This is a genomic window from Xanthomonas arboricola pv. juglandis, from assembly GCF_905367715.1.
GTDB classification, from domain to species: domain Bacteria; phylum Pseudomonadota; class Gammaproteobacteria; order Xanthomonadales; family Xanthomonadaceae; genus Xanthomonas; species Xanthomonas arboricola.
Genome location: NZ_HG999362.1, coordinates 574300 through 688710, shown reverse-complemented (window position 1 = coordinate 688710; position 114411 = coordinate 574300). Strand labels below are relative to the sequence as shown.

Genomic DNA, 114411 nt, shown 5'->3' with positions numbered 1-114411 from the left:
GTTCTGCGTGTTGATGCCCGGTCGGGCTGCCCAAAGTGTTCGCTCTTGATCCCACGCCTTGGCGCAGGACTTCCGTCACGCCCAGCGTGCCCCGCTCGCGCGCGCTCTTCATCTGATCGGGCCAACCGCCGGGGATCCGGCGGTTGGCTGCAGTGCTCAATCGGCGATGCCGATCGCCTGGGCGAGTTGCCTGCTCAGTTCGGCAATTGCGTCACCGCTGCTTGATCCGCTGCCGGGGCCGGGCCACTGCCATGGTCCGGCACGATGGTGGCGAGCGTGTCGAACGGATCGTCGAACTTCTCCACCACGTTCTTGTCGTCATCGATCTGATAGGCGGTGTCGGCCTCGACGCCCTCTTCCCCGGTCTTGGCGATGATGTTGGTGTAGCGCTTGCCGTCCCAGCAGCGAAAGATCAGCACCGAGTCTTCGCCACCGGTCAGGGTGGAGCCCAGGCTGCCGATCAATCGGCTGTTGGCGCCCGCCGTCAGGATGCTGTTCTTGCCGGCGGTCAACTTGCTGCGGTCGCCCGCCATCAGCGTGCAGTCATCGCCGGCGGTGAGCCTGCTGCGGTCCCCAGCGGTGAGGAAGCTATTGCTGCCGGCCAGCAACTTGCTGCGATCGCCTGCGATCTGGGTGCTGTCGGCGCCAGCGATCAACTTGCTGCGGTCGCCTGCGGTCTGCACGCTGCCCATACCGGCGATCAACGTGCTGCGCGAGCCGGCCGTCTGCGAACTCAGCTTGCCGGCAATCAGCATGCTGCGGTGACCGGCAATCTGGGTACTTTCGTGTCCTGCGATCAGCGAGCTGCCATAGCTGGCGATCTGGTTGCTGCCGTAGCCGGCGGTCAGATAGCTGCGCACGCCGCTGGTCAAGCTGCTGCCATAGCCGGCAATCAGCGAGCTGTCCTGCCCGGCGATTTCGGTGCTGCCGTAGCCTGCGGTCAACGAGCTGTTGTCCTGCGCGGTCAGGGTGCTGCCATAGCCTGCGGTCAGCGTGCTGTCGCCACCGGCGGTCTGGCTGCTGCCGTAACCGGCGATCAGGGTGCTGGAAAACCCGGCGATTTCGGTACTGCCGTAGCCGGCGGTGAGCGAGCTGTTTTCCAGCGCGGTCAGCGTGCTGCCGTAACCGGCGGTCAGGGTGCTTTCGTAACCGGCGGTCTGCGTGCTGCCATAGCCGGAAATCAGGGTACTTTCGTAGCCGGCGGTGGAATTGCTGCCGTAACCGGCGGTCAGGATGCTGCCATGGCCGGCGGTTTGCGTACTGCCGTAACCAGTGGTGAGCCAGCTGATTTCCTGCGCGGTCTGGGTACTGCCGTAGCCGGCGGTCAGGGTGCTTTCGTAACCGGCCGTCTGCGTGCTGCCATAGCCGGCAATCAACGAGCTTTGGAAGCTGGCGGTGGAGGTACTGCCGTAACCGGTGATCAACCAGCTGCTGCTCTGCGCGGTCTGGGTACTGCCGTAACCGGCGGTCAATGAGCTGTCGTAACCGGCGGTCTGGGTACTGCCATACCCTGCGATCAGCGAGCTGTCCGGGCCGGCCATGGAGGAACTGCCGTAGCCGGCGATCAGCGAACTGCTTTCCTGCGCGGTCTGGGTACTGCCATAGCCGGTGGTGAGAATGCTCTTGTAGCCAGCCGTCTGCGTACTGCCGTAGCCGGCAATCAGCGTACTGTCATGCCCTGCCGTCGAGGTGCTGCCGTAACCGGTGGTGAGCGTGCTGCGCTCCTGCGCAGTTTGCGTGCTGCCGTAGCCGGCGGTGAGGATGCTCTTGAAGCCGGCCGTCTGCGTGCTGCCGTAGCCGGCGATCAGCGAACTGTCCGAGCCGGCGGTGGAAGAACTGCCATAGCCGGCAGTGAGCATGCTGCCCTCTTGCGCAGTCTGGGTGCTGCCATAGCCGGTGGTCAGGATGCTCTTGAAGCCGGCCGTCTGCGTGCTGCCATAGCCGGCGATCAATGAACTGTCCGAACCGGCGGTGGAGGTGCTGCCGTAGCCGGCAGTGAGATCACTGCCTTTCCGGGCAGTCTGCGTGCTGCCGTATCCCGCCGTCAGGGAACTGTCGCCGCCCGAGGTTTGCGTACTGCCATAACCGGCAATCAGCGTGCTGTCGGCACCAGCCGTCGAGGTACTTCCATAACCGGTGGTGAGGTCGCTGCCCTTGCGCGCGGTCTGCGTGCTGCCATAGCCGGCGGTGAGCGAACTGTCACCGCCAGAGGTTTGCGTGCTGCCATACCCTGCAATCAAGGTGCTGTCGGCGCCAGCGGTGGAGGTACTGCCGTAGCCGGTGGTCAGGTCGCTACCGCTGCGCGCGGTCTGCGTACTGCCGTAGCCAGCGGTGAGTGAGCTGTCACCGCCAGAGGTTTGCGTGCTGCCGTACCCTGCAATCAAGGTGCTGTCGCCACCGGCCGTGGACGTACTGCCGTAGCCGGTGGTGAGGTCGCTGCCCTTGCGCGCCGTTTGCGTGCTGCCGTAGCCGGCGGTCAGCGAGCTGTCGCCGCCGGAGGTCTGCGTACTGCCATAGCCGGCGATCAGCGTGCTATCGGCGCCAGCGGTGGAGGTACTACCGTAGCCGGTGGTCAGGTCGCTGCCGCTGCGTGCGGTCTGCGTGCTGCCGTAGCCGGCGGTGAGTGAACTGTCACCGCCAGAGGTTTGCGTGCTGCCGTACCCTGCAATCAAGGTGCTGTCGCCACCGGTCGTCGAGGTACTCCCATAGCCGGCGGTCAGGTCGCTGCCCTTGCGTGCAGTCTGCGTACTGCCGTAGCCGGCGGTGAGCGAGCTCTCGCCGCCGGAGGTCTGCGTACTGCCATAGCCGGCGATCAGCGTGCTGTCCGCACCGGCGGTTGCGGTGCTGCCATAGCCGGCGGTCAGGTCGCTGCCTTTGCGCGCCGTTTGCGTGCTGCCGTAACCGGCGGTGAGCGAGCTATCACCACCGGACGTCTGCGTGCTGCCATAGCCCGCGACCAGCGTGCTGTCGGCGCCGGCGGTGGAGGTACTGCCATAGCCGGTGGTCAGGTCGCTGCCGCTGCGCGCGGTCTGCGTACTGCCGTAGCCGGCGGTGAGTGAACTGTCACCGCCAGAGGTTTGCGTGCTGCCGTACCCTGCAATCAAGGTGCTGTCGCCACCGGCCGTCGAGGTGCTGCCATAGCCGGCGGTCAGGTCGCTGCCCTTGCGTGCAGTCTGCGTACTGCCGTAGCCGGCGGTAAGCGAACTTTCGCCACCGGAGGTCTGGGTGCTGCCATAACCGGCGATCAGCGTGCTGTCCGCGCCGGCAGTTGCGGTGCTGCCGTAGCCGGCGGTCAGATCGCTGCCTTTGCGCGCGGTCTGCGTGCTGCCGTAGCCGGCGGTGAGCGAGCTCTCGCCACCGGAGGTCTGGGTGCTGCCATAACCGGCGATCAGCGTGCTGTCCGCACCGGCCGTGGAGGTACTGCCGTAACCCGCGGTGAGGTCGCTGCCGGTGCGGGCAGTTTGCGTGCTGCCGTAGCCTGCCGTCAGCGAGCTGTCGTTGCCCGAGGTCTGCGTGCTGCCATAACCGGCAATCAGGGAGCTGTCGGCACCTGCGGTACCGGTGCTGCCGTAGCCGGCGGTGAGGTCACTGCCGTCCTGCGCAGTCTGCGTGCTGCCATAGCCGGCGGTCAGCGAGCTTTCTCCGCCCGAAGTCTGGGTGCTGCCATAGCCGGCAATCAACGAGCTGTCGGTGCCTGCGGTGCTGGTGCTGCCGTAGCCTGCGGTGAGGTCGCTGCCGTTCTGTGCGGTCTGGGTGCTGCCGTAACCGGCAGTCAACGAGCTGTCGCCGCCGGAAGTTTGCGTGCTGCCATAGCCGGCGATCAGCGAGCTGTCTGCACCCGCGGTTTCCGTGCTGCCGTAACCTGCAGTCAGATCACTGCCATGACGCGCGGTCTGGGTGCTGCCATAGCCGGCCGTCAGTGTGCTGCCGCCGCCTGCGGTCTGGGAACTGGCATAGCCGGCGACGATGGTGCTGTCGGATCCGGCCACGCCGGTGCTGCCATAGCCGGCGATCAACTCGCTGCCGTTACCCGCGGTTTCGGTACTTCCATAGCCTGCGATCAGCTGGCTCTGATCGGCGCCGGTGAGCGTGCTGCCGTAGGTGGCGATTTCGCGTGTGCGCAGGATCGCAGCTGAAGCTTGTGCGATTTGTGGATCGATGCCGTGGGTCGCAACCGGCATTGGCGCGGTGGAATGCGCAGCGCTTTCGACGAGTGGTGCGGTGAATTGCGCCTGCGCTGCCTTGGGAATGAAATCCGCGGCAACGACCGGCGTTGCCGGCGGCTCCGGCTGGAGCGGCGCGTGCTGCGCAATGCCCGCGGCAATGCACTGCATGGCACCGGCGCGGCTGCCGGCGTAGACCACCTCGGCCCGGGGAAACTTGATCATGCCCTCCTCGCCCAGCCAGATGATGTCGGCGGTATCGACCATGCAGACCACCCAGTGCGCATCGGCATGCATGTTCAGATGCGCATTGGTTCCCTGTCCCCACAACAGGCCGGTCAGGCCGTTTTCCTGCTTGATGGTGGGCTGCCAATGCCGGCATTCGACACTGCCCGACTGCGGCCAGATCAGCCCGCAATGGTCGGACATGTTGTTGGTGCAGGTGCGTAATGCCAGGACTTTTTCGCGATTCATAAGGGTGATCTCATAGGAATTTTCCGAGCAGCTGCGCAAACCGGCATGCATGCCCTGGCCGACGAACGGGTGCGGATCGTCCTGCCGTGAGGGCGAGACGGATCGGCCCATTGGCAAGGGCAGTACCGGCACTGCGACGGTTGGTCATCGACGAACGCCACAAGGCGCACGCGCGCTGCGGTGTCTTGCTTGAATCGCAGGGTCATGGACGGCCGTGACGGCAAGACGCAGCGGGGAGTGATGGCAAGGCTGGCTCCTGCGCGACAGCCGTTGCAGCAAGTAGCGACGGGACGCCTCGCCGAAAGCGTCGTTGCTGGTGAACCGGTTGAGTGAATCGATCAGCGAGCACAGATCGTCGGTCAGCCCGGCGCTGGCAACTGTCGCCGCAGCAGAAGACAGGTGCGCATGACCGAAGAACAGGCATGCGTTGCACGCCCGAAGACAGGTCTTTTTGATCAATCTGCGACCGGCTCCGGATTGTGTTCGTCAGTGCACGACCGGAACCAAAAAGAGTTCTGCGCAGCCATCAAATCCCGTCGCGAAAGATTTCCGGACTGACAATGGAATGCCATCGCCACGCGCAGGCATGCAGCCACGCACCGTGGCAATGCCGTGCGGGGCTTTGAATGAGAACTGCGTTATTACTTGCAAGTGATCCATCGTCGCGTTCAGACGCTGCACCGTTGGCAGTTTCCATCCTGCTGGGAATTGCCCGAAGCGATAACTGCAGTCAGGCAACACGCTCAGCAACGCGCAGGCATCAGCAACTTTTGCGACTGGCGGCCTGGCAGATGCAATCGCCGCCGCAGCATCGAACGTTGCGACGCATCACATCACGATCAAAGCCCTGTCACCCTCTGCCCGCACCGCGGCATCGTCGCCATCCCGGTGCTCGGCGCCGCTGCAAGTCTTGCGCCGAGGCGGGTCACACGTACATGCCCGGCCACAGCGGGTGCCGCGGCGGCCACCAGCAACGCCACCGCTGCCGTGAGCGAGCCGGTGGCGCTGATGCCGCCGCGCGACAGCGCGCCCGCCATCGGCCGCAGCAGCGCCTGGCAGCGCCTTTTCAGCGCATGGATCGACGCCATTGCGGGCGCACGGGTCCATTCAAGCGCCGGCGCGGCCTACAATATGGGCTGCCCCGCTTTGATATCCCCCACCGATGGCCTCTGATCTCCTGCCCGTGCGCCGGGCCCTGCTCTCCGTTTCCGACAAGACCGGCCTGATCGATCTGGCCCGCGCGCTGGCAGCGCGCAACGTCGCGCTGCTGTCCACCGGCGGCACCGCCAAGGCGATCCGCGAGGCGGGCCTGCCGGTCACCGACGTCGCCGAGCTGACCGGTTTCCCGGAGATGATGGACGGCCGCGTCAAGACCCTGCACCCGCTGGTGCACGGCGGCCTGCTCGGCCGCGCCGGCATCGACGAAGCGGTGATGGCTGAACACGGCATCGTGCCGATCGACCTGCTGGTACTGAACCTGTATCCGTTCGAGTCGGTGACCGCCAAGGCCGACTGCACGCTGGCCGATGCGGTGGAAAACATCGATATCGGCGGCCCGGCGATGCTGCGCTCGGCGGCGAAGAACTTCGCCCGCGTGGCGGTAGCCACCGACCCGGCGCAGTACGCCGAGCTGCTGGCCGAACTCGATGCCAACGACGGCCAGCTGTCGGCGGCCAGGCGCTTTGCGCTGTCGGTGGCCGCGTTCAACCGCGTGGCGCAGTACGACGCGGCGATCAGCAACTACCTGTCGGCGGTGGCCGACAGCACCGAAAACGTGCCCACGCGCAGCCCGTTCCCGGCGCAGATCAATTCCAACTTCGTCAAGGTGATGGACCTGCGCTACGGCGAGAACCCGCACCAGGCTGGCGCGTTCTACCGCGACCTGTATCCGGTGCCGGGCACGCTGGCCACCTTCCAGCAATTGCAGGGCAAGGAACTGAGCTACAACAACCTGGCCGATGCCGATGCGGCATGGGAATGCGTGCGCCAGTTCGATGCGCCGGCCTGCGTGATCGTCAAGCACGCCAACCCCTGCGGTGTGGCGGTGGGCGCGGCCTGCGGCGATGCCTACGAGCTGGCCTATGCGACCGACCCGACCAGCGCCTTCGGCGGCATCCTGGCCTTCAACAAGACCCTCGACGCGGCAACCGCCAAGGCCATCCTGGATCGCCAGTTCGTCGAGGTGCTGATCGCCCCGGACTACGAGCCCGGCGCGCTCGATTACGCGACCAAAAAAGCCAACGTGCGCGTGCTCAAGATCCCGCACGGCAACGGCCTCAACAACTACGATACCAAGCGGATCGGTTCGGGCCTGCTGATGCAGTCGTCCGACAACCGCGGCATGTCGCTGGGCGAGTTGAGTGTGGTCACCCAGCGCGCGCCCAGCGAGGCCGAACTGGGCGATCTGCTGTTCGCCTGGCGCGTGGCCAAGTACGTCAAGTCCAACGCGATTGTCTACGCCAAGGACCACCGCACCATCGGTGTGGGCGCCGGGCAGATGAGCCGCGTGGTCAGCGCCAAGATCGCCGCGCTCAAGGCCGAGGAAGCCAAGCTCACGGTGGCCGGCTCGGTGATGGCGTCGGATGCGTTCTTCCCGTTCCGCGACGGCATCGATGCCGCCGCGGCGGCCGGCATCAAGGCGGTGATCCAGCCCGGCGGCTCGATGCGCGATGGCGAAGTGATCGCCGCCGCCGACGAACACGGCATCGCGATGGTGTTCACCGGCGTACGGCATTTCAGGCACTGACGTGCCGGGAATGGGGAGTTGGGAATCGGGAATCGGCAAAGCGGTTCCCTGGATGCCACTCCACATCGTACGGCCTGCAGAACCAAAGACTTTGCTATTCCCCATTCCCTATTCCCCATTCCCGGCACTCAAATGAAAATCCTCGTCATCGGCTCCGGCGGCCGTGAACATGCCCTGGCCTGGAAGATCGCGCAGTCAGCGCGCGTGAGCGAGGTGCTGGTGGCACCCGGCAATGCCGGCACTGCGACCGAAGCCAAGTGCCGCAACGTGGCGATCAAGGTCGACGACCTGGATGGCCTGCTGGCGCTGGCGCAGCGCGAAGCCGTGGCGCTCACCGTGGTCGGCCCGGAAGTGCCGCTGGTGCTGGGTGTGGTCGACCGTTTCCACGCGCTGGGCCTGCGCATCTTCGGGCCCACCGCCAAGGCCGCGCAGCTGGAAGGCAGCAAGGCCTTCGCCAAGGATTTTCTGGCGCGCCATGGCATCCCCACCGCGTACTACGCGGTGCACACCGAGGTAGACGCCGCGCTGGCCTACGTGCGTGAGAAAGGCGCGCCGATCGTGGTCAAGGCCGACGGCCTGGCCGCCGGCAAGGGCGTGATCGTGGCGATGACGCTGAGCGAGGCCGAAGACGCGGTGCGCGACATGCTCTCGGGCAATGCGTTCGGCGATGCCGGCGCGCGCGTGGTGATCGAGGAATTCCTCGATGGCGAGGAAGCCAGCTTCATCTCGATGGTCGACGGCAGCCACGCCTTGCCGATGGCCACCAGCCAGGACCACAAGCGTGTCGGCGATGGCGACACCGGCCCCAATACCGGCGGCATGGGCGCGTACTCGCCGGCTCCGGTGGTCACGCCCGAGGTGCACGCGCGGGTGATGCGCGAGGTGGTCGAACCGACCGTGCAAGGCATGATCGCCGACGGCGTGCCGTTCACCGGTTTCCTGTACGCCGGGCTGATGATCGATGCGCACGGCGCACCCAAGGTGATCGAGTTCAATGTGCGCTTCGGCGACCCGGAAACCCAGCCGGTGATGCTGCGCCTGCAGTCGGACTTGGTGGATCTGCTGGACGCCGCCATCGACGGCAAGCTCGACAATACGCAGGCGCAGTGGGACCCGCGTCCGTCGCTGGGCGTGGTCATCGCCGCCAAGCCGTATCCCGAAGCCCCGATCACCGGCGAGGTCATCAGCGGGCTGGACGCGGTGCCGGCCACCGCCAAGGTCTTCCATGCCGGCACCGCGTTGAATGCAAACGGTGAGGTGGTCAGTGCCGGTGGCCGCGTGCTCTGCGTTGCCGCGCTGGGCGACAGCGTGCTGGAGGCGCAGCGCAGTGCCTATGCCGGCCTGCAGCCGATCCACTGGGCCAGCGCCTTCCAGCGCAGCGACATCGGCTGGCGTGCGATCGCCCGCGAGCAGGGCGCACAGGCCTGAGCGGCTTGCCCCAGGCACTTGCGACAACGCGGCTACTGACAAAGAACTAGCCGCCCTCCACCCCGATGGCGCGTGCCTGCGGCAATAATGCCCGGGCACCTTGCCTTGCAGAGACTGTGGCCACTTCTTCCTTCGAAACCCGCCTGAGCCGCCTGTGGGCCCATGAAAAGGCCAGCTACGGCCTGCGTGTGTTCATCGCGCTGGCGGTGGCAATGGGCGTGTGCTGGCACTGGCAGCAGCTCACCGCGGTGCCGGCGCTGTTCCTGGGCGCGATCGCCAGCGCCATCGCCGAGACCGACGACAACTGGCTGGGCCGCATCAAGTCGGTGCTGCTGTCGCTGCTGTGTTTCGCCGCCGCCGCCGCGTCGGTGGTGCTGCTGTTTCCGTATCCGCTGGCGTTTGTGACCGGCATGGCGGTGGCGACCTTCTCGTTGACCCTGCTCGGCGCGCTGGGCGAGCGCTACGCCTCGATCGCGCAGGCCACCGTGGCCTTGTCGATCTACGCCATGATCGGCATGGACCAGCACGGCAGCCACGATCCGTCGATCGCCTGGCATGGCGCGATGCTGCTGCTGATCGGCGCCACCTGGTACGGCGTGCTGTCGATCCTGTGGACCCTGCTGTTCGCCAATCGTCCGGTGCGCGAACGGCTGTCGCGGCTGTTCTTCGAGCTGGGCCGGTATCTCAAGCTCAAGGCCGACCTGTTCGAACCGGTGCGGCAGAGCGACCTGCACGCACGCCGGCTCGCGCTGGCCGAGCAGAACGCCAAGGTGGTCGGCGCGCTCAACGCCGCCAAGACCGCGATCATGAGCCGCTTCGGCCGCTCGGGGCGGCCGGGCGTGCAATCGGGCCTGTATTTCCGCCTGTACTACATGGCGCAGGAATTCCATGAGCGCGCCAGTTCCTCGCACTATCCCTACGAAGCGCTGACCGACGCGTTCTTCCACAGCGACGTGCTGTACCGCTGCCAGCGCCTGCTCGCGCTGCAGGGCAAGGCCTGCGCCGCGTTGGGCGAGGCGATCCGCCTGCGCCACCCGTTCGACTACGGCGACAACAGCCGCCTGGCCACCGAAGACCTGCGGCAATCGCTGGACTACCTGCACGCGCGGGCCGACCCCGCACTGGCGCGTCTGCTCGGCGCGCTGGAATTGCTGGTGACCAACCTGCAGAGCATCGAACGCAAGCTGTCGGAAGCGGCCCAATCCGATTCCACCAGCGACAACCTCGACACCCGCCTGCGCGACTCCTCGCCGCATACCCTGCGCGAAATGGCCGCGCGTCTGATGCAGCAACTCACGCCCGGCTCGGTGCTGTTCCGCCACGGCCTGCGCATGGCCATCGCGCTGGTGGTCGGCTACGCCATCATGCAGTCCATCCATGCCGACAACGGCTACTGGATCCTGCTCACCACCGCCTTCGTGTGCCGGCCCAATTACGGCGCCACCCGCCTGCGGCTGGTGCAGCGCATCGCCGGCACCCTGATCGGCCTGGTCGCCACCTGGGCGCTGATGCAGCTGTTCCCCGGCACCGAAGTGCAGCTGCTGCTGGCGCTGGCCGCCGCGCTGATCTTCTTCATCACCCGCACCGATCGCTACATGCTGGCCACCGCCGGCATCACCGTGATGGCGCTGTTCTGCTTCAACCTGCTTGGCGATGGTTTCGTGCTGATCTGGCCACGCCTGATCGACACGCTGATCGGTTGCGCGATCGCCGCGGCCGCCTCGTTCCTGATCCTGCCGGACTGGCAGGGCCGCCGCCTCAACCAGGTGATGGCCACGGTGCTGGCCAGCTGCGCGCGTTATCTGGCCCAGGTGCTGGAGCAATACGCCAGCGGCATGCGCGACGACCTGCCCTACCGCATCGCGCGCCGCGACATGCACAACGCCGATGCCGCGTTGTCGGTGGCCTTGTCCAACATGCTGCGCGAACCGGGCCGCTATCGGCGCAACCTGGATGCGGGCTTCCGCTTCCTGGCGCTGTCCAACACCTTGCTCGGCTATCTGTCTGCGCTTGGCGCGCACCGCGCCGCGCTCGATGGCGAACACGATCCAACCATCGTGCAGGCCGGAGACTACCTGCAGCGCGCGCTGGGCGAAATCGCCACCGCCTTGCGCGAACGCCAGCCGCTGCCGGCGCACGACGAAAGCCAGGAAATCGTCACCGCCGAAGCGCTGGAGCAGCATGCCGTGCAACTGCCGCCCAAGCAGCGCCTGGTGCGCGACCAGCTGGCACTGACCCTGCGGCTGCTGCCCAAACTGCGTGCCGCTGCCGTGGCGGTCACCACCGCGCCGGCAGAGGGCGCACCGCGCCTGGCGACCAGCAAGGCCTAGTGCGTCGTCGGCGGTGCGCATGCGCGCCGCCCAGCCACTGCCGCATCGATGTGGGCGGCGATGCCGACGCACCGCGATGCGCGCGCAGGCCACTTGATCCGGTGGCCGCGGCGCCGTTCCGGCAACGCATCTACTTCCAGTGCTTGCGCGCCACGCTCAGTCCCACCCAGCCCAGTGCCGCCACCGCCAGCACCGCCCCACCGATCACCACACCGTTCCAGCCGGCCTGCGCATATGCCGCCGTGCCCAGCGTGGAACCCACCGCACCGCCGATGAAGTAGCAGGTGATGTAGGCCGAGGTGATGCGATTGCGTGCGTTCGGATTGCGCTGGTAGATCACGCTCTGGTTGGCGATGTGCACGCCTTGCACCGCGATATCCAGCAGCAGCACGCCGACGATCAGCAGCGCGATCGACTGCGGCGCAAACGCCAGCAATCCCCACGACAGCAGCAGCATCACCAGCCCGCCCCAGCTGACGCGGTCGCCATGGCCGTGATCGGACCAGTGACCGGAACGGTTGGCGGCCAGCGCGCCGGCCGCACCGATCAGGCCGAACAGCCCGATCACCGCCGTGCCATAGCCATACGCAGGCCCGGACAACAGGAACGCCAGCGTGGTCCAGAACATGCTGAAGCCGGCAAAGATCAGCCCGCCCAGCACCGCACGCGAGCGCAGCACCGCATCGTCGCGCAGCAGCTTCAGCACCGAACCCACCAGCTGCGGATACGACAGTTGCGCATTGCCCGGGTGCCGCGGCAGTCCGCGCCACAGCAGCCAGGCGGTGACCAGCAACAGGCCGGAGGCGATCCAGTACACCGTATGCCAGCCGCCAACGCCGGCCAGCACCCCGGCCGCGGTGCGCGCCAGCAGGATGCCCAGCAACAGGCCGCTCATCACCGTGCCGATCACCCGCCCGCGCTCGTGCGGGGCGGCCAGGGTCGCGGCAAACGGCACCAGGATCTGCGCAGCCACCGAGCTGGCACCGGTGACGATCGTGCCAGCCAGCAACATGCCGAAGCTATGCGAGGCGGCGCTCACCAGCAGCCCCAGCGCACTGAGCACGAACAGGCCGACGATCAACCCGCGCCGCTCCAGCCGGTCGCCCAGCGGCACCAGCAACAGCAGCCCCGCCGCGTAGGCCAGCTGCGCGGCGGTCACCACCGCCCCGGCACTGCGCACCTGGATCCCGAACGCCTGCGCCAGCGTCTCCAGCAAGGGCTGGGCGTAGTAGTTGCTTGCCACCGCCAGCCCGGTGGCGGCGGCCATCAGCAGCACCAGTCGGCGCGGCAATGGCGGGTGGGCAATCGGTTCGACGGTCATGGCAGATGCCTGCTGTAGGAATGGGCGCAGTGTGGGCAGCGACGCGGCATCTTTCCAATGTATTGTTTTCACCGTGTCCATCGCGTTTGGAGATCGCATGCTGACCCTGCGCCAGCTTGAGTTCGCCGTGGCCGTGGCCGAGGAAGGCGGCTTTACCGCCGCCGCACGCCGGTGCAACACCGTGCAATCGGCGCTCAGCCACCAAGTCGCCAAGATCGAGGAATCCCTCGGTGCGCGCCTGTTCGAGCGCGGCACCCGTCAGGTGCGGCCCACCGCAGCCGGCGAGGTGTTTCTGCACAACGCCCGCGCCACCCTGCGTGCGGCCGAACGCCTGCACGAGGAAATGGCCCAGGCCCTGGGCACGGTGCGCGGCCGGCTCACGCTGGGGCAGATCTCCTCACTCACCACCGTGCAGCTGCCGACGCTGCTGCGCGCCTTTCGCAGCGCGCATGCGCGGGTGGACGTGCACCTGCGCACCGCCATGAGCGAGGCCCTGCTGCACGACCTGGGCGAAGGCCGGCTGGATGTGGCCCTGGTCGGCGTCGGCCCGCAGGTCGCGGTGCCGGAACAGCGGCTGCTGCTGCACGAGGAAGCCCTGGCCTTGATCGTGGCGCCCAGCCATCGTTTCGCCACGCGCAAGCGGGTGGCGCTGGCCGAGCTGGACGACGAACCGATGGCCGGGCTGATCGCCGGCGCCGGCGTGCGCGGCATCGTCGATGCGGCCTTCGCGCAGGCCGGCCTGCGGCAGCGCCAGCAGTACGAGGTCACCCATGCCGACCTGATGCGCGAACTGGTCGCCGCCGACCTGGGCGTGGGCATCGTGCCGCAGACCATGGCCACGGCCATGCGCGGGGTGGTGACGGTCGCGCTGAAGGAGCGCTTCGGCTTCCTGACCTATGCGGTGTGGCGGCCCGATCCCACCCCGGCCACACGGGCCTTCATGGCGCTGCTGCGCGCCCAGGCCGCGCGACGTGCGCCATCGGCACGCGCGCCGCGCTGAGCGCATCGGCATGCACCAGCGCGCCGTGGAAGCCTGCTAGGCTGCGCGCGTTCGCAAAGGAAACTGCATGTCCGGTCACAGTCAGTTCGCCCTGCTCAGGCAGCGCCGCTTCTTGCCGTTCTTCGCCGTGCAGGCGTTGGGCGCGTTCAACGACAACGTCTATCGGCAGGCCATCATCGGCCTGTTGTTCTACCTGGGCATCGATGCGGCGCAGCGCACGCTGTACACCAATCTGGCGCCGGCACTGTTCATCCTGCCGTACTTCCTGTTCTCCGCGCTGGCCGGGCAGATCGCCGAAAAGTTGGAAAAGCAGAAACTCATCGTGATCACCACCACGATGGAGATTGCGATCATGTCGCTGGCGGCGGTGGGGTTTGTCACCGAGAACATGGTGATCCTGCTGGTTGCGCTGTTCTGCACCGGCCTGCAGTCCACGCTGTTCGGGCCGGTGAAATATTCGATCCTGCCCTCGGTGCTGAAACCGGAGGAACTCACCGGCGGCAACGGCCTGGTCGAGATGGGCACCTCGATCTCGATCCTGTGCGGCATGATCTTCGGCGGGCTGATCTTCCAGATCGCCGGCAGCCATGGGCCGGTCGCCGCGGCCACCGCGGTGATCGCGATTGCCGTCACCGGCAACCTGGTCGCGCGGCTGGTGCCCAAGGTCGACGCTGGCGCGCCCGAGCTGAAGATCAATTGGAACCCCATCCCCGAATCGCGCGCCATCATGCGCCTGACCCGGCGTACGCCGGCGGTGCGCAACGCCGTGCTCGGGGTGTCGTGGTTCTGGTTCGTCGGCACCGTGCTGACCGCGCAGTTGCCCACCTACGCGCAGGTCAATCTTGGCGGGCAGCAGGATCTGTACGTGTTCGCGCTGGCGCTGTTTTCGATCGGCACCGGTGTCGGCTCGCTGCTGTGCGAGCGGCTGTCCGGACGCACCGTGGAAATCGGCCTGGTGCCGCTGGGCGCGTTCGGCATCAGCGCATTTCTGCTGGACCTGTACTTCGCGCGCCCCGGTGCTGCACCGGCCACCGATCTGTCGATCGGCCAGTTCGTGCAGCAGGCCGGCAGCGTGCGCCTGATCGTGGACCTGGTCGGCATCGGCCTGTTCACCGGCTTGTTCGTGGTGCCCTTGTTTGCGCTGATCCAGAGCCGCACGCCCAAGGCCGAACTCTCGCGCGTGATCGCCGGGCTCAACATCCAGAATTCGTTGTTCATCGTCAGTGCCGCCATCATCGGCATTGCGCTGCAGCTACCGCAGCTGGCGCTGTTCGGCGTGCGCATTCCGCTGCCGGGCCTGAGCATTCCGCAGGTGTTCCTGGCCCTGGCGCTGGCCAATACGCTGGTGGCGCTGTGGATCTTCACCCTGGTGCCCGAGTTCCTGATGCGCTTTCTCAGCTGGGTGCTGGTGAGCGTGCTGTACCGGCTGCGCACGCGCGACATCGACCGCCACGTGCCCGACGAAGGCGCCGCGTTGCTGGTCTGCAACCACGTCAGCTACATGGACGCGCTGATCCTGTCGGCGGTGATTCCGCGCCCGGTGCGCTTTGTCATGTACTACAAGATCTTCCGCATCCCGGTGATGCGCTGGATCTTCCGCACCGCCAAGGCGATCCCGATCGCCGGCGCACGCGAAGACCCCGCGCTGATGCAGCAGGCCTTCGATCGTATCGATGCGGCGCTGGCCGACGGCGAGCTGGTGTGCATCTTCCCCGAAGGCGCATTGACCCGGGATGGCGAGATCGCACCGTTCAAGTCGGGCGTGGAGAAGATCCTGCAACGCCGCCAGGTGCCGGTGATTCCGATGGCACTGCGTGGCATGTGGTCGAGCATGTGGAGCCGCCGCGACACCCGCCTGGGCCGCATGCGCGTGCCGCGCCGGATCCGCGCGCATATCGAAGTGGCCGCCGGCGCAGCGGTTCCCGGCGACACGGCGACCGCCGCGCTGCTCGAACAGCAGGTCCGTGCACTGCGCCAGGATCAACCGTGACTGCGGCCGCGCGGGCTTTGCGTCCGCCGCGTGCCGCGAGTAGCCTGTGCGCCATTGCACGCATTGCCGCCGCGCTCGCCTAGCGGGCGCGACAAGAAGGACCGGGGGAAGTCGTCGTACGCCACATCACCGTGTCAGACGCGTTCGCCGTGATCGGTGGACGCTGCCTGCGCGGCCCATCGCTGCCTTCCCCACGCGCTGCAACATCTCGCTGTTGTTTACCACCCAAGGAGCTTCACCATGAGTGCCATCCCACCGCCGATCCATCCCTCGCCCAGCGCCGCACCGGGCCCGATTCCCAATCACCTGATCTGGGCGATCGTCTCCACCGTGCTCGGCTTCTGCCTGTGCTGCCCGGCCCTGATCACCGGCATCGTGGCGATCGTGTTCTCCAGCAAGGTCAACGGCCTGCTCAACCAGGGCGACATCGACGGCGCACGTCGCGCCTCCAACACCGCCAAGACCTGGTGCATCGTGACCAGCGTGCTGGCCGTCATCGGCCTGCTGATCAACATCGGCATGGTCGCCACCGGCGGCATGCAGGGCTACATGGACTACATGCAGCAGTTGCAGCACATGCAGTAATGGAACTGCGTCCACGCCACTGGCTTGGACTCGGGGCGGCCACCAGCGTGGCCGCTTTCGGTGTGTCGTTGCTGTATCGCTTCGATCCGAACGCGAGCAACAGCCCGTTCCCGCCCTGCGTGTTCCGTGCCGTGACCGGCTGCTACTGCCCCGGTTGCGGCATGACCCGCGCGCTGTATGCGCTGGTGCACTTCGATCTGCCCGGCGCCTTCGCCATGAACCCGGCCGCCGTGCTCGGCCTGTTCACCCTGCCCGGCCTGATCGCCTGGAAAGCCGGCTGGCGCGCGCGCTGGTTTGCACCGGTGGTGACCGTCATGTCCGAGCCGAAGTTCTGGTTGTGGGCGTTGCCGACGTATTGGGTTGCCAGGAATTTGCCTTGGTACCCGTTTACCTTGCTGGCACCGGGTTAGCAGGTCGCGAACAGCCGCTCGATTGAAATCAGGCTGCGCGCCTACCGCACCCAGCCGGCGATCACCAGCAACGCCAGCACCACCATCCACAGCAGCAGCACGCGCCAGACCAGACTCATCGCATCGCGCACTTCCGGCAGGCGGCGCCACACCGGCACCAGCCCCGAATCGGTGTAGTCGTGCGCTTCTTCGCGCAGTTCGGCACTCACGCTGGCACGCGCCACCGCACCGAGAAAATGCGGCTCCAGCGACCAGCGGTTGCCATGCGCCTGCCGCCAGGCACGGAACACCGTGTCGAAATTGCCCACCAGCGCCATCGACACCGTGATCAACTGCGCCACCGGCCATTCCAGCGCGGCCAGCAACCAGCGCGCGCCGGCCAGGTTGCGCGGCGGCAGCAGCACCGAGAGCGGGCCTTCCACCGCCAGCGCCGTCAGCCGATACAGCACCGCGCCGAACGGCCCCAGCAGCAAAAACCACCACAGCACCGCGAACCAGCGCCGCAGCCCGTTGACCACCACCGCTTCCACCAGCGACGGCGCATCCTCGTGCACGCTGCCGCCGGCGGCCTGCAGCTGCGCGATCGCATCGCGGCGCGCGCCCGGTTCGTCGGCATCGATCACCGCTTCCACATCGCGGTCCAGATCGCGCGGCCCCCAGGTCCAGGCCAGCACCGCCACGCCGAACAGCAAGGCCCAGAACCCGCGCCAGACATCGTCCAGCAGCCATTGCAGCAGCACGACCACCAGCAAGGCCGGCAACAGCGCCAGCACCACGCCATAGCGCCCCTGCCACGCACCGCGCCCGGCGGCATGGCTGTCCAGCCGGCGCAGCCACTGGCCGAACCATTCGAAACGCCGCAGCCGCGCCACCTGGGCAGGCGCCAGGTGGCCCAACGCAAGTGCGACGACGACAGCAACCAGGGTGGTGAACATGGGTGGGCCTCCTCAGCCGAGTCTAGCCGAGCCGATGCAGGCGCACCCGATCTGGCTGCGCTGCAGCGCCCGCCCCGGCTCAGCCATGCGCGCGATGCCAATGCTCGATCAGCGCCCGCGCGATGGAAATGCGCGGCGGCAGCCCGATCTGGCCTTCGCCGGCCAATGCCGCGGTGACCTCGGCATGGCTGACCCAGCGCGCGTCCTCCAGTTCACCGGTGACCTGCGGCACCTCGCTTGCCGCAGCGCGCGCGGTGAAGCCCAACATCAACGCGCCGGGGAACGGCCACGGTTGCGCGCCCAGGTAGCGGCAGTCCTGCACCTGCACGCGGGTTTCCTCGAACACCTCGCGCGCCACGGTCTGCTCCAGCGACTCGCCGGGTTCGACAAAGCCGGCAATCACCGAATAACGCCCCGGCGCCCAGCTTGCCTGCCGCCCCAGCAGCAAGCGCGCGCCATCGCTGACCGCCACGATGATCGCCGGGTCCACGCGTGGGTAATGCTCGGTCTGACATTGCGTGCAATGGGCGATGAAGCCGGCCCGGCGGAACGCGATCGTTCCGCCGCAGACGCCGCAGAAGCGCGTGCGCGACTGCCAGTGCAGCATTGCGCGCGCATAGGCAAAAGCAGTGGATATGTCTGCCGGCCAGTCGGCGGCGGCCTGGCGCAGGTCGATGCGCTGCGGCGCTTCCACACCGAGCACATCGGATGGCAGGCAGAACCAGCCGACGTCATCGCGCAGCCCAAGAAAGATCGCCCCGTCCGGCCCGTCGCCAAGCGCGGCACCGTCCATCAGCAGCGGCTGGCCATCCGCATCGGCCAGCGCAGTGCCCTTGGCATCGAGCAGCAGCACGCGGCCCTGCGGCCACAGACGCGCCAGCGCCGCGGGATCGTCGCGCAACAGATCGCCACGATCCAGCGGCGCATGGGTGAAGGCGAAACCGGAGGTTGAAAAAGAAGACTCTGACATCGGCGCAAGCCTGCCGATAATCGGCATCGCCCGCAAGCAGCGCACCATCGATGCAGGCCCGGCCGGCGGCGCGCGTTCAGACGTCGACATGGCCCGGCGCCCGCCGGGCGGTCATGAGCGCGTCACATTGCGCGCCACATCGCAGAGCAGGCCACGTGCGATCGACATGTGTTGCAGCCAGCCGGGTCCGAATCCCGGTATCTTCAGCCTTGTCGCCTGTGACAGCGACAAGGCTCCATCGAAGGGTGAGGCGTCCAGCGTCGATCCTGGACGCGCTGATCATCCAGCGCTGTCAGCGACCACCCCATCCCCGGCCTCAGCGCTGCTTGTCCAGCAGCTGATGCCGCACGGCGACGATGCACGGTTCGTTGGTGGTCAGATGCACGAACGCCGAGTTGTCGTTGGGGTCGCCACTGCCGATGTCGACCAACGCTGCCTGAGTGCTGCCGCGACGTTTGAAAGCGGCAATCGCGGTCACCGCATTCTTCAGCGGGATGGTGGCGTCGTTGGACGAACCGCATAGCAGCGTCGGCGTCTGTGGCGCCCAGTCCAGCAGGTCGTTGCGCGCCAGATCCTTGCGGAACGGATTGCCGGGGTTGCTGGCAAAGTCGCGATAGAACCCTGGCTGGAAATACGCCTTGAGCTGGTCGATCCCGGGCAGCGTATCGCCCAGGACCAGATCGGTCAGGCCCAGTTTGCCGGGGAACAGCGCCTCGACCCGGGCCGCCCACGGATCCTGAAATACCTGTCCGGCCGCCAGATAGATATTGCGATACGTGTGCTGCATCGCGACGATCGCGTAGCTGCCCAGAATGATGCCGAAGCTGCTTTCGCCAACCGCATTGCTCCCGCTCCAGCTGTCCACGAAGGTCTGCTCCAGCGCGTAGGGCCCGGAGATCGGTGCGCTGGCAACCAGATGGAACTCCTTGGACAGATGCGCTTCGATCTCGCGCTGGGTTGCCAGTGCGGCATGGCCGCCTTGCGAATACCCCGACAGCATGACCTTGTCGGATAACGGCGTCTTCAAGCGCTGCAGCACGCTGCGTGCCGCGCGCAGGGCATCGATCGTCGCACTGGCCTCGGTCGCGCTATGCAGGTAGGGATGGAAGCCGTAGCTGGATTGACCGAGCCCCAGATAATCGCTGCTGACCACCACATAGCCCTGGCTGGCCAGCCGTGTGACCAGCGGGTCGTCGCCCTTGGCGTCACGGATGTCCTTGGCCTGTTCCTCATTGCGGATCGTCGCTGTCGACCGCCCCCAGCCCAGCAACGGATACGGCCCGGTGCAACGCTCGCCACCTGGAATCAGCACCACGCCCGACGCAGTGGCCGGTTCGCCATCGACACCGACGGTGGCATAGGTGAACTCGGCCACGCGCACATTGCATCTGGGCTGTTCGGCCTGCGGCTCGGAGGTGAGCAATGCGGCAATCGCATCACGGGTGTAGCTGGTCAGGAAATTGCTGCTGAGCAAGCTGCCGCGTGCGGGCGATGCCTGCGCGCTGGATGCAAGCACTGCGCTGGCGATACCAAGCATGGCCAGCAGGCCCAGCGTCGATCGGGATCTGATCTGCAACATGGGGAGGCGTCTCTCGTGGATGACTGCAATGGGCAGGGGACTGGCGTGTCGAAGGATCGAGATCCGTTGCGCGATCAACGTACGCGGGCTGGGCGGCGCGGTGACTGCACCATGGGGTGGGATCGGCGCGGTGCGCGGCACGCTCGGTCAGCGCAGTGGCGACCGCCCGCGCGCGTCACGCAAGGCAAGACGCGATGCATGAATCCAAACCGGCATGTGCTGGCACCAGCGCTGAGCATGCGTGCAGTATCGCCATCGCCGCACGCGGCCCAGCTCGCGCGCACGAAGCTTGCGCGCGCATGGCGAACCCCGCAGCAGGAGAATGTTCACAGCGCGTTGGACACGTACATCGATAGCGCGTGGCGCTTCGCCAGTGCATCGGCGAGCATCTGCGCAGTGCGTGGATCACATGGATCGGCGTTTTGAAAATCCGCCCGGCTGCGGTGTCGTTGACCCGCAACACGCGTCGCATCAAGAGTCATACAGCGCGCGCAAGCTGCGCACAGCGTGAGGCCGTATCGACACACTCACGCGACTGCCACTATCACCGCACCATGTCAGACCTGAGAACGTCGCAGGCAGCAGATTGCCCGCGACTCGACCGCAACATCACACACAAACAACCAAGCGCCAGCAACCGCGTCGATTCAGACGCTGAAGCTGCTACCGCACCCACAGGTGGTCTTGGCGTTCGGATTGCGGATCACGAACTGCGCCCCGGTCAGGCTTTCGGTGTAGTCCACTTCGGCGCCCATCAGGTACTGCAGGCTCAGCGGGTCCACCAGCAGCGTCACCCCGTCGGTGGCCACGGCCAGGTCGTCCTCGGCGCGGTTCTCGTCGAACTCGAAGCCGTACTGGAAGCCGGAACAGCCGCCACCCTGGATGTAGACACGCAACGCCAGCTCGGCGTTGCCTTCTTCCTGGATCAGCTCGCGCACCTTGCTGGCGGCGGCCACGGAAAAGTTCAACGGCCGGTCGATGGACTGATAGTCCGGGGCCGGGGCGGCGGTGGGAAGCGAAACGAGCGTGCTCATGGCGTCAGCATGGGGGCCAGGCGGCCCCACTTCAAGCGCTGCTTGCCAAATCTGGGGCCCGCTTCAGCTGCAGGCCACACCCTCAAGCGTCGGCAGTCTCGGCCTGCAAGGCCTTGACCGGCTCGACGCGGCCGGCCTCCGGCGCCGGCAACGCGGCGGTCGCGCCAGCGGTGGCGGCATGGATCAGGCGGCCGGTGAGCTGCGCGCCGGCGCTCATCTCCACCACCTGGTAATGCACATTGCCCTGCACCCGCGCGTTGGCGGCCAGTTCGACCCGCTCGGCGGCATGCACGTCGCCGGTCAGCTGGCCATTGATGATTACCACCGGCGCGCGCACCTCGCCCTCGATGCTGCCCTGCTCGGCCACCGTCAAGGTGGCGCTGGCGCCGTCTTCGGCAATCACCTTGCCCAGGATGCGACCTTCCACATACAGCCCGCCGCTGAACATCAGGTCGCCGCGGATGACCACCTGCGGCCCGATCAAGGTGTCGACCACGGTCTGCGCACCACGGTTGGATTTGTTTCCGAACATCAGCTACTCCCCCGCGCCATTCCCGGCGACTTTCCAGTCGAATGTCTGATTGACCGGCGCCCCATCGCCGCTCAGGGAGATTTTGACACGTTGCGGAGTGAAATCCTTCGGCAGGATCACGCTGCCGTCCAATTGCTGGAAATAGCGGAACGAGTACGGCTGCCCGGCCGCATCCGGCTTCTGGTGCAGCTCGTTCCAGCTCACCGTGACCAGCTTGCCGGCACGCACGCCTTCCACCGCAAAGCGCAGCTGGCCCTGGCTGATCGCGCCGCGGTTGAGGTTCTGGGTCAGCACCACGCTGTAATTCCAGGTGCCGCCGGCCTCGGCGGTGAATTGCACCGAGTGCGCGTTCAGCCCCTTGCGCTGCGCGGTGGAGCCCACCAGGCGCTCGTAAAACGCCACATCCGCGCGCAGTGCGGCGATCTGCTCGTCGCGCTCGGCCAGCGAGGCCTGCACCTCGGTATTGGCGGCGCGGCTGATCTTGTCGGACATCGCCAGGTTGACCTGGCGCTGCTGCAACTGCGCGATCTGCCGACGCTGCTGGGCCTGGTTGCGCTGCGCCTGCTGCAGCGCCGCCTCGGCCTCGACCAGACGCGGCGCGGCAGTGCGGCTGGCCATCCACCACACCCCGCCCAGCGACGCCAGCCACACCAGTGCGATCACCAGCCATAACCAGCGGCCGCGGGAACGGCCACCGCCGGAGTCACGTTGGACGATCTGAACGCGTGCGGCTGGTCGCATGGGCATCGGGTCCGGACGGGCCGGCGCAATCATGGGCGGCGTAGTGTGCCAGAGCGACACTGACCGTCGTGCTGGCGCTGGACCGGCGGTTATCCCAAAGTTCTGCGATAGTTCTGCAATTGTTTGCAGGGATCGACAACGCCATGAGCGAAGCCCATCTGTTCGTGATCGGCATCCTGCTGGCCTGGCTGGCCGGCATCCGTGTCTATCTCACCGTGTTCGGTGTCGGCCTGGCCGGCCTGCTCGGCTGGATCGAGCTGCCGCCCGCCCTGCACCCGGCACAATCGTGGTGGGTGCTGGGCACCTCCGGTGCACTGGCGGTGGCCGAATTCTTCGCCGACAAGATCCCCGGCGTGGATTCGGGCTGGGACCTGCTGCAGACGCTGGCACGCGTGCCGGCCGGTGCCTTCCTGGCCGCGGCCACGCTGTCGCCGGACGGTGATCTGAGCACGGGCGTGCTGGCCGCCGGCGCCGGCGTGGCGCTGACCAGCCATACCCTCAAGGCCGGCACCCGCGCCTTGCTCAACACCTCGCCGGAACCGGCCAGCAACTGGGTCGCCTCGCTGGCCGAAGACACCATCACCACCACCGCGCTAGCGCTGGCACTGGCGCACCCGTGGCTGGCACTCAGTGTTGCGGTGGGCTCCAGCGTGCTGGCCACGCTGGTGGTGTGGTGGGTCTGGCGACTGCTGTGGCGGGGCATGCGCCGGCTGGTCGCGCCGATGCGTTCCACCACCACGCCGGCTGCACGTCGCTCCCCGCTATCGTGAAGTTCATCGCATAATCATCGCGACTGCAGGGAGTATCGATGGCCGCCCGAGATCCGGTTCATTTCACCCGTGACGACACCGCCACGCGCAATCGTCCACTGCGCGCCGAGACGCCGCCCGCCGACTATTGGCGCCGCTGGGCCGACGAGGCCGCGGCGGCGTCCACCGTTGCCGAGCCGGTGAGCGCGGCCATCATTCCGGCGCCTGCGCTCGCTGCCGCACCCGCAATGATCGTGCCGATGGCGCCAGCGCAGTCCGCTGCTCAAGGCAGCAACGCGCACGCGACGGCTGCAGCGCCGACACCGACGACCGCCTCAACCCCGCGCGAGGGCGATGACAACGTCGCCGCCGACGCGCCGTATCGCGTGCTGATCGTCGAGGACGACCGCTCGCAGGCGCTGTTTGCGCAGAGCGTGCTGCACGGCGCCGGCATGCATGCGCAGGTGGAAATGACCGCCGCCAGCGTGCCGCAGGCGATCCAGGACTACCACCCGGATCTGATCCTGATGGATCTGCACATGCCCGAGCTGGACGGCATCCGCCTGACCACCCTGATCCGCCAGCAGCCGGGTCAGCAGTTGCTGCCGATCGTGTTCTTGACCGGCGACCCGGATCCGGAGCGTCAGTTCGAAGTGCTCGACAGCGGCGCCGACGATTTCCTGACCAAGCCGATCCGCCCACGTCACCTGATCGCCGCAGTCTCCAACCGCATCCGCCGCGCCCGCCAACAGGCGCTGCAGCAGGCCGGCGAACCGGTCAGCGTGCGCAGCAATCCGGAAACCGGCCTGCCGACGCGCGGCCATGTGATGGAACTGCTGGCCGATGCGCTGGCGCGCAAGCAGGCCGGCGGGCTGTTCTTCATTGAAATCGCCAGCGCGCTCGGCCTGCGTGAGCGCTACGGCTATGCCGCCTACGAGCGCCTGATGACCCAGGCCGGGCATCGCCTGGCCAGTGCCGCGCACCCGTATCCACTGGCGCGCTTGAACGACAACAGCTTCCTGCTGCTGGGCGTGGACATGCCCGAATCCAGCCTGGAACAGCACGCGCTGGAGATCCGCCAGCGGCTGTCGGCGCATGCCTTCCCGGTGCGCGAGGAAGAATCGGTGCACGTGCGCTGCGCCATCGGCGTGGCACCGCTGGGCCTGGGCTTCGACGACACCGGCAGCGCGCTGGAAGCGGTCGAGCGCACCGCGCTGCAGGCACGCTTGCGCAGCGATGGCGTGCAGGCCTATCTGGCCCCCAGCCAGGCCGAACAGCAGGAGCAACTGCGCCTGGTCGAAGGCCAGCTCGAACTGGCCTATCAACCGATCGTGGCGGTGGCCGGAGGCGACACCGCGCAATACCAGGTGCTGCTGCGGCTGCGCCAGGCCGACGGCACGCTGCTGTCGGCCGGCCAGGTGATTCCCGCCGCCGAAGCGGCCGGACGCATCGCCGATCTCGACCAGCAGGTCATGGATCACGCGCTCGGCCTGCTGCATCTGTACCAGCACGCGCACCCGCCGCTGCGGCTGTTCGTGTCGCAGTCGCCGCGCACGCTGGCACGCGATGCCTTTGCCGACTGGCTGCTCAAGGCGCTGCTCGAGCGCGGCGTGGCCGGGCAATCGTTGATCGTCGACCTGCGCCTGGACGATGCCCTGATCCACGCGGTCACCGTGCAGCAGTTCTGCGCCAAATTGATGCCGGCCGGCGTGCAGTTCTGCCTGAGCCAGTTCGAGCCCGGCGACGAGGCCAACGCGCTGCTGGACCAGTTGCCGCTGAGCTTCGTGCGCATGGCCAACCGCTTCGCCGATGCCCACGGCAACGCAGCAGTCCGCGACGAATTGCGCAGCGTGATCAATATCGCCCATCAGCGCGGCCTGCTGATCATCGGCCAACGCATCGAAGATCCGCAGGCGGCCGCGGCGATGTGGATGAGCGGCGTGGACTTCATCCAGGGCAACCTGGTGCAGACGGTCGGCAAGGAACTGGACTTCGACTTCACGAACGCGGTGCTCTGAGTGACAGCGCGGGCAGGAGGCCTCCGCGCCTGGAGCAGCCTGGCCACGCTGACCGCGCTGGTTGCTGCGCTGGGTGCGGGCCTGCAGTGGTCGGCCATCGACGGGCCGTGGCGCGCGGTGACGGCACTCTCTGCAGCACTGGCGGTGGTATTCGGTCTATGCGCCGCAGTTGCCGGCTACCGCAGCGCGCGCGCGCAGCGCGCCCTGTCGCAACGCCTGGAAGAAGCCGACGTTGCCCGTGAACGCCTGCAGCAAGAGCTGCAGCGTCACGGCGAGCTCGAACAGGAACTGTTGCGCGCCAAGCAGGCCGCCGAGGCCGCCACGCTGGCCAAGGGCGAATTCCTGGCCACCATGAGCCACGAAATCCGCACCCCGCTCAACGGCATCATTCCGATGCTGGAACTGATCTCCAGCGGCCAGCTCAGCCTGGACCAGCGCGACATGCTGCAGACCGCCACCGGCAGCTCGCTGCAGCTGCTGCGCATCGTCGACGACATCCTCGACTACTCCAAACTCGAAGCCAACAAGCTCGAACTGGAGATCACCACCTTCAACCTGCGCGAGCTGCTCGACGGCGTCGTGCAGCTATTGCAGCGCACCGCCGAAGGCAAGCAGCTGCGCCTGGGACTGGATATCGAGCCGTCGGTGCGCCTGCTGGTGCGCGGCGACCCGATCCGCCTGCGCCAGGTGCTGGGCAACCTGATCGGCAATGCGATCAAGTTCACCGAGCGCGGCAGCGTCGACATCCAGCTGCGTCGCCTGGGCGAAACACGCGCCCAGCATCTGCTGCGCTTCCAGGTCCGCGACACCGGCATCGGCATCGCCCCGGATCAGCAGGCACGCCTGTTCCGCTCCTTCGCCCAGGCCGACGCCTCCACCACGCGCCTGTACGGCGGCACCGGTCTGGGGCTGGCGATCTGCAAGCGCATCATCGACCTGATGGGCGGCCGCATCGGCGTGGAGTCCGAGCCCGGGCGCGGCGCCACGTTCTGGTTCGAAATCCCGCTGCTCAAGGTCATCGGCGACCTGCAGCACAACACCGGTGCCGACGCCGCGCGGGTGATGGTGATCAGTTCCGACACCCGCCTGTCGCAGCGCCTCAAGCGCCTGCTCGACAGCTGGGGGGTGTCGCACGTGCTGATGGAAACCACCCAGGAAGCGCTGGAGCGGGTGCGTCGCCACAGCGACAGCGAAGGCTTCCGCTGCGTCATCGCCGACCACGACACGCTGCGCTACAGCGCACGCGCCGTGCACCGCGCACTTGCGCGTCCGGACGACCTCAGCGGCGCGCGCCTGATCTGGCTGTACGGCGACGAGCCGGTGCCGTCCGAGCTGCAGGACAATGCCACCCTGGTGCCGCGCCAGAGCCCGGACGAGACTCTGCGCTCGCTGGTGCTGCCGCCCGAGCCAAGGCCGGCCCACGCAACCGCGCTGGCCGCAGCGATGATTCCCGAGCCGATGGCGCCGGCGCTGGCCAACGCACGCGACGTGCGCATCCTGCTGGTGGAAGACAACCCGGTGAACCTGCTGGTCGCGCAGAAGCTGCTGGCCGTGCTCGGCTTCGACGCCGATACCGCCACCGATGGCGAAGCCGCGCTGAGCAGCATGGAGTCCACCCGCTACGACATGGTCTTCATGGATTGCCAGATGCCGGTGCTGGACGGCTATGCCGCCACCCGCCGCTGGCGCGCGATGGAAACCGAAAGCGGCGGCCGCCCGATCCCGATCGTGGCGATGACCGCCAACGCCATGGCCGGCGATCGCGAACGCTGCCTGGCCGCCGGCATGGACGACTATCTGTCCAAACCGGTCGCCCGCGAGCAGCTCGACGCCTGCCTGCAACGCTGGCTGCCGCGCCAACCGCTGCTGCCTGGCCCGGCCACCGGCAGCCAGGCCACAGGCGATCCCGAGAGCGCCAGCAGCGCCGCGCAGGCACGCGCCCTGCCGATCCTGGACAACAGCGTGATCGAGGAGCTGTACGAGGTGGCAGGCGCGGACACCATCACCATCCTGCAGCTGTTCCTGGAAGACGCGCCGGGCATCATCGAGCGCCTGGAAACCGCAGCCACCAATCGCGACAGCATGCAGCTGCGCGATCTGGCGCATACACTCAAATCCTCCAGCGCCAACGTCGGCGCCCAGGCGCTGGCCAATGCCGCGCGCCGGATCGAACTGGCCGCGCGCACCGGCACCATCGAACGCCCCTCGGTGATGGTGGCGCTGGTCATCGCCGAATACGCACGCGCCCGCCTGGCGCTGCTCGGCCAGGTCGCCCGCCTGCAGGCCAAGGCCCGCACAGCCGGCTGACCGCGCAAGCCTGCAGCCGACGACAGAACCGCCAGGCAACACAGTCGAAGACATCCCGAGAAGAAAAATCTTGCCTCACTCGCGCCGGGGCGAGAAGGCAGGGTTTGCGCGCCACTGGCATGCGTGCCCTGGAGCGCCCGCGTCGCAAACGCGGGCCGCGGCGCGGCTTAGGTCGCGCGCGAAGCCAAATGCGGCCAATCACAGCGACAGCGCGACACCCATGCAGCGCCCGCAGCGCCCGCAGCGCCTGCATGCTCCCCAGCAGTGCAGACGCTTACTGACTCAGACCCTCTTGCGCTGATCCCGGCACACCGCCGACCAGCACCGCACCGAGCGCCCTCAGTCGTCCAGCTTGGTCAGCAGGTAATTCGGCTCGCCGATGCGCGCCACCAGATCCAGCTGCGTTTCCAGCCAGTCGATGTGCTCTTCTTCCGACTCCAGGATGTCCACCAGCAGCTGGCGGCTCACGTAGTCGTTGACGGTCTCCGCATAGGCCACGGCCTCGCGCAGCACCGCAACCGCCTCGCGCTCCAGCGCCAGATCGCAGCGGAACATCTCGGTGGGGTTCTCGCCGATGCGCAGCTTGCCCAGCGCCTGGAAATTCGGAAGTCCTTCGAGAAACAGGATGCGGTCGGACAGCTTGTCCGCATGCTTCATCTCGTCGATGGATTCCTTGTACTCATGCTCGGCCAGTTCTTTCAGGCCCCAGTTCTTCAGCATCTTGGCGTGCAGAAAGTACTGGTTGATCGCAGTGAGTTCGTTGTAGAGCACCTTGTTGAGGTACTCGATGACCTTGGTATCGCCCTTCATGCGATGTCTCCGAGACAGTGAGCCGGCCGCACTGTAGCGCGTTGCCGCGGCGCATGAAGGAACGCGAATCGTGATCAGTTGCGCGACGCCTGCCCGATCCCGGGTGGGCCGTCATCCGGCCTGTCGCAGGAGCGGAGCTCCCATCGATCATTCGCCGAATGATCGATGCAGATTGCCGATCGACCATGACTGCAGTCGATCCCTAACCGACCGCGTGACCGGCAACGAGGAAGGCGACCTATCGATTGCGCGTTGGTGGCGCGAGGGGAAAACAGCAGTGAGAGCCAGCAACCCGGCACCCCGTCTGCGGCAATCTGCTATCGACAGCGCGCGAGCACGCTGGAAGGCGCTCAGGCAGCGCTGGCAAGCCCCAGCATGGGCAGCGGCAGGGCGCGGCTCGCATGGGCCTGGCTCAACACATCGCCCGCCATTTCCAGGCACGACCCACAGTTCGAACCACAGCCGGTGCGCATGGTCAGCTCGGCCAGGCTGGCGCAGCCATTCTCGGCCGCTTCGCGGATCTGGTGGTCGGTGACCCCATTACAGATGCAGACGTACACGGTATCGGTCGGGTGCTGGCGATCCGGAGAGGACCGGGACCGATTGCACCGCAAACGAGAATAGGTGTCAATTCCAAACGTTAATCATTATTAATCCGCACCGCGCGAGGCCCGCCCCGCTTGCGTGGGCGCTTGCGTGGGCTGTCGTGCCCGGCCGCGCTGCTGCCCGGCAACCACGCCTCCAGCGCGCGCTCGGGCATTACCCCGACCGCCGCCGAGCCCGCGATGGTCTGCGCCAGCGGAGCCAGATGACGCAGCGCGCGCGCATAGACCCCGCGCTTGAACATCACCACATGCTCGACCGGGTACCAGAAATCCACCCAGCGCCAATGATCGAACTCCGGCGTGTCGGTGTGGTCGAGCTTGAGATGGGATTCGTGGCCGGTGAACTGCAGTAGGAACCACACCTGCTTCTGGCCGATGCAGACCTGACGCTCGTTGCGCCGTACTGCCCGGCTCGGCAGGCGATAGCGCAGCCATCCAGGGGTGGCACCGAGCAATTCGACATGCTCGGGCAACAACCCGGTTTCTTCGCGCAACTCGCGGTACATGGCTTCTACGGGTGTCTCATCGGTATTCATGCCACCTTGCGGGAACTGCCAGCCGTCCCTGCGCACACGTCGTGCCCAGAACACCTGACCATCCTCTCGCATCAGCACGATGCCGACGTTTGGCCGGAAACCGTCCGGATCGATCACGATGCGGACTCCTGAAAATCTACTGTCACCGACTCTGCCACGGCGACGGCCGGCTCACAAGCTGAAAACGAAATGCTTGACAACACGCGAGCGCTTGGTAAGAATTGCCGGCTCCCTAGGCTATGTAGCTCAGCCGGTTAGAGCACAGCACTCATAATGCTGGGGTCGGTGGTTCGAGTCCACCCATAGCCACCAAGGTGTTCATGCGCACACAGGCATGCAATAATCTTGGCCCAACATGTTTTATTGCCCCGTCGCCAAGCGGTAAGGCACCTGACTCTGACTCAGGCATCGGTGGTTCGAATCCATCCGGGGCAGCCAAACACGAAAGGTCCGATCTGACGATCGGGCCTTTTTTGTTGCCCGATTACTTCTGCCCAGATGGAGCGCGCACGCAACCGTGCGCCCCGAGGTCGAATAGCGATCGCCGCAGGCGACGCCCCACCCCGCCCTCGTCCGGAAGGGATGCTGCGTCAGCCAGGCGAGGCACCACCCGCAGAACTGGCCACTTGCAAGCAGCACCCCGGCCGCCGCGCGCAGGCGCCGCCACCGCTGCCACTTGCTACGAGATGACCACCCAGCGTTTGCGGAAGCCGCCAGGCCAGGCCAAAGAAACCTGCCTCGCAACACAACACATCGCAGGCCACCGACTGCAGGCCCACTGCGCAGCCCCCAAAACGACAAAAGCCCGGCATGGCCGGGCTTTTGAAGCAGGCGCCCCGGCGAACCGGGACGCAACAAACGCGATGGATCAGCGCTTGGAGAACTGGGTCGCGCGACGGGCCTTGTGCAGACCGACCTTCTTACGCTCGACTTCGCGGGCGTCACGGGTCATGAAGCCGGCCTTTCGCAGCTCGGACTTCAGGGTTTCGTCGTACTCGACCAGTGCACGGGCGATGCCCAGACGGATCGCACCGGCCTGACCGGTGGTGCCGCCGCCGGAGGCGGTGACCAGGATGTCGAAGCTTTCGGTGTTCTTGGTGAGTTCCAGCGGCTGACGCACGATCATGCGTGCAGTCTCACGGCCAAAGAACTCGTCCAGCGGACGGTCGTTGACGGTGATGTTGCCGGTACCCTTGCGCAGGAACACGCGAGCGGTGGAGGACTTGCGGCGGCCAGTGCCGTAGTTTTGCGTGATAGCCATGATTAGATATCCAGAACTTGCGGCTGCTGGGCGGCGTGCGGATGCTCGGCACCCGAATAGACCTTGAGCTTGCGGTACATGGTGCGGCCCAGGGGGCCCTTCGGCAGCATGCCCTTGACAGCGATTTCGATCACGCGCTCCGGGTGGCGCTCCAGCGCCTGCTCCAGGCTCTCGGTCTTGAGGTTACCGATGTAGCCGGTGAAGCGGTGATACTTCTTGTCTTTCAGCTTGTTGCCCGTGACCACGATCTTTTCGGCATTGATCACCACGAGGTAATCGCCGGTATCGACGTGCGGGGTATAAACCGGCTTGTGCTTGCCGCGCAGACGGCGGGCCAGTTCGGTGGACAGACGGCCGAGCGTCTTGCCGGCGGCGTCAACGAGATACCAGTCGCGCTGGACGGTCTCGGACTTGGCGGTGAACGTAGTCATGAGAAAACTCTTGAGTGGTCGGGCGGATTGCAGCGGCAATGACCGCTGGAACTTTGCCACGCGTTGTGAAGGCGAAACAGAAGAGGCGGGATTGTACGGGACGATACAAGGCCACGCAAGTCGCCGGCTGGCCGGAGCGCTGGCGGTTGGCAGCGGCTCGGTCCGGGGCCAGAATCGGCGCATGACCCAGATCTCCTCTTTCCGACTGCATAGCCCGCTCGACCGGCTGCTGGTCGAAGCCCAGCGCGCGCTGGACACGGTATTCGGCAATCCGCCCGCCGAGCGGCCCAACCCGGCCGCCGACACCCCCGACGTCGCACTGGAACCGGACCAGCGTCGCCACGCCGCCGGCTTGATGCGGATCAACCACGTCGGCGAAGTCTGCGCGCAAGGCCTGTATTTCGGCCAGGCCGCGGTCGCCCGCGATGCCCACACCCAGCACCATCTGCTGGAGGCGGCGCAGGAAGAAACCGACCATCTGGCCTGGTGTGCCGACCGCCTGCACGAGCTGAACAGCCGCCCCAGCCTGTTCAACCCGCTCTGGTACGCCGGCAGCTACGCGCTCGGCGCCCTGGCCGGATTGCGCGGCGACGACTGGAGCCTGGGCTTCGTGGTCGAGACCGAGCGCCAGGTCGAAGCCCATCTGGACGAACACCTGGAAACCCTCCCCGAGGTCGACCAGCGCAGCCGCGCGATCCTGCGCGTGATGAAGATCGACGAAGCCCGCCACGCCGACCAGGCCGAACAAGCCGGCGCGCGCATCCTCCCGCCCCCGATCCCCAGCGCCATGGCCCTGGCCTCCAAGCTGATGAAAGCGGTGGCGTACCGGCTGTAGCCGGGGGATTGGGGATTGGGGATTGGGGATTGGGGATTGGGGATTGGGGATTGGGGATTGGGGATTGGGGATTGGGGATTGGCAGCCGGCAGCCGGCAGCCGGCAGCAAACCAAGCCCACACCTTGCAGCACCCCACTGGAGCAGAGCCCCTTCTGTTAAGGGGGCGCGCCGAAGGCGGGGGGATAGGCTGCTACGAAGTGGGGCCCAAGGTTTGCGCAGCAAACCTTGGGGGGGGCAGGCCTGCGAAGCAGGGCTGACCACACCTACCCCACCAGCTTCAGCCCGATCACCCCGGCCACGATCAGGCCGATGCAGGCCAGACGCGACCATGACGCGCTGTCGCCGAACAGCGCGATGCCGGCGATGGTCACGCCCAGCGCGCCGATTCCGGTCCAGATCGCGTAACCGGTGCCGACCGGGATGGTCTTCAGTGCCTGGGTCAGGAACCACAGGCTGATGCCCGCCAGACCGATCGTCAGCACGGTCGGCCACAGGCGGGTGAAGCCGTCGCTGTACTTCAGGCCCATGGCAAAACCGATTTCGAACAGGCCGGCCAGCAGCAGATAGATCCAGGGCATCGCATCACTCCTCACTTGAAAAACGCACAAAAAAAAAGCGACCCAGTGCTTGCACACTGGGCCGCCGTCGGCTGTGGAACGCGAGGTCATCGCGTGGCGGGCCGTCCCGCCTTGGTTCTTTCGCGCGCCTGCAGGCAGGTCGCGCAACAGCTCGCTCGCTGCGCTTACTCGCTCAGGTTGCGCCCGTGGAACAGTTCTTCGATCTCGCGCTTGAGCAGCGTTTCGATCTTCATGCGCTCCTTGAACGAGAGGTTCTTGGCGCGCTCCTCGAACAGGTACTGGTCCAGGTCGAAGTCCTTCAGGTGCATCTTGGTGTGGAAGATGTTTTCCTGATAGACGTTGACATCGAACATCTCGTAGCGCGACTTCACGTTCTTGGCGAGGAAGTGCTGGATCGAGTTGATCTTGTGGTCGATGTAGTGCTTTTTGCCCTTCACATCGCGAGTGAAGCCACGGACGCGGTAGTCCATGATCACGATGTCCGACTCCAGGCTCTCGATCAGGTAGTTCAGCGCCTTCAACGGCGAGATCACGCCGCAGGTGGCGACGTCGATATCGGCGCGGAACGTGGCGATGCCTTCCTGCGGATGCGTCTCGGGGTATGTATGGACAGTGATATGACTTTTGTCCATATGAGCAACCACGGCATCAGAAATCAGCTCCTTACCAGCCTGCTTCTTGTCGATGACGGGCTCTTCCGAGATCAGGATCGTGACCGATGCGCCCTGCGGATCGTAGTCCTGACGTGCGATATTGAGGATGTTGGCGCCAATGATCTCGGCAACATCGGTCAGGATCTGCGTCAGACGATCGGCGTCGTACTGCTCATCGATATATTCGATGTAGCGCTGACGCTCCTCTTCGGTACGCGCGTAACAGACGTCGTAGATGTTGAAGCTCAACGCCTTGGTGAGGTTGTTGAACCCCTGTAGCCTCAGGCGAGGCAACGGCTTGACCACGTCGGTCTGTCCTTATGGAAGGCGGGAAAGGAAACAATTATGAGCCAAAGATCCCAGCAACGAAATGCCGATGTTAAGAATGGTTTACCTTGCATGACTCATGCCGTTAAGCTTCAGGAATTACACGCGGAACTACCATGAGCCCAGGAAACACGACGGTTGTGACTACGACGGTACGTAACGCTACCCCTTCTCTGGCGCTGGACGCGGGCACGATCGAGCGTTTCCTGGCGCACAGCCATCGCAGGCGCTATCCGACCCGGACCGATGTGTTCCGGCCAGGAGACCCGGCTGGCACCCTCTACTACGTGATCAGTGGCTCGGTGAGCATCATTGCCGAGGAAGATGACGATCGTGAGTTGGTGCTGGGCTACTTCGGTAGCGGCGAGTTCGTCGGCGAGATGGGGTTGTTCATCGAATCCGATACCCGCGAGGTGATCTTGCGCACCCGCACCCAGTGCGAGCTGGCCGAGATCAGCTACGAGCGGCTGCAGCAGTTGTTCCAGACCAGCCTGTCGCCGGATGCGCCGCGCATCCTGTACGCGATTGGCGTTCAGCTGTCCAAGCGGTTGCTCGATACCACAAGGAAAGCCAGCCGCCTGGCGTTCCTGGACGTAACCGACCGCATCGTGCGCACCCTGCACGACCTGTCCAAGGAGCCGGAAGCGATGAGTCACCCGCAGGGCACCCAGCTGCGCGTATCGCGGCAGGAACTGGCACGGCTGGTGGGTTGTTCGCGCGAAATGGCCGGGCGCGTGCTCAAGAAGCTGCAGGCCGACGGCCTGCTGCATGCGCGCGGCAAGACCGTCGTGCTCTACGGCACCCGCTAGGCGGTTGTGGTCGCGGCTGGTGCAGCACTGCACCAGCCGCAGCTTGAACCGCATGCCGCATGGAATGCGGACTGCTGTAGTCGGGCGCGCTGCGCCGCCGCGTGCTGCCTGCGCGCCGTGCATTACTAGCTGCTTACCCTTCCCTGCTGCTTCGGCGGGCTTGGCGTGACCAGTAAATCTTGGTGAACAGCCACCGGATGCGCGAAGCAAGCCGTGCGTCTGCGCGGTAGCTGCCGAGTTCGAATACCTGCCGTGCCCGCCAGGCTGCGCGCCGCTACCGGCGCCAGGCGCTACAGCGCCTTGCCACCGCGATCGCGACATCCCCAGTTGAGGATCGGCGTGCCGGCCGGCAGCACCTGCCGGAACAGCGCTTCGCGATTGGCCTTCGGATTGACCACCACCGGCGCACGCGCGGCCTTCAACAGCGGCAGATCCGCGGTGCTGTCCGAATAGGCAATGGCGATGTCGGCATAGCCGCGCTCGCGCAGCATGCGCATCTTCTCTTCGTTGTGGCAGTGACGCCGCGCGGTGACCGCACCCAGGCGTGGGCCGACCAGGCTGCCGATCACCGGCACATCCTGATGGGCGACAAAGCCGAGAATCGCGCGCGCCAGTTCCGGCGGCGCGCCGGTGGCCACCACCACACGGTCGCCGGCAACGCGGTGGTCGGTGAACACCTTCAAGGCGTGCGGCAACAGGCGCTGCCGGATCTGCGCCTCATGCTTGAGCACGTAGGCATCGATGAAACGGTTGAACTCGCGCGTGCGGTGCAGGCCGAAGGTGGCGATCCACACATACCCGGACACGCCGCGGCGACGGGTCGGCAGCATCGCCACCATCGGGCCGAGGATTGGCGAGGTCAACAGCGCCACCAGCAGACGCAAGGGGTTGCGCTTGATCAGCCAGGCGAACAGATGGCTGCCGGAGTCGCCGTCATACAGCGTGTGGTCGAAATCGAAGACCACCAGCGGTGCGTCGTCGCGCGGTACGGGATACGCCTCAGTCATGCGCGAAGAATAGCTGACGCAGCGACTCGCCGGGTTCGGGCGCGCGCATGAAGGTCTCGCCGACCAGAAACGCGTTCACACCGTGGCTGCGCATCAACTGCACATCGGCCGGAGTGACGATGCCGCTTTCGGTGACCAGGATGCGGTCGCGCGGCACGGCGGCGCGCATGTCCAGCGTGGTCTGCAGCGTCACTTCGAAGGTGCGCAGATTGCGGTTGTTGATGCCCACCAGCGGCACCGGCACCTGCACCGCGCGCTCGAGCTCGTCGATGTCGTGCACTTCCACCAGCACATCCAGGCCCAGCTGCATGGCCAGGCCGGACAGCTCGGCCAGCTGCCCATCGTCCAGTGCCGAGACGATCAGCAGGATGCAGTCGGCGCCGAGCACGCGCGCCTCGTAGACCTGGTAGGGGTCGACGGTGAAATCCTTGCGCAGCACCGGCAGCGTGCAGGCCTCGCGCGCCTGGCGTAGATAGGCGTCGGCGCCCTGGAAGAAGTCCACATCGGTCAGCACCGACAGGCAGCTGGCGCCGCCGAATTCATAGCTGACCGCGATGTCGGCCGGGTGGAAGTCGGGCCGGATCACGCCCTTGGACGGGCTGGCCTTCTTCACTTCGGCGATCACCGCCGGCTCGCCGGCGGCGATGCTGGCCTGCATGGCGGCAGCGAAACCGCGCGTGAGCGGCAGGTCGGCGCTGCGCGCGATCAGCTCGGCCAGCGGCACGCGCGCACTGCGCTCGGCGATTTCTTCGGCCTTGCGGGCGAGGATGGTGTTGAGGATGTCGCTCATCGTTTCGGGTCCTGGCGGGCGGGCATTATCGGTCAAGACGGCCGCAACTGACCGCCACGCGCCGGCGCGCAGCATGCCAGCGGGATTGTGAGGATGCCGAGGCCATGCCTGCCGGTGCGGTGGGAAGGGTCAGGCCTGCGGGGCAATCTGCCGGGTGAAGGCGACATAGGCGTCCAGCTTTGCACGCGCCGAGCCATCGGCCAGGACCGCACGCGCACGCACGACGCCGTCGGCGATGCTGTCGGACACGCCTGCCACGTACAGCGCCGCCCCGGCATTGAGCGCAACGATGTCCAGCGCCGGGCCGGGCACATTGTCCAGCACCTGCAGCAGCATCGTGCGCGACTGCGCGGCATCGGCCACCTTGAGGTTGCGGCTGGCCGACATGGCGATGCCGAAATCCTCCGGATGCACTTCGTATTCGCGCACCTGGCCATCGCGCAGTTCGCCGACCAGGGTGCCGGCACCGAGCGAGAGCTCGTCCATGCCATCGCGCCCCCACACCACCAGCGCGCGCTCGGCACCGAGTTCCTGCAGCACGCGCGCCTGGATGCCGACCAGGTCCGGATGGAACACGCCCATCAGGATGTTCGGCGAGCCGGCCGGGTTGGTCAGCGGGCCGAGGATGTTGAAGATGGTGCGCACGCCCATTTCGCGGCGCACCGGCGCCACCACCTTCATGGCCGGATGATGCACCGGCGCATACATGAAGCCGATACCGGTCTGCGCCAGCGAGGCGGCGACCTGCTCGGGCTGCAACTCGATCGCCGCGCCCAGCGCCTCCAGCGCGTCGGCACTGCCGGACTTGGAGGAAACGCTGCGGTTACCGTGCTTGGCGACCTTGGCACCGCCGGCGGCGGCCACGAACATGGCGCAGGTGGAGATGTTGAAGGTATGCGAGCCATCGCCGCCGGTGCCGACGATGTCGACCATATGCTGGCGATCACTCACGTCCACGCGACGCGAGAACTCGCGCATCACCGTGGCTGCGCCGGCGATCTCGCCGATGGTTTCCTTCTTGACCCGCAACCCGGTGAGGATGGCAGCGACCATCATGTCCGAGACCTCGCCACGCATGATCTGGCGCATCAGCTCGACCATTTCGTCGTGGAAGATTTCGCGGTGTTCGATGGTGCGTTGCAGGGCTTCTTGCGGGGTGATGGGCATGGACGAGGACCGTGGCAAAACGTGGGAAAGATAGGCGACAGCGAGGTGGATCGATCAATCCTGGCGCTGCGGTCGCGCATGGCGGCAATGCCCTGCAGCGACGTGGCGCGCAGCGCTCACTGGCCCGGGCGCCGCATGCGGAAGCGCGCTTGCGCCTGCACTTCGAAATAGTCGGCGGCACCGCCGGCGCGCAGAATCGTCTGCACGGCTGCGGGATCGTAGATGCCGTCCTGCAACGCCGCGTGCGCCAGATGCACGCCGACCACTTCGCCCAGGACCAGCCAGGTTTCGATGGCTTGCCCATCTGCGCTCTGCAGCGGCAACAGCTGGCTGAGCCGGCATTCGAAACTGACCGGGCTGGCCGCCACGCGCGGGGCACCGATCAGCCGCGATGGCGCCATCTGCAGCTCGGCCAATACGAACTCGTCGACCTCCGCCGGCACCATCGCCGCACTGGCATTCATTGCCTCGGCCAACGGGCGCGTGGCCAGGTTCCAGCTGAACTCGCCGGTGGCTTCGATATTGCGCAGGCTGTCCTTGCGGCCGATGCTGGCGAAGCCGACGATCGGCGGCACGTAATTGAACGCGTTGAAGAAGCTGTAAGGGGCCAGATTGGCGATGCCCTCGGCGCTGCGCGAGCCGATCCAGCCGATCGGCCGCGGACCGACGATGGCGTTGAACGGATCGTGCGGCAGCCCGTGGCCCTGGCCTGGTTCGTAGAAGTGGAAGCTGTCGCTGGCGGTGCTCATCGTGATCCGGATGCAGGTGTGAACGAAGCGAGGCGGGAAACCGGCCGCATGCTATCGCGTAGGTCATTGCAGGCATTACGCGCATGGGTCGCCGGTGCATTGATAGCGCCGAAGACTGCATCGAGACTGACGAAGGTTGCGGCGGCCCTTGCGACGTGCGCGCTGCGCATTTCGATCAACGCTGCAGGAAGTTTTTCAGCAAGGCCTGACCGTGCTGGGTCAGGATCGACTCGGGATGGAACTGCACGCCTTCGACCGGAAACTGGCGATGGCGCAGGCCCATGATCTCTTCGATCGAGCCATCCGGATTCTCGGTCCAGGCGGTGACTTCCAGCGCGTCGGGCAAGGTGGTCTTGTCCACCACCAGCGAGTGGTAGCGGGTGGCTTCGTAGCTGTCCGGCAGGCCGGCGAACACGCCCTTGCCCTGGTGGCGGATCGGCGAGGTCTTGCCATGCATGATGTTGTCGGCGCGGATCACATCGCCGCCATAGACCTGCCCGATGCTTTGATGCCCCAAGCACACGCCCAGGATCGGCGTGGTCTGGCCCAACTGCTCGATCAGCTGCAGCGAGATACCGGCCTCGTTCGGGGTGCACGGGCCGGGCGAGATCACGATGCGCTCGGGCCTGAGCGCGGCGATCTGATCCACGCTCATCGCGTCGTTGCGCACCACCGTGACCTCGGCGCCCAGCGCCTGCAGGTACTGCACGAGGTTGTAGGTAAAGCTGTCGTAGTTGTCTAGCATCAGTAACATTTCAGGCCTATCTCTTTGTTTTTAAAGGGCAACAGCCCGAAACAACCCGCCGATACCCGCCCTAATCCCTTTCAACCCGCCTGGATACCCAAGCGGCCGGGGAGCGAGCAACACCGAAGCATATCTTCGCACGGGCTCGCTCAGCGCTCCTGTGTCCGATCAACGCGATCAGCCATGCAGACGCGTCATCCACGCTGTCCCTCCCCGGACCACAGTGCTCCGACAGGTCCGGACCAGCTATACAACTTGAACCTCACGCGCGGAACGCCGGCTGTCTCCAGCCTGGATCCAATGCTCGCCGCCATGCGTCCCTAACGATGCGTTCGGCGTGACGGCAGTTCGCATCCTCCGCTCCGGGCAAACTGGAAAGACGTGATGCTTCGAGGAATTGGCAGGCGTGGAGGTGTTTCCACACAACCGCGCTCAGCTGACCTCCATCACGCAAAGGCTGCCCATGGCTCTGTCGTTTCGTTCGCCGTCCCCCACGCCCATCGCTCTTTCCGCGTTGCTGGCAGCGCTGACGGCCTGCGACAGATCAACGCCGTCGGCGGCATCCGCGCCGCCCGCAGCAGCAACGCGGCCTGCAGCTGCGCCCGCGATAAACTGGCATGAGGGAAATGTGGAGAAAGCCCTGGAGGAGGCCAGGAACACCGGCAAACCACTCCTGTTGTACTGGGGCGCCATCTGGTGCCCACCGTGCAACCGGCTCAAGGCCACCACGTTCAAGGACCCGGGGTTCATCGCGCAGACGCGGCAATTCGTGGCAGTGCATCTGGACGCAGACCTGCAAGAAGCCCAGACCTGGGCCGAACGCTTCGGCGTCAGGGGGTATCCCACGGTCATCCTGCTACGCCCGGATCGCAGCGAAATCACCCGGCTGGTGGGCGACAGCAGTACCGCCCAGCTTGTCGATAGCCTGCGCGTTGCAGCTCAATCCACCGCAAGTACAAAGCAGATTCTGGAGCGGGCGCTCAACGCTCCACAAACGCTAAAGCCGGACGAGTGGACTCTTCTCGGCAATTACAGCTGGTTGCAGGACGACCAACTGGTCGATGCAAAGGCTGCGCCCGGCACCCTGGCTGCACTGGCGAAGGCGGCACCACAGCCGGCCTTGCAGCGTCGCTTCCAGCTGCTGGCAGTAGCCGTCACCAGGCAGAAGCCCGTCGTAAGCCCGGCGACGTACACGTTGCTGCAAACCGTGTTTTCCAACCCTTCGGAGGTGCGCAACAATCTTGATGTGCTGGTGCGTGGTGCTGCCACGCTGGTTGCTTCCGCGACCGACGATCCGGGCAAACGTGCCGCATTGTCCAGGGAGTTCAATCAGGCGTTGGCGCAGGCCTATGCCGATCCCACCTTGCCCATCGTTGATCGTTTGCGGACCGGGTATGCCGAGATCGACCTTGCTCGCCTGGCACAGGGACAGCCGACCAGAGCGGAAATGAATAAGCCGCAACCTCCGCTGCCCGCAGACGTGGTCAAGACCGTGCACCAGCGCGTGCAGTGGGCGGTGACGGAAGCCAAGACCGATGAAGAGCGTCAGTCCACGATCACAAGTGCTGCCGGCTTGTTGGCGCTGGTGGGCGATAACAAGGGATCTGCGCAATTGATGCAGGCCGAGTTGACGCGTAGCAAGACACCGTCCTACTACATGCCCTACCTGGGCATCCTGGCCGAGCAGCGCGGTGACACCAAGGCTGCGCTGTCATGGTTCAAGCAGGCCTACGATTCGAATGGTAGCCAGGGGACCGTGGTTGAGCGGGGCATGACCTATCTGGATGCGCTGGTCCGGCTCAGCCCGGAGGACGGTACAGGTATCGAGACGCTTGCAAGCCGAGTGATCGGCGATCTGGCGCGGCAATCCGATGGCTATCTCAAAGATAATCGCCAGCACTTCGAGGAAGTCGGCGCATCACTGAAGACCTGGAGCAAGCAGAGCCCGACAGGCAGCGCGGTGCTGACGCGCCTGCGCCAGAAGGCGCAGGCACGTTGCGCCGACGAGAACAAGCCAGCCGCCTGCGCCGACTGGCTGGGGTGAGGCGGGGCGTAGTCCTGATGCGCCTGCGAAGATCGGCACAGGCACGCCCCGCGCAGGTGGTTCGCCCATCAGAAACGCAGCCAATGCCATCCCGTCCTATTCGGCCAGCTCACGCATGACCTTGATCAGGTCGGACTTGCCCTCGAAGCCGATACCCGGCAATTCCGGCATCACGATGTGTCCGTCCTGGACCTTGACGCCATCCGGAAACCCGCCATATGGCTGGAACAGGTCCGGATAACTCTCATTGCCGCCCAGACCCAGGCCTGCGGCGATGTTGAGCGACATCTGATGACCACCGTGCGGGATGCAACGTGCGGGCGACCAGCCGAACTGCTCCAGCACCTCCAGCGTGCGCAGATACTCGACCAGGCCGTACGACAGCGCGCAATCGAACTGCAGGTAATCGCGGTCCGGGCGCATGCCGCCGTAGCGCAGCAGGTTGCGTGCATCCTGGTGCGAGAACAGGTTTTCGCCGGTTGCCATCGGCCCCGAATAAAATTCGCTCAGGGCGGCTTGCAGCGCGTAGTCGAGCGGATCACCGACTTCCTCGTACCAGAACAGCGGATAGTCGCGCAGCATCTTGGCGTAGGCGATACCAGTCTCCAGGTCGAAGCGCCCATTTGCATCCACTGCCAAGCGGGCCTGGCTGCCGATTTCCTCAAGCACCGACTCGATCCGTCCGCGATCTTCGTCAATGGACGCGCCACCGATCTTCATCTTGACCACGTTGTAACCACGGTCCAGATAGCCGCGCATCTCTTTGCGCAAGGCACTGTTGTCCTTGCCCGGGTAATAGTAGCCACCGGCTGCATAGACGAAGACGCGGGGATTGGCTTGCCGGCCTTTCATCTGCGCCAGATAGCGGAACAGCGGCATGCCGGCGATCTTGGCGGTCGCATCCCAGATCGCCATATCCAGCGTCCCCACTGCGACGGAGCGCTCGCCGTGACCACCCGGCTTTTCGTTGGACATCATCGCCTTCCAGATCCTGGACGGATCCAGATTGTCGCCGGCGTCGTTGCACAGCGATGCACTGTCTGCCTCCAGGATGCGATCGCGAAAGCGCTCGCGTATCAGCCCTCCCTGTCCATAGCGCCCATTGGAGTTGAATCCGTAGCCGACGACCCGACGGCCGTCGCGCATCTGATCGGTGACCACCGCCACCAGACTGGCGGTCATCTTCGAAAAATCGATGTAGGCGTTACGGATCGGCGAGGAGATCGGCTTGGTGATTTCAACGACGTCGATGATACGCATTGGGTGGTCTCCCGCAGGTTGGTGTGAGTTATGGATCGGTTGAAGAGGCTGCGACAGGCATGGGCTCGCCCGCTTGTTGACGACGCATGATTTCCCGGGTCTTGGATAGATCCAGCGCGCCATCCCACTTGGCAATGGCAAGCGTGGCGACACTGTTGCCGATCAGGTTGACCACCGCCCTGGCCTCGTTCATGAAGCGATCGACGCCCAGCAGAAGCACCAGCCCTGCAACAGGCACCGTGTCGATGGTGGAAAGCGTTGCGGCCAACGCAACGAAACCCGCGCCAGCAACACCAGCCGATCCTTTCGAGGTCAGCAACAACACCCCAAGCAAGGCAATCTGTTGGTAGACCGGCAGCGGCGTATTGGTCGCTTGCGCCACAAAGATGGCTGCCATGGTCAGGTAGATACAGGTGCCGTCCGCATTGAAGGTGTATCCGGTGGGCAGAACCAGGCCAACCGTCGATTTGCGCACGCCGGCCAGTTCGAGCTTCATCATCATGTGCGGCAGCACGGCTTCGGTCGAACAGGTTCCGAACGTGACAAGTATTTCGTCCTTGATGAACCGGAGAAGGTGCAAAAGTGGAAAGCCCGTCCACCGTGCGATCGCTCCCAGCACCACAAACACGAATAGCGCCGACGTCACGTAGACGGCCAGCATCAAATGCCCCAGCGACCACAGGGTGGCGAGGCCATACTTGCCGATCGTGAAAGCGATGCCCGCACCGGCGCCCAGTGGCGCGAGTCGCATCACCATGTTGATCATCTTGAACAGTGCCTGCAGCCCGTTATCGATGAGATCGACCAGGGGCTTGCCACGCTCGCCCAGCTGCAATAGCCCCACTGCAAACCACACCGAAACCAGGATGACTTGCAGCATGCTGCCTTTGGCGAAGGCGTCCACCAGCGTGGTGGGAATGATGTTCAGCACAAAATCGACCATGCCAGCATCGTCTTTTGCGCGATCGACATACTGCCCGATCGCGCTGCTGTCGATCGAACCGGCATCGATGTTCATGCCCTCGCCGGGGCGGATGATGTTCACCACGACAAGACCAATCGCCAGTGCGAGTGTCGACACGACCTCGAAGTAAATCAGCGCCTTGATGCCGGTTTTCCCGACCTCTCTGACGCTTCCCATCTTGGCGATCCCGACCACGACCGTTCCAAAGATGATCGGTGCCAGAAGCATCTTGATGAGCTTGATGAAACCCTCCGCAACAGGCTGCAAGACCACACCCAGATGCGGCCACACATAACCCACCAGGCCGCCAATGACGATGGCGATCAGGACCTGCACGTAGAGCTGGCCAAGCACCTGTCTTATGCCACTTCGTTTCTGCATGATCGCCCGCTCCCGTCGACATGCGAACCCACCGGAATTGCCGCTTGCTGGACAACCTGCCTGTGGAGGCGTTGCAAGCTCGAGTCGGAGCGTAAGTGCCAGCGCCCAAGCGCTGCCAATGCCTTTTTTATGCGCTTGATGCACAATCGGCATCATGGAACTGACATGGCTCGAAGACTGCTTGGCGTTGGCTGAGACCCTGAATTTCTCGCGCGCCGCACAACGTCGATTTGTCACCCAGCCGGCCTTCAGTCGGCGCATTCATGCCCTCGAAGAATGGTTGGGCACGCCGCTGTTCACGCGCTCGCGCAAGGAAGTGCTGATGACGCCGGCCGGCGAAGCGTTCGTTCGCAAAGCATCCGGGTTGGTCTCGGGCATTTACGCTGCGCGGCAGGAAACACTGGAAGTGGCCGGGCGACACCGGCCTGCGTTGGCGTTCCTCGCCACCCATGTTCTTTCTTTCACGTTCTTTCCGGCATTTGTCAGGCGCATCGAATCAAACACCGGTATCGGTGCGTTTCAGCTGGTCTCCGACACGCTCAGGGCGTGCGAAAAATTGATGCTGCAAGGGGCAGCGCAATTCCTGCTCTGCCACCATCATCCGCGGATGCGTCTTGGGCTGGACACGGAACAGTTCGAGCGGGTTGTGGTCGGCAACGATGTGCTCCAGCCCTTCAGTGCAGCGAAGGAAAATGGCGACGGCAGCCCGCGTTGGTCGCTTGCCTCAACCGATGCAATGCCCTTGCTGTCCTACAGTGCAGATTCCGGCCTGGGCCGCATCATCGCCGGGCATCCAGCGTTCAAGGATGTGGAGCCGCGCCTGACACCTGCGCTCACTTCCGATCTTGCAGCGACCTTGCTGGCCATGTGCCGCTCTGGTGCCGGGATCGCGTGGCTGCCGCGCACACTGGTGGAAGAGGACCTCGCCAGAGGGCTGCTGGTCCATGCAGCGCCCGGCGACACGCACTGGGATATCGGCATGGAGATCTGCCTGCTACGTCACACCGGCGGCTTACCCCAGCAAGCCGAAGACATGTGGGAAAAGCTCAAGCAAGGCAAGCTGGAGACCTAGCGGGTGCGGCATGCGCGCTGCTGCGCGCTTGGAATCCGGGCGCTTGCCGCCGCTATCCGCCTGCGGGCCGTCCTGGCGCTCCCGCGCATAATCCTTCCATCACCGTCTCCATGAGCCAGGCCAGGCGTGGCTGCCAGTTCTCGGTGGCGTCGATCTGCCAGATCCCTGCGATCGCCAGGAAAAACTTGTCCGTGGTGATCCCTGGACGAATCGTTCCGGCCTTCTCGTTGGCATCCAGCAGCAATTGGGCGGCAGCGATCACGGGGGCATAGCCTGCGTTGCCTGCGCACTCCTTCGCGTTGGCGACAACCCGAAGCGCATCCGCCAGGCCCGCCTTGGTAATGGCGTATTCGGCCAGACGGTTCATCCACTCGCGTAGCGCCTGCTCCGGCGGACGCGTCTTCAGCAACTGCTCGGCGAACCCGGTGACCTGCAGCATTTCATGGCGATAGACCTCTACCACCAAGGCCTCCCGCGTCGGGAAGTGGCGGTAGAAGGTCCCTTGCCCGACGCCCGCCTTCTTGGCGATCGCGCTCAGTGGCACATCGGCCGAGCGCACCAGCTCCGCAAGCGCCACGGACAGGATGCGCTCGCGGTTTTGCAGTGCATCGGACCGCGTTGGCTTTTCCACACCCTGTTCCTCACTGAATTTATTGACAAACGGACAGTTGTCCGACAACGTTTCGGTGCAAGCGGACTGTTGTCCGTTTGGATTCTACCCCTTCCGTACCCAGGAAACATCCATGAAGAACAGCGGCAACACCATCCTCATTACCGGCTCGACCTCTGGCATCGGCCTCGGACTGGCGCTGCGGCTCCAGCAGGCCGGCAACATGGTCATCGTGTCAGGGCGAAAGAAAGCGCTGCTGGATCAGATCACTGCCGAGCATCCAGGCATCGAGTCAATCGAAATCGACGTTGCGGACGCGGACTCCATCGTCCAGGCCAGCCGCGTGGCGGCCGAGCGCTACCCCGCCTTGAATGTGGTGATCAACAATGCCGGCATCATGCCGAGCGAGAACGTCTTCAAGCCAGAGTCCTTGCAGGCTGCCGAAGAGGCGATTGCCATCAACCTGCTCGGCACGATCCGCATGACCTATGCATTCTTGCCGCAACTTGCCGGCAACAACGACAGCGTCATCATCAACGTCAGTTCCGCGCTGGGCTTTGTGCCGTTCCCGGCTGCAATGACCTACAGCGCCAGCAAGGCCGCGGTGCACTCGTTCACCGAAGCCTTGCGTGTGCAGCTGGCCGACAGCACCGTGCAAGTCATCGAGCTGGTGCCTCCGGGCGTTCGCACCAAACTGTACGGCCAAGGCAACGACGAACATGCCATGCCCCTGGACGAATTCCTCGACGAAGCACTGGCGCTACTGCATGCAGAAAGCACGCCGAAGGAGATTGTCGTGGAACGCGCCAGGTTTCTTCGCGATGCGGCGGCCAATGGCAGCTACGACGAGATGCTGGGAATGCTTTCTACCGTCAAGTTCTAGGGCTGGCGCAGAACATCCAACTCGTCAGCACGGCGCCACCGCCGTGCTGACGCCGGTCATTCACCCGTTATCGCGTGAATGACTGCAAGACCGCTACCGCGAGATGCGCAGGCATGTTCGCCGCGCGCATTCAGTGCTTCCAGGTGAGCGCCTTTGACACCTTTGCAGCGCGCAGACCATCCCGGTGCGATGTGCAACCGGCTGGATCCATTCGGGTTGGCACCCGCTCCTCGCGAGGGTTCTTCCGATCCCCTGGAAACGGATCTCAGCGCGGCGCGGTCACTGCCCGATTGCGCGCAACGATCGTCTCGTGACTTGGCGGTGCGCCGGCGCCAAAGAACTCGGCCATCAGTGCATCGCGATGACCCGGTGCATCACCCTTCACTGCGGCCTTGAGCGCTGACGCCAGCTCAGCGGTCGGAAGTTCGGTGCAATACGCAGGCGTGCCTGGCTGCTGCCGCCATGAATCTGCAAGATTTCCCGCGTCGACCGAGTCGAACCCGGCAGCGTCGAGCAGTTGCTGCGCGATCGCCTTGCCGGCCGGACTGTCGCCTGCCACCGGGATGGCGATCCGGTTCTGCGTGCCTGCGGGCTTGCCGCGCTCAGTCAGTGTCCTGGCGAGCACGGCGTTGAATGCCTTGATGATGGGCCGACCAAGCTGCTCGCTGGACCAGACACTTTCCAGCTTGCCGCCGTCGACTTCCGGGATCCTGGTGCCGAGCTGCGGGTAGTAGTTCGAGGTATCGATCACCACCACCTCTGCGGGTACCGTGGAGAACAGGCCCGCAACCTCGGGGATCCTGGCGAACGGGATGGACAGCACGATCACCTCGACGTCCTTGACCGCTTCTTCAGCGGCGACAGGCTCGGCGCCGATCGTTTCTGCCAGTTCGCGAATGCTGTCGGGGCCTTTTGAACCAGCCAGTTTGACGACATGCCCGGCTGCAACGAATTTGCGTGCCAGGGTGCCACCGATATTGCCTGCGCCAATGATGCCGATGTTCATGTGTGCTCCTTCCGATGTGTGTGACGTGCTGCGGCTCACGCAGTGATGCGTGGATCGCGCCCGTATTGGGCAGGTGCGCCCAGGTGGTCGCGAAGCGTGGTGCCCTGGTAATCGCGATGGAACAGACCGCGTTGCTGCAGGATCGGCACGACTCCATCGACAAAGGCATCGATGCCGTCGTCATTGATATCCGGTGAGATCCAGAAACCATCGGCCGCATCTGCCTCGAACCAGGCCTGCATGTGGTCGGCCGCCTCGACCGCCGGGCCCACAATCACCGGGTGATAGTCGATGACGCCATGGGCCAGGATGTCGCGCAGGCTCCAGCCCTCCCGCGCGATCTGCAGCGCCTTTGTCGAGCGAGGATCCTGGGGCGACGGGCGTGCCGCAGCCAGTTGCGCGGGCGACAGAGGCCGCTCGAGTGCAGCAGGATCCAGACGTAGCCCGAGCATCTGTTGCAGGTAACCCAGCCGCTGAGGAAACGTCTGCGCGGTCAGTGCAATCCGGCGATCCAGTGCCGCACGGCGATCCTGCGTGATTGTCGTCATCAGCCCGGGAATGAACTTGATCTCGTCCGGGTCGCGGCCGGCCTGCTTGGCGGCGTTGCGGAAGGCGGTGCGTTGCGCGCGGGCATCTTCAATGCTGAAACACGCACCGATCACAGCACTGGCGTAGCGTCCGGCCAGCTCCAATGCATTGGGACTGCCGCCGGCATGGAAGATCACCGGCTGGCCCTGCTCCGAGGGTGGGATGTACAGCGGTCCGCGGGAGCCGACGAACTTGCCCTGCAGGTTGATCGGCGCAATTTGCCTGGCGTCGGCAAACCGGCCAGAGGCCTGGTCGTGCAGCCAGGCATCCTTCCCCCAACTGCCCCACAACGCCTGCACCAGTTGCACGAATTCGTGCGCACGTGCGTAACGATCCGCGCTGGACGGAATTTTTCGCCCATAGTTTGCGGCGACATCCTCGCCACTGGAGGTCACCGCATTCCAGCCGGCACGCCCGTGACTCATGATGTCCAGCGCCTTGAACTGCCGCGCCAGATTGAACGGCTCGTTGAACGTCGTGGAGCCGGTGGCCACCAGACCGATACGCTCGGTGCCGCGCGCAACGGCAGCCAGGGTCATCATCACGTCCAGGTTGAAGTGAGGCGCTTCGTTGTCGATATCGGCCACCGCGCTCGGACCGTCAGGCAGGAAAATGAACTGGAATTTCCCACGCTCGGCGGCCTGCGCCTGACGCACGCGGGCATCGAAGCTGGTGTAGTTGGTCGGATCCACCCACGGCATGCGCCAGGCTCCCGGCTGGGAGCCGTAGCCATTGCCCAGATGCAGGCCAATGATCATCGTCTTGGGGTGGCTCATGCGTTCCTCGATCTGCGGCTGTAGTGCGTGCGTCTGGCGGTGACAACCGGCGGAGACGACGACAGTCGATCGCCGCCTGCAGTCTCGAAACCTTCCGGTTCAGAGCGTCCCGAAAAAGGGAGAAACACTCCGTTTGTGCCGAGAAATATATGGAGATACACTCCGGATATCAAGAATCAGGCTAACCGACCTATGTCTTCCGACGTTCAGCCACGCCCTCCGCGCGCCGATGCCCAACGCAACAGGACCCATATTCTTGAGGTCGCCGGCAACGCCTTTGCCGAGGAAGGCATCGATGTGTCGATGGACAGCATTGCCAAGCGCGCAGGCGTTGGCCCGGGAACCTTGTACCGGCACTTTCCCAGCCGCGACGCCCTGCTGGCAGCGCTACTGGAAACGCATTACGCCAACCTCGAGCAAGCACGCATGGCCATCAGGGCAGAAGAGCACGACCCGGGGCGTGCGCTGCAACGATGGATCGAGGCGTTGGGAAACTGGATGAATGCCTACGAAGGTCTTCCGGAGCCGCTACGGGCCGCATGGTCCCAGCCAAGTTCGGTGTTGATGCCGACCTGCCAATCCGTGGTCGAGGCCTCAGGCGTGTTTCTGCAGGCTGCACAACGCTCTGGTCAGGCGCGGGCATCGTTGACTGGCCGCGACATCTTTCTTGCCGCGCTTGCGATCGCCTGGGCAGGAGCTGCCAGCGGTGACGCGGACAGCGACGCGCGGCAGGCGCTGCAGGACGTGCTGCGCTCGGGCTGGGCGCTTCCTGTGTAAAAGGCACTTCCCTCGCCCCGCAAACCACCCCGCTCTCCACACAGAAGAACGCATCATGAAGCTAGGCATTATCGGCACCGGCCATATCGGCAAGACGTTGGTGAAAAAGCTGAGTTCGCTCGGCCATGAGGTCAAGGTTGCCAACTCGCGTGGGCCAGAGACGATTGACCTGCAACTGCTGTCCGCGGGCGCTCGCGCAGTGACTGCGCAGGAATGCGTGGTCGATGTCGATGCCATCATCCTTTCGATCCCGTTGAACAGCATTCCGGAGTTCAAGCCGCTGCTGGCGCAGGTTTCAAATGATGTCGTGCTGATCGACACGTCCAACTACTACCCCGCGCGTGACAGCAAGATTGACGCGATTGAAGCGGGCCAGGTCGAGAGCCTGTGGGTGGCTGAGCAATTGGGCCGCCCGATCGCCAAGGCATGGAATGCGATCGGATCTGGTTCGCTTGCCGAGAAAGGCCAGCCGGCCACTGCGCCCGGCCGTATCGCCATCCCCGTGGCGGCTGATCGCGACAACGATCGCGAGGTCGCGATGGCATTGGTGAATGACACCGGCTTCGACGCGTTTTATTCGGGCCACCTGGCTGATTCCTGGCGCCAGCAGCCAGGAGCGCCTGCGTATTGCACCGATCTGACCAGAAGCGAGATGGGCGATGCACTCGCCAGCGCCGACCGCAGCCGACTGGCGAAACGTCGCGACCTTGCCGTGGCGGTCATGCAGGAAAGGCTGGGCGACTCCGCAACCAATCCCGATGCGGGCTTCGGCGCCCGGATCAGCAGAGCCATCTACATGTAGCCAGGCAGGTCGGCAACATCGCCATGCAGTCGGCGCGTTTTGAAACGCAGGCAGGTGTTGCCGAGCCTGAGGATGGCAAGACGGCGGCACGGCGAACAGCGGTTTGTGTCAGGCGTGCAGCCGCCCGTCCTGACATGCGTCAGGAGCACCCCGACAGCCCGGGCGTTTTCTGAAGGGTGCGATGCTAATTTAGTGACAGACATTCCAGTTTTGGACAAGGACGCCGTTATTGGGGAACCGGTGCCAGGCTCGCTCACAGCGTGGACATCGATGCCTCCACTGATCTCTTCTGGGACGTCCATGATCGCCTTTCTTCAACGCTTCAACGTCGGCCACCGCCTGGCCGTTGCATTCGGAATCCTGATTCTTCTCTCAGGCCTGCTGGTGGCCACCGGCCTGAGTACGATGGCGAACGCACGCGCGCAGCTGGACTTCATCGTTCTCGACCGCACCGCCAAGATCCAGATCGGCAACGGCATGCTGGATGCCAACTCATCGCTGCTGATCGCACTGGGCACGTATGCCATGGCGACAAGCGAGGAGCTCAACACCGAAGCGCTCAACACCATCAACGCCCAGCGCCAGCGCTACCAGGAGCTGCGCACCAGGCTGGATACGCTGTCCAGCTCGGAGGAAGGGCGGAAGATCCGTAACGAGATGGACGAGCGTCGGGCGACTTCCGTGAAGTTCAACGACGAAGTCATGGCACTGGCCGCCAAGAACGACAACGCGCAGGCCCAGGACATCCTCAGCGAGCAGGCGCGGCCTGCCACGCTCGCCTGGCAGGACAAGATCCGCGAGCTCGTCACCCGGCAGGAAGGACAGAGCAGACAGGCCTACGCAGAAGCAGTCCGGTCGATGGATCGCGGCAAGCTCCTGCTCATCCTTGGCGGTGCTGCGGTCGTGCTGGTCAGCAGCCTGCTGGCCTGGCTCATCACCCGCAGCCTGACCCAGCCGCTGGCACGCGCCACCAACGCAGCCGAGGCGATCGCCAATGGTCAGCTCGGCAACAACGTGCAGACACAGGCCAGGGACGAAACCGGTCGCTTGCTGCGCGCCATGCAGGGCATGCAGACACAGCTGCAGGCTCTTTTGACTGCACAGGGCGACATGGCCAAGCGCCACGACGAAGGCCAGACCAGCTTCCGCATGGATGCCCAGGCCTTCCCGGGCGACTACGGCCGCATGGCCAAGGACACCAATGCCCTGGTGGCCTCCCACCTGGCCGTGCAGTCCAACCTTGCCCGGATCATGGGTCGCTATGCCATCGGCGACCTGAGCGAGAGCATGGAGCGCCTGCCCGGTGAGAAGGCCGTGCTGACGCAGACCATGGACGAGGTCAAGGCCAACCTGTCCGCGATGAACATCGAGATCAAGCAGCTGGCGCAGGCTGCCGCGGACGGTGACTTCACCGCGCGCGGCGATGCCGAGCGTTTCCAGTACGATTTCCGCGTCATGGTGGAGAGCTTGAACCTGCTCATGGCCACCGCGGACAGCAACCTGCAATCGCTGTCTTCGCTGCTGCAATCCATCGCCGCAGGCGACCTGACCGCACGCATGACCGGCGAGTTCAGGGGTGTGTTTGCGCAGATGCGCGATGACGCCAACACCACCGCCGCGCAGCTTGCGGAGATTGTCGGCCGCATCCAGCAGTCGGCAGTGTCGATCAATTCGGCGGCCAGCGAGATTGCCGCCGGCAACCAGGACCTGTCGCAGCGCACCGAACAACAGGCGGCCAACCTGGAAGAAACCGCCGCCTCGATGGAAGAGCTGACCTCCACCGTGCGCCAGAACGCCGAACACGCACGTCAAGCCAACCAACTGGCGATTGGCGCGGCAGGCGTGGCGTCCCAGGGCGGCGAGATCGTGAGCAAGGTCGTGGGCACCATGGCCGGTATTGAAGCCTCGTCCAAGAAGATTGCCGACATCATCTCGGTCATCGACGGCATCTCGTTCCAGACCAACATCCTGGCCTTGAACGCGGCTGTGGAAGCGGCACGTGCCGGCGAACAGGGGCGTGGATTTGCCGTGGTTGCCTCGGAAGTGCGCACGCTGGCCCAGCGGTCCACTGCCGCGGCCAAGGAAATCAAGACGCTGATCGACGACTCGGTCGAACGCGTCACCGAAGGCTCTGCGCTGGTGCATACGGCAGGCACCACGATGGCCGAGATCGTCTCCAGCGTGCAGCGCGTGACCGACATCATGGGTGAGATCTCCGCCGCCTCGCAGGAACAGTCGGCAGGCATCGAGCAGGTCAACATCACGGTCACGCAGATGGACGAAACGACGCAGCAGAACGCGGCCCTGGTCGAGGAAGCGACCGCTGCAGCCCGTGCGATGGAGGAGCAGGCCACGCAGCTGACCGAGGCGGTGGCGGTCTTCAAGATCGACGGACAGAAAGCTGTTCCGGTCGGCGCAGCTGCTGCTACGTCCGCCATTGCCAAGTCCGCAAGCAGGAAAACGGCAGCGCCCCTGAAGACACCTGCAAAGCTTGTCCCGCACCGGGCACCACGCAAACTCGAGTCAGTCACCGGCGCAACGGACGGCGCAGGCTGGCAGGAGTTCTGACCGAACCGTGGTGGGCCCGGATTTCCGGGCCCACCCGCGTTCTGCTCTTGCACATCATTGCGCAGCACGTGATCCGCGTGGTCGGTCGCACCGACTGCTCGGGAACAACGGTCATCATCGGACTTCGGACGCAGGTGATGCTCAAGGTCATGAATATCGACCAGCGCCACCGCACGTCACCTCACTCCACCAATTCGAAGCTCGCCGTCAGTCCTGCAGCTTCAGCCGATGGCGCCACCCATACATCGAACACACCCGGCTCCACGATCGGTTGCAATGCCTGACCGATGAACAACAGGTCCGCACGCCGCAACACGAACTCCACGGGCGCGCTGCCGCCAGCTGGCACCGCGAGTTTGCGGAAATCCTTCAGCTCCCGCACCGGCCGGGTCACGCTGGCGCTGCGGTCGCGCACATACAGCTGCACCACTTCGTCCGCATCGCGCGTGCCGCGGTTGTAGATGCGTGCACTGATGCGCACGCTGCCATTGGCTGGCAGGCGTGCATCGCTCAAGCTCAGTTCGGCATAGTCGATGCGCCCATAGGTGAGCCCATGGCCGAACGGAAACAGCGCCGTGTTGGGCGCCGTCCGGTAATGCGTGGTGTAAGGCTCCAGCTCGTCCGGCCCGGGATTGGGACGGCCGGTTGGCGGGTGGGCATAGGTGTAGGGCACCTGCCCGACCGCATGGGGAAAACTCACCGGCAAACGGCCGGACGGTGCCTGCGCACCCAACAGGATGTCAGCCAATGCAAGGCCGGCCGCCGAGCCCAGGAACCAGGTCACCAGGATCGCCGCGCATCCAAGCACCGGCGCCTGCAGCGCAAGCGCGCGACCGGTGCTGAGCAGGACCGCGACAGGCGTACCGGTGGCGACGACTGCCGCCAGCAACTGTTGCTGCGCTTCGGGGATGCAGATCTCGCTGCGCGATTGCGCTTCGCCCGAGTAGCCCAGTGGTTCGCCAATCGCCAGCAGCGCGACATCGGCACACCTGGCGGCGGCCACCGCGGCCTGCACACCGCCCGGTAACGCTTGCTCGAAGTGGCAGCCGTCCACCACCTGCAGTGCCTGCGGGTCCTGCAGCGCATTCGCCAGCGCGGTGGCCAGCGTATTGCGCTTGTCCTCCTCGTCGAACAGGCTCCATGGCCCGGCGTGGTTGATCCAGTCGCGCGCCATGGGTCCGATCAAGGCAATGCGCTGGCCGCTGCGGCGCAATGGCAGCAACTCGCCGTCGTTCTTCAGCAACACCACCGATTTGCATGCGGCCTCGCGGGCCAGTGCCAAGGTGTCGGTGTTGCGCTGCGATGACTGCGCCCGTGCGGGCCGGATGCGCCGGAACGGGTCGTCGAACAGCCCCAGTGCCGCCTTGAACGCCAGGACGCGTCTCACCGACGCATCCAGCCGTGCCATCGGCACGTCGCCTGCGGCAACCAAGGCTGGCAGGTGCTGTAGATACAGGCCGCTTTCCATGCTGATATCCACCCCGGCCAAAAACGCCAGTCTTGCCGCGTCACGGCCAGTGGCCGCAACGCCGTGCGCGATCAGTTCCTGGTCGGCCTGGAAGTCGGACACGACCAGGCTGGGATAGCCCCATTCCCTGCGCAATACCGTATCCAGCAGCCACGCATTGGCAGTGGCGGGAATGCCCGACAGTTCGTTGAAGGCGGCCATGGTCGTGACCGCGCCTACGGTAAACGCCGCCTGGAACGGCGGGAAATACACCTCGCGCAGCGTCCGTTCGGACACGTCCACGCGGTTGTAATCCAGCCCGCCCTCGGCCGCACCATAGGCGGCAAAGTGTTTGGGGCAGGCGGCCATCGCCTCGGGATGGGCCAGCCCCGCATCGCCCTGGAAACCGCGCACCCGTGCCTGCGCAAACAGCCGCGCCAGCAGCACGTCTTCGCCGGCGCCTTCCACGCCACGCCCCCAACGTGCATCGCGGGCGATATCCACCATGGGCGCGAAGGTCCAGTCGAGACCGACCGCACTGGCCTCCATCGCCGCGGCACGCGCGGTGCGCTGTGCCAGCGTCGGCTCGAAGCTGGCCGCCTCGGCCAACGGCACCGGGAACACCGTGGTATAGCCATGGATCACATCGGCGGCGAACAACAGCGGAATCCGCAACCGGCTTTGCAGCGCTGCCTGCTGCAGTTGCTGATGCCAGCGCACGTTGGACCCGTTGAACACCCCGGTCAGCCGCCCGGCTCGGGCGGCGGCCAGTTGAGCGCTCCCGTCGGCAGTGCGGGTCAGCGGATTGGCGACGATCGCCTTGCCATCCTGTTGCGCCGAACTGAACAGGCTGAGCTGGCCCGCTTTTTCCTCCACGGTCATGCGCGCGATCAATGCATCGATGAAGCCGGGCGGCCGCGCCGCACCGGTCGGCAATGCCCAGCCAGCGGGAATGCGCGCGAGCAGCGCCAGTGTTCCGGCGCTACGCAGCAGCTGGCGTCGAGTAGTGCATGCAGGCATGGGAAGGGTGCTCGGCGGCGGCGGCCAACGCTACAGGATGGGCAAGCCCGCACACACAGGCGGGTTCGCATTCGCGATGCCTGCTTCGGGACCAACCGATGGCGTCAGTGGATGCGCAGCCCCCCGGCATTGCAATCGACGTGTGACTTCCACGCGCATCCAGCATTTCGTCGCGGGCCCTGAAATATCTCTTTATGTCCCCGCTGCCTAGCCGGCTTCCAGGCGGCCTATGTCACATACGCACCCATGGAGACAGACGCGAAGCCCGGTGTTTGGCGCTACAGCAACATGGGTGACACTACACGAGCGGCAATCTACCTCTCGCCTGCCCTGTGTTTGGAGACGGACATGTCCAGAGAAGCGCGATGGCTCCTTGTCACACTGCTCGCCATTACCTGTGTAACCGGATGCTGCGCCCGGGCTGAAAGCGCGCCAGAAGCATCGCCAGCACGCGTGCAGATGGATGCCTACACAGCAAACAAGTTGAACGCCGTGCTGGAGGAGACCTCACGGCATCGTGGCCTGAGCACCGGGCACATGATCGACCTGGTCTCTGCGCAGTTTTTGGAAACGCCTTATCGCGCAAACGTGTTGCAGGGTTCGGCCACGGTGCCAGAGAAATTGATCGTGGACTTTACCGGCTTGGACTGCTTCACCTATCTGGACTATGTCGAAGCAGCCCGGAAGTCGCACTCACAGCAGGACTTCGTCAACAACCTTGTCTTTACCCGCTATGTCGACGGTGTCGTCAGCTTTACGCACCGCAAGCACTTTTTTACCGACTGGGCGAACCGGCCTTACGAGCTTGCCACCGATATCACCACACGGATCAGCACCGACACTGTAACCGTGATGAAGCAGCTCAACTTGAAAGCAGACGGCAGTAACTACCTGCCCGGCTTGCCGGTGGTCGACCGGGCTGTCACCTATATCCCCACCGAGCACATCGACGGCAGCGTCATCCGCAAGCTGCGCACGGGGGATTTCATCGGCATCTATACCCATCTGGCCGGGCTGGATGTCACGCACGTCGGATTCTTCATCATGACCGACACAGGCCCGGTGTTACGCAACGCCTCCTCACGCAAGGAAAACGAAAAGGTCGTCGACTCGCCCTTCATGGAATACGTGGCGAGAACGCCGGGAATCATCGTTTATAGAGCCAAGGAGTAAGCGTCACCTCTGCCTCCATTGTCGGCCGCCCACCTGGCCGCGTCGGCTACAGTGGATGCGACGTCCTCACGGAAGCAACAGCTGGCATGCTGGCATGACGCGACTCAGGCGGCCTGCAGCCGAGCGATCTTCGCTGGACCGCGCGGGGCCGATGCCTGGAAGGGCACGTGTGTCCGCCAGCCACAATGCCGCGCGCTTCTTCATCCCGCATATCCCGAAGAAACAAGCCTGCCCGCTTGACCGGGTTTGCTCCTGTGCATCGATTGGCACTCAGGTGGCCAGCATCATGGCCGCATCCCGAGCTCGCTGCTTACGCTGGCTCCTCAATCGAACCACGCTGCATCTCGACAGGGATCGTCGCTGCGGGCACGACGGGGTGGCCGGGTAGGCGAAGACCCGCGCGACAGCAGACACATTTCATCTGCAGGAGAAACGCCCTTTTCCGTTGCGGAATGATCATTTCGCAGGTGAAGCGTCCCGGGTCTGCAGCTTGATGTCATTTTCGAGTCACTGACGACGATGACGCATGCCACACAAGGTGGCCGGGAATGCCAGGCACGCCTGGGCACTTCGATTGCACGCTGGGAAGTCCGCACTGCAATTCTCCGAACCGTTGATGGCGGCAGCTGCGCCAGACCGTGTCTGCGTGGCGCACGTCGACCGTGCTGTCGCGCGCGTTGCCCTGCCAACAGCGAGCTGTGCGCTGCAATCGAGGCCGGCACCGCCATGCGCCCATCGGATGAGGTGCCAGCCATCGATGCCTCACGTCAGCAGCCGCGCAAGCCCGGGCGGCAACACGCCGCCCTTCCCCCCACAGCGAGGACATGCCGTGATGAAGATCCCTTCAGCCAGTGCTTCCCAGCCACCACGACCGACCGACACAGACGTCGTGATCGACATAGCGCCGCCACAACAGCACACCGCGGCGCCGACGCCTGCGGCGAACCCTGCATTGTCGCGCCTGGCTCCCAGACCGTCCGGACGGCGCAGCAACCCGGAACGCGGCACAGGATCCGGCAGCGCTGCCGATAGAAACCAGCACGGCGGTGAGAGCCCGCTGCTACATGCCGACAACAGCACCAGCGAGCGCTTCTTCGACGCCGTGGACTTCTTGCCAGCAGTGGACCCGTCGTCCATAGACCACGAACACGCTGCACCACCCGATCAACCGGTGCCCACACCTGCAGCCACCACCACGCCGACACGCAGCGAGCGCTTGGGTGCACTGGCTGCATCGATCAGGACCGGTGCAGTGCGTGGCGCAAGCGCCGTGTTCGGACCGACCGCCAGCGCGGTGGCGGCGGCAGCGCACGGCATAGTCCCGACCAGTTTCGACGGACAATACCTCGGTGCGGCGCTGGGGCATCTGGTGCACCAGGCCAGTTCGGTGGGACCGACCACGTTCGCACGTGAGTTGCTGGGCGAAGGATTGTTTGCCGCGCTCCGCCAGCTTCCGCCCGAAGCGGTGGTCGCCATGCAGGCCGTTTCCGGCACGCTGCAGATGGCGCTGCATACGCTGCGACGCAACCGCGAGAACCGCAATCCGGACGCGGCTGCGCGGGGCTTCCACAATCTCAGTCTCGAACAGTGGGATGCATTGTCCGTCCAAGAGCAGGGAAGCAGGAGAGAAGAACAGCAGCATTATTCGAATCTGGTCACCCGGCTGGCGTTGGGCGGCATCCTGAGCAACATCGCTGTGGGTGCGGCCGGCAAGGCATCCGGCCAACCGGAGCTGGCTGCCAGGCTGCTGGCCAGCGACCTGAAGATCGCCGCCTATGCCGCAGCCCGCGACACCATCCAGGCCACCTTCAAGATGGTGGGAATGCAAGACCCGGCCCGCTCCAATGGCGGCATCAGCGATCCGCACATCACCAGCGCAGGCAGGTTCTACGGCATGGCCAACGTGCTGGCCAACCTGGCGTCGAACGAGCTGGCGTCGCCGGACTTTGCAGCGGCCCGGCAGCGCTGGGCCGGCCTGAACTCGCCTTTCACCAAGGGCGAGGCAACCAGCGTCATCTTGCGTCAATCGGCGATGACGGCGGCCTTGAATGTCGGCCTGGAAACGGCGGACTGGATCAACGTCACCCAGCACGAAGCCGACCAGGCCGGGACCAAGCAGATCTGGGAACCGGAGTGGAAGGGCAAGCGCGAGGATTACGAGAGGGTCATGGATCATTCGGTCGCCCGCACGGCCGCCATCAATTCCAATATCGCGCTTGGTACCGCCATCAACATGATTGGCGCCTGGGTCGGGCTGTCGCCCGCACGCAGCGGCCTGCTCTCCAATACGGTGTCCGGCGTGGCTGCCGGCATGCAGTACAAGACCATCGGCGCCACCTGGCAGGCCGATGGGGCTGTTCGCGCAGCCGAGGCGGCTCGCTCCCAGGCCGGGTAAGCACGGCGATCAAACCACCGCGCTCGCCATCCGGCGGGCGCGGTGTGTATTCACCGCACAGCCTCTGGGCACGCAATGCGGGCAGGCCGGCAACGCAGTGCGCCACCGCCGCGTGCAGCAGCGTTACTCGGCGACCACGCCGCGCTTGCTCAGAATCGCGTGGATGGCATGCGCATACTTGTCGCGCTCGGCCGGCGTTTCGGAATGATAGGCACCGACGGCGGCCCAGGTATTTCCATATTTATTGGTCATCTCGCGCAGCCGCCAGGCGGCGACATACACGCTGACGCACGGCTGCATCAACGCGTCCCTGGAGATGCCGTAGCTGGAAAGACGGCGCAGGTGGATCGAATTGATCTGCATCTTTCCGTAGTCGACCGTGCCGTTGTTGTTGCGATGGATCGCGTCGGCACGACCGCGTGATTCCTGCCATGCAATGGCGCGCAGCACCCATGGATTGACATGTTGATAGCCGGCGGCCTCTTCGAAGCAGTCTGCGCGTGCGAGTGGCGCGGCGCACAGCAACGCCGCCGCAATCAACACCCGGCGCCGGGCGGCGGGTGCCTGCCTGGGCCGGAGCGCGTAGCAGTGTTCGCCCACGGGCAGGCTTTTGGAGAGCGTGGCCCACTGCTGTGGACGGCCAACGCCCGTGCCGTGCACGGACGCACACGTGGTCGGCGTATCGGTCTCTGTCATGTCTGTCACCTGATCGTCGTTGATTCCAGCAACGTCGCGGAGTGGACAGGCATCCCCGGCTGATCCAAACCCCCGCTCGATCGCAACACCATAACGGCACCATGCACACGCATGCACTTGCTGCACGAAACGTCTATGACCGAAACGAAATCACCCCACGCATCGTTTCAATGCAGCTGTTTTCCAGCGTATTCCGAATATTTTTCCGCCGCGACGTTCGCAAGTAAAAGCGCGCTTTCGCGTCCTTGCCGATGCATCACCGGTACCTCTTCTACCTTGCGGACGGGGCAATGCAGCGTCCCCGTTGCGACCTTGCCGTGACAGCTTTCCGGCAACCGCGATGTACCCAGTCAACCACATGAGACGGGAATCACCATGGACTCATCTATCGGAAACTTTTCCAACTTCAGCAGCAACGTGCAGACGATGGGCATCGGGCCCCAGCAAACCCAGGACTCCGGTCAGCGCTCGTCTTCGGCTGGCTCCGAGCAACAGCTGGATCAGTTGCTCGCCATGTTCATCATGATGATGCTTCAGCAGAGCCAGGGCAGCGATGCCAATCAGGAATGCGGCAACGACCAGCCGCAGAACGGTCAGCAGGACGGCCTGAGTCCGTTGACGCAGATGTTGATGCAGATCGTGATGCAGCTGATGCAGAACCAGGGCGGCGCCGGCGTGGGCGGTGGCGGTTCGGTCAACAGCAGCCTGGGCGGCAACAGCCTGGGTGGCGGTTTCAACGCCAACCTGTCGAGCATCACCGGCCAGGCCTGATCGGCACTGCGTGCAGGCTGCCGGGCCATGCGGCAGCCTGCACGTTGCAACACCATCGACTGCCGCGATGCCCTGCTCAGGGCGAAACGATATGCGGGGTCAGCAGGAACAAGCGCTGCAGCCGCGACCCACCCTGCTGGCGATGCTTGAACAGGTTACCCACCAGTGGAATCCTGGACAGCCCGGGCACCTTGTTCAGATCGGTCTGATCGGTATCCTGGGCATAGCCGGCGATCAGCAGGCTCTGGCCTTCGTTGACGAATGCCTGGGTAGTGATCTCGCTGGAAGTGATGACGGGAATGCCATCGACGGTATTGGCGCCCAACTGCCCGTCTTCGATACGCACATCCAGGCGCATCTGCCCGTCGGGCGAGCCCGGCACCACACTCGGCAATACGCGTAGCGACACACCGGCGGACAGGTTGTAGAGGTCCGCGGATGCATAACCGCTGACACGCACGAAGGCCTGCTGCTTGTGGTCCATCACCGCTTCCACGTTGTCCAGCGTCGCCACCTGCGGGGTGGACACGATCTTGGCCTTGTTGGTCTGCTCGAGCGCCGACACACGCGTCATCAGGTAACGCCCGGCGTCTCCCAGAACCGCCGTCAAGGTGCCGCCCAACGGAGCGCTTGCCCCTGCCGCCGCCGCACCGCTCAAGCTGCCGTCGTAGCCAAGCTGGCCGCCACGGCCGTCGCCGGTCTGCACATCCACACGCCGACTGTGGAACCGCCAGTCCACGCCCAGATCCTGCATGGCGCCGTCGCGGATCTCGATGATGGTGGCATCGATCTGCAGCAGCTTGGGGCGGTTGTCGAGCTGCTGGATCAAGCTGCCATAGGCGGCCATGCGCTCGGGGCGGTCGCGAATGAGGATGGCGTTGGTGCGTGGGTCGGCTTCGATCACCGGCGCGTCCGATGCCGGCTCGCCGCCGCTGCCTGCATCCACCGCCAGTGGCGTGTCGCGGCGCGCCTGGCTCATCTCCGGCCACACACTGGCCGGCGCATTGGCGCCCGTACCCGGCAACGGCGGGCTGACCGGCACCCGATCGGACGGCGAACCACCGCCGAACCACGACGCAGGCAAGCCGAGAATGCCGTTGCCGCCGTTGCTGCCGCCGCCGTTCTGGGCCTGACCGTTGTTGCCGAAGGTATTAGATGAGCCGCCGCCGATCGGTTGCACCCGCCCGAAATTGGCACCCGGCCCGGGCAGCGCCGCCGTGGGCGCGCCATGCACGCCGTACATGCTGCGCAACAGGCTGGCCATGCCCGGCACCTGGACGTCCTGCCCACCGATGCGGGTGCTGTGATCGGCGGCCTGCGCGTAATGCAGCTGAAACACCTGCACTTCGGTGGCATCGCGTTGGCGCGCGCCCTGCTCGACCTGCCTGGCGATCGCAGCGACGGTATCCACATAACCCGGCGGGCCGGACACCACCGCCACGTGCGCCGCCTCGTCGTAACGGACCGGAAAGCGCGGATCGTCCAGCCGCATGCGTGCAAGCGCATCGCGCAGCGCACTGGTCGATGCAGCACCCAGATTCAATGTTGCATTCTTGGTTTCGTTGGCGCCCCAGATCCTGAGCACGGCACCGTCGTAATACCAGACGAAGCCGAACGTCGCAGACAGATCGTCGAGGAATTTCTGCGGGCTCGCCTCAAACTTGCCACTGAGCGTGCCGGTCACCTCCGGCGAAATCCAGGTGGTGATGGATTGGCTGGCGGACAGGTCGCGCAGTACTTCCTTGAGATCCTTGTGGTCGGCGACGTATTTGAAGCTGCGCGAATGCCATGGCACCTGCGCGGCAGTGGCATGCGACGGCAGCAGCGGCAGCAGGCTCAATAGCAACGCGGCGGCCAATGGCGCACGTCGATGGCGGTGAACTGGAGGACAGGCGTATGCCATGGCGTTCCCTCTGCGAGGCAAGTGAAAGAAGTCGATGGGGCGGCACCTGGCAGGCAGGCGTCGTCCGGGATTGCGTGCCGGATGCAGGCGGCTGCAGACACGGCGTCAAGCAGCAAATCCGGGCTGGTGCGGTCAGTGTAGGCAGCGCATCGCAGGCGATGTCTCAACAATGATCAATTCGCTGCGCCTCCTTTGCCGCCGATGTTGGCGGCATCGTGCAACTGCTGCTGGAAGTGGATGAAGCTAAGTGCGTCACCGGATTGCGCAATGAACACGCTGGTCAGCAACGCGAGTAGCAGCAGCGCCAGGACCCCACGGATCGGCTGGCTCAGATTCGAAGGCTCCAGCTTGTCGGCAGCGCGGGCCACAAAGCCGATGGCCAGATCCACCAGCACCAGCACCAACATCAGCGGTGCTGCCAGTTTGACGATTGCGGCCATCATGCCGTCGGTCTGCTGGATGACGAAGGATTCGGCGACCGCCCCCATGTCCGGCGTGAGCTGACTCAGCGGCCACCAACGAAACGATTCGAACAGCGTACCGAGCAGCATCAGCATGCCGCCCAGCGCGTAGAAGGATACGATCGCCAGCTGCATCAACACCGTGGAGACCGGCGTGCTCTGCTCACCGCTCAGCGGGTTGGTCATCTGCACGTTGTTGTAGCCGGACACATCGTCGATCAGCAGGCCCACGCTCTCGGCAACCCAGAACACCGTGGATGCGGCAAACCCGATCAGCAGGCCGATGAAGGCTTCCTTGAACACCAGCCCGACCAGGCCGGCTGCTTCGATCCTGGCCAGCGCATCGGCCGGCTGTCCGTAGGCGATGAATGAACTGAGCACATAGATCACGCCGTTGCGCGCCATCCCCGGAAGACTGTCCTGCGCCGTGGCCGGCAGCACGAAGAACATCACGAACACGCGCACCCCGCACAACGCCAGCAGGGTCAGCAGCGATACGCCCTGGGACGACAGCGCCAGCAGCGCGGTGGCGGTGTCGCTCATTGCCGCACTCCGCGCGCGGCACGATGCAGGCGCAGCCCGACCAGCGCCTCGATCGCGTCTTCCTCTTCGGCCGCGTCGCGTTGTGCCTGCCAGGCACGCTGCGCGCGGGCGGCTTTCTGCGCATACACATCCTCCTGCGCCTGCAGCCTGCTCAGTGCCTGTTGCACTGCTGCGGCCTCGTCGCGTGCGCTCTGCACCGCCTGCGTCGCTGCGACCAGCGCCTGCTCTGCGGCGCGGCAGCGCTCTTCCAGCACGGCGCGGAAGCGTTGGTGCTGCAGGATCGCCGCGATGCCGATCGGCTCACCCGCGCCAGCCTTGTCGGCCAGCGTGGCATCGAACGCGGCCAGACGCGCGGTGCAGGCGCTGGCCTCCTGACTGCAACTGACGCGTTCGCGCTCGCACTGCGCCAGCGCACGCCTGCAGTCGCCCAGACGCTCCTGCATGCGCGCGTGACGGCGCGTCTTCAGCTGCTGCAATGTCGCCCAGGTGCTGGCACGCTCACGCATCGTCGATCACGCCGGCAAGCTGCTCCAGGGTGGTGTCGTAGTCGCTGAGCTGGTCGGTGGGCTGGCTGAGGAAGTCGCGAATCGCGTCGATCCTGGCGATTGCCTCGTCGGCGACCGCATCGCTGCCCTGGCGGTACTCGCCGACCTGCAGCAAGGTCTCCACCTCGTTGTACTTGGCCAGCAGACGCCGCAGCTGGCCGGCGTACTGGCGGTGCTCGGCAGACACGATCTGGCTCATCACCCGGCTCAGGCTTCCCAGCACATCGATGGCCGGGTACTGGTTCCTGGCGGCGATCTCGCGCGACAGAATCAGATGCCCATCCAGGATGCCGCGCACTTCCTCGGCGATCGGATCGCTGCCGGTGTCGTCCTCGGCCAGCACGGTGTAGAACGCGGTGATCGAGCCGGTCTCGCCCATGCCGGCACGTTCGAGCAGGCGTGGCAACTCGGCGAACACCGACGGCGGGAAGCCGCGCCGGGTGGGCGGCTCGCCGGCGGCCAGGCCGATCTCGCGCTGCGCGCGGGCAAAGCGCGTCAGCGAGTCCATCATCAGCAACGCGCGCAGGCCCTGATCGCGAAAATATTCGGCGATGGCGGTGCCGACATAGGCCGCCTTGGCGCGCTCGATGGAGGAGCGGTCGGAGGTGGCGCACACCACCACGCTGCGCGCCAGGCCATCCTGGCCAAGAATCATCTCGATGAACTCACGCACTTCGCGTCCGCGCTCGCCGATCAGCACGATCACGTTGACATCGCACTGCGTGCCGCGCGCGAACATGCCCATCAAGGTGCTCTTGCCGACGCCGGCAGCGGCGAAGATGCCCATGCGCTGGCCTTCGCCCAGCGTCATCAGGCCATCGACGATGCGCACGCCGGTCGGCATCGGTTGTTCGATCAGGCGCCGGCGCATCGGGTCCGGCGCCTGCGCCTGGATCTGCACCCAGCCGTCGCCGGCAACCGGCCCCTGGCCGTCGGCCGGCTCGCCCAGGCCATCGAGCACGCGTCCCAGCAGCGCCGACCCGACCGGCACCGCCAGTGGGCGCCCCGAGCCGATCACACGCGTCTCGCGCGACAAGCCGACCAGCTCGCCGAACGGCGCCAGCAGGGCGAGATTGCGGCTGAAGCCCACCACCTCGGCGCGCTGCAACAGCCTGCCATCGCGCTGGCGCAACTCGCACACCTCACCCAGGCTGACCTGCACCCCGGCGACCTTGAGCATGGTGCCGATCACTTCGACCACCTTGCCGTAGCGGCGACCGAAGGCCAGCGCAGCCAGTTCGCGCTCGAGCGTTGCCTCCAGCAGCGGCATCTCAACCGTCATCTTGCACCGCCTGCGGCGCGGCCAGCACGCGGCGGATGACCCGCTGCAGGCTGCGCAGCTGATCGCGCAGATCGGCCTCGAACACGCCGGTATCCCATTCGCACACGCAGGCGCCCAGCGCCAGCTGCGCGTCGCCGCACAGCTCCACCGGCATGGCCCAGCCGGCGGCCGCCGCGGCCGCATCGAAGGCGCGCCGCGCGTCGTCCAGCGCATCCGGATGCACGCTTACCCGCAGGCCCTTGGCCTCGTCCAACGCACCGTCCAGCGCCTGTGCGGCGCGCGCGTACAGCGCAGCGGGATCGTGCCCATGCAGCACCTGTGCGCAGGCATGCGAGACGATCCCGGCCAGACGCTCGCGGGCGCGCTGCGCGGCATCCTCGGCTGCGAAGGCATGGCGTACGCCGCGCTCGTTCCATGCGTCGAGCTGACGGCGCAGCCCGGCGGCATAGCCCAACCGTGCACTGCGCTCGGCCTTGTCCCGGGCATCGTTGAGGATCGCCTCGGCCTGCTGCTGCGCATCGTCGATCAGCGCCTGCGCACGCGCCTGGGCATCTGCCAGCGTCTGCGCACACCGCGCGTGCACCTGTGCAGCCGCGGCGTCCAGTTCCAGCACACAGGCCAACGCCTCGCGGGGAATGACGTCGCCGTCCAGGCCCACCGCCTCCTGCGTGGACCTCAGCCACAGACGCATGACAACTCCGGCAGCAAGGTGGGAAGCGCCTGCAGGAAGGCATCGCTGGCGCCATCTGCAGCGACAGGCGCCACGCGGGCAGCGCCCAACGGCAAGGACAGCGCGATCACTTTGGCGACGCAGGGGTCGGGCCAGGCGCCATCGGCCGCCAGGCGGCGCCAGCCATCGCCGACCCATGCTGCCGGGTCGGCATCGCGCGGCAACAACGGCGCTGTCATGCCGGTCACCGCGCGATGGCGCACATGGTCGAGCACCGCCGGCCCCACCCGCTGCTCGAACCAGCTCAGGCGCTCGCGCTCGATGCAGCGGCGCAGCGCCAGTGCGCGCGAAAACAACGCGCGGCTCATCAACACCCTGGCGAGCAGCTCGGGCGCCAGCATGACCAGCCGGCTGGCCAGCGGATCCAGCGCACCGGGCGGCATGCTCGACCACCCCGTCCAGGCCTGGACCACGCGCACACGACGCTGCGCAGGCGCACCTTCCCAGCCCGACGCAGCGACCGGGCCCAGCCAGTGGGCCACCCGGTCTGCATCCAGCGATTGCGCCAGCGCGGATACCGCCGCCGTCCAGCGTTGAAGCCACAGTGCCGCGTTGTCGATGCGTGCCTGGTCGATGCGTGACTTATCCATCCGCCGGCCTCACCCAGTATGTTTTCTGGACAACTCGCGCAGGCGCTGCCAGCCGCCCCAGCGGCGTGCATTGGCGTTCGGCCACCAGTACAGCGCTGCGGCAGCGAGCGCCACGCACAGCGCCAGCGCGCAGCCGGCCAGCCACGGCCACGCCCAGGCACGTGGCGGTGGCGATGCGGAAAACTGCGCATCACTTTCCGCGCCACCAGGCACCAGCGTGACGCTGACGTTCTCGTAGGTCAGCCCTTCCACGCTGTGCATCACCAGCGTCTTGATGCTGGGCACCAGGCTGGTCAGATCGCTACCGACGCGAAACTTGATGAACACCGCGGCGCTGGAGGGCTTGACCGAAGTGGATAGCGGGTCATTGTTGGGCAGCACGATCTCCACATCGGCCGCGATCACGCCATCGATATTCGACAAGGTCTGCGACAGCTGCTGCGACACGCCGTAGATGAAGCGCACGCGCTCTTCGGTGGGTGTGGAGATCAGGCCGTCCCTCTTGAACATCTCGCCGAGATTGGCGTGCCGCTCGCGCGGCATGCCATGCGCGCGCAGCACCTGCAACGCGTACGACACCTGATCGTGTGGCGCGTTGACCGCCCAGGTCTTGCCGTCATCGGGGGTGACCTTGTCTGCATCCACACCGGCCGTCAGCAGCACGGCGAGCATGTCGTTGGCATCGTTCTCGGTCAGCCCGGAATACAGCTGCTGGTCGCAGCCAGACAGCAGCAATGCCAGCAGCAATACCACCAGATATCTGAGCGTTCGCATGCTATTGATTCTTGAACAGCGTCTGCACGGCGTTCCTGCCCGACTGTGCCACGCCAACGCTGACATTGAGGTTGAAGCCGACCATCGTCAGCTCGTGCATCAACTTCATTTGCTGCGAGGCCATTTCCTGCAGGCCCATGGTCGGCGCCTGCATGCTGAAAGCATCGATATGCTCGGTCATGGTCCGCACGCCATCGTTCTGCACGTCGACCAGGCGGCTCACCATGCTCGGCTCGCCGACACGCTGCATGGCAGGCGGCAGCGGGCTGGAGGACTGCATCAGTGCCTGGAAGCGGTTGACCAGCACCTGGTTCGGTGTCGCCATCGGCGACACTGCCGACGTGGACAAGCCGGTACCGGCAGTGATCGGTGCAACAGGAGGAATCAGCGTCATGACATGTTCCGCAGGCTGGGTGAGGTCCGGGTCAGGCGCGCAGATACTGGGCGTTGGGAACTTCCATCGGCGTGGCGGATTCGGCCGCCGCTTCCAGCTGCGCGGGTGCAGGCGTGTAGCGGCCTGACAGCGCCTTGACCAGGCCAACGGCGTCGGCATCGGCGTCCTCTTCGATCAGGCCGTCTGCAATGCCATGCCACGACGGGTCGCCCACCGCAAACAGACAACACGCGTACAAGGCCTTGCACAGCGGCTTGGAGCCCGCATCGGCCTCCAGCTCACGCAGCAGGCGCGCGCCCTCCAGGTAACTGCCGCGCTTGATCGCAATCCAGGCATCGAAGGTATCCAGCGCCTTCAGCTCCGGCCGCAGCACCCGCACGGCGGCCAGCACCGCTGCGGCTTCTTCGAGTTTTTCGTGGGTCAGCCCGACCGTGATCAGTTCAATCAGCCCACTCACGACCGAACCGGGACATTCGATGTTTTCCATACCGCACCTCGTCATTCAATGGCTGTGGACAGCATGCGTGCGTAACGTACGCGTCGGCGCCAACCAAGACTTTTCAGAAGCGAACATCGGAATACCATCGCGAACAAACACATCGCGCTTCGTCCACCCATGCACACGTTCGCCCTGGAAGCGGATCGCCTGGCGATGGCTCGACCAGAATCGGCGCGCAGCAACAGCGGCCGGAGATCGCCATGTCGGATGAGAAGACCGAGAAGCCGACCGAAAAAAAACTACAGGATGCGCGCAGGGATGGAGAAATCCCGGTCAGCCCGGATGTCACTGCCGCCGCCGTGCTGCTGGCCGCGTTGTTGGTGATGAAACTGGCAGGCAGTTATTTTGTCGAACACCTGCACGCCTTGCTGTCGATCGGTCTCGATTTCAGCACCAATACGCGCGATGCCACCGCCTTGAATCGTGCGCTCGGTCGCATCGGCATCCAGGGATTGATGCTGACGCTGCCCTTCGTGGTCGCGTGCTTGGCAGCCGGATTGATCGGCAGCTTCCTGCAGACCGGGCTCAATGCCTCGCTCAAACCGGTCACGCCCAAGTTCGATTCGCTCAACCCCGTGAACGGCGTCAAGAAACTCTTTTCGTTGCGTAGTCTCATCAACCTGCTGAAGCTGGGTATTAAGGCCGCGGTGATCGGCGTGGTGCTGTGGTACGGCCTGCGCGCACTGATGCCGACGATCATCGGGCTGGCCTACCAGCCAACGCCCGACATCGCCCAGATCGGCTGGCGTGCGTTGGGCATTTTGTGCGCGCTGGCGGTACTGGTGTTCGTGCTGGTGGGCGCGGCGGACTGGAGCGTGCAGCATTGGCTGTTCATTCGCGACAAACGCATGAGCAAGGACGAGCAGAAGCGCGAGCACAAAGACAGCGAAGGCGATCCGGAACTGAAGGGAAAGCGCAAGGAATTCGCCAAGGAACTGGTCTTCGGCGACCCACACGAGCGCGTCGCCAAGGCCAAGGTGATGGTGGTCAACCCGACTCATTACGCCGTCGCGCTCGCCTACGAACCGGACGGCTTCGGTCTGCCACAGGTGGTTGCCAAGGGCGTGGACGACGGTGCGCTGGAACTGCGTGCCTATGCGCACAACCAGGGCATTCCGATCGTGGCGAACCCGCCGTTGGCGCGTGCGCTGCATCAGGTCGAACTGGGCGAGGCGGTGCCTGAAACGCTGTTCGAAACGGTGGCGGTGGTGCTGCGCTGGGTCGATGCGCTGGGCCGCGACAACGATGACGGCAGCGGTCCGCTGCCCTGCTAGGAGATCGCATGCGCCTGACACGCTATTTCGCATACACCGGTGAAGTGGCGATCGCCGCCCTGGTGGTGGCGGTCATCGGCCTGATGATCCTGCCGTTGCCCACCCCGCTGATCGACACACTACTGGGCATCAACATCACCCTCAGCGTGGTGCTGCTGATGGTCACGATGTATGTGCCCGACTCGATCTCGCTGTCGTCGTTTCCCTCGTTGCTGCTGTTCACCACGCTGCTGCGGCTGTCGTTGAACATCGCATCGACAAAATCGATCCTGCTACATGCCGAGGCCGGCCACATCATCGAAAGCTTCGGCGAGCTGGTGGTCGGCGGCAACCTGGTGGTGGGCCTGGTGGTGTTCCTGATCATCACCACGGTGCAGTTCATCGTGATCGCCAAGGGCTCCGAGCGCGTTGCCGAAGTCGGTGCGCGCTTCACCCTGGATGCGATGCCCGGCAAGCAGATGAGCATCGATGCCGACCTGCGCGGCGGCAACCTGAGCGCGGACGAAGCACGCAGCAAACGCGCGCGGCTGGCCATCGAGAGTCAACTGCACGGCGGCATGGATGGCGCCATGAAATTCGTCAAGGGCGACGCCATCGCCGGCTTGGTGATCACCATGGTAAATATCCTGGCCGGCATCGTGGTGGGCGTGACCTACCACGGCATGAGCGCAGGCGAGGCGGCCAACCGTTTTGCGATCCTGTCGGTCGGCGATGCGATGGTGTCGCAGATCGCGTCGCTGCTGATCTCGGTGGCGGCCGGCGTCATGATCACCCGCGTGGCCAACGAAAACGAGGCCAGGATCAGCTCGCTCGGGCTCGAGATCGGCCGCCAGCTCACCGGCAATGCGCGCGCCCTGCTGGCGGCGAGCGTGCTGCTCGCCTGCTTTGCGTTCGTTCCGGGATTTCCTGCGGTGCTGTTCGTGCTGCTGGCGGCGGCCGTGGGCGCAGGCGGTTATACGATCTGGCGCAAGCAACGCGATGTCAGCGGCAGCGATCAGCACACGCTGCCATCGACCAGCCGCAAGGGAGCCAAGGGTGATGCGCCGCACATCCGCAAGAGCGCGCCGGATTTCGCCTCGCCCCTGTCGATGCGGCTGTCGCCGCAACTGGCTGCGCAGCTCGACCCGGCGCTGCTGGACCAGGCGATCGAGAGCGAGCGCCGGCAGCTGGTGGAACTGCTGGGCCTCCCGTTTCCCGGGATCGCGATCTGGCAGAGCGACTCCCTGCAGGACCTGCAGTACGAAGTGCTGATTCACGACGTCCCCGAAACCCGCGACACGTTGAGCGATACCGCGGACCTGCAGAAAGCGCTGGCCCAACAGGCCATCGCGCCGCTGCGTGCACGCGCGCATCTATTCGTCGGCATCCAGGAAACGCAGTGGATGCTGGAACAAGTCAGTGCGGACTATCCCGGGCTGGTGGCAGAGGTCAACAAGGCCATGCCCGCGCAGCGCATTGCCGATGTCTTGCGCCGGCTGCTGGAAGAACGCATCCCGGTGCGCAACATCAAGAGCATCCTGGAGAGCCTGGTGGTGTGGGGACCGAAGGAAAAGGACCTGCTGATGCTGACCGAGTATGTGCGCTGCGATCTCGGCCGCTATCTGGCGCACACGGCCACCGCAGGTACCGGGCAGCTGCCTGCGGTGATGCTCGACCACGCGGTGGAACAGTTGATCCGACAGTCGATTCGCGCCACGCCGGCAGGCAATTTCCTGGCGCTGCCACCGGAGCAGGCCAACCAGCTGGTCGAGCAGGTGGAACGCATCGTCGAAGATCAGGCGCGGCATCCACTGGCAGTGGTCGCATCGATGGACGTGCGGCGTTATGTCCGCCGGATGATCGAGGCGCGCCTGAACTGGCTGGAGGTGTATTCGTTCCAGGAACTGGGTGCAGAGGTGCAGCTGCAGCCGATCGGCAGAGTGGTGGCTTGATGCGCAAGCCACCGGTTCGCCACGTGCGCATCCTGCCTGTCACCGGTAAACCCCTGCAGCCGCCCGCAGCGCCCATACCGGGGCGTGCGACGCAGCGTGTCAGCTTCATGCAACTTCGCCGGCGCCTGGGCAGCGTGCTGCCCGGATTGCCGGACATGGTGTCGCCGGAGGATGGCGACGACACTGCGCCGCTGCCCGAAGCGGCGGATGCTGTCCGCGACGGTCACGACGCTGCGCGGCTGCAAAGCGCGCCAGCCTGCCTGGATGACGGTCATCGTGGACAGATCGCCCGAGGCGAGAACAGCGACGCGCTGGGTCGGCAGATCGCCGCCGAGTGGATCCGCACCCAACGCGCGCAGATGGCCATCCACCATATCGCGCTACGAGTGGCCGAGTTCTGCAATGCCACGCCGGTGCGCGGCGCAGGGATCTGGGAGGCATGGCTGGAGATCAACCACGACATCCTGCCGCAGACCACGCTGTTGTTGCGGCTTTCGCCAGACCAGCTATCGCTTCGCTTCGACAGCGGCTCGCCCGAGACGCGCGAGGTACTTTGCAATGGAAGAAAGCGTCTGGATACCGCGTTGAAGGCCGCGCTCAGCGGCGCGCTTCAGATCAGCATCGAGGTCGTCTAGCGCCGCACACGCAGCAGGACAGCCATAACCAGGGACCCCGCTTTGTCAACCGAGCCGAGCCCGACGTCACCGACACGCGACTTGTCGCAAGCGCTGACCCACGTGCCCGCCGCACGCGCGCAGCTCGGCACGGTGCTCTGCGATGCGCGTGCCGTGCAGCGGTGTGGCTTCACCGCGCAACGTCGTGGCATCCGGGCGGCGGAAGCGGCGCGCCTGCAGTTGCAGTTCGATAGCGGCAGCCTGGAGTTGCGGATCGCCGCACGCGACGGCCTCTCGCCGCTATTGAACGAAGCCGACGACGCCCTGCGTGCAGCGATCGCCGGCGTGCTATTGAACGATTTCCTGCACGCCTTCGCAGCGCTCGGGCTGGGCACTGCCGAGGTCGCCGCGTTCGAGCGCTGTGCGGACGCAGCCGATTGCCCGGAGATCGGCATCGCCCTGGGCGGCATCGACGCGATCGCAGAGACCGCCAGCCCACTGCTGCTTGCCGCGCTGCAAAAGGCTGTCGCTGTGTTGGCAACGCCATCACCGCTGCCGGCCTGGCTGGGCGCACTGCGGCTGAGCACGCGCCTGCGCATCGGCCAGCGCACGGCAACGGCGACGCTGCTGCAAGCGCTGCGCCCGGGCGATGTGCTGCTGCACGCACTCGCCCCGGCTCCCGTGCGCAACGGCGAGCTGCTCTGGGGCATCCCTGGAGGCGCGGTGTTGCGCGCTCCGGTGGCCCTGAACCTGCAACAGATGATTCTGGAGACCGCTCCCGCCATGCAGCACGATATGCCCGAGCTCGATGCCACATCGTCCACCACCGATGTGGCGGCACTGGAACTGCCTGTCCACCTGGAAGTGGACCAACTTGCACTGTCTGTGTCGGTGCTGTCGGGCCTGCAGCCCGGCCAGATCCTCGAACTGTCGGTGCCGGTGGATCAGGCCGACATCCGTCTGGTCGTCTACGGCCAGACCATCGGCATCGGCCGGCTGCTGGCGGTGGGCGAACATCTCGGCGTGCAGATCCTCAGCATGTCGGAGACCGCGCATGCAGATGCCTGATGTCGGCTCGCTGCTGCTGGTGGTCATCATGCTGGGCTTGCTGCCCTTCGCAGCGATGGTAGTGACCTCCTACACCAAGATCGTGGTGGTGCTCGGCTTGCTGCGCAATGCCATCGGTGTACAGCAGGTGCCGCCCAACATGGTCCTCAACGGCGTCGCGTTGCTGGTGTCGTGCTTCGTGATGGCGCCGGTGGGCATGGAGGCGTTCAAGGCCGCGCAGAACTACAGCCCCGGTGCCGACAACAGCCGCGTGGTGGTGCTGCTGGACGCCTGCCGCGAACCATTCCGGCAGTTCCTGCTCAAGCACACGCGCGAGCGCGAGAAAGCCTTCTTCATTCGTTCGGCGCAGCAGATCTGGCCCAAGGACAAGGCCGACACGCTCAAGCCGGACGATCTTCTGGTCTTGGCACCGGCATTCACGCTCAGCGAGCTGACCGAGGCGTTCCGCATCGGCTTCCTGCTGTATCTGGTCTTCATCGTGATCGATCTGGTAGTGGCTAATGCGTTGATGGCAATGGGTCTGTCGCAGGTGACGCCGACCAACGTGGCCATTCCGTTCAAGCTGCTGTTGTTCGTGGCGCTGGATGGCTGGTCCATGCTGATCCACGGCCTGGTCTTGAGTTATCGGTGACGCCATGGACCATGACGATCTGGTGCGATTCACCTCCGAAGCCTTGTTGCTGTGCCTCAAGGTGTCCTTGCCGGTGGTCGGCGTTGCCGCGCTGGCTGGCTTGCTGATCGCCTTCATCCAGGCAGTGATGTCGCTGCAGGATGCCTCGATTTCGTTCGCGCTCAAGCTGGTGGTGGTGGTGGCGGCCATTGCGATCACCGCGCCGTGGGGCGCCTCGGCGATCATGCAGTTCGGCCAGGCGCTGATGCAGGCGGCGTTTCCATGATCCGGCGCATTTCGCTAGGTGCCGTGCCGCCGTCGCTGCCGAGCGCGCCCGGCGCATCGCACCACCATGCCGATGCGCCTGGCGCTGGCGCACAGCCGCTGGCGGACACGCCACATCATGCACCGCGTCTGCGCCCCGCTCCGCCGCGCAGGCGGCGACGCGGCATGCGGTCGCTGGATGGCATGGACGACGAGCTCGACGCCACCGAGCTGGAAGACGCCGAGGCAGCACGTGTCTCGGCGCTACGCGGCCGGGTCAACATCGCAATCGCTCAGCCGCAGGAACAGGGGCAAGGCCAGGACGATCAGCATGGCGCCGGCGCTCGCGCACACGCCGGCGATCCGCAGGCAGAGACGTGGCCAAGCGCCTCGCCGGTCCACCGGGACGAGGATGTGCGTGCGGGTGTCCAGGCAGTCATCGATCGCTATGCGGCAACGCGCGCCGCCGACCAGACGCTCAGACGGCAGGCCCTCACCGCTGCGTTCGTGGAGTTGCGTGACATCGGCATTGCCCATCCGGTTGCCGCATCGCTGACCACCATGGTCTGGATGTTGATGCGCGAGCACCTGCAATCCGGCCAGGCGGGCAGCTTTGCCGAAAGCATGGACACCTTGCGCAAACGCCTGGTGGAGATGGTGCACGCGCAACCGGAGCCCACACCAGCACTGCGTAGCTACAACCTGCTGCTGCCGCTGATGCTGATCAGCGCGGGAAGACCGCGCAGACCCGCTGATTGTGCGCGTGGCGTCACGCGTTTGAACACGCTACTGATGGAACACCAAGACGGGGCCGCTCAGGGGATTCGTGCATGACCATGCAACTTCGCATACTGACGGGAATACACGCCGGCGCGCGATTAGATTTGCAGCCAGGCAGCTATACGTTGGGCGCCGATCCCCAGGCCGAGATCCAGATCGAAGACTGGCCTGATTGCCCGCTCATCATCGAGGTGGATGCAGATGGTCAAGTTCGTTATCGCAGCGACGCGTTGCCAACGACACCGTTTGTTGCGCTGCATCCAATGCGGTTTGGTCCGTTGGTGCTCTGTATCGGCGAGGCTGCAGCCGATTGGCCGGACGATGTGGCACTGCTGGAGCGGTTGCTGTCTCCAGCCGCAACGCCGGCAACACCTCCGCCACCCAGGTCCAGGCGCACCGCGATGCGCGCAGTGGTGGGCGCCATGCTAGCGCTGGCCGCCGCTGCGCTGCTGCCCTCCCTGCTGCCGGCGTTTCTTTCCGATGCTGCTCCGACGCGCAGCCAGGACAACCAGCTCAACCAGGTCCGGTCCGTGCTGAAACGGCTGGGCTTGCGCGAAGCGCGCTTGGAGCAGGTTGGCCCGCGCGTGCGGGTCGAGGGCCTGGTGGCGAGCAGCGCGGATGCGGCGCGCCTGCGTGCACAACTGCATCGGTATCAGCATGCCGTCGCGGTCGATGTGGTAGTGGTGGATGAGGTGCTGGCCACCCTGCGCGACACCCTGGCAGACCGCGATCTGAACGTTCGCTACGACGGTCAAGGCGTGTTTTCCATCGCCGGCAACAGCGACAACGCAGAGCGTGCAATCCGGCGGATTGCCGACCTGCGCAGCGATCTGGGCCCGGAGATCCGCAAGCTGCATGTGGACATCACCCAGCAGGACCCGTCGGTAAAACCGCCTTCGAACTACGATGCCGCCCTGTTGGTGGAAGGACTGCATTACGTGGAGACACCGGACGGCACCAAGCACCTGACTTCCCTGCCGCAGCAAGCGGCGCCATGAGAACCGCACCATGTTCAATGCCATGACAGACACGGTCACCCAGGATATGAGCAAGATCTTGCAGACCAAGGCGCTGGATGTCTCCGGCGAGCGACTGCGCAACGTCGAGGCAGCGCTGCATACGACAGCGCAACAACTCCGTGTGCACTGGTCTGCAGCGAGCGATCAGGCCGCGCGCAACGATTTCACTGTCTTGCACGACGGCATCAACGCCGCGCGCGACATCGTCGCGCATGTTGCCGGCATGCCTTGACCATCGATTTTCTTGGTCGCCTCGACCAGGTAAAACGCGCCGGCAGGCGCCCCCGCTTTAATTAACTGCTAAGGAGTCTTCGTATGGCTTTACTTCCCGAAATGAGTTCATTGCACTCGCGCTTCGGCCAGGGCGTGGACAGCTTTACCGGAGGCGTTTCAAATGGAATGTCCGGTGCCGCGGCAACGCATGGGGCGAGCGGGCAGATTGACTCGCTGCTCGGCGACCTCACCGCCTCGGACGAGGATCAAAAGCGCATGAACAACAAGATCACCATGCTCAAGAACGATCTCGACTTCAACGTGGCGCTCAACAAGTTCATCGGCAAGGCCGGCGACAATGCAAAAAGCCTGGTCGGTCAGTAACGGCTTTTGACATGACGCGGGGCCGGCATGCGGCCCTGCGTCAGGTTGCATGACGGATGAGCAGCGCCCGATTCGAAGCGATCGTTCAGCAGATGTGCGAAGCACTGGACCTGTCGGATGTGCAGGCGGTGCTCAGCAGCCGCGTGCTCTGGGTAGACGGGTTTGAAGTCTATCTGCACATGCCTGCAGCCCAGACCGACGATGACGCACAGCAAACGCCGGAAGAAGAAGCGCTGTATCTACGCATCTCCTACGGCCTTGCTCCGGCGGGGCGCACCCTGACGGTGTTCCGGCTGTTGCTGGAAGCCAACCTGTCGGTGTACGCACAGGACCAGGCGCAACTGGGATTGAACGATGCCGGCGTGATCGTCCTGATCGTACGCGTGCCGCTGGACGACGACGTCGATGGCGCATGGATCTGCGATCTGCTCGCCCACTACGCCGAGCATGGCCGTTACTGGAACAACAACATCTTCATTGCACACGACGACATGTTCGAAGGAATCGCAACGGGAAACTATCTGTGGCTACGCGCGTGAGGTGCTCGACCTTGCCTGCAGGCTGATGCTTGCCGCGAGACAGGCACGACTCAGCAGCACGCTGTCGGAGCCTTGCGCATCCCCTGCGCCGTGTCACCCGCCACGCTATCGCGCCGTTATCCCTCTCGCAGGATTTCTTCCGCCCTTCATCTCTCGCAAGGACACTCGCCAATGAAACTCGCCATTCCCTCACACACCACTGCGAGCTTACAGCCGTCCTCGTTTTCCCTATCGCAGCAGCAGGCCCTCACCGCAGTGATCATGAGCATGCTGGCGTACTGCATGCAACGCATGCTCAGCGACATGCTGCAGCCACAGGATCAGCCATCCAGCGACGGTCAGCCGCCGACCAATCCCACTCCGATACCCTCGCTGCCGCCCTCGAACCCGCCCGGCTCCACCAACGCCGGCGGGCAGCACGGCAGCGGGGCCGGCGACGGCAGCGGCGGCAGTGGCAGCAACAACAAAGGCAGCGGAAGCACCAGCGGCACAGCAGCCGGCAACGGCGCATCGCCCACCAGCCCAGGTCAACCGGCAACCCCGCCCGGCAGCGGTCAGCCGGTCACGCCCGGCCCCAACGGTACACAGGCGCCCCTTCCTCCCGGCAAGGTCGTCACCGCGCCGCCCGGCGTCCAGAACAAGCCCATCGTGGTGCACAAGGGCGAGGTGTTCGACGGCAAGAACCAGCTGTACGTCGGCGGCCCTTGCCTGGGCAAAGGCAACCAGGACGAGCATCAGCAACCGCTGTTCGTGGTCGAGGACGGCGGCAGCCTCTGCAACGTCAACATGACCGGCGGCGGTGACGGCGTGCATTTCATGGGCAGCGGCAAGATGGTCAATTGCGTCAACGAGGACGTCAGCGAGGATGCGGTCACCATCGATGGCCAGGGCAACCGCGAGCATGATGCGGGGATTGCCGGCTGCAGCCCGGAGGTCAGCGGCCGGCCGAAGGTCGAGATCATCAATTGCACGTTCAAGAACGCCGCAGACAAGGTCGTGCAGGACAACGGCGCTGCCGACGTGGTGATGTCGGGCGACACCGTCGAGGGTGCCAGCAAGGTCTTCCGCACCAACGGAGGGCATACCGATATCGACACCAATCTTCAGGTCGAGAATTGCGAGTTCAATCAGGTCAAGGAAGCGGTGTTCCGTACCGACGCGCCCGGCGCGACGGTGAAGCTGGCAAACCTGAAGACCGATGCGCCCAATGAGGTGATTGCCCCCAACGCGTCCCAGGCCATCGGGGCAACACGCATCGGCTACAAGGCCTACAGCGGCTGATCGCAGCCTGCAGCGGCGCTACGCGTCGATCCTGCCCGGCAGATGCATGGCGTTGCCGCATCTGCCGGGCATCGGCATTTGGTGGCTTTGAAATCACTGCATCCCTACGCGTCGGCTTTTGGCGCCCTATGCCTGGCGCGCCAGTTCACGCACGCGAGCAGGATGTGGGGGATCCCGATGCGCGCCCTGTCTGGTCAATGGCAACGGGGTACAACTGCAGGCCCATATGGCCGACCGTGCCAGCCGAATCCGCAAACGCCAACGGGTGCTGGCCACCTGGAATGCGCGGCCATGCAGCCACATTGCCAGTTCCGATGAGCGCATGGCGCGCAATAGGACCGACAACAAACGACAGGCGTCACCGTGGTGACGCCTGTCGTTGCGGCATGCCGCGCTTTTGGATCAACTGCAGCATCGACCACTCACGGCCGGCCATTTTCCCACTGGCGAAGTGCCTCGCTCTCGTGCAATGCATGCCTGAGCGTCGTCAACCCGGTGTCCAGGGTCTCGGTCAGGTTGTTGCGCGGCACGCCGCTGAACATCGCCGCCTGGCCGGCATGCAGCTCATCGCGCACGGTGTCGATGGTCGCAATCGAGACGGACTGCGTGTCGATCTCCGTGCGCAGTTTCTCCAGCGCATCATGCAATCTGACCGCCTGCGGCCCCGGTGCAGGCGCAAGCGGCTGCCCCTCCTCCAGGGCGCGCGCAATCTGCGCCTGTGCCGGCGCAAACATCGCGATCGCCTCGTTGATCGGCTCGGCCAATGACTGAAGCGTGCGTGCGATGGTGCGTTGATGACTGGCTGCGCTGACGGCACGCTGCTGATCCAGGCGCGTGGCCTGGGTGGTGTTGGCACCGTTCTTGGCCTTGAGCGCATTCCAGACCGTATCGTTGAACAAGGTCTGCACCGCCTGTTGCACGACCGTGGCGGTGGAGTTGGCGGCTTCGCCTGCAACGCTGCCGTTTGCATTGCCACCACGCAAGGGCGCGGCGATCAGGCGGCCTGCCCCGAGCGAGGCGAAGTTGGCCAGCACGTTGCTGAGCATGTGACGGCCCAGCACATCGCGTAGCGCAGTGGTCACCGCGTTGGTGGTGCTCAAGGCCTGCCTGGCCAACGCCAGGCCTTCCTTCCCGGTCTCCAGCAGATAGTTGGGGGGGAACCGCACAGCGTCGGACCATTGCGCAGGCCGACGCGTCTTGTCCGGCAGTGCCAACGCAAACAGATTCAGCCGCTGCTGTCCGCCAAGCAGGTCGGGGACACTCATCTGGCCGGTACGCGCCACCGCCTTGCCGGTTTCGAGCATCGCCTTCTGCACGACCCCTGCCCCGCCGATGGCGAGCGCGCTCAGGCCCAGCTGGCCGGCCGGCGTGCGCGTGCCCGGGTCGTCGGAGGTTCGCCGCGCCGCGTTGAATCCCGCGTTGATCGTCGGCTTGAGCAACAAGGTGTCCAGGGACTTGTCGTCCAGGGTCGATTGCCACTGGGTGATGCCCTGGCGGAGGTCGTAGGTCTGCGCCTTGAGCTCCGCAAGCGTGGCTGCGTCGCCCTCGCCCGGGCGTGTGAAACGCTTGCCCTCGGCAGTGATCTCCAGCAGGGCCGGTGGCGGATCGGGCACCAGGATCTTGGGGTCGATGGCCTGGAACCGCGGCAGGTTGGCAACGCGCGCGCGCCGGTCCATTGCCGGGATCAGCAACGTATCGCTGGTATGGGACATCAGGCCCGCCACCGCGCCGGACAGCGTCGTCGTACTCAGCGTTTCCGATCCGGGCGCACGCGCGCCGTCGTAGGCTGCGCCTGCGGCGAGACCGAACGGGGTGCGCATCGAGCCGATGATGAAGGCCCTGAGACATTCGTAAGCGATCGGCCAAGCCGCCTTTGCGCCAGCCGTCTTCATGTCGCCGGCGATCTGGTATCCGGCATCCGGCCCGAACGCCGCGATACGTTCCTGCACGCGCGCGTCCGCCCATTCCAGATATGCGGCCTGCAGTGCCTCCTGCTCCTCCGAGGGGGCGGCAAATGGTAGGTCAACCAAGCGTGCACGTAGCTGCGCCTTCAACTCAGCCGCTGCCGACGCACTGCGCTGCGCATGGGTCGTTGCAGCGGCAGGTGCCTGCGGCTCATCGACGACCGAGGACGTCGGGCTGGCCTGCGCAGTGTGAAACGATGCATCCGTCAGCTCGGAAGAATGCGACGACTGCGAGGACTCCGGGCGTTGGGATGCGCAATGCGAGGATTCGGCCTGCGTCGTGCCGGCGGTCACGCGACGCGATAACGGTGCGCGACGACCGCGCAGCACCGGCCCCGAAGACAGGCCTGCGAGCGGCCCGGGAGGCGAGCGCGTCTGTGGCGGGGTCACGGTGTCCTCGGCCTGCGTTGGGTGTGCGGGCGCAGAAGATGTTGCGCGGCTGCTGGAAGCGGTCCCGATGTTGCTGGTGAGTTTCATGAGGCCACCTCGGCCGCGCTACCGGCCTGCGTCACCAGCGCGTCAAGCACCACACGGGCAACCACTTGCCCGCGCTCCAGCGCGGTGGCCACGGCATCGGGCGTGCGCTCGAGCAACAGCGGGCAGACACATAGCAGGCCAAGGTCCGAGAGCGTGAGCCGCCAGCCGTATTCGGTCAGCAATTGTTCCTGCAGCGCCAGCAGCGTCACCACCTCATCGCCGCCGAGCTCGCGTGCGGCCAACGGCAGGATCACTTCCGGAAACGCCGTCACTTCGCCCTGCTGCATCTGCGTGTGGACACGGCACAGCATGCCCGCAGGCCCAAGGATGGTTTCGCCTCCGCCGAGTCGTTGCGCGAGCTCGCCAGGTAACCCGAGACAGGCGCCAATGCTGAAGAAAACGCGGTGTTCGCTGCGTGGTGATTTCCTGATTCCAACGTCATCTGAAACTCTCCGAGAAAATGCGATGAGTGGCCAATCCACCATTTCGGTAGAGCGCAGTGTCTGGCTGGCCATGCAAAGCCGGGCAAGACGCTGCGAATCACTCGCGCCGCACACGAAGTTGGTCTGGTGGAAGTCGCGCAATCGAGACCTGTGTCATACGCAGCCTATGTGTGCGGGAGCGGCAGATGAATCGCTTGAAAGACCGCGGGGAACGCGACGACGCGAATGCTCCGCGCAGCCGCGGGCAAGCGTTCTTTGAGCAAGCGCGACATTTTTACTGTTTCGCCAGACGCGCAACTACCGCACGCGGGAGATATTCATTCCGGGCAAGCGCTCAAACCCGGACATTCATTGATGAGTAGGCAATGCACTCCTTCTCCGGCATCCAGGGCGTCGTGCGATCGCCTTGACTACTTGCCGGTTCAATTTTCGCACCAAGCACCATAATTAGCCTTAATTAATATAGTTAACTCACCATTTGATCCTTCTTAAATATTCCAAGCTAGACTTATGATTAACCAATAAGTTCAGAGAGCGCATTCACTGCAGCTTTCTCGGATACCTCCCAGAATCCCCGCGTTCGCACACAAGATGAATTCTTCGCAATCTCCCACCGAGCTGGGCCAGCACCCGTCATACTAAACACCCCCGTTAATCAAATAGGTTATGATCCGTGGGTATCTGCTGCTCTAAACAAGACTATGTTTCGAATAACTACGCCCAGTCCGACGCACAGGGCGCATCTCCCCGCTCGCCGGTTAACGCAACGGCAATAGCCTCTTCAAATCAGTTGGGGGGGCACTTAGGCGAGCTGGCGGCCTTGAACCGCGGTGCGTCTAGGGTTTCGTCGCTCCGGGGGCCGCGGATTCCTCTTTCACGCGAGCAGATGGCAGTAACCAAAGTCCTGCATCGAGTGAGAGATGAATTCTACCTTCGAAGTTCAAACTTCAAATCATCGAACAAGACCAGGAGTGGACGTGGCGACGTGGAGGCACATCGCGTAGAAAATGCGCAGAGAGAGATTTTAAGAATGAGGGGGCAAGCGCTATACGACAGCGATACCGATTTCATCAGTGTTGCAATGGAAGGAAGAGCACATAACTGTGGGGAGCTCGCATCATTGGCAAAACTTTATCTGGAAGATGAAGGATTTGTGGCACGCACGATCGACTTCAAGGCTGACCATTCTGCTGCAGTCATCGGTGCAGATTTTGGCGGCCTGCCGGCAGACATGACACAATGGGAACCAAGTATTTATATTTGTGATCCCTGGGCCAATATCGCGTGTCGGGGCAGCGATTATCCCGATCAATTTCTTGCCAAGATGGCGAAATGGCAAGGGCAGGGAAAGTCGATAAAAATCGACAATCGAGGATTTGTCTCACCCCTAGACCAACAATGGGTGAATGACATGCTGCAAGGAGGGAAGGCAGCGTGTTGAATTCACGAATGCCGGCCGAGCCAATCTCCGCCGCATTTCTAAACCCATAGTTTGAAAATCCAGTAATGACCTCCAAAGTTGAAACCCCGACTTTTTAATCAATTTATTTACGCCAAAGATAGATAAATATCATCTTTCATACACCGCCCGTACGGGCGGTGTATTTATGAGTTCGACTATAAATACAGCTTAAGCGCGCCACAAGCCCGGCCTGATGCTTGCTGATATTTCGCTGCGTTCTAAAATTTATTTTCCCCACCACGGCCGGCTGCACCAGCTCCTGGAACGGACAAATATCTGATATCCCTTGCGACCGTCTAGAAGACGGCCGACAAAGCAACATCGCCACATAGGCTCTTGCTTAAATTACAGCATGAATTGCAGCCGATTCAGAGGCTGACACAGCTGTGACCTCACGGCGGAAAGCAAGGGCTACTAAAGCACGTCGGCGCGAGCTCAGACAGATGCCAACCATCGCCAGTGTAATTTCGGGTTAGCGAATATGCGTGCGGCCGTGCTGATCTTTACGTTCGGCGCTGGGCATACCAGGCCGCGAAACGCATTGTATCGGCAAGACCCAGATATTGCTAATGCAGTGGCTTGCGGTGTCCAGGCCTGCTCATACAAAACGACGTATCTACTTAACTGGAGCTGGTACAGCTCTGGTTCCCAACACACATGCACCTGCGGACTGAGTTGAACGGCCCACTGACGAATTGGGCGATCATGCTGATCGCCCTTCCGTTCACGCAATAAGATGCTGATCAGGAACGATCATTACCTGCGCCGCCCACCCCTCAGATTTCTGAATTTTTCCCTCGCGTCCGCCTCGAAGTTGTCCGCAACTTCCTTCGGGATAATCTGTTTCCCCAGCGGTATTCCGCCCGTGTCCTCCAGCTTCTGGTGGATTTCGCCTTCTTTCTTCTCTTTATCCAATCGCACCTCTTCATAATGCAGGCCCGCCAACACAGGCGCCTTGAGCATGTCGGTCGATCGATTAATGTCGTTGCCTACCAAATATCCTTTAAACCCATCAATGCGCTCTTGCCCCTTGGTTGCGCCCTTGCCCTCTCCTTTGACTACGCCCTCGCCTGCGCCCTTGGTCATGCCTTCGCCTGCGCCCTTGGCCGCGCCCTCGGTTGCCCCCTTGGCCGCCCCCTCGCCCGCGCCCTTGGTCACCCCTTTGGCTGCGCCCTCGGCGACCCCCTTGGCGACTCCCTTGGCTGCGAGTCTGGCCGAGGGTCCACCGGCGGCCCCCACCACCGCCCCGGCCATGTTGATGCCGGCGAGTTCCCACGCCAGTTTCATGTTGCCACCTTGCAGCGCGGTGTCGATCACCTGGGCGGCCTGTGCTTCGCTCTCCAATGCCAGCGCTCCTACATCGGCAATCTCGCCAATGATGGGGATGCCGTTCAACGCACTCAGGCCGACCGAGGCCCAGTCCATGATCTTGCTGTCCCACTTGAGGAACTCATGCAACCCCTTGCCGACGGTGCCGATGTCTTTTTTCTTCTGCTTGATCTCGGGTTGATCGGCCTTGCCCATCAACATGTCCGCCACAGCCTTCTTCTGGTCGGGCGACGTGGCCGCGTGCGTAGGTGATTTATCGACGGTCTTGTTGGCTGCCGTCATGTGATCGTAGAAATGCTGGAAATCCTTCTTGCTGATCTTGCCCGAGTCGACGACATGGCCACCGCCGAAGAAGCTGTGCGGCTTCTTGTAGCCGGTGATCGAATTATTCAACAAGCCGAACAGCAGCGGGTCGCCCAATAGCTGTTTGGCCGCATCGCGCACCGCGGGGTCGGCTTTGTCGTCCTTGACGATCGTGTCGAGCTTGTCGCGGGTCACCTCCTTACCATCGCCGAAGAACGCATCCTGGTGGCTGTTGATGGTGTCCAGCGTTTTCAATTCAGGTGCGGTCAGGTGCATCTGCGATGTGGATTTCTGCAGAAAATCCGGCGTACTCATCGAACCCGCATCTCCCGCCAGCGCCTTCCACTGGTCGGGATGCTCACGAAAATACTGCGCGGCGGCGATGACCTGTGGTGGGCACTTCTGGGTCTTGCTGTCGCCTTCGACCAGGTGCTTGAAGGCATCCTGGTTCAGATCCTTCGGCAGATAGTCCGAATAGCGATAGAACTCGCGCATCGCGTCGCTTTCGGTCATGACCGTTGGCTGGGTCTTGTCCGGGCTGTCCGAGGCCACATAGTTCTGCGTGTAGCCCTTGGCTTGCTTGTTGGCGTATTCCGCAACCTGCGCGTGGCCGGCCGAGAATTTGCTCAGATCACCGGCCTTGATCTTGCCACCGCACTTGCCATCGCCCTGCGAGCCGATGGCGAAGAACAGCCGCGGATCCTTCTGCAGTTCCGTCAATGCCTGCTTCAAATCCGGCGGCGTCGCCGGATCGTTGATCTTCGCATCCAGATCAGCCCATGCAACCGGCAGCTTGTCCTTGTGACGATCGAGCGTGGTGACGATCTCCAGCTCGTTCTGGGTGAGCGTTCCGCCGTCCCATGTGACCGAAGAGCCGTCCACCGGCGGCGGCAGGTCGCGGCCCTTCATCTTTTCAGGATTGTAGGTCGCGTTCTTGCCACCCAAGGCGGTCACCTGCGGGTGACGGTCGGCAAAGTCGTAGAGGTTGGCGGCAATGAGCGTGCCGTTGCACTTGCCCTGGTCATCATGGTGGTGCTTGCCGTGGCCCTGGGATGCCAATGCGAAGAATAGGCCAGGATCCTGCTGCAGGCCTTGCAGCGCTTGTTTCATGTCCGGCGGCGTGGCTGGGTCGTTGATCTTTTCGTCGAGCTTGGCGAACTCGATCGGCATCATGTCGCGATGCTGATTAAGCGTGGAGACGATGTCGAGCTGCGGCTGCGTGAGCGTGCCGCCATCCCAGGTCACCGTTGAACCTTCTGCGGCAGGCGGCGGTGTCGCCCCCTTGATGTTTTTGGGATTGAACTCGGCATTCTTGCCGCCCAGGTCGGTGACCTGTTGGTGGTGGTCTGCGAAATCCCACAGGTCCTCGGCCTTGATCTTGCCACCGCATTTGCCGTCGCCCTGCGAGCCGATCGCGAAGAACAGGCGCGGGTCTTTCTGCAAGCCTTGCAGCGCGCTCTTCAGATCGGCGGGCGTGGACGGGTCGTTGATCGTGTCGTCGAGTTTTGCGAACTCAAGCGGCATCTTGTCCTTGTGCTGATTGAGTGTGGAAACAATCTGGAGCTCCGATGCGGTGAGCGTGCCGCCGTCCCATGTCACCGATGAGCCATCCACCGCAGGCGGCAGCCTGGATCCCTTGATGTCCTTGGCATCGAACGGGGTCAATGGGCTCGGCCAGGACGTGCGTTTCTCGATCGGCTGGCCGGCTTGCACATCGTCCGCTGAAGGCGTGCCTAACCCCGGAACATCGCTGCCTGGCTCACTGATTGGCGTGTTGCCGTAGGTGGCGGCAATCAGATTATAAATCTGCTGCAAAAACAGGTTGTCCATCGCCAGCAACAGATCGGAATCGTTCATGGCCGAATCCGATCCGGTTGCCTCCGGCGACGAGGCGTCATCCGTCAGAGGTAGAAACAGACCGGCGGCACTCCCGGTCGAAAGCGTGTTGAGCGACATGTGCGGCCTCGCAGTGACATAGCAGTGACAGAGCAGCTGCATATGAGTACATGCTCATACGGTCACACGGGCATGTCTCATGCGGCGAACACAAATGGTGCCACTTCTGCTACGCGACGCACGCACCGATGAACTATTTTGGCGAAAAAAGCGCAGGAAACGCACATGGGCGACACCCTCACCCGACATCAGCTCGGGGGGGCCGATCAACGCGACCCGAGCGCGCATGGCGTGATCAGTTCGAGCGAATGCGGGTCATCCTGCCCGTAGCGAATGCCAGGCCTAGAAGCCAGGTATACATGTCGACCACGTTCTTCATCAGGGCAGTGGCACCTGCCCGTTGACGCCGGCTGATGCCCGGCCGCGCCCCCGCTCATTCCGATGGAAGCGGGAGCTGCGCCAGCAGTTTGTCCAGCGTGATCGGATATTCGCGTACACGGATGCCGGTGGCGTTGTAGATGGCATTGGCGATGGCCGGTGCCACACCCGTCAACCCCAGTTCGCCGACGCCCTTGGCCTTGAGCGGCGACATGGTGGGGTCGACCTCGTCGATGAAATGCGCCTCCAGATGCGGAATGTCGGCATGCACGGGGACTTCATAGCCGGCCAGATCGTGATTGACGAAAAAGCCTAGGCGGCGGTCGACCGCCATCTCTTCCATCAGCGCGGCGCCGACGCCCATCACCATGCCGCCGATGATCTGGCTTCTGGCAGTCTTCGGGTTGAGAATGCGGCCGGCCGCACACACCGCCAGCAGGCGCCGCACGCGGATCTCGCCGGTGTAGCCGTTGACGGCCACTTGCGCAAAATGCGCGCCGAAGGTCTGCTGGGCGTAGCGCTCCTTCAGGCCAGCGAACTCCATCGCATCCTCGACCACGATGTCGTGCTGCGCTGCCGCCTGGCGCAAGGGCACGCGGCGCGTGCCGGCGGTCACCATGCCATCGGCAAACTGCGCCGCGTCCGCCGGCATGCCGAGCCGCTGGGCGATCGCCTGACGCAAGGCGACGCACGCTGCATACACGCCCGCGGTGACCGAGGCCGCGCCCTGCTGACCGCCCGACCCCGGCGTCTCCGGAAAGCTGGAATCGCCCAGGCGGACGACGACCTGATGCAGTGGCACGCCCAGCATCTCCGCAGCAGTCTGCGCCACGATGGTGTAGCTGCCCGTGCCGATGTCGGTCATGTCGGTCTCGATGGTCACCGTGCCGGTGCGATCCAGCCGCGCACGCGCACCCGCCTTGGAAATCGGCGTGCCGCGCACCGCAGTGGCCATGCCCATGCCGATCAGCCACTGCCCTTCGCGCACGCTTGCCGGCCGCGCCAGCCGTTGGCTCCAACCGAAACGTTCGGCACCCACCTGCAGGCAGTCGACGAACGCGCGTGTGGAAAACGGCTTGCCCGGGTTCTCCGGATCCACCTGGGTATCGTTGAGGATGCGCAGCGCAACCGGATCCAGGGCGAGCCGTTCTGCCAGCTCGTCCATGGCGATTTCCAGCGCCATCAAGCCGGGCGCCTCGCCGGGCGCGCGCATTGCGTTGCCTTCGGCAAGGTCGAGTACGGCAAGACGCACCTGGGTCATCCTGTTCGCACCTGCGTACAGCACGCGGGTCGAGAGCGTCGTAGGTTCGGTACGCCCGCCGGGCAAATTGCCGGACCAGCTTTCGTGGCCAATGGCGGTGAGCCGCCCATCGCGTGTGGCGCCCAGCCGGATCCGCTGGATCGTTGCCGGCCGATGGATGGTGCTGTTGAACATCAGCGGGCGTTGCAGCGCCACCTTGACCGGCCTGCCGACCGCCTTGGCAGCGAGTGCGGCCATGACCAGATCCGACTGGACCGTGCCCTTGCCTCCGAAGCCGCCGCCGATATACGGCGAGAGCAAACGAATGTGGTGTTTGGGAATGCCGAGGATCTTGCCCAGATCGCGCCGGCCCCAGTTCATCTGCTGGATCGAGGTGCGGCAGGTGAGCTGATCGCCCTGCCAACTGGCGATGCTGGCATGCGGCTCCATCATCGCGTGGGCCTGGTCCGGCGTGGTGTAGCGGGCATCGACCTTGACCGGCGCGGCCGCAAAGGCCGCGTCGAAGTCGCCTACCGCGGTTTGCGGTGGACCGCCAAACGGCGCCTGCTGTGCGATCGGCGCGCTATCCAGCTGTTGCGCCAGATCGTAGCGGCCGGTCTCACGCACATAGTCCACGCGCACCAGCGCAGCGGCCGCACGCGCTTGCTCGAAGGTGCCGGCCACCACCACCGCAACAGGCTGGTGATAATGCTCGACCTCGGGCGCGGCCAGGAAACGTTGCACGTAGAACTCGCCGGTGCCCAGAGCCTGGGTATTCTTGTAGGTGAGCACATGCAGCACGCCGGCAGCTTTCGCAGCAGCGGTGGTGTCGATGTGCGCAATGCGCCCCTTGGCGATTGCAGCGCCGACGATGTAGCCATACGCCAGCTCCTGCAGGTTGTCGTGCCACTCGTAGGCGTAAGGCGCGTTGCCCGTCACCTTGAGCGGACCTTCGATACGGTCCACGGGCTTGCCGACGACGGTGAGTTGGTCGATGGGAGTGAGGCCTGCCGGCGTGTCGAACTTCATTTAGCGTATCTCCAGCGCAGCAGTCGAGAGCTGCGTATCGGGCAGTGCGATCGCGTGCTGTCGTTTCCTGCCCAACAGATGGCTGGGTTGCCAACGGGCTGGGGCTGCGCACACGAGCACATGGCCAGCTGTTGTACCAAACCCCAGGAGCACCGACGCTGGCCAGGCCGGGATGCGCTTATGAGAATTTCTCAGCAATCACTTATCGCGTCTGGGCATCAGGGGCAGGACCGCAGACAACCATCGTAGAACGCTGCCAAATTATCCGGAGCCTGCGGAAGCATTCCTCAGCGTCTACCGAACATGTGTTGGCGCTCCTCGTCACTGAGCGGCTTTCCGGCATTCGGGTTGACCTGCTCCTTGAGCGCATAAGCACGTTGTACTGCCGGGCGCGCGGCAATGGCGCCCTGCCAGCGCCGCAGATGCGGAAACGCGGCGTAGTCGGGCTTCAGGTCGCCGTAGACCTCGAACCACGGATAGCTCGCCATGTCGGCGATGCCGTACTCGGCACCAGCGACGAAGCTGTGCTCTGCCAGGCGCTGGTCGAGCACACGATGCAGTCGACGCACCTCGGCCTTGTAGCGATCGATGGCATAGGGAATGGTCTCCTGCGCATAGATGCTGAAGTGCGCCATCTGCCCGCTCATCGGACCAAGGCCGCCCACCTGCCAGAACAACCACTCCAGCGCGACAAGGCGGCCGCGCGTGTCCGCAGGCAGGAACCGGCTGGTCTTCTCGGCAAGATACAGCAGGATCGCACCGGACTCGAACACGCTCAGCGGCGCACCACCATCGGCCGGAGCGTGGTCAACAATCACCGGCATCTTGTTGTTGGGCGAAATCCGCAGGAACTCAGGCGTGAACTGGTCGCCCTTGCCGATATTGACCGGCTTGAGCGTGTAGTCCAGACCGGCCTCTTCCAGGAACACGGTGACCTTGTGGCCGTTTGGAGTGGGCCAATAGTAGAGATCTATCATCATCTGCTCCTAGTGGCGTGGCCATTCAAATGCTGACAAACCCATGGCGAAATGCGGAGCGCGCCTGTACTTCCGGCGGCAACTGGACAGGCCTGCATCGCTACGGGATCAAGGCCTGGCCGGCACACGGGCGAAACATGCAGCGCGTTGCTGCGCTGCTGCAAGGCTCAAGCTCAGCCGAAGGTCACAACGAGCCGTCCGGTGACATGACCCTGGGCATTCAGGTCATGCGCCGCTGCAAGATCCTGCAGTTGAAATGTCTGCGCGACCGGCAATGTAAAAGCTCCCGCGACACACAGCGCCGCAACCTGCACCAGCACCTTGGTCGCGCCGTCCTTGTCCAACGGCTCAAAGGAGGTCTTCGCCCCGTACTGCGGTGCAGTGAGATCGGAGATCGACACCACCTTCGACGGGCTACCGGTGATCGCCACCAACTCCGGAATCATTCCAGAATCGACCACATCGAGCGCGGCATGTACCCCTGCTGGTGCGAGCTCGGCAACACGTTGCGAAAGACCCGGGCCGTAGGTGGTCGGGATCGCTCCCAACGAACGTAGATAGTCATGCTTTGGCTCGCTTGCCGTGCCGATGGTGCGGATACCGGCAACACGCGCGAGCTGGAGTGCGGCAGAACCCACGCCGCCGGCGGCACCGCTGACCAATAACGTCTCCCCGGGCTTGACGCCCACCTGATCGATGATGCGTGCAGCCGTTTCGGCGGCGACCGAGAGGCCAGCTACTTCCTCGAATGTCAGTGCGTCAGGCTTGGCAGCCCACTCATCCAGGATGGCGTATTCCGCCATCGTAGCGTTGCCTTTGCCAAACACGCTGCTGCCCAGCAGATCGGCCGGGACGCCGTCGCCAACCGCATCGATCACGCCCGAGGCCTCGCACCCGCTTCCTGCGGGAAACGCAAGCGGCATCATTGCATGCATGTATCCGGCACGCAGTTTCCAGTCGATCGGATTGACTGCTGCCGCCCTGACCCGGATGCGCACCTGACCCGGACCCGGCACCGGCTTATCGATCTCTTCGATCTTGAGGACCTCGGAGCCACCATAGGCGTGGAAACGTACTGCTTTCATGCGAGCATTCCTTGAAGACGTGAGTGAATGAAGTGACAACCCGAAGGGCACCGTGAGCTGAGTGCACCGGTGAAACCCGGGATCCTGTCGACGCCGCCATTGTTTGCCCGCCCAAACCCAGCGCATAGTCCCGAATACCTGGACATGATGTCTTGCAAATGGAACATCCCTTGGATATCGCAGCCCTCGCAGACTTCAACCTTGTCGTGATCCACGGGGGCTTCGGAAGCGCAAGCCGTGCCAGTGGGCAACCCAAGGCCACCTTGTCTCGTCGAGTACGTTCGCTTGAAGAGAGCCTTGGCGTACGCTTGGTTGAGCGGGGCGGCCACAAGCTACGGCTTACGCCGGAAGGCGAAGTTCTACACGCAAGAACATCCGACCCCTTCGGCGAAATCGCCCAGGTGGTTGAAGAGTTGAAATCAGGCATCGGTCGGCCACGCGGTGTGCTACGCATCAGCGCGCCGCTGCTGTTTTCGCATATCGCCATGGGGCGCATCGGCGCAGCCTTCCTGCGCGCACATCCGGATGTACAGCTGGAGGTGACTGCGGAAGACCGCCTGGTCGACCTGGTGGAAGACGGTTACGACATCGTGATCCGCTTCAACCCACCGACGGACGACAAGCTGGTTGGCCGGCGTTTTCTCAATGACCAATTGGTGCTTGTCGCTCCGCCGGACCTGAGCCGCCCTCAAGCCGGCGAAGCGGCTGCTTCCGGTATAGAACTCCAGGTCATCACACGCATTGGCCGCAAGGTCATTCCCGCGTGGAAGGTCGTCGATAAAGACGGGCACCTGTGCACCTATCTCCCCAAGCCGGTGCTCTGGTACTCGACGCCACTCCTGATCAGAAACGCGGTGCTGGCTGGTGCCGGTGCAGCCGTGGTGCCGCGGTCCGCCGTGGCTGAAGACATCGCCAACGGCAGGGTCGCCGAATGGGGCGTCGTGCAGGCACCGCTGCTCGAAGGCTGGGTGTTGCATGCCTCACGTCGCCTTGTAAGCCCCAAGGTGACCGCGTTCGTCGAGTTTCTGTGCGGACATTTTTCCAAAGACATGCTTTAGCGGCTTCCGGTGTCGACGCATCCGCGCTCAGAGGCCGAACAGACGCTCCGCAATGCGTGCTGGTTGATACGCAAACTACAGCTGCGGCCCAAGTAGAGGCTCGCGTGGACCGAAGCAGTCGCCCTCATGCAACGCATTCCTTCACCCCCTGGGTTTGTTGAATGCCGCAAGAGGACAGCAGTTGTAGCGAAAGAAGCGCCATGGTAGAAAACGGCTGTCGAAAGAGTGCTGACCGGATGGTAGCCCGGTCGCCGTTCAAGTGAATGGCAACTCCTCCCGCTTCAGGGTATCCGCGACACCTCAGCCCCGGCATGCCGGTAGCGAAGGTGTGGCCGCTGATGCCTGGTTCATCGTCGACATACCTTCTACATTTTTTTGCGAAGGATCCAAGACGATGAAGCTCACACACAACACCATCCTCATCACTGGCGGCGCGACGGGAATCGGTCTTGCCCTGGCAAGGCGCTTTGCCGCCGACGGCAACCAGGTCATCATCTGCGGTCGCACTGCATCCTCTCTTGCGCAGGCAAAGGCTGAAGTCCCCGGTGTGATCACGCGCGTCTGCGATGTGGCAGATCCAACCAGCCGCGACGCGCTCACACAGTGGCTGCAGGATGAGCATCCCACCCTCAACGCCATCGTCAACAATGCGGGCATCCAGGTGCATCGCGACTTTACGGCCGACCCCGGGATGGACACCCTCGAGCAAGAGGTGGCTATCAACTTCACTGCGCCAATCCATCTGATAAGCCGTCTGCTGCCTTTGCTGCAGCGGCAACCCAACGCCTACATCGTCAATGTCAGCTCCGGCCTGGCGTTTTCGCCCATGGCCGATGTCCCGGTTTACTGTGCCACCAAGGCCGCAATCCACTCGTTTACGCTCAGCCTGCGGCATCAGTTGCGGGACACCTGGGTCCGTGTGATCGAGATCGCGCCCCCTATCGTCGATACGGGTTTGGGTGGCAACAAGCGCAGTGGCGGTGTCTCCAACAACATGATGGTCAGCGCAGAAGAGTTCGTCGATGAAGCATTCGTGCAGCTTGAAGCGGGCAAGCACGAGGTCCTGGTCGGCATCTCCGCAAAGACGCGCGAGTTGGGAGAAGCAATGTTCGACCGCATGAACAGCCGCGCATAGTTCGACCTTGCAACTGACTCCGTGATCGCCGTTGAAGGTTGACGCTTGTGCTGAAAGATTGGCGGTGATCTGGAAACGTTCGACCATCTGCGTTGAGCAAGCGCGTGGCCTCGCACATGCAAGGCCACGCGCCATGTGCTTGATGCTCCATGCACCATCAACCAGAAGGGCACTCAATCGTTTGCCTTGAGTTGCTTGATCGCCACCTCGCCGACCGCGCGTGCCGAGGCCGGATTCCGGCCAGTGATAAGGCGACCATCAATGACGATCTTTTCGGGCCAATTGGCCGCTGGCTGGTGCAGCGCGCCGCGTTTCACCAGCGTACTTGCCAACAGATCAAGTGCGAAGCCTGTTGGCTCGCCACTATCGCCACGGATCGAATAGCTGGTGACAAACGCAGCGTATCGACTTGACCGCGTGAGACGTTCTTTCGCCATCCTTGATTCTTGACTGAGTCCCTGTCAATGACAGCGCAGCAACAGTCAGTGATCGCCCGCCGCAAAGAGAACTTCCCAATTGACGAAAGGACCGAACGGGATCACGTCCCAATCAATCAGGCCGACCTTGGCCAGAGGGAACTCGGCGAGCGCAGATTTCGCAGCTGCCACCGAATCTGCCTCAGCGATGATCACGACACCGGGACTATCCTGCCGGAAGTAGATGTCACGGATGACGCCGTCCTTGTAGTGCTGCCAACTATGCCGGACCTCTTCCATCATATGTGGCTGGTACTTTCCCAGGGTTGCGCCCGGCTGCGGGATATCGAGGCAAAGCAATCTCATGGTCAATGTCCTTGGTTGGGTGTAAGACGATTCAAGTGCTGCAAAAGCGGCGGGTCGTTTCAGCAACACGGCGACCCAGGTACTCTGCGGTTCTGAGATCACTGGCAGGCGGAGCCAGCTCTGGAGCTTGGTCGTTGTTCGACTGCGTCATCACACCCAGCCAACTCCCGAGACGATTGAGATCGTCGACTCCTCCACTGCTGCTACTGTTGCCCGGCATCAGATCCAGGCCCACCCAGATCATCCCGTGCTGCGCGGCAAATAACGCCATCGAGACAAGCGAATTGAGCTTGTCGCCGTGCTGCGCACCAGAGTTGGTGAAGCCTGCCGCGACCTTGTCGCGCCACTTCATGCCCGTCCATGCCGCCTTGGTCGAGTCTTCAAAGAACTTCTTCAACCTCGCGCTGATCATTCCGTTGTAGGTAGGCGATCCAAAAACGATCGCGTCACTTGCTTCAAGCGCTATCCAGTCGATCATCTCATCAGCCACTGCAATCAACCGGACATCGACATCGTCGACCTGCCTGGCGCCGCTTGCCACGGCCTCGGCAACCCGGGTGGTATGGCCAAAACCGCTGTCGTACACGATGGAAATCAGCATCTTCCTGCCTGTCAATCATGTGGATGCGGCAATGCTTCTTCGAACGCAAATGAACGAGTCAAGTACGCGTTACGCATCTGCCGCCGCTGCATTCGAGACGTACCTGCAGGACTATAAAGTAGAAGCCAGGCTGGTATTGGTGGCCATTTTTCCAGGGCATGCATCCGCATTTTCTACAATGGCAACGGCTGAGACCTCGCGTAAGATCCATCGAAGTTTCTGCGGAGCAGCAACGACGCGGGCCGGAGAACAATGCACTCCTGAAGTGAGCCAATCGCCAAGTCACCAAGCGACCCAATGAAGAACGATGCAGTGAGACACGCTTTTTTCCCCATAGCCCGTACGGAGTGGCCAGGGCCTGCCATGGTCATCATTCCTACCTCAGCCGGCTTGCTTCGAAAGCTGCGAACACAAGGACCATCACGTGCGAAACAGGTTTGATGGTGTGCAGCTGTTCGTCGAGGTCGTTGAGGCCGGGGGCTTCGCCAAGGCAGGCCAGCGGCTCTCACTCACGCGCTCAGCAGTGGGAAAAGCGATAGCGCGTTTGGAGGACCGGCTCGGCGTTCAGCTCTTTCAGCGAACCACCAGATCACAATGCCTGACCGAAGACGGTCAGCAGTATTACGAACGCTGCCTTAGCGCGATAGAAGAATTGCGGGTTGGAGAAGTCATGCTGGAGAACGGCCAACGGGAAGTGGCCGGCAAGCTCCGCGTCACCCTGCCCGTCCTGTTCGGCCGGCATTGCGTGGCGCCTATATTGCGCTCGTATGCACGGCAGCATCCCAAGCTTGAACTCGAACTGCACCTGAGTGATCGCAGTGTGGATCTCATTGCGGAGGGCTTCGATCTGGCGGTGCGTAATGGAGTGGTAGCAAACGGCTCGTCGTTGCGCTCCCGCCGCCTGCTAAGTCAACGCAAGGTTCTGTGTGTCTCTCAGGACTACCTGGCGGCACATGGGGAGCCGCGCACGCTTGAGGATCTGGCAGACCATGCGTTGCTTCCGTACTGGCGTAATGGTCATGGCCTTGTCTGGCGTCTTCCAAATGCCCAGGGGCAGCTCGTCGACGTTGCGGTCAGCTCACGCATGCGCCTCAACGACCTGGAGGTGATTGCAGCCGCAGCAACAGAAGGCATGGGGCTGGCGTGGCTCCCCTACTGGCTGGTTCGGGAACGGATGCAACGTGGGGAACTTGTAGAAATCTGGGGAGATCGGCCAAGCACGGTCATGGAATGCAGCGCGGTGTGGCCAGCCATGCAGTATTTGCCGCTGCGATCGCGCCTGGCAATCGACCTGCTCGCCGCGGAGCTTGAGAAGTGGAAAGAGGAATGAACCGTAGCGCGACCGCAGAGATGCGCGCGTCCATGAAAGTCGAACCTGGCGTCTGGGCCATGTACGCGGTTGCAGCCAAAGAACAGCCGCGAGCTGGGCTCTTGTTTGACGAGACTCACTCACACAAGCAGCCGTGAATCTGGCGCCCGAATCATCTTCAGCACTACACAGCACACTTCCGATGAAGACAGATGAATCTTAATCGCGCAGACCTGGCCGACTTTGTCTATTTCCTGACCATTGCGCGGCATCTGAGCTTTAGCCGTGCTGCCACAGAGCTTGGGGTGAGTTCTTCAGCACTGAGCCATGCCATCAAGGGCCTGGAAACGCGTCTGGCAGTCAGGCTGCTTCATCGCACCAGCCGCAGCGTCACACTGACAGCTGCCGGCGAACAGTTGCTACAGGCGATATCTGGGCCGTTTGGAGCCATCGGCGAGGCCATAGAGCTGCTGAACCAGCACAGGAACTCGCCCGCCGGCCGTATCCGGCTCAATGTCATCAACGATGCAGTGCCGCTCCTGCTCGGCCCGGTGCTGCCGATCTTTGCGGAACGCTATCCCAAGGTGGAAGTGGATATTGTTTCGACCAATCGGATGATCGACATCGTCGAGGGAGGCTTTGATGCGGGGATTCGCTACGGTGGAACCGTCCCGGAAGACATGATTGCCCAGCGGCTATCGCCGGACATCCGATGGGTGGTCGCCGGGGCGCCCACCTACCTCGCACGCCATGGCATACCGCAGCATCCGCTCGACCTTCACCATCATCGGTGCGTGCGCATCCGGCTGGGCAATGACCGCATCTATCGCTGGGAGCTCGAAAAAGGCAGCGAACTCCTGACTGTCGATGTGCCGGGAACCATGACGATTGACGACACCAGGCTGGCCCTAGCCCTCCTCACCGGCGGAGCAGGATTGGTCTATGCGCCCGAGCCAGTGCTGGCTCCGTTGCTTGCCGCGGGCACCGCCCGGCTCGTGCTGGAGGACTGGGCCAGCCCTGGCCCCGGCTTTCATCTTTACTACTCGAGCCGACGGCAACTGCCTACTGGCTTGCGCCTGTTGCTCGATCTGGTCCGCGAGCTCGGTCCGCTCGGCAGCTAAAAGCCATCAGCTGTCACCAGCCCGAACGTGACTGCGCCCGGCGTGCGCGACCTACGGTTCGCGTGCCCTGGTGGGCAGGGCTCCCCCAATGCCATGGACGCCCTGCTCGTTAACGATCCGCACGGCAGCGACTCATTGCGCGATCAGGAAGACCGCATAGATGTTTTCGGTGTAGGTGATCGTGCCGGTCAGCAGGCTTTCGCCGAGGCCTTGCACCTTGCCATCTGCACCAGGTGGCGGCGGCGGTGGGGGTGCCGGTGGCGAGGGCGGCGAAACCACGGAGCTGGGCGTTGGCGCTGCAGGCGCCGACCAGGTGCCGGCTTCGACGCCATAGGCAAAGCTGGGCGCCACATCGGAGATGCTGTAGATCCCGGTCAGCCGCACGCCGTAGGCACTGGCCAGCCCTTGGGCAGATTCCCGCGATTGCGTTGCGGCTTCGCGTTTGAGTTCGGCGCGCAACTTGGCCGCATCGGCGTATGCACTCTGCATCGACAACACCTGGACATTCTCGTTGGCCTCCAGGCCGCCCAGAAAGGCGCGCACGTCCTTCAGGGACGAGAAGGTGCCGCGGATCTTGCGCTCCACGCGGGTCCCCTGGAACACCGACTTGCCATTTTCGTAGCGCGACTGCGGGGAGATCGACAGCGACGAGGCATAGAGCGAATCCATCAGCACGTGGTTGCGTCGCAGGCCGTCCAACACCGATCGGGCGCGTTCCTCGACGAATTTGCGCGCCAGGTCAGGCTGCAGATCGGTGTTGCTGACCTTGAGATCAACGATGAAACGGTCCGGGTCAACCGTGCGGTAAGCCTGGCCCTTCACCAGCAAATGCGGCTGTGACGGCAGGCTGTTGACCTGCGCTGTCGCGGCGAGCGGCAGCATCAACAGGCTTGCGAAAATCCAGAGGGCAACTCGCTTCATCGGGTTCTTCCTTGATGAGATAGATGGTTATGAATGCATGGCCGAATGACTGAGCGCTGCGACGTCCGCGCAGAGCCGGTCGACCGACGCGGACTTGGTCGCCCACGAGGTCACGAAGCGGATCACCTGACTGCCATCGGCGCGTACTTCCCAGCGCTCGAAGTCGTAGCCTTGCGCCAGCTGCGCGGCCTGCTGCGCGCTGACGGCGATGAACTGCTGGTTGGTTGGCGAGTCGCTGGTGAACTGCGCGCCAGCGGCCAGCAATCCCGCGCGCAGGCGCTGGGCCATTGCATTGGCGTGCGCGGCCAGTTCAAAGAACAGGCCATCTTCGAACAGAGTGGCAAACTGCGATCCCAGCAGCATGCCCTTGGCCAGCAGCGCGCCGCGTTGCTTGATCAGGTAGCGGAAGTCGGCCTGCAAGGCAGGAGTGACGATGACCAGCGCTTCGCCGAGCAATGCGCCGTTTTTGGTGCCGCCGATGTAGAACGCATCGGTTAACGCGGCGATCGTGGGCAGATCCAGATCGTTGCCCTCGGCGGTCAGCGCGGCGCCCAGGCGTGCGCCATCCAGATACAGCAGCAGATCGTGCGTGCGGCAGAATCGCGACAGCGCCTCGAGCTCGGCACGGCTGTAGATGGTGCCGCTCTCGGTGCTGTTGGAGATGTAGACCAGGCGCGGTTGCACCATGTGCTCGTTGCCGTGCACATTCAGCAATGGCTGGATCAGCGCCGGCGTCAGCTTGTCGTGCAACGCGGGTACTGTCAGCACCTTGTGGCCGGTCGCTTCGATGGCGCCGGTTTCGTGCGTGGCGATGTGCCCCGCTTCCACCGCGATCACCGCCTGATGCGGGCGCAGAAACGCGGCAATCGCGGTCAGGTTGGTCTGGGTGCCGCCGACCAGCAGATGCACGTCGGCCTGCGCCTGCGCGACTGCGCTGCGGATCAGCGCAAGCGCACGCGCGGTATGCCGATCGGTGCCGTAGCCGGCGTTCTGCTCGGCACTGGCCTGCGCCAAGGCCTGCAGCAGGCGCGGATGCGCGCCCTCGCTATAGTCGTTGCGGAAGCTGATGCGCGCAGCGTTGCCCTGCCCGTCCATCACAGCCCCTTGGCCGCCTGCGCAACCGCACGGAACAGCGCGCGGCCCTTGTTCATGGTCTCCTGCCATTCCAGATCCGGGTCGGAGTCGTAGACCACGCCACCGCCGGCCTGCACGTACAGATACCCATCCTGGATCACCGCCGTGCGGATCGCGATGGCGGTGTCGGCATCGCCGTGCCAGCCGATGTAACCGACCGCGCCGGAATAGACGTTGCGCTTGACCGGCTCCAGCTCGCGGATGATCTCCAGCGCGCGGATCTTCGGCGCGCCGCTGACGGTGCCGGCCGGGAAGGTCGCACGCAGCACGTCGCTGTAATTCAGGCCGGCCTTGAGTGTGCCGGTGACCTCGCTGACGATGTGCATCACGTGGCTATAGCGTTCGATCACGAACTGCTCGCCCACCTTGACCGTGCCCGGTTCGGCCACGCGGCCGACATCGTTACGACCGAGATCAATCAGCATCACGTGCTCGGCGCGCTCTTTCGGGTCGGCCAGCAGTTCGGCCTCCAGCGCCTTGTCCAGCTCGGGCGTGGCACCACGCGGGCGGGTGCCGGCGATCGGGCGCACGGTGACCACGCCATCGCGCAGGCGCGCCAGGATTTCCGGCGAGGAGCCGACCACCTGCGTGCCGCCGACATCGAGAAAATACATGTACGGTGAGGGATTGAGCGCGCGCAGCGCGCGATACACATCCACCGGACGCGCACGGAACGGCACGCGCAAGCGCTGCGACGGCACCACCTGGAAGATGTCGCCGGCGCGCACGTATTCCTGCGCCTTGCGCACTACCGCGTGATATTCCTCGCGGGTAAACGAGGAGTGGAAGTCGGACTCGTCGATCGCATCGGAAACCTGCGCCTGCGGATACCCGGCACCGCCCTGACGCAGCCGGTGCGCCAGTTCGTCCAGGCGCCGGTTGGCGCGCACATAGGCCTGCGGCTGGCGCGGGTCGGCGTGCACGATCAGGTACAGCCGATCCTTGAGGTTGTCGAACACCGCCAGCTCTTCGGACAGCATCAGCAGGATGTCCGGCGTGCCCAGCTCATCGGGTTTGTCGCCGCTGCCCAGGCGCGGTTCGATGTACTGGATGCACTCGAAGCCGAACCAGCCGACCAGGCCGCCGGTGAAGCCGGGCAGGCCGTCGAGCTGCGGCACCGAATGCTCGGCGCGCAAGGCGTCCACTTCGGCCAGCGGGTCGGCGACCTCGCGGGTTTCCAGCACTTCGCCGTGCTCGCTGATTTCCAGCGTATGCCCGCGGAAGCTGTAAACACGCCGCGCCGGCAGGCCGATGATGGAATAGCGCCCGAAGCGTTCGCCACCTTCGACCGATTCGAACAGATAGGTGTAGGGGCCGTCGGCGAGCTTCAGATAGACCGACAGCGGCGTGTCCAGGTCGGACAGCACTTCGCGGACGACGGGGATACGGGTGTGACCTTCAGCGGCCTGGCGCTGGAACTGCTCTGCAGTGATCAAGACGACTTTCCTTCCGGGACTCTGTGGCGGGGCGGACGACGGCAACGGGCCACCATCGCCACCAGCGGCGAGCGGAAGAGAAGGAGCGTGGAGTCGTCAAGCGGGACACGTCACTACTGTAGCGCAACTGCCGCGCCAGGGCAGCAGGCGCGGGGCAAAAGCCGCACAAATTGCGAAGCCGGGCGGGCAGGCCTAGCCGCCGTGCAACCAACCCCTGCTCTACCGATTCCCCAATCCCGATTCCCGATTCCCCACCCTCAAGCGCTCCGCAACGGGCACTCCACCGGCAAATGCATCCGCAACCGCGCCGGCACGCATTCGATGCGGAAATGCAGCGAGGTCTCCGGCTCGCCATCCAGGTTCAAGGTCAGCGGCTGATGGGCGACGATCTCCAGCCACGGCAGCCGCGCGCGCACGGCCACACGTTCCAGCGCGGCCTGTTTGCCGCCGGTGACCAGGGTGCCGAGAGTGGCGGCCACTTCGCCGTTGAGCGCAGGCACGATGGTGACGTCGAGCAGACCATCGTCGATCAGGGCCTCCGGGCACAGCGCCTGGCCGCCGCCGGCCTGGCGCCCGTTGCCCAGGCCAAGCGCGATGAACTCGCCTTCCCAGCTGAAATCCGGGCCGCTGAAGCGGGCGCTGATCGGGTCGATGCGGCCCAGCCGCGACATGCCGGTGATCAGATACGCCAGGCCACCGAGCATCTTCTTCAGGCCTTCGTCGGTTTCGACGGTGACCTGGGTGCCGAACCCGCCGCTGGCAACGTTGGCGCACCAGTGCGGGCCGTGTTCGGCGTCGATGCGCAGCAGGTCGATCGGCTCGGCGGGGCGCTCGGCGATCAGCGTCAACGCGGCGAGCGGTTCGATCGGCAGGTTGGCGGCGGTGGCGAAGTCGTTGGCGGTGCCCAGCGGCACCAGGCCCAGCGATGGCAGCGTGGCGGCGTCGGCGGTGTGATGCGCCAGCGCGGCGGCCACTTCGCTCAAGGTGCCGTCGCCCCCGGCCGCGATCACGGTGTGGGCGCCGTCGGCAACCGCTTCGCCGACATAGCGCTCGGCATCGCCGTCTTCCCAGGTGACCCGCACCTCGAGCTGGATGCCACGCTTGCGCAGCGTTCCCACCGCCTCACGCAGGTCCAGATTGTCGGTGGACTTGCCGTTGAGGATCAGACGCCAGTGGGACGCGGCCATGCACGCTGCCAATGCTGTGGGGGTGGTGGACGCAGGCTAGCAGTGGCCCGCTGCGCGCATCGTGAATACGCAATGTCGCCGGGCTGTCATCGGCATGTCACCGAGAACCCGGAGAGTGGAAGGCCATAGCAGGGACGACGGGCGGAGGCAGGATCAGCCTCCAATTTTCTCGAAGGCCGCTCCAAGGGGAGCGGCCTTCTCTTTGCATGCCGCGGCGGCGCGCAGGCCGCGCTCAGGCGCCGGCGGCGAACGCGGCCAGGCGCTCGCCGTCGAGCCGGTAGACGGTCCAGCCGTCCATCGGGCGCGCACCGGCCGCCTGATAGAAGTCGATGGCCGGCTGGTTCCAGTCCAGCACTGACCATTCGAAACGCCCGCAGCCACGCTGCACGGCCAACCGGGCCAGGTGCCGCAGCAGGGCCAGGCCGGCGCCCTGCCCGCGCGCCTGCGGGCGCACGAACAGGTCTTCCAGATACAGCCCGTTGCGGCCGAGCCAGGTCGAGTAATTGAAGAAATACACCGCAAATCCCAGCGCCTGGCCGGCCTGCTCGCAGATCAGCGCATGCGCGGTGGCGCCCTCGCCGAACAGGCTGGCGCGCAGATCCTGCGGGCTGGCCTTGACCGCATCGGGCTCGCGTTCGCACACCGCCAGTGCGGTGATCAGTTCATGCAGCAGCGCCACGTCGTCGGGTGTGGCGGCGCGGATCTGCAGCGCAGGCGCGCTCATCGCACCGCATCCACCGCCGCGCGCATCTGCGCGATCACCTGTGCATAGTCGGGCGCGTTGAAGATCGCCGAGCCGGCGACGAAGGTGTCGGCACCGGCGGCAGCGATCGCGCCGATGTTGCCGGCCTTGACCCCGCCATCGATCTCCAGCCGGATCGGCTTGCCCAGCGCGTCGATCTTGTTGCGGATGGCACGCAGCTTGTCCAGCGCCGAGGGAATGAACGCCTGCCCGCCGAAGCCGGGATTGACCGACATCACCAGCACCAGGTCCAGCTCGGGCAGCACCCAGTCCAGAATGTCCACCGGGGTGGCCGGGTTGAGCACCAGGCCGGCCTGGCAGCCGTGCGACTTGATCAGCTGGATCGTGCGGTGCACATGGCGGCTGGCTTCGGGATGGAAGCTGATGGTGGTGGCGCCGGCCTCGGCGAAGTCCGGCACGATGCGGTCCACCGGCTCGACCATCAGGTGCACGTCGATCGGCGCGGTGATGCCGTGCTTGCGCAGCGCCTGGCACACCATCGGGCCGATGGTGAGGTTGGGCACGTAATGGTTGTCCATCACGTCGAAGTGCACCCAGTCGGCGCCGGCCTTCAGGACGTTGTTCACTTCCTCGCCCAGACGGGCGAAATCGGCGGACAGGATGGACGGGGCAATCGCCGTTGGTTGCATGGGCAGCTCGTCAAGGAACGGGAAACACATTGTCGCAGGCGCGCAAAGCCAGTGCATCCGCAGCGGTCCAGGCTGCGTATGCACCTGAACCGGCGCACCGCGCCCTTTCGCCAAGGACACCGCATGAAGACCACCCCGCTCGCCTCCGCTGCGCTCGTTTTGATGGCCCTCGCCCCGTCCGCCTGGGCCCAGACCGGCCCGGCCGACTGGTCAGGTTTTTCGATCGGCGCCAATGTCGGCGGTGCCGACGTCAGCGGCGTTTCCGGCGGCCGCTTCGGCTTCGACACCAACCTGGATGGCCGCGATGGCGACCAGGTCAGCACCCCCACCGGCGCCGATGCCTTCTCGCCCGGGTTCTGCGGCGGCGCGGCGGCCGGGCGCACTCCGGCCAGCGGCTGCAGCAAGGACAAGGGTGGCGCCGAATACGGTGCGCGGCTGGGTTACGACTGGCAGGCCGGCAACTGGGTCTACGGCGTGGTCGCCGAGTACACCCGCAACGACCTGCGCGACAGCGTCAGCGCCTTCAGCACCACCCCGGCGTTCTACACCTTTACCCGCCAGCTCAACCGCACCGCCGCACTGCGCGGCCGTATCGGTTACGCCTTCGGCGCGCAGGGCGATTTTCTGGCCTATTTCACCGCAGGCGTGGCACGCGGCGAGTTCGACCACAGCTTCTCCAGCAGCAACACCGCCAACAGCTTCACGAGCAGCGGCGGCGACAGCGCCGACGGCTACCAGGCCGGCCTGGGCCTGCAGCGCCGCCTGAGCGACAACGTCTCGGTCGGTGTGGAGTACCTGTTCACCCGCCTGCAGGACGAAGACACCCGCGTGCGGGTCGGGCCTGGCACTGCGCCGGCGACCAACCCGTTCCTGCGCGTCAACCCGGCCGGTACCGATCTGCGCCGCAGCGATACCGACTTTTCGTCGAATGCGTTGCGCCTGACGGCGACCTATCGCTTCTGAGTGCTTGGCGTCCGAGTGACCGCGCCTGACCTGTCATGGGTCGGGCGTTTTTACTGGTGGCGCCAATGCCGGTTCGGGTGCGGACCGCTGTTCCGTCTGGCACTGATACCGAAGCGTCAGGCTGGATCAGCGTTTGCGCAGGCGCTGGATCCGATCGTAGGCCGCATTGATCTGGCTGGCCTTCTTCTCCGCCTGGCGGCGTGCTTCCGGCTCGGCGTTGGCCACCTTGTCGGGGTGGTAGCGCGACATCAGCCGGCGGTAGGCCAGGTCGATCTCGGCGGTGGTGGCGTCCGGCTCCAGTCCCAGCGCTTCGTACGGGTTGTCGGCGCGGCGCTTGAACCAGCCGGCGTCTACCGCATGCCCGATCGCCAGGCCGATCATCAGCCCGAGCACCGGCGCGCCGCGGAACAGCAGGGCGCCGGCCAGTGCGCCGAGCAATTTTCCGTACCAGGACATGGGCGATCGGGGGCGGGAAGGCGGGCTGGCGATCTTACCCGAACGCCCGCCCGGCCTGGCTGACGCGGCATGCACGCCGGCCGCCGGCGCGGCTCCAATAAATCCAGCGGCGCGCGCCGAAGCGCCGTACACTACGCGGCCCGCTGCCCACCCGCGGGCCCGCCGGGTCCCGGGGACAGCGTCATTGCGACGTCCTTAGGAGTGCCTGTGTCGACCACGCTGTTGCAATCCGATCTGCCCGGCCTGCCGTTGCGTCACCGTGGCAAGGTCCGCGATGTCTTCGACATTCCCCGCGAGCGCCTGCCCGCCGATGCGCCCCCGGGCGATTATCTGTTGATGGTGGCGACCGACCGCCTGTCCGCGTTCGACGTGGTGCTGCCCGACCCGATCCCCGGCAAGGGCGAGATGCTGTGCCAGGTCTCCAACTTCTGGTTCCACAAGACCGAACACCTGATGCCCAACCATCTGGTCGACATCAGCGTGGAGCAGGTCTTGCCCGAAGGCGTGAACCCGGCGCTGTATGCCAAGCGCGCCGTGGTCACGCGCAAGCTCAAGCCGGTGCCGGTGGAAGCGATCGCACGCGGCTACCTGATCGGCAGCGGCTGGAAGGATTACCAGCGCACCGGCAAGATCAGCGGCATCGAACTTCCCGACGGCCTGCGCCAGGCCGAGAAACTGCCCGAGCCGATCTTTACCCCGTCGACCAAGGCCGCAGTCGGCGACCATGACGAAAACATCGACTTCGATGCGATGGTCATGACCGTCGGCGCCGAGCTTGCCGAACGCGTCCGCGATGCCACCTTGCGCATCTACCGTTTCGCCGCCGATTTTGCCGCCGAGCGCGGCATTCTGCTGGCCGACACCAAGTTCGAATTCGGCACCGATGCCGATGGCCGCCTGTACATCATGGACGAGATGCTGACCCCGGACTCGTCGCGTTACTGGCCGGCCGACCAGTACGAACTCGGCACCAGCCCGCCCAGCTACGACAAGCAGTTCGTGCGCGATTATCTGGAAACCCTGGACTGGGGCAAGACCGCACCCGGCCCCAGCCTGCCGGCAGAAGTGATCGAACGCACGCGCGCAAAATATGCCGAGGCATTGCAGCGGTTGGCGGGTATTTCGGTCGATTGATCTCCAAGGCCCCGCTCCCGGGGCTTTGAGGCTGTATTAAAGCAACAATGGCGGGCAGCGCTCTTTATTGAGCGCTGAAGGATGCACCTGACGCGGTCTGTTGCCCAAGGAAGTCGCAATGGCACTCTCTTATTGTTCGTTCCGCAGATTGCCGGCGTTACGCAACGCACTGCTGCCCGGGCTGCTTGCAGTAAGCGCGTGCAGCGCCGGCGAACCGGCAGCCCCCGTCGCGCCACCAGTCACATCGACGGCATCGGCATCGGCGTCTGCATCTGCATCAGCACATGCACCGGCTTCTGCTGGCGCTTCCGTCAATGACGGGCTCGCGACGTTGTTACAGGCAAGCGGCGTGCAGTGTGCCGATGCGAATACGGCAAAAGGCTGCACAGCCGGAAATGTCGATGCCGGCGATTTCTACGACGTCGAGCTCTCGCCTGCATGTGGCGATGCGGGCTTGTTTGCCGGCGTGGCGCAGGCAAACGGGGTGGATGCACTTGATGCGGTGCCGACCACTGGCAGTCGTGCGGTGACCAGAGCCAGGCTGGCGCAGGGCCAGCTCGTCTGCATTCAAGCGATCGGCCGCGCCGGACAGAATCCGCTGTATTACTACGTCATTGCGATTCCTGCAGACAGCGTCGCCGGATGCAAGAACAACCCGGCATGCGGAGCATATGGCGACAGGCCGATCCAACGCTCGAAGACCACCATTGGCGAGAGCTGTCATGCCGCCGCACCAGGCCAGTATGTCGGCGACTGCGCGCAGGGATGGGTGGGTGCGGATGCTCTCGATGTATTTTCAAACGGGATATAGTCAGCCGCGCCACACCGGATAAATCCCCGGCCAAACCATCATCAAATCATCATGACTTTTGCGCAGGCTCGATCGAGATAACCTGGCTTTGCTGACAGCAATCAACGGCGATGGACTCACCCGAACCGGGGCCACCGTCAGGCTGCTTGTTCTGCGAGGGTATTGGCCTGCCGCATGCCGGCCAGTTTGCGCAAGCCACGACTCCGCGAGCCTTCACACATTGGCAAGCAGCGCGCGTATACCATCCCGCCCGCGTTCCAGTTGCCCCGCAATGATCAGGAGGATCCCTTGGCCCTTTTCCGAACGTCCCTGCACGCTCTCGCACTGAGCCTGGCGCTGGTCGCCTGCAAGCCGCAAGCAGAGCCCGCCGGCGCAGCGACGCCTGCTGCGAATGCAGCACCTGCAGCCTCGGCATCCGCCACTGCTCCGGCAACGCCTGCACAGGCAACAACCTGCCCCAGCGCCGACTTCTCTGCGTTTCTGAAAAGCTTCAGTGCAGACATTGCAGTACAGGAAAAGGCCACCGCCGATCCGCTGACGATGATCCAGCTCGACCCGGACGCACAGCCCGAGCCCGCCCCGGTCACCCGCACGGTTCCGCTGGCCAAGGTCGAATGGCCTGTCATTCCCAACCTGGAGGCAGCCCGCAACGGCGGCCGCGAGGTCACGATTTCCGAAAAAGCCGATGGCCGCCAGGTACTGGTCCGCACACCGGACACCGGCGATCAACAGGTCTACCACTTCGCCCAGCGCCCCTGCTGGATGCTGGTCAAGGTGGACGACCAGTCTTTGTAAACGTCGGTGGGCGCTGGAAGCAGGTTCTGCCTGCTTGGCTATCCTCACCTACAACTCAAACCGTCAAAGAGGCGACCTGATGCGACGCTTCATCTCCGTCCTACCTGCGCTCGGCCTGAGCCTGGTGCTTGCCGCATGCGGTGACAAGCCAGGGCCCGCAGCTGCCACCACCAGCGCGCCCAGTACGCCACCTGCCACTACCCCATCCCCGGCTTCGACAGAAGCAGATACACAAGGACGGAACGACATGATCAAGGAATGCTCCGGCGTGCGCCTGCACCTGAGCGCGTTGCCATCCGAGAGCGGCGGCTCCACCAAAACCCACCTGGAAATGGAGCGTGATGGCCAACGCCAGGAAGTGGCAGCACCTCCAGAGATGGCGGACTACACCGCAGTGGGCCTGGGTTGCGCGGAAGACGCAAAAGGAAGCTCGTATTTTGTCGTCCAGTACGGCGAGCTTCCTTACGGCTGCGAATTTTGCGAATGGTTCTTTCTGTATGACATCAAGGGTCAGTTGCTGAATCACGCGACACCACCGCTGCATACGCAGGACGGCCAGCAGAGCCCGAATAACGATGAGTACGAACACAAGCTCGAAGAGCTGGGACTGAAGCACCCGGAACTGGTGCCTTTCCAGCCCTGAGCACAGGATGCCCGTGCACCGATAGCGGTGTATGGCCAACGCAGTACGCAGTACATGGAGCAGCAACCGTTACAAGGAAGAATCTGTCTCATAGAAAGGAACGCACGATATGACCGACACCACGATTTATACCGAAATGCTTCAACCACGCGGCGCTGCATACAGCAGTGACCGGATCAAAGCCTGGAGCCATTACCGCGAGCCCATCGACAGCGGAGATGGCCGATTGCATGGCGAATCGCGTCGCTGGGGCGATGCCAGTCCACAAACCCAATCACGGGTAATCGATAGTCTTATCGATGCCTCGCGGGATGCCGGGCTTTCATCGCGCGAGACCGCTTACGTCCTTGCCATCGCCCGAGTTGAATCAGGCTTCAATCCTGATGCTGCTGCGGGCACAACGTCTGCCTCGGGCCTGGGCCAGTTCATCGACCGCACCGGCGCGCATTACGGCGTCAACGCGTCCAACCGCTTCGACGTGCAAACGCAGTCGCAGGCTTTGGTGCAACATTTCATCGATAACCGCGATCTTGCGCGCAGCCGCGGTGAGGGCGAGGACTACATCTACAAATATCACCACGATGGTCCCAGCAAGGATTATGGCGGCCTTGCTCTGTCGCGGCGCGAGATTGCCCCTCATCTGGACAACTACACCCAGTTTGTCGAACAGCGTCTCGCCCAGACGCAGGGCAATGCCGTGGACCGGCCGGCACCCGCGGTGCACCCGGCCGAGCCCAGCCATGGTGCTCGCAGCAATTTCCAGCAAACGATGGAACGCATGCTGCCCGGTCAAGGCAATACCGACCCGCATATCACCGGTCATTATGGCGAGCACCGCGGCAGCCACGGGCCGCACGGCGGTACCGACTTCAACTACCAGGGTGGCCAGACAGGCCGCAACATGCAGCACCCGACGGTGCATTCGCCCGTCGCCGGAACCGTCACCTTTGCGGGCGGCAACTACGGCACCGTCAAGATTCGCGATGCACAGGGCAACTCGCACGAGATCCTGCACCTGGACGCACTCAAGGTGAAGGAAGGCCAGACGCTGTCCGCCGGCGATGCCATCGGCACAATGGGTGGACGCGGCCCGAACGGTAACAACCAGTACGCGCAGCATGTGCATTACCAGCTGCGCGATGCCAACGGCAAGCTGACCAGTCCGGAGACATTCTGGAATCAGGGCCATCAGCAGGAGTCCGGCGCGCGCCACTCCCAGCCGGCGGCAGCGGCTGGCAACGGCACGCTGCGGCACGGCGAGCAAGGTGGCGATGTCGGCAAGCTGCAGCAGGACCTCAACCGTCTCGGCGTGCGCGATGCGCAGGGCAACCGGCTTGCCGAGGATGGCCGCTTTGGCGACAACACGCGTGAGGCGGTGATTGCGTTCCAGAAGCAGCACGGGCTGCAGCCCGATGGCGTGGTGGGGCGCAACACGCAGGCCGCGTTGTCCGCACAACCGGCCCAGGCACAGGCAGCACAGACGCCGGTTGCTGCGCCCAAGGGGCCGTCGCTCGACGATGCCTCGCATCCGGACCATGTCTTGCACAACGCGATCCGCAGCAAGCTGCCCAGCATGATCTCCAACGAGACCGCGGCCCACGTCACCCTGCAGGCCAAGCAGAACGGTATCGATTCCGCAGACAAGCTGCAGAACGTCACCGTGCAGGATGGCAAGGCATTTGTCATGGGCACCACGCCGGGCTTCCGTGCGGCGGTGGATCTGAACCAGCCAGCTCCCACGCTGGAGCAGACCAGTGCGCAATTGTTGGCTGGCCAGGCTTCGCAGCAGCGCGCGCAGGATGAGCAGCAGCGGGTCGCGATCGGCGGCCGCTGACGGTTCAACGCTGCAGCAAGAAAAACCGGCCAGATGTCTGGCCGGTTTTTTTGTGCCTGTCTGCTTTCGACAGTAGCGCCGAGAGCGTCGCTGCGGCCGCGCCTGACTGCACACGCCTGCGCGGATTGCCTGTCGCTGCCAGCGGATTGTGCGTCGCCGGAGGTTGGTGCACCTTCCAGATTGCGACAAAACGACATGCCTGCCGCGCTGGCGATGTTGCACACGCAGCGACACTCCTGCTGCTCTGCGATGCCCTCCACACAGCAAAGTGGCGCGGCGCACAGAACGCAACACAGCTGTAACTTTTACTACTGTGCCGTCATGGACTGTGCAAGTTTATCTGCCGGCACCTGTTGCCAGTCGCGATCGGCCGCGATGCGTATCGCCGCCGATCTTTGCATTGCACGTTTTCGGGGAGAGAGTCGTCATGCAAGTTCATGTCCTGGGCGCGGCGATCTGCTGCGCGCTATCGTTGTCTGCTGTCGCCACTGCTGCGGATCTTTCCGCAGATGCTGCGGTGTCGCGCGCGCAATCCTTGTTGGGCAATCACGCTGCGGCGCTGGCCAATCGTGCAACGGCCGATGCGTTTGTCGCGCGCGACAGCATTGTCGATACCGACGGCAGCGAGCATGTGCGCTTTGATCGCACGTATCAGGGCCTGCCGGTGATCGGCGGCGATGTAGTGGTGCATTCGCGGCGCGGAGTGATGCGTCAGTTGAGCCAGAGCATGGACACCAGCGTGCGGCCGAGCATCGTGCCGGGCATTGATGCCGACACGGCAGTGCGTGCGGCCGGTACGCAGTTCGATCTGGCACCCGATGCCACGCCGCGCGCAAGCCTGGCCTTGTATGCGCGCCAGGGCGCACCGCGGCTGGTCTACGAAGTGATCTACAGCGGCATCAAGCCCGATCAGACGCCGACCGAAATGCATTACATCGTCGATGCAGTCAATCAACGCATTCTCGAATCCTGGGACACGGTGCACACCGCCTGCGCAGGTGGCACCAGTGCGGCCGGCACCGGGCGTTCGCTGTATGCAGGCAACGTGGCACTGGCGACGACACGTTGCAGCAGCGGTTACGAGTTGACCGATCTGAGCCGCGGCAGCGGCGCCACCTACAACATGCGCAACAGCACCTCCGGCAACGGCACGCTGGTCACCGATGCCGACAACGCCTGGGGCAGTGGCGCCAACAGCGATACGGTGACCGCAGCGGTGGATGCGCATTACGGCGTGGCGTTGACCTGGGACTATTTCCGCACCACCCATGCGCGCAGCGGCATTGCCAACGACGGTGTCGGTGCGCGCAGCCGCGTGCATTACGGTAGCCGCTACAACAACGCGTTCTGGCAGGACAGCTGCTTCTGCATGACCTTCGGCGATGGCGACGGCAGCACGTTCACGCCGCTGGTGTCGGTGGATGTGGCCGGCCACGAGATGACCCATGGCGTGACCAGCCGCACCGCGCGCCTGGTGTATTCGGGCGAGTCGGGCGGCCTGAACGAAGCCACGTCCGACATCATGGGCGCGATGGTGGAGTACTCCGCCAACAACAGCGCGCAGCCGGGCAACTACCTGATCGGCGAGAAGATCATCCCGGGCAACAGCAGCGGGACGCTGGCCTTGCGCTACATGTTCAAGCCCAGCCTGGATGGCGATTCGCCCGATTGCTACAGCAGCAGCCTGGGCTCGCTCAACGTGCATTACAGCTCGGGCGTGGCCAACCATTTCTACTATCTGCTGGCCGAAGGCGCGGTGGTGCCGAGCGGCTTCGGGTCGGGCACCAGCTGGAACGTGACGCCGGCCGGGCTGGTCTGCAACGGCAATACGGCATTGACGGCGATCGGCCGGGCGGCGGCCAGCCGCATCTGGTACCGCGCGTTGACGGTCTACATGACCTCCTCGACCAATTACGCGGCCGCACGCAGGGCCACGTTGAGCGCGGCCACCGATCTGTACGGCAGCACATCCACACAGTACCGCGCGGTTGCCGCAGCGTGGAGCGCCGTGTCGGTCAACTGATGCAGCCGGCCCCTGCCACGCGCCTTGTGCGTGGCAGGGAGCACGGCTGCCACAGTGCCATCCGCGCGCGTATGCTTGGGTCATTCCTGGGAGGGAACATGACCGAACGCACCAAGACCGCGCGACCGATCGACCGCTATTTCGCAAACTACGCCGACGATCACCGCAACACCACCAATCAGCAGATCCACGTGCTGGCGGTGCCGGCGATCCTGTGGTCGGTGGTCGCCCTGCTGTGGTGCATCCCGGTCGGCGGCACCTGGTTCAGCAGCGGCGTGTGGGCGGCGTTGTCGATGTTCGCGGCTTGGTCGTACTACAACCGCCTATCGCGTCCGCTCGGGCTGGGCATGCTGGGGATCTTCTTTTTCTTCGGCTGCCTGTGCCGGTTGCTCGAAGGCAGACTCGGGCTCACCGGGCTGTTCGCCACGGCGCTGACGGTGTTCGTGCTGGCCTGGGTCGCGCAGTTCGTCGGCCACCGGATCGAAGGCCGCAAGCCGAGCTTCCTGACCGACCTGACCTATTTGCTGATCGGGCCAATCTGGGTATTGGCCAAGCTCTATCGTCAGTTGGGTTGGCGGTACTGAGCGCGAGTGACTGCAAGAACGCAGCCATCGTTGGCTTGATCATGATTTGAAAGCGGCGTCGCGCTGCGGTGGCTACGCCCAGGCGAATCGCCCTGCAGGCGGTCTGCGCGCCATCCAGGCCTGGCAGCACGCACGCCCAGACGAGCCTCACTCGCCGATGCCGAGTTCTTCGGGCAGGGGACGAAAGGCACGCGGCGCATAACCGAAGTCGCGACGCGCCGGTTCCAGGTCGAACACCAGGTCATCGCGCATGCGCTGCAGTGCGGCCGCATTGATGCCACGCAGGCGCCCCAGCCGCTGCGCAGCGGTCAGGGCTAGGCCGAACAGGCCGGGCGGCACCTGATACAGCCGCGCCGGTCGTGGCAGCGCTGCCAGCACGCGCTCCACCATCTGCGTATAGGCCAGCACCTCGCCGCCGCCAACGGCATAGCTGCGCTGCTGCGTCGCCGGCTGGGTGACCACCGCCAGCGCGGCGCTGGCCAGATCGTCCACATGCACCGGCTGGCGCAGCCCGGTCGCGTTGGCCGGCAGCACGAAGGCGCCGGTGCGCTGCGCCAGCCCGGCGATCTGGGTGAGCGTGCGGTCGCGCCCGGCACCATAGACCAGCGTCGGGCGCAGCACCGTCGCCGCAGCGCCACGCGCCTGGGCTGCGGAAAACAGCGCCTGTTCGGCATTTGCCAGGCGCTGCGCGACATCGCGCTCGGCCGCGTCGATCGAGTGTTCCTTGACCTCCAGGCTGGTGGAACCGAACGCCACGATGCGCGGAGCACGCACCGGATTTTCGGCATACCAGCGCGCGAAATGGTCCAGCGGACCGCAGCTGAAGATCACCTCGAATGCCTCGCCCGCGGCAGCCGGCATGGCCAGATCGCCCTGCCGCCAGATCAGCCCGGCGCGCGCGGCACGTGGCTGGCGCGACCAGGCCGTCACCTGAAAGCCGCGGCCGAGCAGCCGCGTCAGCAGGCGTTCGCCGATCTGACCGCTGCCGCCGAACACCAGGGCGCGCGGCGCAGAAACGGCAGTGGACGGAGCGGGATCGGCAGCGGTCACAGGGCTCGGATGCAGTCTGGGTGATCCCAGCATAGCGAGTGACAGGCAGCGGCGCGACGCCGATCCGACGGCGATTTGCGCGGGCGCGCAGCCGCGGCGTTGACGCTGGCGTCAGTCAACGGTTTGTTAAGCTCTCTGGCCTGCTCGCGAATCTTGTGTTCCCTGCATGCCTTTCTCGCTGGAAATCCTGCTCGCGCTGCCATTTGTGATGGCGGCCGCTACTGCGCTGCTCTGGCGCACCTCCCGTTCGATCACTGCGTGGTTGGCTGCGGCCGCGCCGTTGGGCGGGCTGGTCATCCTGGCGACGCTCACACCGGCCGTGTTGCGCGGTGAGGTGATCGGCAGCCAGTACGCATGGTTGCCGCAGATCGGCCTGATGTTCTCGTTGCGGCTCGATGGCCTGGCGTGGATGTTCGCGTTACTGGTGCTGGGTATCGGTGCGCTGGTGGTGATGTATGCGCATTACTACCTGAGTGCACGCGACAGCGCATCGCGCTTCTTCGCCTATCTCATGCTGTTCATGGGCGCGATGCTCGGCATGGTGCTGTCGGGCAACCTGCTGTTGCTGATGGTGTTCTGGGAACTCACCAGCATCAGTTCGTTCCTGTTGATCGGCTTCTGGTCGCACCGCAAGGACGCGCGCGAAGGCGCGCGCATGGCCTTCGTGCTGACGGCCGGTGGCGGCCTGGCCCTGCTCGGCGGCATCTTGATGATTGGCCGCATCGTCGGCAGTTTCCAGTTGGATGCGGTGCTGGCGGCCGGCGATCTGATTCGCGCCAGTCCGCTGTATCCCTATGCATTGGGGCTGGTGCTGCTGGGCATCTTCACCAAGAGTGCGCAGTTCCCGTTCCACTTCTGGCTGCCGCACGCGATGGCGGCGCCGACGCCGGTGTCGGCGTACCTGCACTCGGCCACGATGGTGAAGGCCGGCGTGTTCCTGCTGGCGCGCCTGCATCCTGCCCTGGCCGGCACCGACCTGTTCTTCTACACGGTCACCAGCATCGGTGCGATCACGCTGTTGCTCGGCGCATGGCACGCGATCTTCCAGCACGATCTCAAGGGCGTGCTGGCGTACTCGACCATCTCGCATCTGGGCCTGATCACGATGCTGTTCGGCCTGTCCACGCCGATGGCGGTGGTGGCCGGCGTGTTCCACATCCTCAACCATGCGGTGTTCAAGGCATCGTTGTTCATGGCCGCCGGCATCATCGACCACGAGACCGGCACACGCGACATGCGCAAGCTGGGCAACCTGCGCCGCCTGATGCCGGTCACCAGCGTGCTGGCGATCACCGCCTCGCTGGCGATGGCCGGCGTTCCGCTGCTCAACGGCTTTTTGTCCAAGGAAATGTTCTTTGCCGTGGCGCTGGAAACCGATGCGCCGCAGACGATGCGGGTATTGGCCAGCATCGCCGCGCTGCTGGCCGGCCTGCTTGGCGTGGCCTACAGCCTGCGCTTCGTGCACGACACCTTCTTTGGCGAAGGCCCGCGCGACCTGGACACCACTCCGCACGAGCCGCCGCGCTGGATGCGGATTCCGGTGGATGTGCTGGTGCTGATCTGCGTGGCCGTGGGCATCGTGCCGGCCTGGACCATCGCGCCGGTGCTGCGCGCCGGTGCCAGCGCCATCCTGGGCGAGCGCCTACCCGACTACAGCCTGGCGCTGTGGCACGGCTGGAACTGGCCGCTGGCGATGAGCATCGCCGGCATGGTGGGCGGCACCCTGTTGTACATGGCCCTGCGCCGCACGCTGGACATGTACGCGATCCAGAACCGCTCGCCCGGCAAGGCGCTGTTCAACTGGAACCTGCGCGCGCTGTTCGCCGGCACCGTGCGCATGACCGATGCAGTCACCAACGGCAACCTGCAACGCATGCTGATGCTGCTGGTGCTGAGCGCTGTCGTGGTGGCG

Annotated in this window: 101 protein-coding genes, 2 tRNA genes and 2 pseudogenes (1 of these 105 only partly in view); 51 read left to right on the top strand and 54 right to left on the bottom strand. The window is 64.7% G+C overall.

The window, feature by feature from the left end:
* Positions 1 to 194: 194 nt before the first annotated feature.
* Together KHN93_RS02920 and KHN93_RS02915 are read right to left on the bottom strand one after the other, a co-directional pair.
* Entirely contained in the window at positions 195 to 4637 is a 4443-nt protein-coding gene (locus tag KHN93_RS02920) for a beta strand repeat-containing protein (protein WP_212579587.1), read from the bottom strand.
* A gap of 144 nt (positions 4638 to 4781) precedes the next feature.
* Complete coding sequence (locus KHN93_RS02915) at positions 4782 to 5096, bottom strand: hypothetical protein (RefSeq protein ID WP_146090942.1); 315 nt, start codon at positions 5094 to 5096, stop codon at positions 4782 to 4784.
* A gap of 186 nt (positions 5097 to 5282) precedes the next feature.
* Between KHN93_RS02915 and KHN93_RS21755 the strand changes: the two genes are divergently transcribed.
* The 4 genes from KHN93_RS21755 to yccS all read left to right on the top strand — a co-directional run bounded on the left by KHN93_RS21755 (position 5283) and on the right by yccS (position 11141).
* Positions 5283 to 5810, top strand: coding sequence for a hypothetical protein (locus KHN93_RS21755; protein ID WP_211921929.1), 528 nt, complete (start codon positions 5283 to 5285; stop codon positions 5808 to 5810).
* A complete protein-coding gene (gene purH, locus KHN93_RS02905) occupies positions 5800 to 7383 on the top strand; it encodes a bifunctional phosphoribosylaminoimidazolecarboxamide formyltransferase/IMP cyclohydrolase (protein ID WP_016904525.1) in 1584 nt (527 codons plus the stop codon). Before KHN93_RS21755 ends, purH begins: the two co-directional genes overlap by 11 nt.
* A 132-nt stretch (positions 7384 to 7515) precedes the next feature.
* Positions 7516 to 8811: a phosphoribosylamine--glycine ligase gene (gene purD, locus KHN93_RS02900; RefSeq protein WP_211921926.1), complete on the top strand. Its 1296-nt coding sequence runs from the start codon at positions 7516 to 7518 to the stop codon at positions 8809 to 8811.
* A gap of 116 nt (positions 8812 to 8927) precedes the next feature.
* A complete protein-coding gene (gene yccS / locus KHN93_RS02895; protein WP_104561479.1) occupies positions 8928 to 11141 on the top strand; it encodes a YccS family putative transporter in 2214 nt (737 codons plus the stop codon).
* 130 nt (positions 11142 to 11271) lie between these two features.
* On the opposite strand, the gene KHN93_RS02890 is transcribed toward yccS, so the two are convergent.
* Positions 11272 to 12462, bottom strand: coding sequence for an MFS transporter (locus KHN93_RS02890; RefSeq protein ID WP_211921924.1), 1191 nt, complete (start codon positions 12460 to 12462; stop codon positions 11272 to 11274).
* 97 nt (positions 12463 to 12559) lie between these two features.
* Between KHN93_RS02890 and KHN93_RS02885 the strand changes: the two genes are divergently transcribed.
* The 4 genes from KHN93_RS02885 (at position 12560) to KHN93_RS02870 (ending at position 16447) form a co-directional block, all read left to right on the top strand.
* Positions 12560 to 13462 carry a LysR family transcriptional regulator gene (locus KHN93_RS02885; RefSeq protein ID WP_104561481.1) on the top strand — a complete coding sequence of 301 codons (903 nt, stop codon included), beginning with the start codon at positions 12560 to 12562 and terminating at the stop codon, positions 13460 to 13462.
* A 67-nt stretch (positions 13463 to 13529) separates the two neighbouring features.
* A complete protein-coding gene (locus KHN93_RS02880) occupies positions 13530 to 15452 on the top strand; it encodes an MFS transporter (protein WP_104561483.1) in 1923 nt (640 codons plus the stop codon).
* Between the two features lie 240 nt (positions 15453 to 15692).
* Complete coding sequence (locus KHN93_RS02875) at positions 15693 to 16037, top strand: CD225/dispanin family protein (RefSeq protein WP_016902410.1); 345 nt, start codon at positions 15693 to 15695, stop codon at positions 16035 to 16037.
* Complete coding sequence (locus KHN93_RS02870) at positions 16037 to 16447, top strand: DUF2752 domain-containing protein (protein WP_104561485.1); 411 nt, start codon at positions 16037 to 16039, stop codon at positions 16445 to 16447. Before KHN93_RS02875 ends, KHN93_RS02870 begins: the two co-directional genes overlap by 1 nt.
* Before the next feature lie 41 nt (positions 16448 to 16488).
* Here the strand turns inward: KHN93_RS02870 and KHN93_RS02865 are convergent, their stop codons facing one another.
* The 6 genes from KHN93_RS02865 to KHN93_RS02840 form a co-directional block, all read right to left on the bottom strand.
* Complete coding sequence (locus tag KHN93_RS02865; RefSeq protein ID WP_102250945.1) at positions 16489 to 17382, bottom strand: cobalamin biosynthesis protein; 894 nt, start codon at positions 17380 to 17382, stop codon at positions 16489 to 16491.
* Positions 17383 to 17461: 79 nt separating this feature from the next.
* Positions 17462 to 18352, bottom strand: a complete 891-nt coding sequence (nudC, locus tag KHN93_RS02860) for an NAD(+) diphosphatase (RefSeq protein ID WP_102583334.1) — start codon at positions 18350 to 18352, stop codon at positions 17462 to 17464.
* A gap of 316 nt (positions 18353 to 18668) precedes the next feature.
* Positions 18669 to 19931: a lipase family protein gene (locus KHN93_RS02855; RefSeq protein WP_104561487.1), complete on the bottom strand. Its 1263-nt coding sequence runs from the start codon at positions 19929 to 19931 to the stop codon at positions 18669 to 18671.
* 647 nt (positions 19932 to 20578) lie between these two features.
* Positions 20579 to 20965 carry an iron-sulfur cluster insertion protein ErpA gene (erpA, locus tag KHN93_RS02850; protein WP_024938186.1) on the bottom strand — a complete coding sequence of 129 codons (387 nt, stop codon included), beginning with the start codon at positions 20963 to 20965 and terminating at the stop codon, positions 20579 to 20581.
* 82 nt (positions 20966 to 21047) lie between these two features.
* A complete protein-coding gene (locus KHN93_RS02845) occupies positions 21048 to 21497 on the bottom strand; it encodes a bactofilin family protein (protein ID WP_039513525.1) in 450 nt (149 codons plus the stop codon).
* 3 nt (positions 21498 to 21500) lie between these two features.
* Complete coding sequence (locus KHN93_RS02840) at positions 21501 to 22238, bottom strand: DUF6776 family protein (RefSeq protein ID WP_104553216.1); 738 nt, start codon at positions 22236 to 22238, stop codon at positions 21501 to 21503.
* Between the two features lie 143 nt (positions 22239 to 22381).
* Here KHN93_RS02840 and KHN93_RS02835 point away from each other — a divergent pair, with 143 nt between their 5' ends.
* The 3 genes from KHN93_RS02835 to KHN93_RS02825 are packed head-to-tail and all read left to right on the top strand — an operon-like array spanning position 22382 to position 27312.
* Positions 22382 to 23008 (top strand): DUF4126 domain-containing protein, encoded by a 627-nt coding sequence (locus tag KHN93_RS02835; RefSeq protein ID WP_024938188.1) that lies wholly within the window; start codon positions 22382 to 22384, stop codon positions 23006 to 23008.
* A 38-nt stretch (positions 23009 to 23046) separates the two neighbouring features.
* Complete coding sequence (locus KHN93_RS02830) at positions 23047 to 25005, top strand: EAL domain-containing protein (RefSeq protein ID WP_211921922.1); 1959 nt, start codon at positions 23047 to 23049, stop codon at positions 25003 to 25005.
* A 39-nt stretch (positions 25006 to 25044) separates the two neighbouring features.
* Positions 25045 to 27312 carry an ATP-binding protein gene (locus tag KHN93_RS02825; protein ID WP_212579586.1) on the top strand — a complete coding sequence of 756 codons (2268 nt, stop codon included), beginning with the start codon at positions 25045 to 25047 and terminating at the stop codon, positions 27310 to 27312.
* Between the two features lie 339 nt (positions 27313 to 27651).
* Here the strand turns inward: KHN93_RS02825 and bfr are convergent, their stop codons facing one another.
* From bfr to KHN93_RS02810, 3 genes are all read right to left on the bottom strand, one after another.
* Entirely contained in the window at positions 27652 to 28122 is a 471-nt protein-coding gene (gene bfr, locus KHN93_RS02820) for a bacterioferritin (protein ID WP_005990707.1), read from the bottom strand.
* A gap of 350 nt (positions 28123 to 28472) precedes the next feature.
* Positions 28473 to 28682: a (2Fe-2S)-binding protein gene (locus tag KHN93_RS02815; RefSeq protein WP_024938191.1), complete on the bottom strand. Its 210-nt coding sequence runs from the start codon at positions 28680 to 28682 to the stop codon at positions 28473 to 28475.
* A gap of 80 nt (positions 28683 to 28762) precedes the next feature.
* The gene (locus tag KHN93_RS02810) at positions 28763 to 29380 is read right to left on the bottom strand and encodes an RNA pyrophosphohydrolase (protein WP_024938192.1); all 618 of its coding nucleotides are present in this window, start codon (positions 29378 to 29380) and stop codon (positions 28763 to 28765) included.
* Between the two features lie 118 nt (positions 29381 to 29498).
* Between KHN93_RS02810 and KHN93_RS02805 the strand changes: the two genes are divergently transcribed.
* Together KHN93_RS02805 and KHN93_RS02800 are read left to right on the top strand one after the other, a co-directional pair.
* Positions 29499 to 29575 (top strand) — tRNA-Met (locus KHN93_RS02805).
* A gap of 52 nt (positions 29576 to 29627) precedes the next feature.
* Positions 29628 to 29701, top strand: a tRNA-Gln gene (locus KHN93_RS02800).
* A 430-nt stretch (positions 29702 to 30131) separates the two neighbouring features.
* Here the strand turns inward: KHN93_RS02800 and rpsI are convergent.
* Together rpsI and rplM are read right to left on the bottom strand one after the other, a co-directional pair.
* Positions 30132 to 30524, bottom strand: a complete 393-nt coding sequence (gene rpsI / locus KHN93_RS02795) for a 30S ribosomal protein S9 (protein WP_016902423.1) — start codon at positions 30522 to 30524, stop codon at positions 30132 to 30134.
* A gap of 2 nt (positions 30525 to 30526) precedes the next feature.
* Positions 30527 to 30955, bottom strand: coding sequence for a 50S ribosomal protein L13 (rplM, locus tag KHN93_RS02790; RefSeq protein ID WP_016902424.1), 429 nt, complete (start codon positions 30953 to 30955; stop codon positions 30527 to 30529).
* Positions 30956 to 31136: 181 nt separating this feature from the next.
* On the opposite strand from rplM, the gene coq7 reads away from it, so the two are divergent.
* Positions 31137 to 31790 (top strand): 2-polyprenyl-3-methyl-6-methoxy-1,4-benzoquinone monooxygenase, encoded by a 654-nt coding sequence (coq7, locus tag KHN93_RS02785; protein WP_104561491.1) that lies wholly within the window; start codon positions 31137 to 31139, stop codon positions 31788 to 31790.
* Positions 31791 to 32054: 264 nt separating this feature from the next.
* On the opposite strand, the gene KHN93_RS02780 is transcribed toward coq7, so the two are convergent.
* The gene (locus KHN93_RS02780) at positions 32055 to 32369 is read right to left on the bottom strand and encodes a DMT family transporter (protein ID WP_003483069.1); all 315 of its coding nucleotides are present in this window, start codon (positions 32367 to 32369) and stop codon (positions 32055 to 32057) included.
* A gap of 164 nt (positions 32370 to 32533) precedes the next feature.
* Complete coding sequence (speD, locus tag KHN93_RS02775) at positions 32534 to 33328, bottom strand: adenosylmethionine decarboxylase (protein WP_005990692.1); 795 nt, start codon at positions 33326 to 33328, stop codon at positions 32534 to 32536.
* 137 nt (positions 33329 to 33465) lie between these two features.
* Between speD and crp the strand changes: the two genes are divergently transcribed.
* The gene (gene crp, locus KHN93_RS02770) at positions 33466 to 34158 is read left to right on the top strand and encodes a cAMP-activated global transcriptional regulator CRP (RefSeq protein ID WP_024938194.1); all 693 of its coding nucleotides are present in this window, start codon (positions 33466 to 33468) and stop codon (positions 34156 to 34158) included.
* Positions 34159 to 34448: 290 nt separating this feature from the next.
* Here crp and KHN93_RS02765 read toward each other — a convergent pair whose 3' ends face one another.
* The 5 genes from KHN93_RS02765 to KHN93_RS02745 all read right to left on the bottom strand — a co-directional run bounded on the left by KHN93_RS02765 (position 34449) and on the right by KHN93_RS02745 (position 38625).
* Entirely contained in the window at positions 34449 to 35165 is a 717-nt protein-coding gene (locus tag KHN93_RS02765; protein WP_104561139.1) for a haloacid dehalogenase-like hydrolase, read from the bottom strand.
* Complete coding sequence (trpC, locus tag KHN93_RS02760) at positions 35158 to 36030, bottom strand: indole-3-glycerol phosphate synthase TrpC (protein ID WP_411757888.1); 873 nt, start codon at positions 36028 to 36030, stop codon at positions 35158 to 35160. The genes KHN93_RS02765 and trpC overlap by 8 nt, the downstream gene beginning before the upstream one ends.
* A 54-nt stretch (positions 36031 to 36084) precedes the next feature.
* Complete coding sequence (gene trpD, locus KHN93_RS02755; protein WP_016902429.1) at positions 36085 to 37122, bottom strand: anthranilate phosphoribosyltransferase; 1038 nt, start codon at positions 37120 to 37122, stop codon at positions 36085 to 36087.
* A gap of 116 nt (positions 37123 to 37238) precedes the next feature.
* The gene (locus KHN93_RS02750) at positions 37239 to 37871 is read right to left on the bottom strand and encodes a flavin reductase family protein (RefSeq protein ID WP_053045997.1); all 633 of its coding nucleotides are present in this window, start codon (positions 37869 to 37871) and stop codon (positions 37239 to 37241) included.
* A gap of 175 nt (positions 37872 to 38046) precedes the next feature.
* The gene (locus KHN93_RS02745) at positions 38047 to 38625 is read right to left on the bottom strand and encodes an anthranilate synthase component II (RefSeq protein ID WP_016902431.1); all 579 of its coding nucleotides are present in this window, start codon (positions 38623 to 38625) and stop codon (positions 38047 to 38049) included.
* A gap of 454 nt (positions 38626 to 39079) precedes the next feature.
* Here KHN93_RS02745 and KHN93_RS02740 point away from each other — a divergent pair, with 454 nt between their 5' ends.
* Entirely contained in the window at positions 39080 to 40660 is a 1581-nt protein-coding gene (locus KHN93_RS02740; protein ID WP_104561141.1) for a thioredoxin family protein, read from the top strand.
* 96 nt (positions 40661 to 40756) lie between these two features.
* Here the strand turns inward: KHN93_RS02740 and KHN93_RS02735 are convergent, their stop codons facing one another.
* Together KHN93_RS02735 and dctA are read right to left on the bottom strand one after the other, a co-directional pair.
* On the bottom strand, positions 40757 to 41920 hold the full coding sequence (locus KHN93_RS02735; protein ID WP_104561143.1) for a mandelate racemase/muconate lactonizing enzyme family protein: 1164 nt from the start codon (positions 41918 to 41920) through the stop codon (positions 40757 to 40759).
* Between the two features lie 28 nt (positions 41921 to 41948).
* Complete coding sequence (gene dctA, locus KHN93_RS02730; protein WP_211921920.1) at positions 41949 to 43265, bottom strand: C4-dicarboxylate transporter DctA; 1317 nt, start codon at positions 43263 to 43265, stop codon at positions 41949 to 41951.
* Between the two features lie 154 nt (positions 43266 to 43419).
* Here dctA and KHN93_RS02725 point away from each other — a divergent pair, with 154 nt between their 5' ends.
* Positions 43420 to 44337: a LysR family transcriptional regulator gene (locus tag KHN93_RS02725; RefSeq protein WP_104561145.1), complete on the top strand. Its 918-nt coding sequence runs from the start codon at positions 43420 to 43422 to the stop codon at positions 44335 to 44337.
* A gap of 52 nt (positions 44338 to 44389) precedes the next feature.
* On the opposite strand, the gene KHN93_RS02720 is transcribed toward KHN93_RS02725, so the two are convergent.
* A complete protein-coding gene (locus KHN93_RS02720) occupies positions 44390 to 44968 on the bottom strand; it encodes a TetR/AcrR family transcriptional regulator (RefSeq protein WP_039522468.1) in 579 nt (192 codons plus the stop codon).
* A gap of 112 nt (positions 44969 to 45080) precedes the next feature.
* Here KHN93_RS02720 and KHN93_RS02715 point away from each other — a divergent pair, with 112 nt between their 5' ends.
* Positions 45081 to 45830 carry an SDR family oxidoreductase gene (locus KHN93_RS02715; protein ID WP_104561147.1) on the top strand — a complete coding sequence of 250 codons (750 nt, stop codon included), beginning with the start codon at positions 45081 to 45083 and terminating at the stop codon, positions 45828 to 45830.
* Between the two features lie 265 nt (positions 45831 to 46095).
* Here KHN93_RS02715 and KHN93_RS02710 read toward each other — a convergent pair whose 3' ends face one another.
* Both KHN93_RS02710 and KHN93_RS02705 read right to left on the bottom strand, forming a co-directional pair.
* The gene (locus KHN93_RS02710) at positions 46096 to 46836 is read right to left on the bottom strand and encodes an NADPH-dependent F420 reductase (protein WP_211921918.1); all 741 of its coding nucleotides are present in this window, start codon (positions 46834 to 46836) and stop codon (positions 46096 to 46098) included.
* Positions 46837 to 46871: 35 nt separating this feature from the next.
* On the bottom strand, positions 46872 to 48200 hold the full coding sequence (locus KHN93_RS02705) for an NtaA/DmoA family FMN-dependent monooxygenase (RefSeq protein ID WP_211921916.1): 1329 nt from the start codon (positions 48198 to 48200) through the stop codon (positions 46872 to 46874).
* Between the two features lie 192 nt (positions 48201 to 48392).
* Between KHN93_RS02705 and KHN93_RS02700 the strand changes: the two genes are divergently transcribed.
* From KHN93_RS02700 to KHN93_RS02690, 3 genes are all read left to right on the top strand, one after another.
* Entirely contained in the window at positions 48393 to 48977 is a 585-nt protein-coding gene (locus KHN93_RS02700) for a TetR/AcrR family transcriptional regulator (RefSeq protein WP_104561153.1), read from the top strand.
* A gap of 55 nt (positions 48978 to 49032) precedes the next feature.
* Complete coding sequence (locus KHN93_RS02695) at positions 49033 to 49779, top strand: NADPH-dependent F420 reductase (RefSeq protein ID WP_211921914.1); 747 nt, start codon at positions 49033 to 49035, stop codon at positions 49777 to 49779.
* Between the two features lie 300 nt (positions 49780 to 50079).
* Positions 50080 to 52347 carry a methyl-accepting chemotaxis protein gene (locus tag KHN93_RS02690; protein WP_212579585.1) on the top strand — a complete coding sequence of 756 codons (2268 nt, stop codon included), beginning with the start codon at positions 50080 to 50082 and terminating at the stop codon, positions 52345 to 52347.
* Positions 52348 to 52528: 181 nt separating this feature from the next.
* Here KHN93_RS02690 and KHN93_RS02685 read toward each other — a convergent pair whose 3' ends face one another.
* Positions 52529 to 54814 carry a glycoside hydrolase family 3 N-terminal domain-containing protein gene (locus tag KHN93_RS02685; RefSeq protein ID WP_211921912.1) on the bottom strand — a complete coding sequence of 762 codons (2286 nt, stop codon included), beginning with the start codon at positions 54812 to 54814 and terminating at the stop codon, positions 52529 to 52531.
* A 348-nt stretch (positions 54815 to 55162) separates the two neighbouring features.
* Here KHN93_RS02685 and KHN93_RS02680 point away from each other — a divergent pair, with 348 nt between their 5' ends.
* Positions 55163 to 55987 carry a DUF1460 domain-containing protein gene (locus KHN93_RS02680; protein ID WP_104561225.1) on the top strand — a complete coding sequence of 275 codons (825 nt, stop codon included), beginning with the start codon at positions 55163 to 55165 and terminating at the stop codon, positions 55985 to 55987.
* 829 nt (positions 55988 to 56816) lie between these two features.
* A complete protein-coding gene (locus KHN93_RS02675; RefSeq protein ID WP_181141956.1) occupies positions 56817 to 58382 on the top strand; it encodes a hypothetical protein in 1566 nt (521 codons plus the stop codon).
* Positions 58383 to 58505: 123 nt separating this feature from the next.
* Here KHN93_RS02675 and KHN93_RS02670 read toward each other — a convergent pair whose 3' ends face one another.
* Positions 58506 to 59078: a lytic transglycosylase domain-containing protein gene (locus KHN93_RS02670; RefSeq protein WP_244812237.1), complete on the bottom strand. Its 573-nt coding sequence runs from the start codon at positions 59076 to 59078 to the stop codon at positions 58506 to 58508.
* A 375-nt stretch (positions 59079 to 59453) separates the two neighbouring features.
* Between KHN93_RS02670 and xopA the strand changes: the two genes are divergently transcribed.
* The gene (xopA, locus tag KHN93_RS02665) at positions 59454 to 59849 is read left to right on the top strand and encodes a XopA/Hpa1 family type III secretion system protein (protein WP_039517013.1); all 396 of its coding nucleotides are present in this window, start codon (positions 59454 to 59456) and stop codon (positions 59847 to 59849) included.
* Positions 59850 to 59925: 76 nt separating this feature from the next.
* Here xopA and sctC read toward each other — a convergent pair whose 3' ends face one another.
* From sctC to KHN93_RS02620, 9 genes are all read right to left on the bottom strand, one after another.
* On the bottom strand, positions 59926 to 61752 hold the full coding sequence (gene sctC / locus KHN93_RS02660) for a type III secretion system outer membrane ring subunit SctC (RefSeq protein ID WP_104646833.1): 1827 nt from the start codon (positions 61750 to 61752) through the stop codon (positions 59926 to 59928).
* Positions 61753 to 61925: 173 nt separating this feature from the next.
* Positions 61926 to 62756, bottom strand: a complete 831-nt coding sequence (gene sctT / locus KHN93_RS02655) for a type III secretion system export apparatus subunit SctT (RefSeq protein ID WP_039531291.1) — start codon at positions 62754 to 62756, stop codon at positions 61926 to 61928.
* Positions 62753 to 63262, bottom strand: a complete 510-nt coding sequence (locus KHN93_RS02650; RefSeq protein WP_104561165.1) for a type III secretion protein HrpB7 — start codon at positions 63260 to 63262, stop codon at positions 62753 to 62755. Before KHN93_RS02650 ends, sctT begins: the two co-directional genes overlap by 4 nt.
* Positions 63255 to 64583, bottom strand: a complete 1329-nt coding sequence (gene sctN, locus KHN93_RS02645; RefSeq protein ID WP_211921910.1) for a type III secretion system ATPase SctN — start codon at positions 64581 to 64583, stop codon at positions 63255 to 63257. The genes KHN93_RS02650 and sctN overlap by 8 nt, the downstream gene beginning before the upstream one ends.
* Positions 64573 to 65274: a type III secretion system stator protein SctL gene (sctL, locus tag KHN93_RS02640; protein WP_211921908.1), complete on the bottom strand. Its 702-nt coding sequence runs from the start codon at positions 65272 to 65274 to the stop codon at positions 64573 to 64575. Before sctL ends, sctN begins: the two co-directional genes overlap by 11 nt.
* Entirely contained in the window at positions 65259 to 65888 is a 630-nt protein-coding gene (locus KHN93_RS02635) for a type III secretion protein HrpB4 (protein WP_212579584.1), read from the bottom strand. The genes sctL and KHN93_RS02635 overlap by 16 nt, the downstream gene beginning before the upstream one ends.
* 24 nt (positions 65889 to 65912) lie before the next feature.
* Positions 65913 to 66677, bottom strand: a complete 765-nt coding sequence (gene sctJ / locus KHN93_RS02630) for a type III secretion system inner membrane ring lipoprotein SctJ (protein ID WP_211921906.1) — start codon at positions 66675 to 66677, stop codon at positions 65913 to 65915.
* Between the two features lies 1 nt (position 66678).
* On the bottom strand, positions 66679 to 67071 hold the full coding sequence (locus KHN93_RS02625; protein ID WP_211921904.1) for a type III secretion protein HrpB2: 393 nt from the start codon (positions 67069 to 67071) through the stop codon (positions 66679 to 66681).
* A gap of 31 nt (positions 67072 to 67102) precedes the next feature.
* Positions 67103 to 67558 (bottom strand): HrpB1 family type III secretion system apparatus protein, encoded by a 456-nt coding sequence (locus tag KHN93_RS02620; protein ID WP_039511079.1) that lies wholly within the window; start codon positions 67556 to 67558, stop codon positions 67103 to 67105.
* A 212-nt stretch (positions 67559 to 67770) separates the two neighbouring features.
* Between KHN93_RS02620 and sctU the strand changes: the two genes are divergently transcribed.
* From sctU to KHN93_RS02560, 12 genes are all read left to right on the top strand, one after another.
* The gene (gene sctU / locus KHN93_RS02615) at positions 67771 to 68844 is read left to right on the top strand and encodes a type III secretion system export apparatus subunit SctU (protein ID WP_211921902.1); all 1074 of its coding nucleotides are present in this window, start codon (positions 67771 to 67773) and stop codon (positions 68842 to 68844) included.
* Positions 68845 to 68852: 8 nt separating this feature from the next.
* Positions 68853 to 70775 carry an FHIPEP family type III secretion protein gene (locus KHN93_RS02610; RefSeq protein WP_211921900.1) on the top strand — a complete coding sequence of 641 codons (1923 nt, stop codon included), beginning with the start codon at positions 68853 to 68855 and terminating at the stop codon, positions 70773 to 70775.
* Positions 70775 to 71410: a type III secretion system protein SctP gene (gene sctP, locus KHN93_RS02605; protein ID WP_211921897.1), complete on the top strand. Its 636-nt coding sequence runs from the start codon at positions 70775 to 70777 to the stop codon at positions 71408 to 71410. Before KHN93_RS02610 ends, sctP begins: the two co-directional genes overlap by 1 nt.
* 93 nt (positions 71411 to 71503) lie before the next feature.
* Positions 71504 to 72457 carry a type III secretion system cytoplasmic ring protein SctQ gene (gene sctQ, locus KHN93_RS02600; RefSeq protein WP_212579583.1) on the top strand — a complete coding sequence of 318 codons (954 nt, stop codon included), beginning with the start codon at positions 71504 to 71506 and terminating at the stop codon, positions 72455 to 72457.
* Entirely contained in the window at positions 72444 to 73088 is a 645-nt protein-coding gene (gene sctR / locus KHN93_RS02595; RefSeq protein WP_006451038.1) for a type III secretion system export apparatus subunit SctR, read from the top strand. The genes sctQ and sctR overlap by 14 nt, the downstream gene beginning before the upstream one ends.
* A 4-nt stretch (positions 73089 to 73092) precedes the next feature.
* On the top strand, positions 73093 to 73353 hold the full coding sequence (sctS, locus tag KHN93_RS02590; protein ID WP_016901415.1) for a type III secretion system export apparatus subunit SctS: 261 nt from the start codon (positions 73093 to 73095) through the stop codon (positions 73351 to 73353).
* The gene (locus tag KHN93_RS02585; RefSeq protein ID WP_211921895.1) at positions 73350 to 74165 is read left to right on the top strand and encodes a 4-hydroxyphenylacetate catabolism regulator HpaA; all 816 of its coding nucleotides are present in this window, start codon (positions 73350 to 73352) and stop codon (positions 74163 to 74165) included. The genes sctS and KHN93_RS02585 overlap by 4 nt, the downstream gene beginning before the upstream one ends.
* Positions 74162 to 75109 (top strand): HrpD5 family protein, encoded by a 948-nt coding sequence (gene hrpD5, locus KHN93_RS02580; RefSeq protein ID WP_212579582.1) that lies wholly within the window; start codon positions 74162 to 74164, stop codon positions 75107 to 75109. Before KHN93_RS02585 ends, hrpD5 begins: the two co-directional genes overlap by 4 nt.
* Positions 75110 to 75119: 10 nt before the next feature.
* Positions 75120 to 75362 carry an Hrp regulator HrpD6 gene (gene hrpD6 / locus KHN93_RS02575; protein ID WP_047127959.1) on the top strand — a complete coding sequence of 81 codons (243 nt, stop codon included), beginning with the start codon at positions 75120 to 75122 and terminating at the stop codon, positions 75360 to 75362.
* 83 nt (positions 75363 to 75445) lie between these two features.
* Positions 75446 to 75727 carry an HrpE family protein gene (gene hrpE, locus KHN93_RS02570; RefSeq protein WP_080715814.1) on the top strand — a complete coding sequence of 94 codons (282 nt, stop codon included), beginning with the start codon at positions 75446 to 75448 and terminating at the stop codon, positions 75725 to 75727.
* A gap of 56 nt (positions 75728 to 75783) precedes the next feature.
* Positions 75784 to 76266, top strand: a complete 483-nt coding sequence (locus tag KHN93_RS02565) for a CesT family type III secretion system chaperone (protein WP_104561183.1) — start codon at positions 75784 to 75786, stop codon at positions 76264 to 76266.
* 171 nt (positions 76267 to 76437) lie between these two features.
* Positions 76438 to 77547, top strand: a complete 1110-nt coding sequence (locus KHN93_RS02560; RefSeq protein ID WP_211921893.1) for a pectate lyase — start codon at positions 76438 to 76440, stop codon at positions 77545 to 77547.
* 422 nt (positions 77548 to 77969) lie between these two features.
* Here the strand turns inward: KHN93_RS02560 and xopF1 are convergent, their stop codons facing one another.
* Complete coding sequence (gene xopF1, locus KHN93_RS02555) at positions 77970 to 79988, bottom strand: type III secretion system effector XopF1 (protein ID WP_211921891.1); 2019 nt, start codon at positions 79986 to 79988, stop codon at positions 77970 to 77972.
* Positions 79985 to 80430: pseudogene (gene hap3, locus KHN93_RS02550) on the bottom strand (Hpa3 family type III secretion system protein). The gene xopF1 and the pseudogene hap3 overlap by 4 nt, the downstream one beginning before the upstream one ends.
* Before the next feature lie 887 nt (positions 80431 to 81317).
* Here hap3 and KHN93_RS02545 point away from each other — a divergent pair.
* Positions 81318 to 81872, top strand: coding sequence for a hypothetical protein (locus tag KHN93_RS02545; RefSeq protein WP_211921889.1), 555 nt, complete (start codon positions 81318 to 81320; stop codon positions 81870 to 81872).
* A gap of 1101 nt (positions 81873 to 82973) precedes the next feature.
* Here the strand turns inward: KHN93_RS02545 and KHN93_RS02540 are convergent.
* The 4 genes and pseudogenes from KHN93_RS02540 to KHN93_RS02525 all read right to left on the bottom strand — a co-directional run.
* A pseudogene (locus KHN93_RS02540) lies at positions 82974 to 85481 on the bottom strand (HrpF/NolX family T3SS translocon protein); the annotation flags it as partial.
* Between the two features lie 373 nt (positions 85482 to 85854).
* Complete coding sequence (gene paoC / locus KHN93_RS02535; protein ID WP_211921885.1) at positions 85855 to 88068, bottom strand: aldehyde oxidoreductase molybdenum-binding subunit PaoC; 2214 nt, start codon at positions 88066 to 88068, stop codon at positions 85855 to 85857.
* A gap of 287 nt (positions 88069 to 88355) precedes the next feature.
* Entirely contained in the window at positions 88356 to 89045 is a 690-nt protein-coding gene (locus tag KHN93_RS02530) for a glutathione S-transferase N-terminal domain-containing protein (RefSeq protein WP_211921883.1), read from the bottom strand.
* A gap of 173 nt (positions 89046 to 89218) precedes the next feature.
* A complete protein-coding gene (locus KHN93_RS02525; protein WP_039531334.1) occupies positions 89219 to 90130 on the bottom strand; it encodes an NADP-dependent oxidoreductase in 912 nt (303 codons plus the stop codon).
* A 170-nt stretch (positions 90131 to 90300) separates the two neighbouring features.
* Between KHN93_RS02525 and KHN93_RS02520 the strand changes: the two genes are divergently transcribed.
* Positions 90301 to 91188 (top strand): LysR family transcriptional regulator, encoded by an 888-nt coding sequence (locus KHN93_RS02520; protein WP_211921881.1) that lies wholly within the window; start codon positions 90301 to 90303, stop codon positions 91186 to 91188.
* 394 nt (positions 91189 to 91582) lie between these two features.
* Positions 91583 to 92323, top strand: a complete 741-nt coding sequence (locus tag KHN93_RS02515; protein WP_104561197.1) for an SDR family oxidoreductase — start codon at positions 91583 to 91585, stop codon at positions 92321 to 92323.
* 173 nt (positions 92324 to 92496) lie between these two features.
* On the opposite strand, the gene KHN93_RS02510 is transcribed toward KHN93_RS02515, so the two are convergent.
* Genes KHN93_RS02510 through KHN93_RS02500 form a run of 3 tightly spaced genes read right to left on the bottom strand, consistent with a single transcriptional unit; the run spans position 92497 to position 93706 of the window.
* Positions 92497 to 92760 carry a type 1 glutamine amidotransferase family protein gene (locus tag KHN93_RS02510; RefSeq protein ID WP_146092589.1) on the bottom strand — a complete coding sequence of 88 codons (264 nt, stop codon included), beginning with the start codon at positions 92758 to 92760 and terminating at the stop codon, positions 92497 to 92499.
* A 45-nt stretch (positions 92761 to 92805) separates the two neighbouring features.
* Entirely contained in the window at positions 92806 to 93105 is a 300-nt protein-coding gene (locus KHN93_RS02505; RefSeq protein WP_104561198.1) for a YciI family protein, read from the bottom strand.
* A 31-nt stretch (positions 93106 to 93136) separates the two neighbouring features.
* Positions 93137 to 93706, bottom strand: a complete 570-nt coding sequence (locus KHN93_RS02500) for a flavodoxin family protein (protein WP_104623520.1) — start codon at positions 93704 to 93706, stop codon at positions 93137 to 93139.
* On the opposite strand from KHN93_RS02500, the gene KHN93_RS02495 reads away from it, so the two are divergent.
* From KHN93_RS02495 to KHN93_RS02485, 3 genes are all read left to right on the top strand, one after another.
* On the top strand, positions 93693 to 94007 hold the full coding sequence (locus KHN93_RS02495) for a hypothetical protein (protein ID WP_211921877.1): 315 nt from the start codon (positions 93693 to 93695) through the stop codon (positions 94005 to 94007). The two genes, KHN93_RS02500 and KHN93_RS02495, sit on opposite strands and share 14 nt — an antisense overlap.
* 123 nt (positions 94008 to 94130) lie before the next feature.
* A complete protein-coding gene (locus KHN93_RS02490; RefSeq protein WP_104561200.1) occupies positions 94131 to 95036 on the top strand; it encodes a LysR family transcriptional regulator in 906 nt (301 codons plus the stop codon).
* 191 nt (positions 95037 to 95227) lie between these two features.
* A complete protein-coding gene (locus tag KHN93_RS02485; RefSeq protein WP_039517074.1) occupies positions 95228 to 96136 on the top strand; it encodes a LysR family transcriptional regulator in 909 nt (302 codons plus the stop codon).
* A gap of 132 nt (positions 96137 to 96268) precedes the next feature.
* Here the strand turns inward: KHN93_RS02485 and KHN93_RS02480 are convergent, their stop codons facing one another.
* From KHN93_RS02480 to rpe, 6 genes are all read right to left on the bottom strand, one after another.
* The gene (locus KHN93_RS02480; RefSeq protein ID WP_211921875.1) at positions 96269 to 97057 is read right to left on the bottom strand and encodes an SIMPL domain-containing protein; all 789 of its coding nucleotides are present in this window, start codon (positions 97055 to 97057) and stop codon (positions 96269 to 96271) included.
* Positions 97058 to 97084: 27 nt separating this feature from the next.
* Positions 97085 to 98152: a threonine aldolase family protein gene (locus KHN93_RS02475; RefSeq protein WP_211921873.1), complete on the bottom strand. Its 1068-nt coding sequence runs from the start codon at positions 98150 to 98152 to the stop codon at positions 97085 to 97087.
* On the bottom strand, positions 98152 to 99627 hold the full coding sequence (trpE, locus tag KHN93_RS02470; RefSeq protein WP_211914676.1) for an anthranilate synthase component I: 1476 nt from the start codon (positions 99625 to 99627) through the stop codon (positions 98152 to 98154). Before trpE ends, KHN93_RS02475 begins: the two co-directional genes overlap by 1 nt.
* 257 nt (positions 99628 to 99884) lie before the next feature.
* A complete protein-coding gene (yegS, locus tag KHN93_RS02465) occupies positions 99885 to 100814 on the bottom strand; it encodes a lipid kinase YegS (protein ID WP_065050377.1) in 930 nt (309 codons plus the stop codon).
* Positions 100815 to 101046: 232 nt separating this feature from the next.
* Positions 101047 to 101538 carry a GNAT family N-acetyltransferase gene (locus KHN93_RS02460; RefSeq protein ID WP_211921871.1) on the bottom strand — a complete coding sequence of 164 codons (492 nt, stop codon included), beginning with the start codon at positions 101536 to 101538 and terminating at the stop codon, positions 101047 to 101049.
* Positions 101535 to 102206 (bottom strand): ribulose-phosphate 3-epimerase, encoded by a 672-nt coding sequence (gene rpe, locus KHN93_RS02455; protein ID WP_211921869.1) that lies wholly within the window; start codon positions 102204 to 102206, stop codon positions 101535 to 101537. Before rpe ends, KHN93_RS02460 begins: the two co-directional genes overlap by 4 nt.
* A 123-nt stretch (positions 102207 to 102329) precedes the next feature.
* On the opposite strand from rpe, the gene KHN93_RS02450 reads away from it, so the two are divergent.
* A complete protein-coding gene (locus KHN93_RS02450) occupies positions 102330 to 103169 on the top strand; it encodes an outer membrane protein (RefSeq protein WP_104561235.1) in 840 nt (279 codons plus the stop codon).
* A gap of 126 nt (positions 103170 to 103295) precedes the next feature.
* Here the strand turns inward: KHN93_RS02450 and KHN93_RS02445 are convergent, their stop codons facing one another.
* On the bottom strand, positions 103296 to 103625 hold the full coding sequence (locus KHN93_RS02445) for a J domain-containing protein (protein WP_016901358.1): 330 nt from the start codon (positions 103623 to 103625) through the stop codon (positions 103296 to 103298).
* A 207-nt stretch (positions 103626 to 103832) separates the two neighbouring features.
* On the opposite strand from KHN93_RS02445, the gene KHN93_RS02440 reads away from it, so the two are divergent.
* The 7 genes from KHN93_RS02440 (at position 103833) to KHN93_RS02410 (ending at position 111449) form a co-directional block, all read left to right on the top strand.
* On the top strand, positions 103833 to 104759 hold the full coding sequence (locus KHN93_RS02440; RefSeq protein ID WP_211921867.1) for a phosphoribosylaminoimidazolesuccinocarboxamide synthase: 927 nt from the start codon (positions 103833 to 103835) through the stop codon (positions 104757 to 104759).
* Between the two features lie 118 nt (positions 104760 to 104877).
* Positions 104878 to 105570 (top strand): hypothetical protein, encoded by a 693-nt coding sequence (locus tag KHN93_RS02435; RefSeq protein ID WP_211921865.1) that lies wholly within the window; start codon positions 104878 to 104880, stop codon positions 105568 to 105570.
* 288 nt (positions 105571 to 105858) lie between these two features.
* Positions 105859 to 106365, top strand: coding sequence for a hypothetical protein (locus KHN93_RS02430; protein ID WP_212579581.1), 507 nt, complete (start codon positions 105859 to 105861; stop codon positions 106363 to 106365).
* Positions 106366 to 106399: 34 nt separating this feature from the next.
* A complete protein-coding gene (locus tag KHN93_RS02425) occupies positions 106400 to 107008 on the top strand; it encodes an LptM family lipoprotein (protein ID WP_244812191.1) in 609 nt (202 codons plus the stop codon).
* Positions 107009 to 107117: 109 nt separating this feature from the next.
* Positions 107118 to 108842 carry a peptidoglycan-binding protein gene (locus tag KHN93_RS02420; RefSeq protein ID WP_211921863.1) on the top strand — a complete coding sequence of 575 codons (1725 nt, stop codon included), beginning with the start codon at positions 107118 to 107120 and terminating at the stop codon, positions 108840 to 108842.
* Positions 108843 to 109269: 427 nt separating this feature from the next.
* Positions 109270 to 110865 (top strand): M4 family metallopeptidase, encoded by a 1596-nt coding sequence (locus KHN93_RS02415; protein ID WP_211921861.1) that lies wholly within the window; start codon positions 109270 to 109272, stop codon positions 110863 to 110865.
* A gap of 98 nt (positions 110866 to 110963) precedes the next feature.
* Positions 110964 to 111449: an Mpo1 family 2-hydroxy fatty acid dioxygenase gene (locus KHN93_RS02410; RefSeq protein ID WP_104561209.1), complete on the top strand. Its 486-nt coding sequence runs from the start codon at positions 110964 to 110966 to the stop codon at positions 111447 to 111449.
* 147 nt (positions 111450 to 111596) lie between these two features.
* On the opposite strand, the gene KHN93_RS02405 is transcribed toward KHN93_RS02410, so the two are convergent.
* On the bottom strand, positions 111597 to 112499 hold the full coding sequence (locus KHN93_RS02405; RefSeq protein WP_166772732.1) for an NAD-dependent epimerase/dehydratase family protein: 903 nt from the start codon (positions 112497 to 112499) through the stop codon (positions 111597 to 111599).
* A gap of 166 nt (positions 112500 to 112665) precedes the next feature.
* Between KHN93_RS02405 and KHN93_RS02400 the strand changes: the two genes are divergently transcribed.
* Positions 112666 to 114411 carry the 5' portion of a monovalent cation/H+ antiporter subunit A gene (locus KHN93_RS02400; RefSeq protein ID WP_039531378.1) on the top strand. 1083 nt of this gene lie beyond the right edge of the window, so 1746 of the gene's 2829 nt are visible here — the first part of the coding sequence; the start codon lies at positions 112666 to 112668; its stop codon lies beyond the right edge, outside the window.

What these genes read in the sequence shown, in the direction of transcription:
- KHN93_RS02920 (WP_212579587.1), bottom strand. Translation starts at nt 4,637, where the DNA reads ATGAATCGCGAAAAAGTCCTGGCATTACGCACCTGCACCAACAACATG.
- purH (WP_016904525.1), top strand. Translation starts at nt 5,800, where the DNA reads ATGGCCTCTGATCTCCTGCCCGTGCGCCGGGCCCTGCTCTCCGTTTCC.
- purD (WP_211921926.1), top strand. Translation starts at nt 7,516, where the DNA reads ATGAAAATCCTCGTCATCGGCTCCGGCGGCCGTGAACATGCCCTGGCC.
- KHN93_RS02890 (WP_211921924.1), bottom strand. Translation starts at nt 12,462, where the DNA reads ATGACCGTCGAACCGATTGCCCACCCGCCATTGCCGCGCCGACTGGTG.
- KHN93_RS02885 (WP_104561481.1), top strand. Translation starts at nt 12,560, where the DNA reads ATGCTGACCCTGCGCCAGCTTGAGTTCGCCGTGGCCGTGGCCGAGGAA.
- KHN93_RS02880 (WP_104561483.1), top strand. Translation starts at nt 13,530, where the DNA reads ATGTCCGGTCACAGTCAGTTCGCCCTGCTCAGGCAGCGCCGCTTCTTG.
- KHN93_RS02875 (WP_016902410.1), top strand. Translation starts at nt 15,693, where the DNA reads ATGAGTGCCATCCCACCGCCGATCCATCCCTCGCCCAGCGCCGCACCG.
- KHN93_RS02870 (WP_104561485.1), top strand. Translation starts at nt 16,037, where the DNA reads ATGGAACTGCGTCCACGCCACTGGCTTGGACTCGGGGCGGCCACCAGC.
- KHN93_RS02865 (WP_102250945.1), bottom strand. Translation starts at nt 17,382, where the DNA reads ATGTTCACCACCCTGGTTGCTGTCGTCGTCGCACTTGCGTTGGGCCAC.
- nudC (WP_102583334.1), bottom strand. Translation starts at nt 18,352, where the DNA reads ATGTCAGAGTCTTCTTTTTCAACCTCCGGTTTCGCCTTCACCCATGCG.
- KHN93_RS02855 (WP_104561487.1), bottom strand. Translation starts at nt 19,931, where the DNA reads ATGTTGCAGATCAGATCCCGATCGACGCTGGGCCTGCTGGCCATGCTT.
- erpA (WP_024938186.1), bottom strand. Translation starts at nt 20,965, where the DNA reads ATGAGCACGCTCGTTTCGCTTCCCACCGCCGCCCCGGCCCCGGACTAT.
- KHN93_RS02845 (WP_039513525.1), bottom strand. Translation starts at nt 21,497, where the DNA reads ATGTTCGGAAACAAATCCAACCGTGGTGCGCAGACCGTGGTCGACACC.
- KHN93_RS02840 (WP_104553216.1), bottom strand. Translation starts at nt 22,238, where the DNA reads ATGCGACCAGCCGCACGCGTTCAGATCGTCCAACGTGACTCCGGCGGT.
- KHN93_RS02835 (WP_024938188.1), top strand. Translation starts at nt 22,382, where the DNA reads ATGAGCGAAGCCCATCTGTTCGTGATCGGCATCCTGCTGGCCTGGCTG.
- KHN93_RS02830 (WP_211921922.1), top strand. Translation starts at nt 23,047, where the DNA reads ATGGCCGCCCGAGATCCGGTTCATTTCACCCGTGACGACACCGCCACG.
- bfr (WP_005990707.1), bottom strand. Translation starts at nt 28,122, where the DNA reads ATGAAGGGCGATACCAAGGTCATCGAGTACCTCAACAAGGTGCTCTAC.
- rpsI (WP_016902423.1), bottom strand. Translation starts at nt 30,524, where the DNA reads ATGGCTATCACGCAAAACTACGGCACTGGCCGCCGCAAGTCCTCCACC.
- rplM (WP_016902424.1), bottom strand. Translation starts at nt 30,955, where the DNA reads ATGACTACGTTCACCGCCAAGTCCGAGACCGTCCAGCGCGACTGGTAT.
- coq7 (WP_104561491.1), top strand. Translation starts at nt 31,137, where the DNA reads ATGACCCAGATCTCCTCTTTCCGACTGCATAGCCCGCTCGACCGGCTG.
- KHN93_RS02780 (WP_003483069.1), bottom strand. Translation starts at nt 32,369, where the DNA reads ATGCCCTGGATCTATCTGCTGCTGGCCGGCCTGTTCGAAATCGGTTTT.
- crp (WP_024938194.1), top strand. Translation starts at nt 33,466, where the DNA reads ATGAGCCCAGGAAACACGACGGTTGTGACTACGACGGTACGTAACGCT.
- KHN93_RS02765 (WP_104561139.1), bottom strand. Translation starts at nt 35,165, where the DNA reads ATGACTGAGGCGTATCCCGTACCGCGCGACGACGCACCGCTGGTGGTC.
- trpC (WP_411757888.1), bottom strand. Translation starts at nt 36,030, where the DNA reads ATGCTGCGCGCCGGCGCGTGGCGGTCAGTTGCGGCCGTCTTGACCGAT.
- trpD (WP_016902429.1), bottom strand. Translation starts at nt 37,122, where the DNA reads ATGCCCATCACCCCGCAAGAAGCCCTGCAACGCACCATCGAACACCGC.
- KHN93_RS02750 (WP_053045997.1), bottom strand. Translation starts at nt 37,871, where the DNA reads ATGAGCACCGCCAGCGACAGCTTCCACTTCTACGAACCAGGCCAGGGC.
- KHN93_RS02745 (WP_016902431.1), bottom strand. Translation starts at nt 38,625, where the DNA reads ATGTTACTGATGCTAGACAACTACGACAGCTTTACCTACAACCTCGTG.
- KHN93_RS02740 (WP_104561141.1), top strand. Translation starts at nt 39,080, where the DNA reads ATGGCTCTGTCGTTTCGTTCGCCGTCCCCCACGCCCATCGCTCTTTCC.
- KHN93_RS02735 (WP_104561143.1), bottom strand. Translation starts at nt 41,920, where the DNA reads ATGCGTATCATCGACGTCGTTGAAATCACCAAGCCGATCTCCTCGCCG.
- dctA (WP_211921920.1), bottom strand. Translation starts at nt 43,265, where the DNA reads ATGCAGAAACGAAGTGGCATAAGACAGGTGCTTGGCCAGCTCTACGTG.
- KHN93_RS02725 (WP_104561145.1), top strand. Translation starts at nt 43,420, where the DNA reads ATGGAACTGACATGGCTCGAAGACTGCTTGGCGTTGGCTGAGACCCTG.
- KHN93_RS02715 (WP_104561147.1), top strand. Translation starts at nt 45,081, where the DNA reads ATGAAGAACAGCGGCAACACCATCCTCATTACCGGCTCGACCTCTGGC.
- KHN93_RS02710 (WP_211921918.1), bottom strand. Translation starts at nt 46,836, where the DNA reads ATGAACATCGGCATCATTGGCGCAGGCAATATCGGTGGCACCCTGGCA.
- KHN93_RS02705 (WP_211921916.1), bottom strand. Translation starts at nt 48,200, where the DNA reads ATGAGCCACCCCAAGACGATGATCATTGGCCTGCATCTGGGCAATGGC.
- KHN93_RS02700 (WP_104561153.1), top strand. Translation starts at nt 48,393, where the DNA reads ATGTCTTCCGACGTTCAGCCACGCCCTCCGCGCGCCGATGCCCAACGC.
- KHN93_RS02695 (WP_211921914.1), top strand. Translation starts at nt 49,033, where the DNA reads ATGAAGCTAGGCATTATCGGCACCGGCCATATCGGCAAGACGTTGGTG.
- KHN93_RS02690 (WP_212579585.1), top strand. Translation starts at nt 50,080, where the DNA reads ATGATCGCCTTTCTTCAACGCTTCAACGTCGGCCACCGCCTGGCCGTT.
- KHN93_RS02685 (WP_211921912.1), bottom strand. Translation starts at nt 54,814, where the DNA reads ATGCCTGCATGCACTACTCGACGCCAGCTGCTGCGTAGCGCCGGAACA.
- KHN93_RS02680 (WP_104561225.1), top strand. Translation starts at nt 55,163, where the DNA reads ATGTCCAGAGAAGCGCGATGGCTCCTTGTCACACTGCTCGCCATTACC.
- KHN93_RS02670 (WP_244812237.1), bottom strand. Translation starts at nt 59,078, where the DNA reads ATGACAGAGACCGATACGCCGACCACGTGTGCGTCCGTGCACGGCACG.
- xopA (WP_039517013.1), top strand. Translation starts at nt 59,454, where the DNA reads ATGGACTCATCTATCGGAAACTTTTCCAACTTCAGCAGCAACGTGCAG.
- sctC (WP_104646833.1), bottom strand. Translation starts at nt 61,752, where the DNA reads ATGGCATACGCCTGTCCTCCAGTTCACCGCCATCGACGTGCGCCATTG.
- sctT (WP_039531291.1), bottom strand. Translation starts at nt 62,756, where the DNA reads ATGAGCGACACCGCCACCGCGCTGCTGGCGCTGTCGTCCCAGGGCGTA.
- KHN93_RS02650 (WP_104561165.1), bottom strand. Translation starts at nt 63,262, where the DNA reads ATGCGTGAGCGTGCCAGCACCTGGGCGACATTGCAGCAGCTGAAGACG.
- sctN (WP_211921910.1), bottom strand. Translation starts at nt 64,583, where the DNA reads ATGACGGTTGAGATGCCGCTGCTGGAGGCAACGCTCGAGCGCGAACTG.
- sctL (WP_211921908.1), bottom strand. Translation starts at nt 65,274, where the DNA reads ATGCGTCTGTGGCTGAGGTCCACGCAGGAGGCGGTGGGCCTGGACGGC.
- sctJ (WP_211921906.1), bottom strand. Translation starts at nt 66,677, where the DNA reads ATGCGAACGCTCAGATATCTGGTGGTATTGCTGCTGGCATTGCTGCTG.
- KHN93_RS02625 (WP_211921904.1), bottom strand. Translation starts at nt 67,071, where the DNA reads ATGACGCTGATTCCTCCTGTTGCACCGATCACTGCCGGTACCGGCTTG.
- KHN93_RS02620 (WP_039511079.1), bottom strand. Translation starts at nt 67,558, where the DNA reads ATGGAAAACATCGAATGTCCCGGTTCGGTCGTGAGTGGGCTGATTGAA.
- sctU (WP_211921902.1), top strand. Translation starts at nt 67,771, where the DNA reads ATGTCGGATGAGAAGACCGAGAAGCCGACCGAAAAAAAACTACAGGAT.
- KHN93_RS02610 (WP_211921900.1), top strand. Translation starts at nt 68,853, where the DNA reads ATGCGCCTGACACGCTATTTCGCATACACCGGTGAAGTGGCGATCGCC.
- sctP (WP_211921897.1), top strand. Translation starts at nt 70,775, where the DNA reads ATGCGCAAGCCACCGGTTCGCCACGTGCGCATCCTGCCTGTCACCGGT.
- sctR (WP_006451038.1), top strand. Translation starts at nt 72,444, where the DNA reads ATGCAGATGCCTGATGTCGGCTCGCTGCTGCTGGTGGTCATCATGCTG.
- sctS (WP_016901415.1), top strand. Translation starts at nt 73,093, where the DNA reads ATGGACCATGACGATCTGGTGCGATTCACCTCCGAAGCCTTGTTGCTG.
- KHN93_RS02585 (WP_211921895.1), top strand. Translation starts at nt 73,350, where the DNA reads ATGATCCGGCGCATTTCGCTAGGTGCCGTGCCGCCGTCGCTGCCGAGC.
- hrpD5 (WP_212579582.1), top strand. Translation starts at nt 74,162, where the DNA reads ATGACCATGCAACTTCGCATACTGACGGGAATACACGCCGGCGCGCGA.
- hrpD6 (WP_047127959.1), top strand. Translation starts at nt 75,120, where the DNA reads ATGTTCAATGCCATGACAGACACGGTCACCCAGGATATGAGCAAGATC.
- hrpE (WP_080715814.1), top strand. Translation starts at nt 75,446, where the DNA reads ATGGCTTTACTTCCCGAAATGAGTTCATTGCACTCGCGCTTCGGCCAG.
- KHN93_RS02565 (WP_104561183.1), top strand. Translation starts at nt 75,784, where the DNA reads ATGAGCAGCGCCCGATTCGAAGCGATCGTTCAGCAGATGTGCGAAGCA.
- KHN93_RS02560 (WP_211921893.1), top strand. Translation starts at nt 76,438, where the DNA reads ATGAAACTCGCCATTCCCTCACACACCACTGCGAGCTTACAGCCGTCC.
- xopF1 (WP_211921891.1), bottom strand. Translation starts at nt 79,988, where the DNA reads ATGAAACTCACCAGCAACATCGGGACCGCTTCCAGCAGCCGCGCAACA.
- KHN93_RS02545 (WP_211921889.1), top strand. Translation starts at nt 81,318, where the DNA reads ATGGCAGTAACCAAAGTCCTGCATCGAGTGAGAGATGAATTCTACCTT.
- paoC (WP_211921885.1), bottom strand. Translation starts at nt 88,068, where the DNA reads ATGAAGTTCGACACGCCGGCAGGCCTCACTCCCATCGACCAACTCACC.
- KHN93_RS02530 (WP_211921883.1), bottom strand. Translation starts at nt 89,045, where the DNA reads ATGATAGATCTCTACTATTGGCCCACTCCAAACGGCCACAAGGTCACC.
- KHN93_RS02525 (WP_039531334.1), bottom strand. Translation starts at nt 90,130, where the DNA reads ATGAAAGCAGTACGTTTCCACGCCTATGGTGGCTCCGAGGTCCTCAAG.
- KHN93_RS02515 (WP_104561197.1), top strand. Translation starts at nt 91,583, where the DNA reads ATGAAGCTCACACACAACACCATCCTCATCACTGGCGGCGCGACGGGA.
- KHN93_RS02510 (WP_146092589.1), bottom strand. Translation starts at nt 92,760, where the DNA reads ATGGCGAAAGAACGTCTCACGCGGTCAAGTCGATACGCTGCGTTTGTC.
- KHN93_RS02505 (WP_104561198.1), bottom strand. Translation starts at nt 93,105, where the DNA reads ATGAGATTGCTTTGCCTCGATATCCCGCAGCCGGGCGCAACCCTGGGA.
- KHN93_RS02495 (WP_211921877.1), top strand. Translation starts at nt 93,693, where the DNA reads ATGGAAATCAGCATCTTCCTGCCTGTCAATCATGTGGATGCGGCAATG.
- KHN93_RS02500 (WP_104623520.1), bottom strand. Translation starts at nt 93,706, where the DNA reads ATGCTGATTTCCATCGTGTACGACAGCGGTTTTGGCCATACCACCCGG.
- KHN93_RS02485 (WP_039517074.1), top strand. Translation starts at nt 95,228, where the DNA reads ATGAATCTTAATCGCGCAGACCTGGCCGACTTTGTCTATTTCCTGACC.
- KHN93_RS02480 (WP_211921875.1), bottom strand. Translation starts at nt 97,057, where the DNA reads ATGAAGCGAGTTGCCCTCTGGATTTTCGCAAGCCTGTTGATGCTGCCG.
- KHN93_RS02475 (WP_211921873.1), bottom strand. Translation starts at nt 98,152, where the DNA reads ATGGACGGGCAGGGCAACGCTGCGCGCATCAGCTTCCGCAACGACTAT.
- yegS (WP_065050377.1), bottom strand. Translation starts at nt 100,814, where the DNA reads ATGGCCGCGTCCCACTGGCGTCTGATCCTCAACGGCAAGTCCACCGAC.
- KHN93_RS02460 (WP_211921871.1), bottom strand. Translation starts at nt 101,538, where the DNA reads ATGAGCGCGCCTGCGCTGCAGATCCGCGCCGCCACACCCGACGACGTG.
- rpe (WP_211921869.1), bottom strand. Translation starts at nt 102,206, where the DNA reads ATGCAACCAACGGCGATTGCCCCGTCCATCCTGTCCGCCGATTTCGCC.
- KHN93_RS02450 (WP_104561235.1), top strand. Translation starts at nt 102,330, where the DNA reads ATGAAGACCACCCCGCTCGCCTCCGCTGCGCTCGTTTTGATGGCCCTC.
- KHN93_RS02445 (WP_016901358.1), bottom strand. Translation starts at nt 103,625, where the DNA reads ATGTCCTGGTACGGAAAATTGCTCGGCGCACTGGCCGGCGCCCTGCTG.
- KHN93_RS02435 (WP_211921865.1), top strand. Translation starts at nt 104,878, where the DNA reads ATGGCACTCTCTTATTGTTCGTTCCGCAGATTGCCGGCGTTACGCAAC.
- KHN93_RS02420 (WP_211921863.1), top strand. Translation starts at nt 107,118, where the DNA reads ATGACCGACACCACGATTTATACCGAAATGCTTCAACCACGCGGCGCT.
- KHN93_RS02415 (WP_211921861.1), top strand. Translation starts at nt 109,270, where the DNA reads ATGCAAGTTCATGTCCTGGGCGCGGCGATCTGCTGCGCGCTATCGTTG.
- KHN93_RS02410 (WP_104561209.1), top strand. Translation starts at nt 110,964, where the DNA reads ATGACCGAACGCACCAAGACCGCGCGACCGATCGACCGCTATTTCGCA.